A 115,343-nucleotide genomic window follows, 5' to 3' on the forward strand; every position below is an offset into this window, starting at 1 on the left:
CAACAGCGCCACCGAGAGCCGCCGACAGATCTCAGCCAAGACAGCAACCGCGTCGGTCAGCACACCGGGTCAGACGACCCCCGATGACGCCACCCCCATCCTCACTGTCAGCGGCGGGCGGGGGCCCGGCCGGACAGCACGGCGTCGGCCTCCGCGGCGGCCCGCCGCAGGGCCTCCCGCTCGCTGGCGTACCCGCCGACGACCCCGACGACGGGGAAGGCGGACAGGAAGCGGTGCCGCAGCTTGCCCTGGGGGCGGGCGTCGAGGGCGTCGTCGACCCGGGACAGCAGCCGGGCCATCCGCCAGACGGTGCGCGCCGTGCCCTTCACGCCGCCGCGTTCGCCCTTGCGGCCCAGCGCCTCCTCGGCGTACGCGCCCTTCTGCCGGTCCAGCAGCGGCTGGACGGCCTCGGGCGACAGGGGCCGGTCCAGCAGCACCTCCGACAGCAGGCCCACCCGGCGGGCCGGGTCGGTGACGCCGTGCTCACCGGCCACCCCGAGGACGACGACGGCCTGCACGGCCGAGCCCACGGTGTTCTGCAGCGGCAGCAGGTCGGCCAGCTTGCCGGCGAACCGGGGTGCGGCCGAGACCGCGGCGCCGACCCGGCTGGCCCGGTCGGCCCACCAGGCGGCCCGCGCGTCGGCGGCCAGCGTGGGCGGGCGGCCCAGCTTGGCGACCACCGGGGTGCTGAGCCGGTCGACCCGGCGGAGGACGTCGACGACGACGGCGTCGGAGATCGGGGGCGCCATGGCCGGGACGGTAGCGGCGGCCCGTGGACCTCGCCCGGCGACGCCTGCCCGCTGACGTCCGCCCGGCGACGTGTGAGGACGCTGTGCGATCTGCTTGAACCGTGCAGCACCCCCGTGGCCGGTCGTACGGTGGGTCGTGGCCAGCGGGGGACGACGGTTCGGTTGGCGCTGGGTCGTCGTCGCGCTCGGCCTCGCCGTCCTGGTGGCCCTGCCGGTCGCCGTGGCCGCCCTGCCGGCCGACGACACGGACGTCTCCGCGGCCGACCTGCGGGCCCGTGCCCTGGCCAGTGACGACGTGGCCTTCTCCGGCTACGCGATCTCCACCGGCGGGCTCACGCTGCCGTTGGGCGACGCGCTCACCCCGGTCGCGGACCTGCTGAGCGACCAGACGACCATGCGCGCCTGGTACCGCGGGGCGGAGGACTGGCGGGTCGACGTCGTCACCGCGACCGGGGAGACCGGCACGCACCGCGACACCGACGGCACCTGGACCTGGGACTACGCCGACCAGCGGGCCACCCGCGGCGACGAACCCCCGCTCGCGCTGCCCACCGCACCGGACCTGCTGCCCAGCGCGCTGGGCCGGCGGCTGCTCTCCGAGGCGACCGACGCCGAGGTCACCCGCACCGCCCCCGCCCGGGTCGCCGGCCGGGACGCCGTCGGCCTGCGGTACACCCCGGCCGACGGGGCCGCCTCGGTGAGCGCCGTCGACGTGTGGCTGGACGCGGACACCGGCCTGCCGCTGCAGGTGGTCGTCCGCAGCGCGGACACGACGATCCCGGCGCTGGACACCCGGTTCCTGGACCTGGACACCACCGAGCCCACCGCCGCGACGACGTCCTTCACCCCGCCCACGGACGCCTCCCTCGGGCAGGACCAGGACCTCACCGACCTCGACCTGGGCCGCCGGCTGGCCGACGTGGACCTGCCCGACGGGCTGGCCGGACTGATCCGCCGCGAGGCCGAGGGCGTCCCCGGGGCGATCGGGGTCTACGGCACCGGGATCACCGTGCTGGCCGTCACCCCGTTGCCCGGGCAGGCCGCCCGCAGCCTGCGGTCCCAGCTGCAGGCCACCCCCGGCGCCGTCGTCGACGACCTCGGCGTCCGGATCTCGGCCGGGCCGCTGGGCCTGATGCTCATCGGCAGCCGGGAGACCGGCGCGTTTTTGCTCGCCGGCACGGTCACCCTCGACGCGCTGGCCACCGCCGCGCAACAGCTCAGCGACACGACAGGAGTCCGATGACCGAGACGGTGATCGCCACGCGGGGGCTCCGCAAGCGCTACGGCGCGCTGCGCGCCGTCGACGGCATCGACCTCGACGTGCGGGCCGGTGACGTCTACGGCTTCCTCGGCGCCAACGGCTCGGGCAAGACCACGACCGTGCGGATGCTGCTGGGCCTGGTGCTGCCCACCGAGGGCGAGGTCGAGGTGCTCGGCCGGCCGATGCCGAAGGCCGCCCGGGAGGTGCTGCCCCGGGTGGGTGCGCTGATCGAGGGCCCGGCGGCCTACGGGCACCTGTCCGGGCGGGCGAACCTGGCCCTGCTGGACGCCGCAGGCCCCGGCGGGTCCCGGCGCAGCCGGAGGCAGCGGGTCGGTGACGTGCTCGACCAGGTCGGGCTCGGCGGGGTCGGCAAGCGGCCGGTCAAGGCCTACTCGCTGGGCATGCGGCAGCGGCTGGGCCTGGCCGGGGCGCTGCTGCGGCGCCCGGACCTGCTGGTCCTGGACGAGCCCACCAACGGGCTTGACCCGCAGGGCATCCACGAGATCCGCACCCTGCTGCTGGACCTGAACTCCACCGGCACCACCGTCTTCCTCTCCAGCCACCTGCTGGCCGAGATCGAGCAGCTGGCCACCCGGGTCGGCGTGCTGGACCGCGGGCGGGTGGTGCTCCAGGACGACCTGACCACCCTCACCGCGCCCACCGGGGCCACCGTCGTCCAGACGCCGGACCCCGCGCGGGTCCGGGCGGTGCTGGGCGACCGGGTGCTGTCCACCGACGCGGACAGCGCGGTCGTCCGGGGCACCGACCCGGCCGAGGTGAACGCCGCGCTGGTGTCGGCCGGCGTCCCGGTCCACGGGCTGCGGCTGCAGCGCCCCTCGCTGGAGGAGGTCGTGCTCGCCGCGGCCTCGACCAGCGCCGACCGGGTGGGGGTGCCGGCGTGATCGGCGTCGAGCTGAGGAAGCTCTTCCGCCGTCCCCGGACCTGGGTGACGATCGCGCTGCTCAACGCCCTGCCGGTGCTCGTCGCCGTCCTGCTGGTGCTCACCGACCTCGCCCCGCGGCCGGGGGAGGGGCCGGCGTTCCTGTCGGCGGTGCTCACCAATGGCACGCTCTTCCCGCTCGCCGCGCTGGCGATCGTGCTGCCGTTGTTCCTGCCGATCGCGGTCGCCGTCGTCGCCGGGGACTCCATCGCCGGGGAGGCGCAGGGCGGCACGCTGCGCTACCTGCTGGCCCGCCCGGCCGGTCGCACCCGGCTGCTGGTGGCCAAGCTGGTCGCCGTCATCGCGTTCGTGCTGGTCACCGTCGTGATCGTCGCCGCGGTCGGCTACGTCGTGGGGACGACGCTGTTCGACGTCCAGCCGCTGGCCACCTCGACCGGGCTGTCGGGCACCGTGCTCACCCCCGAGCAGGTCGCCGGCCGCACGCTGCTGGCGATCGGCTACGTGACGATCTCGATGCTCGGCGTCGCCGCGTTCGCGTTGTTCTTCTCCACGCTCACCGACTCCCCGCAGCTGGCCACCCTGGGCGCGCTGGCGGTGCTGATCGGCTCCTCGCTGCTGTTCACCCTGGACGCCGCCTCGGCCATCGCGCCCTACCTGCCCACCCGGTACTGGCTCAGCTTCGTGGACTTCTTCCGGGACCCGGTCCTGTGGCGCGACGTCACCCGGGGCATCGGGCTGCAGGCGGTCTACGTCGTGGTCCTGCTGGGTGCGGCGTGGGCGAACTTCACCACCAAGGACGTCACCAGCTGACCGGCTCCCGGGTCGGTGACCCGGGAGCCGCGTCAGAGGCCGGCAGGGGTGAGTGCTCCACGGGCCTCGTCGACGAAGGCCCGGCGGGCGGTGAGGACGAGGTCCTCGGCTTCCGCGCCCCTCCATCGTCCTGACGCGAGGCAGGAGTCGACGAAGCCGCTGTACACGGTCGCGGCGTTGTACAGGTCTGCTGCCCGCTGGGCCGTTGCGGGGCTGTTGGTCAGTTGGACGTCTGCGAGCCCGGTGGTGAGCGCCGTCCACGCCGTGAGGTACTCCGCCGTGCGCTGGTCGAGGTCGGAACCGGTCGCGGGCCCGTCAGCCCGAGTGGCGAGTGCCGCTCGGGCCGACTCGTGGAACTGGTCCACCGTCCGGAGGTAGGACGACGACGCCTCTCGGCGCGCGTCCTGCCAACGATCTGCACGGTCGGCGATGCGCGTCGCTGTCTCACGGCGCTGGGCGAGGAAGGGAGCCACCTGCTGGGCCAGTCCTCCCAGCACGGTTCCTGCCACGCCGACCACTCCTACGAGAACCGCGGTATCCACATCTCGGTCTTCGGTGCGGAGGCCCGACCACTTGACGGCTCGCCGGGGCGTCCATCCCTTCGAGCGAGGGGTCCGTGGGAGGCGGTCGGCCCTCCGCCGGAGGGCTGCCGGTCACTAACCTCCCGCGCATGCGCATCCGTCCCACCGAGCTCGACGCGATCGTCGGCGGCACCCTCGACCTGGCCTTCCGCCGCTGGGACCGGCCGCGGCTGCTCGTCGGGACCCGGATGCGGACCCGGGTCGGCCTGGTGGAGGTCACCTCCCTGGACCGGGTGGACCCCGACGACCTGACCGAGGACGACGCCCGCCGGGCCGGGGCGGCGTCCCTGGAGGCGCTGCGCCACGGGTTGGCAGACGACGACCGGCCGGTGTTCCGGGTGGGCCTGCGGTTCGCCGGGGAGGACCCGCGCGCGGTGCTGCGCCGCACCCCGCCCACGCCGGCCGAGGTGGGCGAGCTGCAGGCCCGGCTCGACCGGCTGGACCGGGCGTCGGCGACCGGCCCGTGGACGGCGCAGGCCCTGCAGCTCGTCGACGCCCACCCCGAGCGGCGGGCCCCCGAACTGGCGGCCGAGGCGGGTCGGCCGACGGCGGACTTCAAGCGCGACGTCCGCAAGCTCAAGGAGCTGGGGCTCACCGAGTCCCTGGACATCGGCTACCGGCTGTCCGCCCGGGGGGAGGCCGTCGTCGACGCCGCCCGGCGGGCTGCCGGGGGCCGGGCCCGGCGGCGCGCGGCGCGGCCTGCGGGCACCCCGCTGCCCAGCATCGGCGCCCCGGCCACCCGGGCGCTGCGGGCGGCCGGGCTGGCCACGCTGGAGGCGGTGGCCGGGCTGTCCGACGCCGAGCTGCTCGCGATGCACGGCGTGGGTCCGATCGCGGTCACGCGGCTGCGGGCTGCTCTCGCGGGGCCTCAGCCCGACAGCCGCGCGCAGTCCGCGGGGCCCAGCGCCACGGGCTGACCCGACGCCAGCTCAGCGATCACGATGCCCTGCACCAGCGGGTCCGAGGGCAGCTGCCCGTGCTGCACCCGGCTGTCGGCGCACACCGACTGCACGGTGAGCTCCAGCGCACCGTCGAGGCGGGCGGAGTCCGGCGGGGTCACGGTGGTGTCGACGTCGGTCCACACCGACACCCAGGTCGGGCCCGCGGGGGTCTCGTCACCGGCGTTCAGCCCGCGCAGCACCTCGCTGTCGGTGCGCAGCTGCTGGCAGCCCTCGGGGCACTGGTCGGGGGCGAAGGAGCCGGCCAGGTCGGCGACCGTCGTGCCGTGGTGCGGCGAGCCCAGGGTGACGATCCGCCGGGCCTGCTCGGCACCGCCGTCCGCCGCCCAGATCCGGGTGACGACGCCGCCGGCGGAGTAGCCGACGACGTCCACGCTGTCGGCGCCGGTGCGGGCCAGGGCCTCGTCCACGGCGGTGGCCAGCACGGCGGCGGACTCCCGCAGGTCCCCCGTCCCCTCACCGGGCACCGGCACCACGGTGGCGTCCCGGCCCACGGCGGTCAGCGCCTCGGCCAGGGTCTGCAGCGACCGGGTCGAGCCGCCGTAGCCGGGGACCAGCAGCACCGGACCGGGTTCGGCCTGGGAGACCGGCGCCGGGTCGCCGGCGGTCAGCCGCGGCACGAGCACGGCCGCGCCGACGGCGAGGACCGCGACGACCAGCGCCGCCAGCAGCCCGAGCACGAGGCGGCGGCGGGCGGGAGCGAGTCCGGCGAGCACGACACCACTGTCCCTGGTGGACTGCACCCGTGCCGCCGTTCCTGTCCCGGGAGGACTACTTCACAGCCTGGTCACAGTGGCACGGCGGGACGGACCCGCGAGCCAGCGGCGTGGTCCGCGGCTGGCTGACCATCGCCCACACCCTGGCCCGCCCGCTGGCCGGCGTCCCACCGCTCGCGGTCACCCTGCTGGGTCTCGCCGTCGCCGGGGCCGCGGTGGGCCCGGCCGCGGCCGGGGGCCCCTGGCTGGTGCTGGCCGGCGTGCTGGTCGGGCTCTCCGGGCTGCTGGACTCCCTGGACGGCGCGCTGGCCATCGCCGGCGGCCGGGCCGGGCGGCGGGGGTTCGTGCTGGACTCGGCGGTCGACCGGCTCACCGAGGTGGCCTACGCGCTGGCCTTCTGGGCCGCCGGGGCCCCGGCCTGGCTGGCCGTCGCCTTCGGCGCGCTGTGCTGGTTCCCCGACTACCTGCGCGCCCGGGCCGGCCAGGCCGGGGTGGACGAGACCGGGGCCATCTCGGTGTGGGAGAGGCCGACCCGGGTGGCGATGGCGGGCATGACGCTGGGCGGGGCCGGGGTGGTGTCCGGGGTGGGTCTCGCAGAGCTGGTGGTCACCGCCGGCGCCGCGGTCGGGGTCGCTCTGGGGGTGGTCGGCACCGCGCAGCTCGGGGTCCAGCTGCGGCGCGCGCTGGGCTGAGCACGCCCGGCGCCCGGTGGACCACGCCGTTACGCTGGGGTGAACCCCGGACGGCCTGGACGTCGAACGCCGGTTCACCCGCGCGTCTGCGCGCCCCCTCGTCCCCCACCTCCCGGGAGCCCCACCGTGTCCGTCGCCGTGACCGGTTCGATCGCCACCGACCACCTGATGACCTTCCCGGGGAAGTTCACCGAGCAGTTCGTCGAGGGCCAGATGGAGAACGTCTCGCTCTCCTTCCTCGTCGACGACCTGGTGCAGCACCGCGGCGGCGCCGGCGCCAACATGGCCTACGGCATGGGCCTGCTGGGCCTCACCCCGGTGCTGGTCGGCGCCGTGGGCAGCGACTTCGACGACTACGAGTCCTGGCTGAACCGGCACGGCGTGGACACCGAGTCCGTGCACTGGTCCAAGCTCAAGCACACCGCCCGCTTCACCTGCACGACCGACGCCGCGAACAACCAGATCGCGTCCTTCTACTCCGGCGCCATGGCCGAGGCCTCGCTGATCGAGCTGGCCCCCGTGGAGAAGCGGGTGGGCAGCCTGGACCTGGTCATCGTCGGCCCGAACGACCCCACGGCGATGGTCCAGCACACCCAGGAGTGCCGGGAGCGCGGCTACGCGTTCATGGCCGACCCGTCCCAGCAGCTCGCGTGGGCCGACGGCGAGATGATCCGCACCCTGGTCGACGGCGCCGAGCTGCTGTTCACCAACGAGTACGAGGCCGCCCTGCTCAAGCAGAAGACCGGCTGGAGCCACGCCGAGGTCCTCGACCGGGTCGGCACCTGGGTCACCACCCGGGCCGCCGCCGGGGTGCGCGTGGAGGCCAAGGACGCCGAGACCCTCGAGGTCATCGCCGTCCCCGAGACCCACCCGGTGGAGCCCACCGGCGGCGGTGACGCGCTGCGCGCCGGGTTCGTCGCCGCCCGCACCTGGGGCCTGGGCCTGCAGCGCGCCACCCAGGTCGGCTCGGCCGTGGCCACCGCCGCCGTCGAGGTCGTCGGCACCCAGGAGTACTCGCTGCCCCGGGAGTCGTTCCTGGAGCGGTTCGCCTCCGCCTTCGGTGCCGACGCCGCCGACGAGGTGGCCCCGCACCTGCCCGCCTAGTCCGAGGTGCTGTCCCCGCGCAGCGCCTGACCGATCGAGGGGTCCTCGGACCACTGGCTGAAGGGGATCCGGCGGATCTCCTTCAGCTCCCCGATCGTGGACCACTCGTTGCCGCCCAGGCGGGCCAGCGGCTGCAGCTCCTCGATCCGCGGCCGACCGTCGCGGACGGCGCTGGTCCACGCCGTGGCGTGCACGACGCGGCCGAACACCACGGTGCTGTCGCCCAGCCGCAGCGTCGAGTGCAGCACGCACTCCAGGCTCACCGGGGACTGGGCGACCCGCTTGACCGACACGACCGCGCTGTCCTCCAGGACGACGCCGGTGTGCTCGGCCTCGTCGTGGCCGGGCGGGAAGTCGGTGCCGGTGGCGTTGACCTGCTCGAACATCGACTCCGGCGTCAGGCTCACGGTGAACTCACCGGTGGCCTCCACGTTGTCCAGGGAGTCCTTGCGGCCCACCGAGGTGAACTGCACGATCGGCGGGTCCACGCAGGCCACGGTGTAGAAGCTGTGCGGGGCCAGGTTGTGCACGCCCTCGGCGGATCGGCTGGCCACCCAGGCGATCGGGCGGGGGACGACGACGGAGTTCAGCACCCGGTAGAAGGACCCGGCGCCCATCTGCGCCGGGTCGAAGTGCGTGCGTTCGGGAGAGGTCACCCGACCAGTGTGCGGTCCCGCCAGCGCAGGGTGCCCCGGCGCCTGCCGCGGACCGACCGGACCAGCAGCAGGTCCAGCAGCAGCACGCTCAACGGGTGCGCCAGGCTGTCGGGCCACACCCGCCCGCCGGTGCGGTGTGCGGTGACCGCCCGTCCGGCCACGCCGGCCGCGTAGCCGACCAGCCCGGCCCGCCCGCCGGCCAGCGGCGGCAGCACCCACACCGCGGTCAGGGCCGCGCCGGCGGCCAGGCTGCCCAGCGACGAGCCGCCCAGGGCCGACCACAGCGACTTCTCGTACCCGGCGGCCAGCGCCGGCCAGCCGTCGTACATCCGGGTGGTGGCCAGCATCGACCCGTCGACGACGACGCCCCGCCCGCCCGCCCGCTTCACCGCCCGCAGCAGCCCGATGTCCTCGAGCACCTCAGCGCGCACCGCCCCGTGCCCGCCGGCCCGTTCGTAGGCCTCCCGGCGCACCACCAGGAACTGCCCGTTCGCCGCGGCCATCGAGGGCCGGCCGGCCCGCTCGGCCAGCCGCAGCGGCAGCGTGGTGGCCCACAGCCACTGCTGCAGGGGCTGCACCAGCCGCTCGGCGGCGGTCTCGGCCCGCTGCCGGGGCCAGGGGGAGACCAGGTCCAGCCCCTGGGCGTCCAGCACCGCGACGGCGGCCGCGACCGCGTGTGGCTCCAGCCGGACGTCGGCGTCCAGGAAGACCAGCACGTCGGCGTCGGACCCGGCGGCGCCCTGGGCGCAGGCGTTCGGCTTGCCCAGCCAGCCCACCGGCGGTGGGGTAGCGGTCCGCAGCTCGACGGGGTGCGCGGCCACGAGCTGCGCGGTGCGGTCGGTGGAGCCGTCGTCGACGACCACGACCTCCATGCGCGCGACACCCCGCTGGGCGGCCAACCCACCCAGGCAACCCTCGACCTCGGCCTCCTCGTCGCGCACCGGCAGCACGACCCGGACCCGCCTCGTGGTCGCCGGCGGGTCGGCCGGGGGTGTGCGCAGCAGCCGGGTGTTGACCGCGGCGTGGACGGCCCCGGCGACGGCGGCACCGGCCAGCACCCGCACCGCCCGGCGGCTCACCGGGACCGGGTCCGGTGCCGAGACAGGGACCGGGCCCGCAGCGCCAGGGCGGCCAGGAACGGCACGGCCAGGGCGACGCCCCAGGCGGCCGAGCCGGGCAGGTCCAGGAAGGCCGCGTGCGCCAGCGCGCCACCCAGGGTCATCCAGGCCAGCGTCAGCATCGGGGCGCCGTCGCCCAGCCGGACCGGGGCCCCGGCGGCGAGCAGGTCGACCACCGTCATCAGCACCAGCCCGGCCAGCAGCCAGCCGGCCAGGTTGGTCAGCGGCACGGTGTCGATCCCGGGCAGCCCGGGGGAGGGGTGCGCCCAGGTCCAGTAGCCGGCCTGCACCAGCTGGGGGTCCAGCACGACGTCCCAGGCGGCGAACGCGGCCGCCGCGACGACGACCCGGCCCACCCGGTGCCCGGGGACCAGGCGGGCGGCCAGCAGCCAGCTGGGCCAGACCATCATCAGCCAGGCCAGCGGCACCAGGAACGGGACGCCGAGCAGCGTCGGGCCCAGCGCGTCGCTGTAGGTGTAGGTGCCGTACGGGAAGCCGGTGGCCAGCCCGACCGACTCGAAGAGCACCGCGGCCAGCGCGGTCACGCCCAGCACGCCCAGCCCGACGCGCGCGCCCCGGGACAGCCCCGCGTGCACCACCGACAGGGCCGAGCCCAGCAGCACGATCGTCCAGCTGACGACGTCCCGGGCGTCGCCGGCGGTCAGCGGGTAGGCGATCGCGGTGAGCACCACCCCGCCGGACAGCAGCCAGGGGACCCGGCGGAGCGCGCCGTGCTCCTGCTGCCGGGGCGGTGCCGTCACCGGCGGCTCAACCGCTGCTGCACACGGCCCTTGAGCCGGCCCAGCCCGGAGCGGTCGGCGAGCACCACCCGGGCGGCCGTCCGGCCGCTGTTGCCGCTGACCCCGCCACCGGGGTGCATCGAGGCACCGGACAGGTACAGCCCGGGCAGTCCCGGCACCTTGTGGCCGGACAGCTCCGGGGTGGGCCGGAAGGCGAACATGCTGGCCAGCGACATCTCCACGTGCATGACGTTGCCGCGCGGCAGCCGCAGCTCCTGCTCCAGCGTGAGCGGCGTCTGCACGTACAGCCGCTGTACCGAGGCGGCGAAGCCGGGGGCGAACCGGTCGACGGCGTCCACCAGTCGCTGGGCCTCACCGGCGGCCAGGGAGTCCCAGTCGCGGCCGTCGGCGAGCGTGTACGGGTACCACTGGCCCCAGATGGTGACGACGTGCTGGCCCGCCGGGGCGAGGGTGTCGTCGCTCGCGGAGAAGCTCATCGCCAGCGGCACCGGCTCGCGGGGCAGCTCGCCGGCCAGCCAGTCACCGTGCGCCCGGGCGAGCTGGGCCCGGTCGGTGCACAGCAGTTGCAGTCCCTGTAGCGAGTCGGCTTGGCTGACCCCGGGGTAGCTGGGCAGTGCGTCGGTCTGGCAGCGGACCACCAGGCCGAAGCCGTTGCCCAGCGGCGGGGCGGCGTCCCGCAGGGCGGGCGGGGCGTGCTCCCCGGCGATGGTGCGGGTGGCCCCGACGTGGCACGCCGCGACGACGGTGTCGGTGCGGACCCGCCGCCCCGACGCGGTGACGACGCCGGCGACGCGGCCGTCCTCCACCAGCAGGCTCGCGGCGCCGTCCCCGAGGACGACGCGGCCACCGTGCGACTCCAGCTTGCGGGCCAGGGCCTGGGTGAGCCCGCCGGAGCCCCCGACCGGGTGGCCGGGCGGCGTGGTGTGCAGCAGGGCGGCCCAGCCGACCATGGCCGCGGTGCCCGGCTCGGACATCGGCGGGCCGGACTGGGCGCCGAACCAGGCCAGTGCGGCCTTGAGCCGCTCGCTGCCGAACCACCGGTCCAGGAGGGCGTCACCGGAGCCCAGGAAGTCGGTGGCCAGCTCGCCGCCGGGGGTGCGCGCGCGGCCCTTGCCCGGGGCGCCCAGCGGCCACAGGTGGCGGACCAGCCGGGCCGGGCTGGGCCGGTCGCCGAAGGCCTGCACGACCTGTGCGCTGCGCGGGCCCCACACCTCGACGAACCGGCGGTAGGCGGCGGCGTCCTCGGGCCCGCAGGCGGCCTCGATCGAGGCGCAGGTGGCGTCCAGGTCGACGGAGAAGACCAGCGGCCGGCCTTCGGGACCGTCGCTGCCCGGCTGCGGGGCCGGGGCGAAGCCCCACGGGTCGCAGTCGACGTAGCGCAGCCCGTGGGCGGCCAGGTCGAGCTCCTCGACGATCCCGGAGTGCCGGATGATCACGTGCGCGCTCGACCCGCGGTCGACCCGCACGCCGGGCCAGCGCTCGACGGTGGACACGGCGCCGCCGAGCACCTCGTCGGCCTCGAGCACCTCCACGGTGAGCCCGGAGGCGGCCAGGTGGCAGGCCGCGACCATGCCGTTGTGCCCGGAGCCGATGACGACGGCGTCCACGGTGCGCTCGGGCTCAGCCACGCGCGGCACCGGCCAGGGGGAGCTCGGCGCCGAGGATGGCGAAGGGCCGGGCGTCGCCGGGGAAGTGGTAGCCGCGGGCCAGGTCGACGAACCCGTCGGCCCGGTACAGCTTGAAGGCCTTGGTCTCCGAGTCCGGGGTGCTCAGCAGCGCCGCCGGGTGCGGCAGCCCCTCGACCAGGGCGTGCAGCAGCTGCCGGCCCAGGCCCCGGCTCTGGTGGGTGGGGTGCACGTGCAGCTCGCAGACCTCGAAGGCGCCGGGCAGCCAGCGCTTGGCGGTCCGGCGGTCCAGGGCGTGCCGGACCTGGTCGTGCCACCACTGGCCCGGCGCCACCAGGTAGCCGTAGCCGAACCCGACCAGCTCCTCGCCGTCCGGGGTCTCGGCGAACGCCCCGACCGCGCGGAAGCCCGCGCGTTCGGTGTGCTGGACGGCGTAGCCGTACCGGCCGGCGACGACGGAGTCGCCGTAGCCCATGGCGGCGCCGTAGACGGCGAGTGCCTCGTGGAGGTGGTCGCGCATCCAGGGGGTCGGGAGCTCGGTCACCCGGGTGGCGGGGGCGGTGTCGGTCACAGGGCCTCTTCGGGGACGGCGTCGACCTCGGCAGCGGTGCCGGCGGTGATCCGCAGCAGCTCGTCGTAGGTCGTCGGGAAGACGGTGTGCGGGTGGCCGGCGGCGGCCCAGACGCGCTCGTGGCGGGCCAGGGTGACGTCGACCAGGGTGCCGATGGGCTCGGGGTGACCCACGGGGGCGACCCCGCCGATCGCCTGGCCGGTGTGCTCGCGGACGAACTCCGGGGACGCGCGGCGCACCTCGGGGACGCCGAGCAGGCCGGCGACCTTCGCGGTGTCCACCCGGTGGGCGCCACTGGTGAGCACCAGCAGCGGGTTGCCGTCGACCTCGAAGACCAGGCTGTTGGCGATCGCGCCCACCGGCACGCCGAGGGCCTGCGCGGCCTGGGCCGCGGTGCGGGCGCTGTCGGCGAGCTCGTGCACGTCGGCGTCGACGCCGGCCGCCCGCAGCTCCCGGACGACCGCGGCCACCCGGGGGTGGTCGGGGAGGGTCATGTCCCCGAGTCTCCCACCGGTGCCGGGGGCCCTGCTCGGTGCGGGCGGCCCGGGTCAGCCCGCCGCGCGCTCGACCGTCCGGTCCGCGGTGTTCTCCTCGCGGGGCAGGGGCGCGGACCGGGCCGGCGTCCGCGGGGCCAGCCGGAAGGACAGGGCCGTGTGGTCCAGCGTGCGGGGCAGCAGCGTCCCGGTGACGGCGGCGGTGCCCGCGGTCTGCGCGAGGCTGCGGTCGGCCAGCAGTGCGGCCAGCACCGTGCTGGTGGTGAAGAGCACCAGGTCCCGCCCCGGGCACCGGCCGGGTCCACCGCTGAAGGGGACCAGCGCCTCCGCGGTCCGGTCCCGCCCGTCCAGCCAGCCCGCCGGGTCGAAGGCGTCGGCGGCGGGCAGCGTGCGCTCGTCGCGGTGGAAGAAGGAGCTGACCACGACGAACGTGGTGCCGGCCGGGGCGCGACGGCCCCGCCAGTCCGTCTCCTGGGTCGACTCGCGCAGCACGGCCAGCGTCGTCGGCCACAGCCGGACCGACTCCAGCACCGTGGCGCGCAGCAGCGGCAGCTCCTGCGGGGTGTCCAGGTCCCGGCCGGCCAGCTCGTGGCGGACGTCGTCGAGGGCGGCGGGGTGCCCGGCCAGCAGGGACAGCGCCCGCCAGACCGCGATGCCCGCCGCGTCGTAGGCGAAGAGCCAGTGCGCCACCTGGGACGCCGCGGCGACCCGCCCCGAGGGGTGGCCGGCGCGGACCTCGGCGGCCAGGCTGCCGGGCTCGGCCCGGTCCAGCCACCCGTCGATGCCGTCCAGCAGCTGCCGGCGGCCCGCGTCGTCGGTGCGGTGCAGGTAGGCCCAGTTGGCGTGCGCCCGCAGGCGGCCGAGCAGGTCGATCAGCTCCGCGTCGTCCCGGGCGCCGTCGCCGAGCACGACCCGGCGCACCGCCCGCCACCACCCGACGGCGAAGCGGTCCCAGTCCAGCTCCCCGCCGTCCGCCCCGTCAGCCCCGGCCACCTCGCCCAGCAGCCTGGTGACCTCCTCGCGGACCACGGGCACCAGGTGCGCGCCGACCGCGTGCAGCGGTCGGTCCATCTGGAGGACGGACTCGTTCCAGGCCCGGCGCTGTGCCCTGTCCTCGCCGCGGCTGATCAGCACGCCCTGGGGCTGGAAGTGCGCCAGTGCGGCCCGCTTCTCCCGGGTGGCCGGGGCGAAGGGCTCCGGTGACCCGTCGAGCAGCCGGACGACGTCCTCCCGGTCCAGCACCAGCGCGACCTCCCGGAACGGGATGCGCAGCCGCAGCGGTCCGGGCCCGTGGGCCTCGCGCGCCCGGTGCAGGGCATCGGCGGCGCGCCGGTCCACCTCCAGGCGTCCGGCCGGTCCCAGGACCCGCGGCCGGCGCAGGATGATGCCCTGGGCCAGCATCGGGGCGAGCACGCCGGTGGCCAGGCGCAGGGTCTCCCGGGCCGAGGCCCGAGGGAGTCCGGCGGGGGTGCTGGGTGTCGTGCGGTGCTGGCTCAGAGCTGCTCCCTGCGGTCGGGACGGCGGGCCGTCCGCGGGGGTGCCCGACCCTCCGTGGGGGGTCGGGCACCCCCGTCCGGGGTGGGTGGCGGCGGGCTCGGCCAGCCCCGGGACTCGGGGTCACCGTGCCCCGGGGCGGCCGGGACCATGCGTGGGCAGGTGCCTCAGCGCACCCCGCTCATCAGCCTGCTGATGCCCGGCGCGGCCACCGCCAGGACCACGCCGAAGACGATCGCGACCCCGCCGAGCACGCCGAAGTACGTCGTCTGGCCCTCGACCGTGTAGTTCCCGGCGAGCACACCGGCCAGTGACGTGCCGATCGCCGTCGACAGGAACCACAACGCCACCATCTGGGTCCGGTAGGCCGCCGGGGCCAGCTTGGTGGACAGCGACAGGCCCACCGGGGACAGCAGCAGCTCGGCCACGGTGAAGACCAGCAGGACCCCGACCAGTCCCAGCAGCGGTGCGCTGTTCGGGGTGGAGCTGGCCATCGGCAGGAAGAGCAGGAACGCCACGCCCATGACCGCGGTCCCGGCCGCGAACTTCACCGGGGTGGCGGGCTGGCGGCGGCCCAGCTTCGTCCACAGCGCCGCGAAGACGCCGGACAGCGCGATGATGAAGACCGGGTTGATCGACTGCACCCACGACGCCGGCACCGTCCACCCGAAGAGGTCCCGGTCCAGCTGGTCGTCGGCGTAGAGCGCGACCACCGTCGACTGCTGCTGGTACAGCGACCAGAAGGCGACGCTGGCGGCGAACATCGGGATGAACGCCAGCACCCGGCGCCGCTCGGTGCGGTCGATACGGGAGCTGCGCAGCAGCTGCGCGAAGTAGCCGACCGAGACCACCACGCAGACCCAGACGACGACCGTGGCCAGCCGCTCGGCCCGCAGCACCCCGGTCGTGGCCAGCGCGACCACCGCCAGGACGGCGACCACCAGCCCGGCGAGCCACCGGCCGCGCTCGGCCGCGGGCAGCGGCGAGGGCACCTCCCGGCCGGTGCCGGCCAGGCCGCGCCGCCCCCAGGCGTACTGGGCCAGGCCGGCGGCCATGCCGATCGCGGCCAGCCCGAAGCCCAGGTGGAACCCGACGGTCGACTGGGCCAGCCCGGTGAGCAGCGGCCCGACCAGCGCCCCCACGTTGATGCCGAGGTAGAACAGCGAGAACCCGGCGTCCCGGCGGACGTCGTCGGCGCTGTAGAGCAGCCCGACCAGCGTCGTGGCGGTCGCCTTCACCCCGCCACTGCCCAGCGCGATGAGCACCAGGCCGGTGCCGACGCCGCCCGGTCCGGGCACCACCGACAGCGCCAGGTGGCCGACCATCACCACGACCGCGGACCAGAAGAGCACCCGCTCGGGGCCCAGCAGCCGGTCGGCCACCCAGCCCCCGACGATGGTCGAGAGGTAGACGGTCCCGCCGTAGGCGCCCACGATGCTGGCCGCGGTCGAGGTGTCGATGCCCAGGCCGCCGTCGCGGACGGAGTAGGAGAGGTAGTACAGCAGGATCGCCTGCATCCCGTAGAAGCTGAACCGCTCCCACATCTCCACGCCGAACAGGTGTGCCAGGCCGCGCGGTTGCCCGACGAACGTCTTCTCCTCGGTGGCCCGTCCCGGGACTGTGGTTGTCACGAGCAACCAGTGTCCACCTGCCCGGGTGGCCGCGCACCCCACCCCGGGTGGTCGTCCTGCTCCCGCCGGTCACCCCACTCCTGCTGGTCACCCCACTCCTGCTGGTCACTCCACTCCTGCTGGTCACTCTGCGCAGGCCAGCAGGGCGGCCTGGGGCGTGGTCTCCGGCCCGGTGGCCGGGCGCTCCCACCGCCGGCGGACGACGAACCCGGCGTCGGCCAGCTGGTCGGCCAGCTCGTCCGGGTCCAGTCGCCACAGCTCCAGGTCGACCGGGTGGCCGTAGGCGCGGTCCCGGCGGACGTGCTCGGTGCCCGCCTGGCAGGCGATCACCAGGTGGCCGCCGGGCACCAGCACCCGGCGCAGCCCGGCGAGCACCCCGGCCCGGTCGGGCGGGGCGACGTGGATGAGGGAGTACCAGGCCAGCGCGCCGGCCAGCGACGCGTCCGGGCCCGGCAGGGCGGTCAGGGTGCTGACGCCGAAGCGCAGCTCCGGGTGGGCCCGCCGGGCGACCGCGACCATGCCGGGGGAGAGGTCCAGGCCGTGGGCGTCGAGCCCGAGGGCCTGCAGGTGGGCGGTCACCCGGCCCGGACCGCACCCGGCGTCCAGCACCGGGCGGGCCGCGACCCCTGCTGAGGCCCCTGCTGCCGTCCCTGCCGTGGCCCCTGCTCCCGTCCCCGCTCCCGATCCCGGCCGGACCCGCGGTCCGTCGCGGACGGCTGCGGCGAAGGCGGCGAGGACCTCGCGTCCCACGGCTGGGCGGCCAGGTCGTCGGCGAGCAAGCGGGCGTAGTCGTCGGCGACGGTGTCGTACGCCGCGCGCACCCGGGTCTCCAGATCGGTCACCCGCGCAGGGTGGCGCAGGGGTACGACGTTCCCGGCGCGGGTGGCGGAGGCCGTCCCGGACTGGTCCACCGGGCCGACCCCGGGCAGCCCGGTGCGCGGACGTCAGGCGAGCGGGCCGAAGAGCGTGGTCGTGCTGCAGCTGGTCCAGCACGCCGGCCAGGTCCGGTCGGGCGCGCCGGACCCCGGGGAACAGCGCGCCGTCCTCGCCCCGGGTGGTGGCCGGTCGGCGCGGCGCAGGACCCCTGGCAGGAGAGCGGCAGGTCCCCACGGAGCCCTGGTGAGGCGTCTGGTGAGGCGTCCGGCGGGGCACTCGGTGGGGCACTCGGCGGGGCACCTGTCGGGTGGTCGTCGACCGCGTCGGGCTTCGTCCCCTCGTCGGGGGGGGTCCCGGGCGACCTGCAGCGCGCGGCGCAGGCGTCCGTGGACGGCGCGCAGCTCGCTGGACAGTGCCCGGGTGCGGTCTGTCGGTCAGTGGTCGATGGGGCAGCAGGGCAGGGGTCCCGGGAGTGCGGCGACAGGGCCCGGCGCCCGCGTCGGTGGCTCCCGCGCGTCGTGCGGCGCGCCGTCCACACCCCGGCCGGTCGGCTTGACGCCTCCTCCGCACTCCGGTCTACTCGTCCCTGTTCGAACACGTGTTCGAACAGCTGGCGAGGGGATGCCGGTTGCGTCGCGGGGAGCGGAGTGTGTCATGAGCCGGGTGCTGGTCGGTGCGGGTGGCCGCGTCGGTGAACAGGTGCAGGTCGAGCGGGGACCCGTGGGGCCGGTCCAGTTCTGGCGCGGGGAGAGCCGCTACGAGGTGGGCGAGCTGCTCGACCACTGGGTGGAGACCTCCCCCTGGTGGCAGCGCGGGCCGGCCGCCGGTGGCGGCGGGGGCGCCTCGGCCGACCTGGTCGCCACCCGGCAGGTGTGGCGGGTGGAGGCGGTGCGTGCCGGGCGGTCCCGGATGAGCTTCGCCGGGGTGTTCGACCTGTCCTGGGAACCGGCCGAGAACTGCTGGCTGCTCGTCCGGGTGCACGACTGATGGGCGCCGTCCGGGTGCTCTCGCCCCGTCAGCTCGAGCTGGTCCCCCCGCTGCCCCCGGCGGCATCCCAGCTGCTGGGTCAGGCCCACCGCGGCCTGGCCGAGGCGGCCGCCTGCCCCGACGCGGGCTGGCGGTACGCCACCGCGCACCTGGCCGCGTTGCGTGCCGCGGCGGCGGTGCTGGCCGCCCGCACCCGTCCCGAGTCCGGGCGCCGCCGGCCGCGCAGCGCCTGGGTGCTGATCGGGCAGGTCGCCCCGGAGCTGGGGGAGTGGGCCTCGTTCTTCGCCGCCGGTGCGGCCAAGCGGGCCGCGGCCGAGGCCGGGCTGACGCACGCGGTCACCGAGCGGGAGGCCGACGACCTGGTGCGCGACGTCGGTGCCTTCCTGGCCGTGGTCGAGGCCACCATGGCCCGGCCGGTGTCCGACACGGCTGCCCACCCGGCCCCGCCGACAGGAGACGCGACCCCGGCCCCCACGGCCGTGGTCACCCGACTGCGGACGACGTGAGCGGGGTCCCCCGACCGGGGACGACGGACGGTACGGAGGGGTCGGCGTGAGCGACCCCTTCGTCCACCTGCACGTCGCCTCCGGGTACTCGATGCGCCACGGCGCGAACCACCCGGCCGACCTGGTCGCCCGGGCGGCCGACCACGGCATGGGCGCGCTCGCGCTCACCGACCGGGACGGTCTCTACGGCGCGGTCAAGTTCGCGCTGGCCTGCCGGGCGGCCGACGTCCGACCGCTGTTCGGCGTCGACCTCGCCGTGGACCCGCTGGCCGGTGGGGAACCGGCCGGTCTGCGGTCGGTGCCCGACGCGGTGTCCGGCCCCGGTCGGCCGGGTGGTGGTGGTCGCCCCGGTGGGCGGGTGCCGCCCACCGCCGCCCGCCCCTCGGGCCCGCTGCGCGGGCGCGCCACGAACACCGCCGACCGCGCTGGGCACCCCTCCGCCGGTGCCCGCCGGTCCCCGGCGCGCGGGGGCGCCGCGGTCGACCCCCGGCACCCCCGGGTCGTCTTCCTGGCCCGTGACGGGGCCGGCTGGCGGTCGCTGTGCCGGCTCACCAGCGCCACCCACCTGGGCGGCACCCGGGGTGAGCCGGTGAGCTCGCTGCGGCTGGCCGCCGAGCACGCCACCGGTCTGCTCGCCGTGCTGGGGCCGGGGTCCTCGGTGGGCCGCGCGCTCATCGAGGGCCGGGCCGACCTGGCCCGGGCCCGGCTGGACGCCTGGCGGGAGGTCTTCGGGCCCGGTCAGCTGGTCCTGGAGGTCGTGCACCACCGCGGTCGCGGCGACCGGCTGCGCGCCCAGGCGATGCTGCGGTTCGCCGCGGAGACCGGGGTGCCGGCCGTGCTGACCAACGCGGTCCGCTACGTCGACGCCCTCGACGCCCCCACGGCCGACGTGCTGGACGCGACCCGCCGGCTGGTGCCGCTGGGAGAACGGCACGTCGACCGGCGCACCGCCGAGGGTCACCTGAAGTCGGGCAAGGAGATGGCCGAGGTCGTCGAGGACCTGGTCGGCCCCGACCGGGACGCGGGGCTGCGACTGCTGGAGACCACCGCCCGGGTGGCCGAGCAGTGCGTCGTCGACGTGCGCGCCGACCTGGGCATCGGCACCGTCCGCTACCCCGAGCTGGACGTCGTCACCACCCCTGCCGAGCGCGGCATGGGGCCCTCCCAGGTGCTGCGGGCCCGCTGCGAGGCCGGCATCGGGCGGCGCGGCATGCACGACTCCGCGCTGGTCCGGGAACGGCTGGACGACGAGCTCGGGGTCATCGACCAGCTGGGCTACCCCTCCTACTTCCTCACCGTCGCCGACGTGGTCGAGCTGATCAAGGGCCTGCGGGTCCGGGCCGCCGCCCGCGGGTCCGGCGCCGGCAGCCTGGTCACCTACCTGCTGGGCATCTCCGACGTCGACCCGATCCGCTACGGCCTGCTGATGGAGCGCTTCCTGTCCCCGCTGCGGCACCAGCTGCCCGACGTGGACATCGACGTGGAGTCCGCCCGGCGGATGGAGGTCTACGACGCCGTCATCGACCGGTTCGGGGCCGACCGGGTCAGCTGCATCTCGATGATGGACACCTACCGGGTCCGGCACGCCATCCGTGACGTCGGCGCCGCGCTGGGGCTGCCGCCGGCCGAGATCGACGCCATCGCCAAGGCCTTCCCGCACATCCGGGCCAACCAGGTGCACGCCGCGCTGCGCGACCTGCCGGAGCTGCGGGCCAGCCGGATGGGGTCCAAGCGGTCGGGGGGCAGCGGAGACCTCGACCTGGTCTTCGACCTGGTCGCCCGGCTCGACGGGTTGCCCCGGCACATCGCGCTGCACCCGTGCGGGGTGCTGCTGTCCGACGCCACCCTGCTGGACCGCACCCCGGTCGAGCAGAGCTACCTGGGCTACCCGATGAGCCAGTTCGACAAGGACGACGTGGAGGAGCTGGGGCTGCTCAAGCTGGACCTGCTGGGCATCCGGATGCAGTCCTCCATCGCGCACGCCATGGACGAGGTGGCCCGGGTCGAGGGCGTGCAGGTCGACATCGACGCGGTCCCGCGCGACGACCCGACGACCTTCGAGCTGATCCGCAGCACCCGCACGCTGGGCATGTTCCAGATCGAGTCCCCGGGCCAGCGGGAGCTGGTGGGCAAGTTCGGGCCGCGGACCTTCGAGGACATCGTCATCGACATCTCGCTGTTCCGGCCCGGGCCGGTCAAGAGCGACATGGTGACCCCGTTCCTGATGGCCAAGAACGGCTGGCGGGACCCGGTCTACCTGCACCCGCGGCTGCAGCCCGCACTGGAGGAGACCGCCGGGGTGGTGGTCTTCCACGAGCAGGTGCTGCGGATCGTCGCGGAGATGACCGGTTGCGACCTGGCCAGCGCCGATGAGGTGCGGCGGGCGCTGGGGGAGAAGGACGCCCACCCCGAGGTGCGGGCCTGGTTCATGCCCCGGGCGCTGGCCGAGGGCTTCGACCACGACGTGGCCGAGCGGGTCTGGGAGGTGCTGGTCGCCTTCGGGTCCTTCGGGTTCTGCAAGGCCCACGCGGCCGCCTTCGCCCTGCCCACCTACCAGTCGGCCTGGCTCAAGACCCACCACACCGCGGCGTTCCTGGCCGGGGTGCTCACCCACGACCCCGGCATGTACCCCAAGCGGCTGATCCTCGACGACGCCCGCAACTTCGGGATCACCGTGCTCGGCCTGGACGTCAACGCCTCCACCGGCACCTACCGGGTGGAGCGGCTCGACACCGGAGCCGGCGACGGCGGGTACGGCGACGGCAGGGACGGCGACGGCGGGGACGGCGACGGCGGGGACGGCGGGGAGGGCGACGGCAGGGACGGCGACGGCAGGGACGGACCCACCGTCGAGGATCCCGACGACACCGGTCGGGCACGCCCGGAGTGGATGCCAGCGACGATGCCCGACCCGGCGCGGCACGGCATCCGGCTGTCCCTCGCCGACGTCAAGGGCATCTCCGTCGAGGAGGTGGCCCGGGTGGTGGCCGGGCAGCCGTACCGGTCGCTGGCCGACTTCTGGCAGCGGGCCTCGGTGTCCCGCCCGGTGGTGGAGCGGCTGGTGGTGGCCGGGGGATTCGACTCGGTCTACGGGTTCGGGGTCCGGGACAGCGAGGGCGGCCGCCCGACCCGGGGTCGGCAGGAGGTCACCCGTCGGGACCTGCTGCTCCAGGTCAACGAGCTGGACCGGTGGAGCCGCAGTGGCGCGCGCGCCGGTGCCGGCGGGCAGCTCAGCCTGGACCTGCTGGGCCTGGGCGCCGACGAGACCGAGGAGCCGGCCGGCCTGTTCGACCTGCCCACCGGGGAAGGCCCCGGGGACGGGGACGACGGGCCGCTGCCGGGACCACGGGCCGGGTCCGCGCCGGCCTTCGGCGGGTCCAGCGGCCTGCCGGAGTTCACCGACGCCGAGCGGGTCCGGGCCGAGCTGGAGGTGCTCGGGCTGGACGCCAGCCGGCACGTCGTCGAGGACTACCGGGAGTTCCTCGCCGCGCTGGGCGCGGTCCCGGCGGGGGAGCTGCTGGGCTGCCGGTCCGGGTCCGAGGTGCTGGTCGGCGGGGTCAAGGTGGCCACCCAGACCCCGCCCATCCGCTCCGGCCGGCGGGTGGTCTTCGTGACCCTGGACGACGGCACCGGCTGCTCGGACTCCACCTTCTTCGAAGACGTCCAGGGCCCCTACGCCGCGACCGTCTTCCACTCCTGGCTGCTGGTCGTGCGCGGCGTGCTGCGGCGCACCGGTCCGCGCGGGGTGTCCATGCGGGCCACCGGGGCCTGGGAGCTGCCCGCGCTGCACGAGGCCTGGGAGGCCGGCGGGCTCGGCGCGGTCGCGGACCTGATGGCCACCCCGGCCGGGTTCACCGAGCAGGCCATCGCCGGGGCCGCCGCCTCGCACGGTCCGCGTCCGGTGGTGGTGCGGCCGGTGCTGGTGCACCCCACCGGCTTCCGGCTGTCCCCCTACGCCGACATCAAGCCCGCGGGTGAGGACTCGAAGGCCGCCCCCCGCAAGCTCTGGCACTCCAGCCAGGGCAGCTCGGGGCACTGAGGGGTGGGGCGCAGCGACGGGCGCGGGTTGCCGGACCGGCAAGGACGCTGGATCCCGCCGGGGTGCCGGTCCCAGGGTGGGGACGTGGACGACAGCACCCGACCCGACGGCCCGGGCACCGAGCAGGACCCCGAGCCCGGACAGCAGCACGGGCAGCAGCCCGGACAGCAGCACGGGCCTCAACACGGTCAGGGCCACCAGCACGGCCACCAGCACGGTGCCGAGGGCCAGGAGCAGCGGCACCAGCACGGCGACCAGCCCGGCGGCCCCGCACAACGCGGTCTCGGCGCCGAGGCCTTCGAGGCCGACCCCTCGACCTGGTTCACCCAGGAGTTCTGGGACCTGCACTACGGCGCGGGCACCGTCTGGTCCGGCGACCCCAACCCGGTCCTGGTCCAGCACGCCACCGCCCTGACCCCGGGCAGCGCGCTGGACGTGGGCTGCGGTGAGGGCGCCGACGCGATCTGGCTGGCCCGCGCCGGGTGGACAGTCACCGGGGCCGACGTCAGCCAGGTGGTGCTGGACCGGTGCGCCGCCCTGGCCCGCGACGCCGGCCCGGACGTTGCCGCCCGCACCCGCTGGCAGCAGGCCGACGCACTCACCTGGGCACCGCCCGCGCTCACCCACGACCTGGTGTCCGCCCAGTTCCTGCACCTGCCCCGGCCCGCCCTGCACGCGCTGCACCGCCGTCTGGCCGCTGCCGTCCGCCCCGGAGGCACCCTGCTCGTGGTCAGCCACGACCCCGCCGACGCCCACGAGCACGCCCACCGGCCCGACACCCCGGACATGTTCGTCAGCGCCGCGGACATGGCCGGCGTCCTGGACCCGGCCCACTGGGACGTCGAGGTCGGCAGCCCGCAGCGGCAGGCGCCGGGCCCCGACGGCACCCCGGTCACCGTCCGCGACGCCGTCCTCCGCGCGGTCCGCCGCAGCTGAGCAGGTGCGGCGCGGGGGCTCCCGGCACCGCCCGCCGCCGGCCCGGTGGGCCACCGGCGTCGCCACTAGGCTCGGTCGGGTGCCGCCGTCTGAGACCCCGCCCGCCAGCCCGTCCGGCACCCCCGACGGCCCCAGCGGTCCCCGCGGCACCCGCCCCGCCGGCGCCGAGCCCCCGGTCCGCAGCGCCGCGGTCTGGGCCGCGCTGGACCCGCTGATCCACAGCGGCCCGCTGCAGGTGCTCGACGTGGGCGGCGGTGCCGGGGTCTTCGCCGTGCCGCTGGCCCAGCTCGGGCACCGGGTCACCGTCGTCGACACCTCGGCCGACGCCCTGGCCACCCTGCGCCGCCGGGCCGACCTGGCCGGCGTCGGCGACCTGGTGCACGGCGTCCAGGGCGATGCCGACCAGCTGGCCGCCGTCCTCGCCGACGACACCCTCGACGCCCCGGCCGCCGGCTACGACCTGGTCCTGGTGCACTCGGTCCTCGAGGTCGTCGACGACCCCGCGGCCACCCTCGCCGGCATCGCCGCGGCGCTGCGCCCCGGCGGCCGGCTCAGCGTCACCGCCGCCAACCGGGCCGGCGCCGTCCTGGCCCGGGCCCTGGGCGGCCACCCGGTCGAGGCCCGCGCCCTGCTCGGTGACCGGGACCCCGCACCGTCCCGCTCCCGCACGCGCCCGGCGCGCCGCCGGTACAGCCCCGACGAGCTGCTCGCACTGGTCCGCGACGCCGGCCTGCAGGCGGGGGAGTGGCGCGGGGTCTCCGTCGTCGCCGACCTGCTGGAGTCCACCTCCGGTGCCGACCCCGCCGCCCTGCGTGCCCTGGAGCTCCAGCTGGCCAGCACCTCGCCCTACCGGGACGTCGCCACCGGCCTGCACCTGCTGGCCAGCCGGGGCGCGGGCCCGGCGTGAGCCGCTGATGACCCCGCCGACGACACGGTCCCCGGGCACCGGGCCGCAGGGCCTGCCAGCCGACCTGCAGCGCCCGGCCTACGGCACCGCGACCCTCGCCGACGTGCTCCCCGGGGTGGCCACCGCCCTCGGGGTCCCCCTCCAGCGCGGCACTGACCTCACCGCCGACCCGCTGGGCCTGGCCGACACCCTGCGCGGGGCCCGCAGCGTCGCGGTGCTGCTCGTCGACGGCCTGGGCGCCGACCTGGTCCGGGCGCACGCCGACCTGGCCCCCACCCTGGCCGGGCTGCTGAGCCCCGTCGGCGACCTGCAGGCGCCCTGCCCCAGCACCACGCCGGTCAGCCTCACCACGCTGGGCACCGGCCTGCCGCCGGGCAGCCACGGCGTCCTGGGCTTCGTCACCGACGTGCCCGGCGAGGACCGCACCGTCACCCACACGCACTGGACCGACGACCCCGACCCGGACACCTGGCAGGCCAGGCCCACGGTGTTCCAGCAGCTGGCCGCCGCCGACGTCGCCAGCACCGTCGTCGGGCCGTACGCCTACGCCGGGTCCGGGCTGACCCGGGCGGCCTACCGCGGGGCCCGCTACACCTCGGCGGTCAGCCCCGGGGACCTCGCCGCCGTCCTCGCGCACGCCCTCGGCGGCCGGGACCGGTCGCTGGTCTACGGCTACCACGCCGAGCTCGACCTGACCGGGCACGTCCGGGGCGTCGACTCCGACAGCTGGCGACACCAGCTGGCCGCGGTGGACCTGATGGTCGCCCAGCTGGTCGACGCCCTCCCCGCGGACGCCGCCCTGCTGGTCACCGCCGACCACGGGATGCTCGACGTCCCCGCCGACACCCGCCTGGACGTCGACGCCGAGGTCGCGCTGCAGGAGGGCGTGCGGGTGCTGGCCGGGGAGCCCCGGGCCCGGTACGTGCACGCCCGACCAGGCGCCGAGGCCGACGTGCTCGCCGCCTGGCAGGGCGTGCTCGCGCACCGCGCCTGGGTCGTCAGCCGGGAGGAGGCCGTCGCCAGCGGGGTCTTCGGCCCGGTCGACGACGGCCTGGTCGCCCGGATCGGCGACGTCGTCGCGCTCGCCCGGGGCAGCTGGGCGCTCACCGCCACCCGGCGCGAACCGGTGCCCTCGATGCTGGCCGCCTACCACGGCTCGCTGACCGCGACCGAGCTCGCGATCCCGCTGCTGCTGGCCCGCGGCCGGGCCCTGGACGGCGCGGCGTGAGCCGCCGCACGGAGGACCGCGGACCCGCGACGCCGATGCTCACCGTCTGCCGCGGCTGCTGCTGCGGGCGCACCGAGAAGCACCCCGACGTCGACCACCGGGCGCAGCTGGAGACGCTGCAGCGGGCCGGCGCCCGGGTGCGGGTGGTGGACTGCCTGGACGCCTGCGAGCGGTCCAACGTGGTCGTCGTCAGCCCCACCCCGGCCGGCCGCGCCGCCGGGGCCCGACCGGTCTGGCTGGGCGGGGTGCTGGACGAGGAGACCACCGCCGAGGTCGTGCAGTGGGTCGCCGACGGCGGCCCCGGCGTGGCCGAGCCGCCGGGCTTCCTGGACATCCAGGTCTTCAGCCCGTCGCGGCGGACCCGCGCGGAGGCCGAGCTCTAGACCGGGGGCGCGACGGGGGCGAGGGGCCCCACCGGGTGCCAGGTACGCCACCGGCCCGGCCGGAGCGCGGCGCAGGTCAGCAGCCGGGACTCGGCCGAGAGCCGCGCGTCCAGGGTGAGCACCAGGTCGCCGTCGGGGCCGCCCAGGGTGACCGCCCAGCGCTCACCGCCGGTGTCGGGCGCGGGCAGGGCACGCACCGAGCGGACCGGCAGGTCCTCCACCCCGAGCAGACCCAGCTCGGCGCGGGCCAGCTGCTGGGCGGCCTGGGCCGGCGGGGTCAGGCCGGCGCGGCCGCGCAGGTGGTCCAGCAGCACCTCGCCGCGGCCGTGCGCCCCGACCAGGTCGGCGCCGTCGCCGGGGACCTGGCCGTAGACGTGCCCGGTGGGCAGCACGAGCACGTTGGCGGCGAACCGGTCCCCGCCCAGGTGGCTGGTCTCCCAGACGTCGGCCGGACCGGCGGCCGGGAGGGCCCGGGCCAGCGGTCGTCCGCGCACGGCGCAGCAGGCGTCGTGGCCGCCGTGGGTGCACACCAGGTAGGTCGGGTCGGTGTGGTCGACCCCGACCGAGCCGTCCAGGGGCGCGTCCAGGAGCTCGGCGTCGGTCTCCCGGGTGGACCAGCGCAGCCAGGTGCCCCCCGGGGTGACGTCGGCGACGGCCCAGCGTCGGCCGGAGTCGCTGAGCCGGTCCCCGGGGCGGCGCACCATCTGGATCCGCAGCCCGGCGTCCCGGGCGCGGGCGGCCAGCAGCGGGGCCACGGCGGCGTCGAAGCGGGACTGCAGCAGTGCGTCCCGGCCCCAGGGTCCGGGCTGCTCGACCAGCAGCCACCGGCGGGCCGGCGGGGCGGTGGCCATGGGGGAGTCACCCGCGGCCAGGGCGCGGACCGAGCACCGCCCCTCGTCGAGGCGGCCGACCGGGGTGGACCGGTCGGCCGCGACGAGGGGCGGGGCGTCGTCGGGGACCAGGCAGAAGTCGTCCGCCGGGTCAGGCACCTGCTGCGTGCTCGCCACCTCGGGGTGACCGGCCTGGGGACTCATCGTCCCCATGGTGCACAGGTCCTCCGGCGACCGCGTCGGGGACGACGGCGACGGACTCCACCACGAGCCGGCGGGCCAGGGTCAGCTGCTCCTCGGCGTCCAGCCCGGGCAGGTCGCCCACCTCCAGCTCGCCCGCGGCGAGCAGCTCGGCCAGCGCCGGGCGGGTGGCGGCGGGCAGGTCGTGGTGCCGGCGTCCGGCGACCAGGGTGACCCGCTCCCCGACGACGTCGCGCAGCTGCACCCGCAGGCGCGGACGCAACCGCAGCACGGTGTCGGCCGACAGCGCGGCGGCGGCGGCGGACTGGGCCAGCGGGGCGACCGGCTCGGGTCGCACCTGGGCCCAGGTCCGTGAGCGCAGCCGGTCGGACACCACGGCGGGGTCGACGCGGTCCAGCCAGGAGTGCAGCCCGGCGATCACCGCGGCGACGTCCTCGGCGGTGGTGCCGGGGTCGGCGAGGTCGACGCCCAGGGGCAGCGACCGGCGCAGCTCGGGGTCCTCGACGGCCAGGGTGCGCACCAGGTCCAGCGCCGACTCCACGGCGCCCCAGCGGGTCACCGGGTGCACGCCGATGGTCAGGTGGGCGCTGATCTCGCCCAGTGCGGTCGCCGAGTGCAGGTAGCCGCGGGGCAGGTAGAGGGCGTCACCGGGACGCAGCACGGTGTCGATGACCGGCTCGCGCTCCGCGGCGGCAGCCACGGCCTCGGCCCGGTCACCCCAGGGCTGGGTGCGCAGCGGGTCGGTGAGCACCGGCTCGTGGATGGTCCAGTGCTTCTCCCCGGCGACCTGCAAGACGAACACGTCGTGCACGTCGTAGTGCGGGGAGAACCCGCGCGAGGACGGCGGGGTGATGTAGGCGTTGACCTGGGTGGGGTGCCCGAGGTCGGCGGCGAGGGAGTCGGCGAACTCGACCAGCGGCGGCCACAGCCGGTGCAGGCCCTGCAGGACGACGGTGCTGCCCTCGCTGAACAGGCGCAGCACGGAGTCCGAGGAGACCTGGTCGGCCACCTCGGCCCCGGCGCCGCCGGAGGTGGTGAAGCGCTTGGGGTCCACCACGGCGCCGTCCTTGGCGATCCGCAGGAACGGGGTGCGCAGGCCGCGGGTGGACAGCAGCTCGTCCACGTCGGCGAGGGTCAGCAGGTCGGCGAAGCCGCCGGGGCCGGTGGGGGAGGACGAGTCGAGCTCCGCAGCGCTGGACAGCAGGGGCCGGCGCGACCAGTGCTGCTCGGCGAAGACCTGCGGGTCCACGCGCACGCAGCGCCGCAGGGCCGGACGGAGGTCGCCCTCCGTCCGGCCCTGCGGGGTCGTGGTCTGGCTCAGGCCGAACCGTCCGCGCCGCCGTCGCTCTGGCCCGGGGTGCCCTCGCCGGCACCGCTGTCCGCGGGGCCCTCGGCGGAGCCGTCGGCGCCGTCGTCGTGCTGGCCGGGGGTGCCGGAGCCGGCACCGCTGTCGGCCGGGCCCTCGGCGCCACCGTCGGCACCGCCGTCAGCGCCACCGTCGGCGCCACCGTCCTGCTGGCCCGGGGTGCCGGAGCCGGCACCGCTGTCCGCGGGGCCCTCGGCCGAACCGTCGGCGCCACCGTCGTGCTGGCCCGGGGTGCCCTCGCCGGCGCCGCTGTCCGCGGGGCCCTCCACGCTGGTCATGTCGTCGTCGTCGAACGCCACGGTTCCTCCATCAGGTCGTCGTACGGCCGCCGATCAGCGGCCCCGGACCTGTCGTACCGCGGTGATCGACTCCCTAACCATCCCCCGCGGTGACGTCGGCCGGGCGCGCGTAGAGCCCCGGGTGGGCGGGGTAGGTGGGGCCTCGTGCACGACACCCCCAGACCCGGGGTCCTCGCCCGCGAGGACGCTGTCCAGACCACCGCCTCCGCCTTCACCCGGCTGCTCGACGCCGGCTGGTCCGCACCGCTCCCCGGCAGCGGCGCCACCGCCGAGCGGTGGCGCGCCCTCCACGACCTGGGTGCGACCGACCTGCCGCTGGCCCGGCTGGCCGAGGGCCACGCCGACGCGGTCGCGGTGCTCGCCGAGCTCGACGGCCCGGCACCCGGGGCCGGCGAGCGGCTCGGCGTGTGGGCCGCGGAACCGCCGTCGGGCCGGGTGGGCGCCGAGCGTGCGGGTGGCGGCTGGCGCCTGTCGGGGGTCAAGCAGTGGTGCTCGGGTGCGCGGGTCTGCACCTCGGCCCTGGTGACCGCGCACGCCGACGACGGCCGACGGCTGTTCCTCGTCGACCTCGGAGTCCGGGGTGTCGCGCCGTCCCCGGGTGCCTGGGCGGCCCCCGGGATGGCCGGCAGCGACACCGCCGACGTGCTGCTGGACGACGTCCCGGCGCTGGCCGTCGGGGGCCCGCGGGCCTACCTGGACCGGCCCGGCTTCTGGCACGGCGGCATCGGGGTCGCCGCCGTCTGGGCCGGGGGAGCGGCGGGCGTGGCACGGGCGCTGGCAGACGTCGTCGCCACCGCCCCCGAGGACCCGCACCGCGACGCCGCCTGGGGTGCGGTGGACGTCGCGCTCGCCGCTGTGGACGCCGCCCTCGCGGTGGCCGCCGCCGAGGTGGACGCCGACCCGGCCGACACCGCCGGCACCGCGCAGCGGCGGGCCCACCGGGTCCGCGGGCTGGCCGCGCGCACCGGGGACGAGGTGCTGGCCACCGTCGCCCGCGCCCTGGGGGCCGGTCCGGCCGCGCACGACGCGCGGTACCTCGGGCACGCCGCCGACCTCGCCGTCTACCTGCGCCAGCACCACGGCGAGCGCGACCTGGCCGCGCTGGCCGCACCGCTGCGGGCCGCCCGGTGAGCGCCCCGGCCGCCGGGCACACCCCGGACGCCACCCCCGAGGAGGACTGGGCCGGGTGGCTGCCCGGGCAGGACTGGCCCGCCTGGGTGCCCGACCCGACCTGGCGGCGGGTCGCGGTCTGCGCCGCCCACCCCGACGACGAGGTGCTCGGCGTCGGCGGCACCCTCGCGCTGCTGTCCGGGGCGGGCGTCGAGGTCGAGCTGGTCGCCGTCACCGACGGCGACGCCAGCCACCCCGGGAGCACCGTGCTCAGCCCCGCGCAGCTCGCCGTCGCCCGGGTCGCCGAGTCCGGGCACGCGCTGCGCGCCCTGTGTGCCGGGTCCACCCGGACCACCCGGCTGGGCCTGCCCGACGGCCGGGTCGCCGAGCACGAGGCCGGACTGGGCGTGGCGCTGGCCGCCGCGTTCGCCGGGGTCGACGCCGTGCTCACCACCTGGAGCGGGGACGGCCACCCCGACCACGAGGCGGTCGGCCGGGCCGCGGTCGCCGCGGGTGCGCGGGCCGGCGTCCCGGTCTGGCAGTACCCGGTGTGGACCTGGCACTGGGCCGTGCCCGGCGACCCACGCGTGCCCTGGGAGCGGGCCCACCGGGTCGACCTGCCGCCCTCGGTGCAGGACGCCAAGGCGGCCGCGATCGCCTGCTTCCGCACCCAGGTCGCCCCGCTGGGTCCCGACCCGGCCGACGCCGTCGTGCTCCCCCCGGAGTTCCTGGCCCACTCCGCCCGACCGACCGAGGTGCTCTGGACGTGACCCTGCCCGCGTCGTTCTTCGACGACATGTACGCCGCCGCCGAGGACCCCTGGTCGATGCGGTCGCGCTGGTACGAGCGCCGCAAGTACGCCCTGACCACCGCGGTGCTCCCGCGCGAGCGGTACGCCGACGCCCTGGAGGTCGGCTGCTCGGTCGGCGAGCTGACCGCGGCGCTGGCCCCGCGCTGCGAGCGGCTCACCGGCTGGGACGCCAGCGCCGCAGCGGTCGAGCGGGCCCGCGCCCGGGTCGCCGGCACCCCCGGGGTCGCCGTCGAGCAGCGGACGGTGCCCGGTGACGCGCTGCCCGGCGTCGACCTGCTGGTGGTCTCCGAGGTCCTCTACTACCTGTCCCCGGCCGACCTCGCCGTCTTCCTGCACCAGGTGCGGACGGCGGTCCGCCCCGGCGGCACCCTGCTCGCGGTGCACTGGCGGCACGAGGTGCCCGAGTACCCGCAGACCGGGGACGCCGTCCACGAGGCCCTGCGGTCGGAGCTGGACTGGCCCCTGGTCGCCACGCACGCCGAGACCGACCTGCTGCTGGGCTGCTGGGTGCGGGCGCCGGCGGACGACGTCCGCGCGGCGTCGGTGGCGGCGGCGGAGCAGCTGTGGTGACCGGGCTGCTGGGCGTCGTGGTCCCCGCGCGGGACGAGGCGGAGCTGCTGCCCGGCTGCCTGGCGGCACTGGCCCGGGCCGCGGCGCACCCCGACCTGGCCGGCGTCCCGGTGCTGGTCGTCGTGGTCGCCGACCTGTGCACCGACGACACCGCCGACCTGGCCCGGGCCGGGGGTGCCCGGGTGGTGGAGACCGGCGGGGGCAACGTCGGCGACGCCCGGCACGCCGGGGTGCTGGCGGTGCTGGCCGAGGCCACGCACACCGGGGTGCCCGCCGACCGGGTGTGGGTGGCCACCACCGACGCCGACAGCCGGGTGCCCGCGGACTGGCTCGCGGTGCAGGCCCTGGGTGCGGCCTCGGGCGTGGACGCCGTCGTCGGCACGGTCGCCGTCGAGGACTGGACCGGGCACCCGCCGCACGTCCCGGCCGCCTTCGCCGCGGCCTACGACGCGTGGCGTGCCGGTGGTCTGGACGCCGTCCACCCGCACGTGCACGGGGCCTCCCTCGGGGTGCGGGGGAGCGCGTACACCGCGGTCGGCGGGTTCCCGCCGCTGGTGGTGTCGGAGGACGAGGCGCTGGTCGGGGCGCTGCTGCTGGCCGGTCGCACCGTGCTGCGGACACCGGCGGCGCCGGTGGTCACCTCGGCCCGCCGGGTGCCGCGCGCCGGCGGCGGCTTCGGCGCGGACCTGGACGGGCTGGCCACCGGGGGGCAGGAGGACTGAACCGCTAGGCTGTCGAACACGTGTTCGAACCGAGCGAGGGGTGTGGGTGGACCGGGCCGAGGGCTGCACCGTGCTGCACGTGGACATGGACGCCTTCTTCGCCAGCGTCGAGGTCCGCCGGGACCCCTCGCTGCGGGGGAGGCCGGTCATCGTCGGCGGGGCCGGCAACCGCGGGGTGGTCACCTCGGCCACCTACGAGGCCCGCGCGTACGGCGTGCACAGCGCGATGCCCACCTCCCGGGCGCTGCGGCTGTGCCCGACCGCGGTCGTCGTCCCGGGGGACATGGCGCTCTACGCCGAGGTCTCCCGGGGGGTCATGGCCGTCTTCCGCACCATCACCCCGCTGGTGGAGCCGCTGAGCCTGGACGAGGCGTTCCTGGACGTCTCCGGGGCCGGCCGCAGGCTGGGGGACCCCGTCGACGTCGCCGAGCTGGTCCGCGCCCGGGTGTTCGACGAGCAGGGCATCACCTGCTCGGTGGGCGTGGCCGGCACCAAGTTCGTCGCGAAGCTGGCCTCCACCCGCAGCAAGCCCGACGGGCTGATGGTGGTCCGGCCCGCGGAGGTCATGGGCTTCCTGCACCCGCTGCCGGTGGGCGCGCTGTGGGGCGTGGGTGCCAAGACCGAGGAGGTGCTGGTCCGGCTGGGCCTGCGCACCGTGGGCGACCTGGCGCACGTGCCGGCCCGGACCCTGCAGCGTGCGCTGGGCCACGCCGCGGGCGGCCACCTGCACGAGCTGGCCTGGGGCCGGGACCCGCGCCGGGTGGTGCCCGACGAGCCGGAGAAGTCCACCGGCGCGGAGGAGACCTTCGGCGTCGACGTCGACGACCCGGTGGTCATCCACCGTGAGCTGCTGCACCTGTCCGAGCGCACCGCGGGGCGGCTGCGCTCCACCGGGCACCTGGCCCGCACCGTCACCCTCAAGGTGCGGTTCTCCGACTTCCACACCATCACCCGCTCCCGCACCCTCAAGGTGCCCACCGACGTCGCCCAGGAGCTCTACGACACCGCCCGCGACCTCTTCGACGCCCTCGGCCTGGACCGGGCCCGGATCCGGCTGGTCGGGGTGCGCGCCGAGGGGCTCACCGACGCCGACGGCACGCCCACCCAGCTGGTGCTCGGGGCCCGCGAGCACGGCCGCCGGGACGCCGAGCTGGCCGCCGACCGGGCCGCCCGCCGGTTCGGTGCCGGCGCGGTGCGCCCGGCCACCCTGCTGCGCCGCGACGGCGTCACCGGTCGCTCCCAGGCGGTGCCCCGCCCGGGCAGTCCGGCACCCCGCCGGAGCCCGGACGACGGACGCCGTGCCGCCGGACCCCGCAGTCCCAGCCCGGGACCCGACGGGGACGCGGCGTGACGGGGACGCGGCGTGACGGGGCAGACAGTGCGTCCCGGCGCGCTCCGGGGAACGTCCTGGAGGGCCGGTTCGTCCTCCTGGAGGAGCCGGTCCACCCCCGAGAGGGTGATCGGTGCCAAGTCGCAACCGTGTCGGGGGCCACTCGCCTTTCGCACCCTGCGCAAGGCTCGTATCCTCGTCACCACCGCCGGTGGAGAGCCACCGGCGGCCAGAGCTCGGACCTCAGGAGGTCGTCGTGCCGCTCTCCGAGCACGAGCAGAAACTGCTGGAGCAGATCGAGCGTGCGCTCGTCGACGACGACCCGAAGTTCGCCTCCCAGGTGCGTACCGGTGACCGTCGGCAGAAGGCCCGCCGCAAGCTCCAGCTCGGTGCGCTCGCCGTCGTCGTCGGTCTCGCCGTGCTCGTCGGCGGGGTGGCACTGCCCAGCACCCCCGTCGGGGTCGTCGGCTTCCTGCTGATGTTCGGCGGCGCCGCACTCGGCGTGCTGAACTACTCGGCCGCCACCGGGGCCGTCGAGGTCGGTGGTCCCGAGGGCAGCGCGCCGGCCGGTGGCTCGTCCCGCGCGAAGGGCGGCAAGGCCAAGGCCCGCCGCCAGCCCCTCAAGGACCGCCTCGAGGAGCGCTTCCGCCGCCGCTACGACCAGTAGCGGTCCCCAGCCCACCAGCAGCCGCCGTCCCCGCCCGGGGACGGCGGCTGCTGTCGTCGGTGCTGACGGTCGGTGCGGTGGCCGGGGCACCCGCACCGACCGTCAGGCGGTGCGGGTGCCCCGGCGGCGTGGGGCGTGGGCGGTGACCCAGCCGGTCACGGCGGTCAGCACCGAGGCCGGGGCCAGCCGGGCGCGCCACCGGTCCCGGCGTCCCACCCCGGCCCGCAGCGCCCGGTCCGCTGCCGCGGAGGCCGCCGACAGGTCGCGGACCGGGTGGTCGCCGGGCGGCCCGTAGACCGCCCCCTCCAGGGCGGCGGCCAGGGCACGCAGCGCTGCGGCCGCGGACCCGTCGACCGCGGCCACCTCGGTCAACCGGGCAGCCACCTGCCGCGACGAACCGGTGGTGGTCACCGGCAGCCCCAGGTCGGTGCTGGTGGCCAGCAGCTCGTCCCACACGGCGCCCGGGCTCCCGTCGGCCAGCCGCCGCCGGCGCTGCAGCACCCGGGTCAGCCCGGGGGCGGCGAGCAGCGCCAGCAGCACGGCGGTGCCACCACCCACGCCCAGCCAGCGGCCCCACGCCGTCCCGGCGTCGGCCGCACCGGGCGCCAGCGGGGTGAACTGGTCGTCGCGGTCCAGCTCGGCGGTGGGCACCCCCGGCGCCGCGGTGGGTGCCGCCGATCCGGTCGGCACGGCGGGGGCCCGGTCGTCGGCACGCTGCGCCCACGGCAGGTCGACCTGGCGGGTCTCGGCGATCGGCGTCGGGTCGTAGGGCACCCAGCCCAGGCCGGCGAAGTAGACCTCGACCCAGGCGTGGGCATCGGCGGTGGTGACCAGCCGGCTGCCGTCGGTCTGCGGCTGACCGGGGGTGTAGCCCAGCACCACCCGGGCGGGCACCCCGGCGGCCCGCACCAGCACCGCCATCGCCCCGGCGTACTGCTCGCAGTAGCCGCGGCGGCGCTCCAGGAAGTCGGCCAGGTCGTCCCCGGTGGTGCCCGGGGTGGTGGCCAGGCTGTAGACGAAGCCGTTGGCCCGGTCGCTGAGGTGGCCGAAGACCGCCTCCACGCGCTGGTAGGGCGACTGCTCCGGGCCGGTCAGCTCCTCGACCAGCGCGGTGACCGAGGGGTCCAGCGGCGGCAGTGCGGTGGCCGACTGCTGCAGCGGGTCCGCGGCCGGCAGCGGCCGGCTGGCCGCCAGCTGCTGCGGGGTGGGCCGGGCCTCCTGGGAGACCACGTCCCAGCTCGCGCCGGCCGTCCGGGTGCCGTCGCGGCCGAAGACGGTGTCGTTGCGGTCGTCGATGCGCCAGGCGCCGTCCTCCGCACCGTCGACGACGACGGACTGGACGGAGGCGAACACCGGCAGGAAGCGGTCGTCGTGGGCCAGGGCCGTCACCCGGGAGTCGACCTCCCGGCTGTCCACCGTGCCCGGCAGCGGCGCCAGCGCCTCCGAGGACGACACGGGCAGGCTGCCGTCCAGGGCGGCGATGCCCCAGCCCTCGTCGGTGTACTCGTCCAGGGCCACCGTGCGCAGGTACTCGGGGTCGGGGACGTCGGTCTCCAGCCGCAGCAGGTCGATCGGCTCGGGTTGGGTCAGCTGGCCCTGCAGGGCTGCAGCCGGGTCCAGGGCGGTGCCGGTGCTGGACCCGCCGGGGCCGTCCCCGCCGCCGCCCAGACCCGAGGTGAAGCTGCCCTCGGCCAGCGTCGGCACGAAGGCCGGGAGCACCAGCGCGACCAGCACCGCCAGCGCGCCGGTCCGCAGCGCCGGCAACGTGCCGGTGCCCAGCGGGGCCCCCGGGCCCGAGCGGTCCCGGTCGGCGAGGCGGCCCCGCTGGTCGGCCCACAGCAGCACGGCGAAGCCCACCGCGGGCCCCAGGAAGGCCGCCGGCGATACGTCCCCGCGGGTGGTCGCGACCGGGATGCAGGCCAGCACCAGCAGGGTCAGCCCGGCCAGCGCCGGCTGGCGGGCGGCGACGGCGAGCAGGTCGGCGCCCAGTGCGAGGACGCCGAGGAGCAGGGCCACCAGGGCGACCAGACCGGTCAGCGGCAGGGCCGGGGTGACCTGCTCGCGGACGTCGTCCCCGCCCTCGGCGAGGAGTGCCGCCAGGTCGCCGACCGAGGACGGCGTCGGCAGGAACCCGGCGGTGGCGTCCCCGGGCACGAAGACGACGGTCAGCGCGGTCAGCAGCGCCAGCACCTGCACGGCGGGGACGGCAACCACGACCCAGCCCGACCCGGCGAGGCCCTGCCGGCCGGCGAGCGCGCGGACCACCAGGCCGGCGCCGGCGACCGCCACGACCGCGACCGCGACGGGCGGCGCCCAGCCGCCGGTGGCGAAGACCGGCACCAGGGCCAGCGAGCCCAGCAGGAGGGCGACCGCCGTCGCCACCGTGGTGCCCAGCGTGCCCGCGCGCATCAGCCGGCCAGTCCGGCGGCGGCGGTGCTCGTTCGGCTGCTGGTCGAGGTGGTCGACCCGGCGCCGCCCAGCCGCGCCCAGGTGGCCTCCACGCTGTCCTGCGGCCCGGCGACGACGACCCGCCAGCCGGCGGCCCGCAGCAGCGCCGCGGCGTCCTCGCGCTGGCCGTCGAGCTCCGCGCGGGCCCCGGCGGTGAGCCCGGCCCGGCGGCTGCGCCGGGCGCCCGCGTCGTGCCAGGCGACGACGTCGACCAGCACGGCGACGTCGGTGCCCGGCCCGGACCGGGCCCGGACCAGGGTGCCGACGTCGTCGGGGCCGACGGCACCCAGCAGGCAGACGACCGGGCCCTCGGCGGCGGCCCGGCGCAGCGCCTGCACCCCGGTGTCCAGGTCGGTGTGCCGGGAGGGCGTCAACGCGGCGAGTCGCTCCGCGAGCTCGCCGCGGTCCAGCCCGCCGCGACCGCCGGCCGGGGTCAGCTCGCCGACGTCGGTGACCACGCGCAGGTCCGCGCCGCGGCCCAGCAGGTGGTCGCCGATGCTGGCGGCGGCCTCGACGACCCACTCCAGGGTGTCCGGCGGGGGAGCGGGGTCCCCGGCCGCTCCGGTGCCGACGGCGGTGCCCAGCAGGTGCGCCCGCTGCCGGGTGTCCACCAGCAGGGTCGCCGAGGAGCGCCAGGGCTTCTCCTCCAGCCGGACCATCAGCTCCCCGGTCCGGGCGGTGGCCCGCCAGTGCACCTTGCGGAGGTCGTCGCCGCGCCGGTACTCCCGGGTGCTGACGTCGTCCTCACCGTGGACGGCGAACGAGCGGCGCGCGCCCTCGACGCCGCCGCCGGTGCCCCCGGACAGCGCCAGCGGGCCCAGCGGACGGACCCGGGGGACGACGAGCAGGGTGGCGGTGTCGGTGCCGGCCGTGCTGCGCAGCACCAGGCCGAAGGGGTCCACCAGCCGCAGTCGCAGCGGGCCCAGCGGGTGCCGGCCACGCCGGGCGCCGTGCACCCGGTAACGCAGTGCCGCGGTGGCACCGCTGGGCAGCTGCTCGACCAGGAACCGCGGCCGGACGCCGAGGTCGGCGGGCAGCTGCTCGGACAGCATCCACATGCCCCCGGCCCGCCGGTCGGTGTTGGTGACCTCGAGCAGCACCTCGGCGTCCTGGCCGCGGGGGACCCGGCCGGGGGTGACCGTCCGCCGGGAGGCCAGCCGGAACCGGGCCCGCACGACGCCGACGGCCGAGAGCACCGGCAGGGCCAGGACGAAGAGCGCCAGCTGGACCAGGGACCGCTCGCCGAGCAGGGCGCCGAGCCCGACCAGCGTCAGCCCGGCCGCGACAAGGCAGGACCCGCGCAGGGTCAGGGAGGAGGTGAGGTCGGCCAGCCGGCCACGACGCGGCACGCGGACGCCCGGCTCAGCGGGTCCGGGGGACCGGGACGGCGGTGAGGACGTCGGCCACCACGCGCTCGGTGCTGCGCCGGGCGAGGGCGGCGTCGGGGGTCAGCAGCAGCCGGTGGGCCAGCACCGGCACGGCCATCGCCTGCACGTCGTCGGGGACGACGTGGTCGCGGCCGTCGAGGGCGGCGGCCGCGCGGGCGGCCCGCAGCAGCTGCAGCCCGGCCCGGGGGGAGGCGCCCAGCCGGAGGTCGGGGCTGCGCCGGGTGGCCTCGACGAGGGCGACGACGTAGCGGCGCAGCGGGTCGGCCACGTGCAGCCGGGCGGTGCCGGCGACCATCCGGCGGACCAGTGCGGCGTCGGCCACCGGGGTGAGCGAGCCCAGCGGGTCACGGGTCCCGCGGTCGTCGAGCATGGCCAGCTCGGCGTCCCGGTCGGGGTAGCCCATCGACACCCGGGCGGTGAACCGGTCGCGCTGGGCCTCGGGCAGCGGGTAGGTGCCCTCCATCTCCAGCGGGTTCTGGGTGGCCAGCACCATGAACGGACGGGCCAGCTCGTAGGTGACCCCGTCGACGGTGACCTGCCGCTCCTCCATGCACTCCAGCAGGGCCGACTGGGTCTTGGGGGAGGCCCGGTTGATCTCGTCGGCCACCACCAGGTTGGCGAACACCGCGCCGGGGCGGAACTCGAAGGTGCGGGTCTCCTGGTCGAAGACGGCGACCCCGGTGACGTCGCTGGGCAGCAGGTCCGGGGTGAACTGGATGCGCCGGACGGTGGAGTCCACCGCCTTGGCCATCGCCTTGGCCAGCGTCGTCTTGCCCACGCCGGGGACGTCCTCGATGAGCAGGTGCCCCTCGGCCAGCAGCACCACCAGCGCCAGCCGGACGACGTCGGGCTTGCCCTGCACCACCGTGCCCATCGCCCCGGCGATCCGGGCGCCCTCGGCCTGCACGTCCACCGGCTCGAGATCGGGGTCGCCGGGGGCGCCGGCGCCGGTGTGCGCGCCGGTCGAGGGGGTGGTGGTGGCCTCGGTCACCCGGCCCACGGTACGTGGCCGGCGTTCCGGACCCCGGCGTTCTCGCCCCGGGCCTGCAGACGCCCCCACCGCGCCCTCCCCGGCGGCCTCGACGACGCATCGACCGTGCCTCCCACGGCGCACCGGCCGTGCCCTCCGCGGCCGCGCGACCGTGGCCTCCACCCCGCCTCCAACCCGCCTCCACCCCGCCTCCCCAGCGCCCCACCGCACCCCTCGGCGCCGCCCTGCGCCACCCGGTCGGCGGGGCCCGGGACACAACCCGTGGGGGCGCCACGCCGCCAGAGGGGACACGGGGTGTGAAGTGGTGCCCAGTGGGGGCCAGTGGGTTACTGTGGCGCCGGATGGAGAGCCAGGGTCCGCAGGGGGTCCTGCGAGGTCCACGGGAAGACGAGGTGGGGGTGGTGGTCCGGTGTTCCTCGGCAGCCACGCGCTCCGCCTCGACGAGAAGGGCCGCATGGCCCTCCCCGTCCGCTTCCGCGAGCTCACCGCGAGCGGCGTCGTGCTGACCAAGGGCAAGGAGCGCTGCATCTACGCGCTCACCCACCAGCGCGTCGCCGAGATCCAGCGCCAGCGCGCCGCCGCCATGCCCGCGGACACCGTCCAGGGCCGCGCGTTCAGCCGACTGGGCTTCGGCTCGATGGTCGAGCTGGAGCCGGACAAGGCCGGCCGCATCACGCTCCCCGCCGGTCTGCGCGCCTACGCCGGCCTGGACCGCGACGTCGTCGTGGTCGGGGTCGACACCCGCTTCGAGATCTGGGACGCCGTCACCTGGGACGCCTACGTGGAGGAGCAGGAGGCCGCGTTCGCGGCGAGCGAGAGCGAGGGGATGCCGACCCTGTCCTGAGCCGGCGTCCGGGACGTCCGTCGTCCCCACCGGCCCCCACCCCGACCCCCGCGCCCCACTCGGCACCACCGCACACAGCACCACCGCACCCAGCACGACCGAGCCCCACCCGAGCCGACTTCCCCGCGGCTCGGACCCGGACCGCCAGCCGACTTCCCCGCGGCTGGAGACCGGCGGAGCACGGAGGCGGTGCCACCCGGGACGCGACAGCCCGACCAGCCCGACCAGTCCGATCAGCACCACCCGCACGACGGCAGCACCTGCTCCCTGACCCCGAGCAGCAGCGGACCTCGGTGCGGGGCCCCTCCTGGCGCACTTCCCCGGCGCCAGGCGGGCCCCGCCCGCGAGGACCACGGGACGCGACACCAGATCGACGCGAGACCAGCGAGACCAGCAGGACGGCAGTGCAGCAGGACGGCAGTGCAGCAGGACGGCAGTGCAGCAGGACGGCACAGCACCGAGTCGCGGCCCCGGTCGCCGACCGGGACGGCACACGCAGGACCCGAACGACTCCCGGGACTCCCCGGACACCCCGCACGACCACGCACCAGGCCCGACCCGGCTCTCCGGAGTCCCACCAGCACCTGGGGCCACGCGAGTCACACCAGCACCACCGTTGGGGCAGCCCGCGGGGACACCGCGGCACACCACCGCAGAGCAGCACCGCACGGCAGCACCGCACCGCACCGCAGCACCGCAGCTCCACCCGGCTCCACGCCGGGCGTCGTCCCGGCACCTCGGGCCGGCGACACCCAGGTCATCGGCAGTCCGCAGGGCCGTCGGTACCGCCTGACCAGCAGTTGCGCACCTAAACACCGATCCCGAGTCGATCCCGGGCCCACCGCGGCCGAGAACGACAGCAGCACCCGCACTGACCGTCGGCCCACGGCCGGACCGACGACCTCACGCACGGACAGCACCGAGAGGACGCGTCATGAGCGCAGACGAGCCGCGCGAGCCCGCGCTGCACGTCCCCGTGCTGCTCGACCGGGTCGTGGAGCTGCTCGGCCCCGCCTGCAGCACCGACGGCGCGGTCCTCGTGGACTGCACGCTGGGCCTGGCCGGCCACACGCTGGCCATGCTGGACGCGCACCCCGGCCTGCGCGTGATCGGCCTGGACCGCGACCCCGACGCCCGCGCCGAGGCCGCCCGCCGGATCGCCGCCGCCGGGCACGGCGACCGGGTCACCCTGGTCCCCGCCGTCTTCGACGAGCTCCCCGAGGTGCTCGCCGAGCTCGGGGTCACCGAGGTGCAGGGCGTGCTGCTGGACCTCGGGGTCTCCTCGCTGCAGCTCGACCGGCCCAGCCGGGGCTTCAGCTACTCCGCCGACGCGCCGCTGGACATGCGGATGGACCCCAGTGGCCCGCTGACCGCCGCCGACGTCGTCAACACCTACCCGCACGGCCAGCTGGCCCGGGTCCTGTCCACCTACGGCGAGGAGCGCTTCGCCGGCAGGATCGCCTCGGCGATCCTCCGGGAGCGCGAGAAGCAGCCCTTCACCACCACCGGCCGCCTGGCCGAGCTGGTCCGCGACTCCATCCCCGCCGCCACCCGGCGGACCGGCGGACACCCCGCCAAGCGCACCTTCCAGGCGCTGCGGATCGAGGTCAACGACGAGCTGGGCGTGCTGACCCGGGTGCTCCCCGCCGCCGTCGACGCGCTGGCCGTGGGCGGCCGGATCGTCGTCATCACCTTCCACTCCCTCGAGGACCGGATCACCAAGCAGGCCCTCGCCGTCGGCACCACCGACTCCACGCCGCACGGGATGCCGGTGCCGATGCCCGAGCACGCCCCGACCATGCGGCTGCTCACCCGCGGCGGCGAGGCCCCGAGCGAGGCCGAGACCACCGTCAACCCCCGCGCGGCCTCGGCCCGGGTCCGCGCCGCTGAACGCACCCGGAGGGCTGCCTGATGAGTGCCACCGCACGCGTGCACACCGGGGCCCTGCGGTCCCGGTCGGCCACCGCACCCCGGACCACCCCTCGGACCACCCCCCGCACCAGCCCGACCCGGCGCACCGGACCCGTCCAGGTCCGCCCGCAGCTGCGCCTGGTCACCGCCCCCGTCGGCACCCCGACCCGCACCCGCCGCACCGCTGCACCGGCCCGGCGCCGGGCGCCCTTCGTCGTCCTGGTCGTGTCCCTGCTGGCCGCCACCGCGCTGTCCCTGCTGGCGCTGAACACGGCCATCGCCGTGGACTCGCTGCAGGCCAGCCAGCAGCGTGCGGCCAACGCCGAGCTCGCGCAGCAGGTGGAGCGGCTCGAGCAGCAGGTCACCGACGCCCGCACCCCGGCCCAGCTCGCCGCTGCGGCAACGGCCGCCGGACTGGTCCCCGCCGGCGCCGCCGGCCACGTCGTCCTCGGCCCGGACGGCACCTCCGTCGTCCGTGGCACCCCCGTCCCGGCACCCGTGCCCGGCGCCGACCCGGCCGGAGGCTGACCGTGAGCACCCGCAGCAACGACCCCTCCCGCCGTCCGGCGCGCTCCGGGGACCGTCGTCCCGGCACGGCCGGCCGTGACGTACTGCGTCCGCGCCGCGAGCCCGGCACCCGCCGTGCCCGCGGGCTGACCCCCACGGTCCGGGCCCGGCGCAACCGCTTCGGGCTGATCGCGATGGTCACCCTGCTGGTCGCCGTCGTCGTCAAGCTCGTCGTGCTCCAGGGCATCGACGGCAGCGCCTACGCCCAGGCTGCCGAGGACGACCGGATGCGGGTCTTCGACATCTCCGCCATCCGCGGCGAGATCGTCGACCGCGACGGCAACCGGCTGGCCTACTCCGTGGAGGCCAGCCGGGTCGTCGCCGACCCGACGATCGTGCCCGACCCCGAGCGCACCGCGCTGGCGCTGACCACGCTGCTGGACGTGCCGGCCGGCGAGCTCACCGAGCAGCTGTCCGGCGAGGGCCGCTACGTGGTGCTCGCCGAGCAGGTCGACACCGCCACCACCGACGCGATCAGCGAGCTGGCACTGGACGGCATCTCCTTCCAGGACGACCCGGTGCGGCTGTACCCGGCCGGTGTCGTCGGCGGGCAGATCGTCGGTTTCGTGGGCCGCGACGGCGACGGCCTGGCCGGCATCGAACAGCGCTACGAGGACGTCCTGGCCGGCACCGACGGCGAGCGCCGGGTGGAGGTGGGCGCCGGCGGGCTGCCCATCCCCTCCGGGATCGACGCCTCCACCCCGGCGGTGGACGGCGGCTCGGTGCAGCTGACCATCGACGAGGACCTGCAGTACACGGTGCAGCAGCGCCTGGACGTCGAGTGCGCCAACGGCCTCACCACCCGCGGCTCGGCCGTGGTCCAGGAGGTGGCCACCGGCGAGATCGTCGCGATGGCCACCTGCCCCGGCTACGACCCGGCGCAGGCCCGCAACACCGACCCCGAGCTGCTGGGCAACCCGGCGGTCTCCGACGTCTTCGAGCCCGGCTCGGTGATGAAGGCCGTCACGCTGGCCGCCGCCATCGAGGAGGGCCACGCCACCCCCGACACCGTGCTCAGCGTCCCCGGGCACATCCAGGCCGGGGACCGGGTCGTCACCGACGCCCACGACCACGCGCCGATCGACTGGACGGTGACCGGCATCCTGGCCAAGTCCAGCAACGTCGGCACGATCATGCTGGCCCGCGAGGTCGGTGACCAGCGGCTGGAGGAGTACCTGCGGGCCTTCGGCATCGGCTCCACCACCGGCATCGAGCTGCCCGGGGAGAGCGCCGGCATCCTGCAGGACTCGGCGGACTGGACCCAGAGCAGGGCCGCCAACATCCCGATCGGGCAGGGCGTCTCGGTGACGGCGCTGCAGATGGCGTCGGTCTACCAGACCATCGCCAACGGCGGCGTCCGGATCGAGCCCCGCCTGGTCAGCTCGGTCACCGCCGCCGACGGCACCGTCACCACCGAGCCCCGCCCCGAGGGCACCCGGGTGGTCAGTGAGTCCACCGCCGACCAGCTGGCCTACATGCTGGAGGCCGTCGTCGGCCCCGGCGGCACCGCGCCGCTGGGCGAGGTCGACGGGTTCCGGGTCGCCGGCAAGACCGGGACGGCGCAGCGCGCCAACCCCGAGTGCGGCTGCTACGACGGCGGCGGGTACTTCACCACCTTCGTCGGCTTCGCCCCGGCCGACGCCCCCCGCTACGTCATCGCCGTCGACCTGGAGCGGCCCACCAGCTCGGCCGAGGGCGGCCAGGTCGCAGCGCCGGTGTTCGCCGACCTGATGCAGTACGCGCTCACGTCCTCCGACGTGGTCCCCTCGGGCACCGCCCGGCCGGAGTTCCAGCTCACCGGCACCGCCCCCACGAACTGACCCGGCTCCCGGCCCGGCCCGGTCCCCGCCACGCGCCGAGCCGGGTCGTCGACGGGGGCCGGGCGGCCACGCCGGTAGATTGGAGCCCCGTGAGCACCGCCCTGTCGCAGCTGGCCGACCTCATCGGCCCCGCCGTCCAGGGAGACCCCACGGTGCCGGTGACCGGGGTGTCCCTCGCCTCGGGCGAGGTCCGGCCCGGTGACCTGTACGCCGCGCTGCCCGGCGCGCGCACCCACGGCGCCGCCCACGCGGCCCAGGCCGTGGACGCCGGCGCGGTCGCCGTCCTCACCGACCCCGAGGGGGCGCAGCGGCTGCGTGACCTGCCGGTGGCCGTGTGCGTCGTGGACGACCCGCGCGCGGTGGTCGGCGCCGTCGCCTCCCGGGTGTATGACCGGCCCAGCGGGTCCCTGACCGTCCTGGGCATCACCGGCACCAACGGCAAGACGACGACCGCCTACCTCGTGGAGGCCGGCCTCGCCGCGGCCGGCTGGACCAGCGGCCTGATCGGCACCGTGCAGACCCGCACCCGCGGCACCGGGCCCGACGGCGCCCCGGTGGTCACCGAGCTCCCCAGCGTCCGGACGACGCCCGAGGCCCCCGCGCTGCACGCGCTGCTGGCCGGCATGCGGGCCGACGGCGTGCGCGCGGTGGTGATGGAGGTGTCCAGCCACGCGCTGGTGCTGGGCCGGGTCAACGGCGTCGCCTTCGCCGCCGCCGGGTTCACCAACCTCTCCCGCGACCACCTGGACTTCCACGGCGACGTCGAGACCTACTTCCAGGCCAAGGCCCGGCTCTTCGACGGTCGCGCCGCGCACGAGGTGGTCGACGTCGACGACGAGCACGGCCGGCGGCTGGTGGGCGCCTCGACCACCACGGTGAGCGGTACCGGCGCGCCCGCGGACTGGCGGGCCACCGACGTGGCCACCGGGCCCGACGGCGGGTCGGTGTTCACCCTGCACCTGCCCGACGGGTCCACCCGGCCGGCGTCGCTGCGACTGCCCGGGTCCTTCAACGTCTCCAACGCGGTGCTCGCGGTCGCCCTGCTGGACGCCGTCGGCGTGCCGGTGGACGCCGCGCTGGTCGGCATCGCAGCCACCGTGGTCCCGGGGCGGATGGAGCCGGTCGAGGCCGGCCAGCCCTTCGTGGCGGTCGTGGACTACGCGCACACCCCCGACGCCGTCGCCACCGCCCTCGCGGCGCTGCGCGCCACCGGCCGCGGACGGGTCCTCACCGTGCTGGGCTGCGGCGGCGACCGCGACCCCGGCAAGCGGGCCGGGATGGGTGCGGCGGCGGCCGCGGGCAGCGACCTGCTGGTCGTCACCGACGACAACCCGCGCTCGGAGGACCCGGCGGCGATCCGCGCCGCGATGCTCGCCGGGGTCCCCGCGGACAGCGCCTGCGAGGTCCTGGAGGTGGGGGACCGGCGCGCCGCCATCGAGGCGGCGGTGCGTCGCGCCCGCCCGGGTGACACCCTGCTCCTCGCCGGCAAGGGCCACGAGACCGGTCAGGACGTCGGCGGGGTCGTGACGCCCTTCGACGACCGGGTCGAGCTGCGCCGCGCACTCCAGGCCGCACCGGACAGAGAGGCCTGACCGTGATCGAGCTCAGCCTCACCGAGATCGCCGCCGCCGTCGGCGGCGAGCTCGTCGGACCCGACGCCGTCGTCACCGGGGCGGTGACGGTGGACAGCCGCACGGTCGGTGCCGGAGACCTGTACGTCGCGCTGCCCGGGGAACGGGTCGACGGGCACGACTACGTCGGTGCCGCGGTCGCCGCCGGGGCCGTCGGGGCGCTGTCCACGCGCGCCCACGACGGCGGCCCCGTGGTCGTCGTCGATGACCCGGTCGTGGCCCTGGGACGGTTGGCGCACGCCGTGCACGAGCGGCTGACCGGCCTGACCACCGTGGGGATCACCGGGTCCTCGGGCAAGACCTCCACCAAGGACCTCCTCGGCCAGGTGCTGGACGCGGTCGCCCCCACGGTCAGCCCGCCCGGGTCCTTCAACAACGACATCGGCCTGCCGCTGACGGTCCTCTCGGCCGACGCCGGCACCCGGTACCTGGTCCTGGAGATGGGCTCGCGCGGCCCCGGGCACATCGCCCGGCTGTGCGCCGTGGCCCGGCCCGACGTCGGAGTGGTGCTCAACGTGGGCTCCGCGCACCTGGGGGAGTTCGGCAGCGCCGAGGTCATCGCCACCGCCAAGGGCGAGCTGGTGGAGGCCCTGGCCCCCGAGGGCACCGCCGTGCTCAACGCCGACGACGCCCGGGTCGCCGGCATGGCCCCCCGCACCCGCGGCCGGGTGCTGCTCACCGGCACCGGCCCGACCGCGCAGGTGCGGGCCACCGACGTCGTCCTGGACGCCGCCGCCCGTGCCACGTTCACCCTGCACGCCGGTGGGGAGACCCACGAGGTGTCCCTGCAGGTCGTCGGCGCCCACCAGGTGGCCAACGCGCTGTCGGCCGCCGGTGCCGCGCTGGCCGCCGGGCTCACCCCCGGCCAGGTCGCCGCCGGGCTCTCCGCCGCCGCCACCCGCAGCCGCTGGCGGATGGAGGTCACCGCACGCGCCGACGGCGTCACGGTGGTCAACGACGCCTACAACGCCAACCCCGAGTCCATGCGCGCCGCGCTCGCCGCCCTGACGACGATGACCGGCACCCGCCGGGTCGCGGTCCTGGGCGCGATGGGCGAGCTGGGCCCCGGTGCCGACGACGAGCACGCCCGGCTCGGTGAGCACGCCGCCGGCGTGGTCGACCTGCTGGTGGCCGTCGGACCCGATGCACGCCAGATCGTGGCGGGAGCCGCCTCGGCGACCGCCACCGGGGCCGTGGCAGCACGGCCCCACCGAGAGGAGTCGGTGCACGTGCCGGACCGGGCTGCCGCCCGCCAGCTGCTCGCGGGGGTGCTGCGCCCGGGCGACGTCGTCCTGGTGAAGGCCTCCCGCTCCTACGGGTTCGAGCTGCTGGCCGCCGACCTCATCGCCGACGGCGGGGGAGCAGGCGACGAGGTGGGCGCGCAGTGAAGTCCGTCCTCGTCGCGGCCGCCTTCGGCCTGATCATCTCCATCCTGCTGACCCCGGTGGCCATCAAGGCCTTCCGCGGCCGCGGGTTCGGGCAGGAGATCCGGGACGACGGCCCGGAGAGCCACCTGTCCAAGAAGGGCACGCCCACGATGGGCGGCACCGTCATCGTCTTCGCCACGGTGGCCGGCTACTTCATCTCCCACCTGTTCCTGCTCGGCCAGGAGGGGCGCGGGGTCACGACCACGGCGTTGCTGCTGCTGTTCCTGTTCGTCGGGCTGGGCACGGTCGGGTTCCTCGACGACTACCTCAAGATCCGGCACCGGCGCAGCCTGGGCCTCAACAGCACCGCCAAGCTGGTCGGTCAGCTGGTCGTCGGGCTGGTCTTCGCCGTCCTCGCGCTGGTGGAGACCGGTGGACCGGGCGGGCAGGCGGTGGCCTCCACCACGGTGTCCTTCGTCCGGGAGATCGCCCCGCTGGCCATGCCCGCGGTGCTCTTCGTGGCGCTGGCCTACCTGTTCATCGCCGGGTTCTCCAACGCCGTCAACCTCACCGACGGCCTGGACGGGCTGGCCGCGGGCTGCTCGGCGATGGTCTTCGGTGCCTACGTCGTCATCTCCTTCTGGCAGTTCGGGCACGACTGCAGCACCGCCGTCGTCGCCGGCTGCTACACCGTCCGGGACCCCCTGGACGTCACGCTGGTCGCGGCCGCGGCGATGGGCGCCTGCCTGGGCTTCCTGTGGTGGAACACCTCGCCGGCCCGGATCTTCATGGGCGACACCGGCTCCCTGGCCCTCGGTGGCCTGATGGCCGGCATCGCGATCGTCACCCGCACCGAGCTGCTGCTGGTCGTGCTGGGCGGCCTCTTCGTCGCCGTCACCCTGTCGGTGGTCATCCAGGTGGCCTTCTTCAAGGCGACCCGGCGGCGGGTGTTCCGGATGGCGCCGCTGCACCACCACTTCGAGCTCGCCGGCTGGGCGGAGAACACCGTCATCGTGCGGTTCTGGTTGGTGACCGGGATGGCGGTCGCCTTCGGCATCGGCGCCTTCTACGCCGACTGGCTCTCCCTCACGGGGCTGTGATGGCCGCCCTGGGGCGGGTGCTGGTCTGCGGGCTGGGTGTCTCGGGGGCCGCCGCCGCACGGGTGCTGCTGGCCCGCGGGGACACCGTGCTGCTCGCCGACGCCGGCACCCCGTCGGTGCGCGCCGAGCTCGAGGAGGCCGGCGCGACCTGGCTGGGCGCGGTCACCGAGTGCCCGGACGACGTCGACCTGGTGGTCACCTCGCCGGGCTGGCGGCCGGACTCGCCGCTGCTGCGCTCGGCGGCCCGGGCCGGCGTCGAGGTGGTGGGGGAGCCCGAGCTCGCCTGGCGGCTGCGCCTGCCGCTGGCCGACGGGCGGCCCGCGCCCTGGTACGCCGTCACCGGCACCAACGGCAAGACCACCACGGTCACCATGCTGGAGGCCCTGCTGCTGGCCGGGGGACGCCGCGCGGTCGCCGCCGGCAACGTCGGCCGCCCGCTGGTCGAGGTGGTCACCGCCACCGACCCCGACGGCACGCCCACCTTCGACGCGTTCGCGGTCGAGCTGTCCTCCTTCCAGCTGCACTGGTCCTCCTCGCTGGCCCCGGCGGCCGCCGCGGTGCTCAACGTCGCCGACGACCACGTCGACTGGCACGGCAGCGCCGAGGCCTACCGGGACGCCAAGGCCACGGTGCTGGCGCTGACCCCGGTCGCGGTCGCCGACGCAGGCGACCCGGTGGCCGCCGCCCTGGTCCGCGAGCACCCGCACCCGGTCACCGTCACCCTCGACGAGCCGCAGCCCGGCCAGCTGGGGGTCCGGTCCGGGGCGCTGGTGGACCGGGCGTTCGCCGCCTCCCCGGCCGGCGACGTGCTGGTGGAGAGCTCGGCGTTGCAGGTCTCGGGCCCGCACAACACCGTCAACGCCCTGGTCGCCGCCGCACTGGCCCGGGTCGCGGGGGTGGGCGCCGAGGCCATCGGCCGCGGGCTGGCCGGTTTCCGGGGCGGCGCGCACCGCAACGTCCTGGTCGCCTCCGTCGACGGCGTCGACTGGGTGGACGACTCCAAGGCCACCAACCCGCACGCGGCCGGCGCCTCGCTGGCCGCCTACCCCCGGGTCGTCTGGGTCGCCGGCGGCCTGCTCAAGGGCGCCGACGTCGACCCGCTGGTCGCCGCGGTCGGCGCCCGCCTGGCCGGGGTGGTCCTGCTGGGCCGCGACCGCGAGGTGCTGGCCAGGTCCCTGGCGCGACACGCCCCCACCGTCCCCCGGATCGTCGTCCCCAGCGGTGATGATGCAGACGTGGCGGGTGTGACTGCTGTGACTGGCGAGGCCGTGATGACCCAGGTCGTCCGGGCCGCCGCACGGCTCGCCCAGCCGGGGGACACCGTCCTCCTCGCTCCCGCCGCCGCGTCCATGGACGTGTTCACCGACTACGCGCACCGCGGCCGCGCCTTCGCCGACGCGGTACGCCAGCTGCACTGACGGGGGCCTCGATGGCGAGCACGACGACCGCCCGACCGCGCGCGACCGCGGACGGGGCACCCCGGACCACCCGCCGGGAGACCACGTCGACCGCCGCCCGCCGCCGGGGCGAGGCCGCCTCGCGCGGCCCGCTCTTCCGGGCCCCGGCCTGGCTGGACGGCCCGATGACCAGCTCGCACCTGGTCCTGGGCTCGGCCGGGCTGCTGCTGGCCATCGGACTGGTCATGGTGTTCTCGGCCTCCAGCGTCGAGGCGGCCATCGACGGACAGCCCGCCTGGCTGCCCGGCGTCCGGCAGATCGCCTTCGCGGTGGTCGGCCTGGGCGCGATGCTGGTCGCGCTCCGCCTGCCGGTCGGCTACGTGCGCCGGTACTCCGGGGTGGGCCTGCTGCTGTCCGCGGTGCTGCTGGCCGCCGTGCTCGTGCCCGGCATCGGCAAGGAGCTCAACGGCGCCCGGCAGTGGATCCCGCTGGGCTTCGTGGACTTCCAGCCCTCCGAGCTGGCCAAGCTGGTGATGGCCCTGTGGGGCGCCCACGTCATCGCCCTGCGCGAGCGCTGGCTGACCACGAAGTCGCTGCTCGTGCCCGTCGTCCCGGTCTTCCTGGTCTTCGCCGCCCTGCTGCTGCTCGAACCCGACATGGGCGCCACCGTCGGGCTGGCCCTCGTCGTCGCCGGTCTGCTGTGGGCCGGTGGGCTGCCCGGCCGCTGGGTCGCCGGCCTCGCCCTGGTCGCCGCGGCCGCCATCGCCGTCATCGCGCTGAGCGCGTCCTACCGGGCGGCCCGGCTGTTCTCCTTCCTGGACCCCTTCGCCGACGCCGAGAGCGGTGGCTTCCAGGCCGTCAAGGGCCTGTACGCGCTGGCCACCGGCGGCTTCTGGGGCGTGGGGCTGGGCAACAGCCGGATGAAGTGGAACATCCTCCCGCACGCCGAGAGCGACTACATCTTCGCGATCATCGGCGAGGAGCTGGGCTTCCTGGGCTGCCTCGTCGTCGTCACCCTCTACGGGGTGCTCGCCTACGCCGGCTTCCGGATCGCCCGCCGGGCGGCCGACCGGTTCATCCAGCTGGCCAGCGTCGCCATCACCGTGTGGTTGATCGGGCAGGCCTCGATCAACATGGGCTACGTGGTCGGTCTGCTGCCGGTCACCGGTGTCACGCTGCCGCTGGTCTCCGCCGGTGGCACCTCGCTGGTGCTGACCCTCTTCATCGTCGGCCTGCTGGTCCGCTTCGCCCGCGCCGAGCCCGCCGCCATCGAGCACGAGCGCGCCCACCGCGCCGCGCACCCGGTCCGTGGGCTGGGCCGGCTCGCCCGCTGGCTGGTGCCGGTGCCCGCGCACGCCGTGGACCCGCTGCCGACCGTGGGACGCCGTCGGACCGGGCCCGGGCCGGCGCGGCCTCCGGCCGGCCGCACGCTGACCCGCACCGGACGACCGGGGCCCCGGGCCGAGGAGCCCGAGGGCCCGCGGCGGGAGCGCCGGGTGCCCGCGGGAGCGCCGGGGCCGGCAGCCGGGCAGACTGCCCGGGACCGTGCGGCACCCCGTGACGGGGCCACCCGGGGGACCACCCCCGGCCGGACCCGTGAGCCGGGCCGCCCCCGGACGGACCGGCCGGAGCGCGAACGGCCCGGCCGGCCGCGGTGACCCCCCGACCCCTGTGAGACTGGACCCGTGACCCCTGCACCACCACCGCCCGCCGCCCCACGCGCCCGGCCGGTCAGCGTCGTGCTGGCCGGCGGGGGCACCGGAGGCCACATCGAGCCGATGCTGGCCCTCGCCGACGCCCTGGTGCGTCGCACCGACACCCCCGGCGGCCCCCCGCGGGTCACCTGCCTGGGCACCGCCCGCGGCATGGAGACCCGACTGGTCCCCGCCCGCGGCCACACCCTGCGGCTGATCCCCCCGGTGCCGCTGCCGCGCAAGCCCACGCCGGACCTGCTCCGGGTCCCCGGCCGGGTCCGCCGAGCGGTGTCCGAGACCCGCGCTCTCCTGCGCGAGCTGGAGGCCGACGTCGTCGTCGGCTTCGGCGGGTACGTCGCGCTGCCGGTGTACCTGGCCGCCCGGCGCGAGGGCGTGCCGTTCGTCGTGCACGAGCAGAACCCGCTGCCGGGCCTGGCCAACCGGGTCGGCGCCCGCGTCGCCGCCCGGGTCGCCGTCACCACGCCGGGGACGCCGCTGCGGGGCGCCGAGCACGTCGGCATGCCGCTGCGCCCGGCCATCACCGGCCTGGACCGGGCCGGCCTGCGGGCGGAGGCCCGCGCGCACTTCGGCCTGGACGCCGACCGGCCCACGCTGCTGGTCTTCGGCGGATCCCAGGGTGCCCGGTCGCTGAACACCGCGGCCACCGCCGCTGCCGACGCGCTCACCGCCGCCGGGGTGCAGGTGCTGCACGCCCGCGGCCCCAAGAACACCGAGGTCGCCGTCCCCGAGCGGCCGGCCGGGTCGGCGCCCTACGTGGTCGTGGACTACCTGGAGCGGATGGACCTGGCCTACGCCGCCGCGGACCTCGCGCTGTGCCGCTCCGGGGCGGTCAGCGTCGCTGAGCTGTCCGCCGTCGGGCTGCCCGGTGCGTTCGTCCCGTTGCCCATCGGCAACGGCGAGCAGCGGCGCAACGCGCTCCCCGTCGTCGAGGCCGGCGGCGGCCTGCTCGTCGACGACGCCGACCTGACGCCCGCGTGGATCACCGGCACCCTGCTGCCCCTGCTCACCGACCCCGCCCGGCTAGCCGAGCTGTCCCGGCACGCGGCCGCCGCCGGCGTGCCCGACGCCGACGAGAAGCTGGCCGACATCACCCTGGAGGTGGCTCGTCCGTGAGCGCCGCTGACGTCGCCGCCTGGCGCGACCCGATCCCGCCGCTGGACTCCCTCGGTGCCGTCCACTTCATCGGCATCGGCGGGGCCGGCATGTCCGGCATCGCCCGGATCCTACTGGCCCGCGGGCTCACGGTCTCCGGGAGCGACCGCCGGGACACCCCGACGCTGCTCGCGCTGGGCGCCCTGGGTGCCCGCATCGAGGTCGGGCACGCCGCCGACCACCTCGGCGACGCCGCCACCGTCGTCGTCTCCACCGCGATCCGCCCGGACAACCCCGAGCTCGCCACCGCCCGGGAGCGGGGTCTGCGGGTGCTGCCGCGCGCGGTCGCGCTGGCCGCGGTGATGGCCGACCGGCGCAGCGTCGCCGTCGCCGGCACCCACGGCAAGACCTCCACCACCTCGATGCTCACCGTCGCGGTGCAGGCCTGCGGCGCGGACCCCTCCTTCGCCATCGGCGGGGACCTCAACGAGTCCGGCTCCAACGCCCACTCCGGCACCGGGGACGTCTTCGTCGCCGAGGCCGACGAGAGCGACCGGTCCTTCCTGCTGCTGGCCCCCTTCGCCGGCATCGTCACCAACGTCGAGGCCGACCACCTGGACAACTACGGCGACCTCGCCGCGGTCGAGGCGGCCTTCGACACCTTCGTCGGCACCGTGCACCCCGAGGGCTTCCTCGTCGTGTGCGCCGACGACCCCGGTGCGGCCCGGCTGCGCTCGGTGCCCACCGGCGGCGCGCGCGTGCGCACCTACGGCACCGGCCCCGACGCCGACCTGCGGCTGCGCGACCTCGTCGTCGGCCCGGAGGGCACGAGCTGGACCGCGGACCTGGACGGTGTGGAGATCGGCCGGGTGTCCATCCGGCTGCCCGGGGAGCACATGGCCCTCAACAGCGCCGCCGCCCTGCTGGCCGGCCTCGAGCTGGGCTTCCCGGCGCAGGGCCTGATGGCCGGGCTGGCCCGCTTCGGTGGCGTCCACCGCCGCTTCGAGCTCAAGGGCGTCGCGGCCGGGGTCCGGGTCTACGACGACTACGCCCACCACCCCACCGAGGTGTCCGCCCAGCTGAAGGCGGCCCGCGCCGTCGTCGGCGACGGCCGGCTGGTGGTGCTCTTCCAGCCGCACCTGTACAGCCGCACCGCGGAGTTCGCCACCGGCTTCGGCGAGGCCCTCGGGCTGGCCGACGAGGTCGTGCTGATGGACGTCTACGGCGCCCGCGAGGACCCGGTGCCCGGCGTGACCGGGGCCCTCGTCGCCGACCGGGTCCCGCTCCCGGCCGGGCAGGTCCGCTTCGAGCCCTCCTGGTCCGCGGCCGCGCCGCTGGTGGCCGGCCTGGCCCGGCCCGGCGACCTGGTGCTCACCATGGGCGCCGGCGACGTCGTCATGGTCGGCCCGGAGATCCTCGCCGCCCTCGCCGCACCGCCCGGTGGGGACGGGACGCAGCGGTGAACCGGACGGGGAGCACCACCCGGGACCGCACCCGCGGCGCCCGGCGCGGTGCCTCCCCGGCCCGGTCCGGGGTCACCCGCATCCGACCGGCGCGACGGCTGGACCGCAGGCAGCGGCGGCTGCTGGTCGCCGGGTCGGTCCTGGTGCTGGTCGCCGTCGCCGCCTGGGTGGTGCTGGCCAGCCCGCTGCTCGCCGTCCGCACCGTGCAGGTCGACGGTGCGACCACGCTGTCCGCCGACCAGGTCCGCGAGGTCGCCGGGGTCGCCCTGGGCACCCCGCTGGTGCGGGTCGACACCGGGTCCGCCGCGGCCCGGGTGGCCGGCCTGCCCCAGGTGGCCGACGCCGAGGTGAGCCGCGGCTGGCCGGACCGGGTGGTGGTGACGCTGCGCGAGCGGGTGGCGGTGGCCGTGGTCGACCAGGCGGGCACCCGTTCGCTCGTCGACGCCGGCGGCACCCTCTTCGACACCATCACCGGCGACCCACCGGCCGGGGTGGTGCCGGTGCAGGTCACCGACCCCGGACCGGACGACGCGGCCACCAGGGCGGCGCTGGCGGCGCTGGTGTCCCTGCCGGGCAGTGTCCGCGGGCAGCTCGCCTCGGTCGCCGCCGGGACGCCCGACGACGTGACGCTGACCCTCGCCGACGGCACCAGCGTCCTGTGGGGGAGCGCCGAGCGGGCCGAGCGCAAGGCGGAGGTGCTCACCGCGCTGCTGGACCAGCTGGCCGCCGGCACCCTGGAGCCCGCCGCCCAGATCGACGTCAGCTCACCCGAGGCCGTCGTCCTGCGCTGAGTCGTCCTGTGGTGGGTCGTCCTGTGGTGGGTCGCCGTGCACAGAGTCGCCCTGCGCGGGGGCGCCCGGCGGGTGCAGGGTGGCGGGCATGACCGCAGCCGACCCGATCAGCCGCTTCCCGGTGCCCGCCCGCGCCGACCTGCCCGCGGACCTGCGCGAGCGCTTGGACACCGTGGAGGAGAAGTCCGGCTTCCTGCCCAACGTCTTCGCCGCGCTCTCGCACCGCCCCGAGGAGGCGCGCGCGTTCTTCGCGATGCACGACGCGCTGATGGACAAGGACACCCCGGGCCTGTCCAAGGCCGACCGGGAGGTCGTCGTGGTCGCCACCAGCGCGGCCAACGACTGCCTGTACTGCGTGGTCGCCCACGGGGCGATCGCCCGGGTCCGCGCCCGGGACCCGTACCTGGCCGACCAGGTGGCGGTGGACTGGCGCAAGGCCCCGGTGGACCCCCGGATGCACGCCGTCCTCGACGTCGCGGTGCGACTGGCGGTCTCACCGGTGGAGGTGACCGCGGCGGACCTGGACCGGCTCCGGGGCCACGGCCTCAGCGAGGACGACGTCTGGGACGTCGGGATGATCGTGTCCTTCTTCGCGCTGTCCAACCGGTTGGCGCACTGGGCCGCCATCCCGCCCAACCCCGAGTTCTTCCTCATGGGACGGGTCCCGCGGGCCTGAGGAGACCGATCCGGGCCCGGGTCGACGACACGCCCGGGCGCCGAGCGGAGGTCTTTTTCTGGGGACGGCCCGCCGGGGCGGGCTCGACACCGGGATGAGACGCTGGGAGGGCGGGTCGTCACCAGCCGTGAGGCTGGTGTGACCGACGGGTCTGCAGAGACCGGTGAGGTCGACGTCCGTCGACACGCCACGCCGGGAGCAGGTGCCGGCAGGGGGCAGACTGCAGACCAACCGCCGGGCCAGCGACCGGCGGACAGACAACCATAATGCTTAACCTGAGGATGAGGGTCCAGTTGGGGAGCGCAGCATGACACCTCCGCACAACTACCTCGCGGTCATCAAGGTCGTCGGCATCGGCGGCGGCGGGGTGAACGCGGTCAACCGCATGATTGAGGTCGGCCTCAAGGGGGTCGAGTTCATCGCGATCAACACCGACGCACAGGCACTGCTGATGAGCGACGCCGACGTCAAGCTCGACGTCGGCCGTGAGCTCACCCGCGGCCTGGGCGCCGGTGCGCAGCCCGACGTCGGGCGACAGGCCGCCGAGGACCACCGCGAGGAGATCGAAGAGGTGCTCAAGGGCGCCGACATGGTCTTCGTGACGGCCGGCGAGGGTGGTGGCACCGGTACCGGTGGCGCGCCCGTCGTGGCCTCGATCGCCCGCAAGCTCGGCGCGCTCACCATCGGCGTGGTCACCCGCCCGTTCTCCTTCGAGGGGAAGCGGAGGGCCGTCCAGGCCGAGTCGGGGATCGACGAGCTCCGCAACGAGTGCGACACGCTCATCGTGATCCCCAACGACCGGCTGCTGCAGCTCGGCGACCGGAACGTGTCCGTCATGGACGCCTTCCGCACCGCCGACCAGGTGCTGCTGTCCGGTGTCCAGGGCATCACCGACCTGATCACCACGCCCGGCCTGATCAACCTGGACTTCGCCGACGTCAAGTCGGTCATGTCCGGTGCGGGCTCGGCGCTGATGGGCATCGGCAGCGCCCGCGGGGACAACCGCGCGCTGCTGGCCGCCGAGCAGGCGATCGCCTCACCGCTGCTGGAGGCCTCGATGGAGGGCGCCCACGGCGTCCTGCTGTCGATCTCCGGCGGGTCGGACCTCGGCCTGTTCGAGATCAACGAGGCCGCCTCGCTGGTCTCCGACGCCGCGCACGCCGACGCCAACATCATCTTCGGCGCCGTCATCGACGACGCCCTGGGTGACGAGGTCCGGGTGACCGTCATCGCCGCCGGCTTCGACGGCGGCAAGCCCAGCGGTACTGCCCGCAAGGACGCCCAGCCGACCCACCAGCAGGCGCCGGCCACGCAGAACCTGCCGGTCACCCCGCAGCGCCCGTCGCAGCCCGCGCCCCAGCAGACCGGCGAGCGGCTGGTCTCCCAGCCGCGCACCGGCTCGCAGGCCGCGCAGTCCTCGACGCCGCGACACGGCCAGTCGGCCCAGGGTGGTGGCATCACGGTGCCGCCGCTGCCGCCGATCCCGGGTCCGGTCTCCGGCCAGCGTCGTCCGCTGGCCTCGGAGGACTTCGAGGAGGAACTCGACATCCCCGAGTTCCTGCGGAGCCAGTGAGGCGTTGAGCCCCATCGAACCGGCCGTCCCACCGACCCGGTCCACCGCCCGTCCCCGACGGGTGGTGACCGACCGGCGGGGCGGCCGTTCGTCGTCCCCGTACCACCACTTCAACCTCGGTGACCACGTCGGCGACGACCCGGCCGATGTGGCCGCCAACCGGGAGCGGCTGGCCCGCGAGCTGCGGGTCGAGGTGTCCTCGCTGGTCTGGATGCGCCAGGTGCACGGCACCGAGGTGCACGTGGTCACCGGACCGCAGACCGGTCCGCCACCCGAGGCCGACGCCCTGGTCACCGCCACCCCCGGTCTGGTGCTGTGCGTGCTGGTGGCCGACTGCGTGCCGGTGCTGCTGGCCGACCCGGTGGCCGGTGTCGTCGCCGCGGTGCACGCCGGTCGCGAGGGACTGCGCCAGGGGGTGGTGACCGCCGCGCTGGACGCCATGGTCGGCCTCGGCGCCCGGGCCGGCGACGTGCAGGCGCTGCTGGGGCCGGCCGTCTGCGGCCTGGACTACGAGGTGCCGCGCGCGATGCAGGTCGAGGTCGCCCGGGTCGCCCCCGACGCCGCCGTCCGCAGCCGGACGGGCACGCCCGCGCTGGACCTCCGCGCCGGGGTGACCCAGGTGCTCCGCGGTGCCGGGGTCGGCCAGGTCGTGCAGGACCCGCGCTGCACCGTGGAGGACCGGGTGCTCTTCAGTCACCGCCGGGACGGCGTCACCGGCCGGCAGGCGGGTGTGGCGTGGCTGGACCCGAACTGACCCCCGACCGGCTGGCCCAGGCGCTGGAAGCCGTGCGCCGGCGCGTCGAGGACGCCGTGGCCGCTGCCGGGCGCGAGCCCGGGAGCGTCGCCCTGCTGGCGGTCAGCAAGACCTGGCCGGCCGCCGACGTCGCCGCGCTCGCCGCCCTCGGGCAGCGCGACTTCGCGGAGAACAAGGTGCAGGAGCTGGTCGGCAAGGCCGAGGAGCTCGCGGCACTGGAGCTGCGCTGGCACCTGGTCGGCCAGCTGCAGCGCAACAAGGCCACCGCGGTGGTCGGGGTGGGTGCCGTCGTCGAGTCGGTGGACCGGGCCTCGCTCGTCGAGCGGCTGGCCGGGGTGTCCGAGCGCGCCGGTGTGGTCACCGACGTCTTCGTCCAGGTCGACCTCGGCGGTCCGCAGGGCCGGGAGGCCGCACGTGGGGGAGCGCTGCCCGAACACGTGCCGGAGCTGGCCGACACGGTCGCCGAGCACCCCGCGCTGCGACTGTGCGGCCTGATGGCCGTCGCTCCCCGTGAGGGCGCCCCGCGGCCGGCGTTCGAGCGGCTGGCAGACGTGGCCGCGCGGGTCCGCAGTGACCACCCGGGCGCCCGGGAGCTCTCCGCCGGCATGAGCGCGGACCTGGAGGACGCGGTCGCCGCGGGTGCCACGGTCGTGCGTGTCGGAACCGCGCTCTTCGGCAGCCGGCCCCTAGCCTCCGGTGCAGGACCGTGAGACCACCAGTCACACGAGCACCATCAGTCACACGTTGAGTCACAGGCCAGACACCACGGGTCACGACCACAGGAGAGGGGGCCTTCCGATGGCCGGAGCCATGCGCAAGATGGGCATCTACCTCGGGCTCGTCGAGGACGACGACGCCCGCACCGCGTACGGCCGCTACGACGCGCGCCAGTCCGGGTACGACGACGACGCCCGCGACGAGCGCCGCAGCGGCGACCGACGTGACCGCTACGGGTACGACGACGCGTACGCCGAGCCCGAGTACCCCTCGACCGAGTTCTCCGAGGAGGTCCCGGTGGAGGAGCTGGCGGTGTCCGAGCCCGCTCCGGTGCTCCCGCGTCGCACCAGCGCGCGCCGGCTGGACCTGGCCCCCGCGACCGGCCTGGGTTCCCCCTCGGCCCCCCGGATCGGCAGCGCGGTGGCCTCCGGCCCGGTCGCGGCCACCGCGGTCAGCGTCGCCGTCCGGGAGCCCGTGGTGGCTGCCCAGCAGGCCCCCGCGCAGGCCCCGCCGGCGGCGAAGCCCTACCGGATCACCACGCTGCACCCGCGTACCTACAACGAGGCGCGGACCATCGGCGAGCGCTTCCGGGACGGCCAGCCGGTGATCATGAACCTCACCGAGATGGACGACCAGGACGCCAAGCGCCTGGTCGACTTCGCCGCCGGTCTGTCCTTCGGGCTGCACGGTAGTATCGAACGAGTCACGGCCAAGGTCTTCCTGCTCTCCCCGCGGGGGACCGACGTGACGGCTGAGGACAAGGCCCGCATCCGCGAGGTCGGGTTCTTCAACCAGTCCTGACCACCGGTGGGGCCCGTGCAGACCAGCGCGAGCCCCGACCCCTGATGAGCGAGGACCGTGTCCCTTCTCCTGCAGATCGTGTCGTCGGTCCTGCTCGTCTTCCTGATCCTGCTGTTCGCCCGCTTCGTGGTCGACTGGGTGATGGTCCTGGCCCGCAGGTGGCGTCCCTCCGGGGTCGTCGCAGCCGGCTTGGAGGTCGTCTACGCGACCACGGACCCGCCCCTGAAGGCGGTCCGCAAGGTCATCCCGCCGCTGAACCTGGGCGGCATCCGGCTGGACCTCGGGTTTATGGTGCTCCTGATCGCCGTGGTGATCCTGCGGAACATCGTGAGCTCGCTGGCCGTGACCGCCGCGTGATCAGCTCTCTGTCCAGAGGGCGCTCCCGTCGGACGCGGCTGGACCGCCGCCCGTCTGACTGCGCCCTCGTTCCATCCGTCCGACCCGAGGTGACCTGATGCCACTCACGCCCGCCGACGTGCACAACGTCGTCTTCAAGAAGCCGCCGATCGGCAAGCGTGGCTACGACGAGGACGAGGTCGACGCCTTCCTCGACGTGGTCGAGGCCGAGCTCGCCCGGCTGATCGAGGAGAACAACGAGCTCCGTAGCAACGGCGGGGGTGCCAAGACCGAGGAGCGTCCGGTCGAGCGCCCCGAGCCGGTGCAGACCCCGCCGCCCCCGCCGCCGGCCGCCGCGCCCTCTCGCGAGGACGACGGTGTGCGCGCCTCCCGGATGCTGACCCTGGCGACCGAGACGGCCGACCGGTACGTCAACGAGGCCAAGCAGCAGGCCGACCAGCTGGTGGGCAGCGCGAAGACCAACAGCGACCGGATGCTGTCCGAGGCCCGCGCCAAGAGCGAGCAGCAGCTCGCCGAGGCCAAGCAGCGCGCCGACTCGATGGTGGGCGACGCCCGCACCCGGGCCGACACGATGGAGCGCGAGGCGCGTGCCAAGGCCACCGCCCTGGACCAGGAGGCGGAGCGCAAGCACGTCGAGGTCATGGGGTCGCTGGAGGAGAAGCGCAGCAGCCTGGAGCGCAAGATCGAGGAGTTGCGCACCTTCGAGCGCGAGTACCGCACCCGCCTGCGGTCCTACCTCGAGTCCCACCTGCGCGACCTGGACAGCCGCGGTTCGGCCGAGCCGGCCGCGAACGCCCGGCAGAACCAGCACGCCGGGGCCTGACCCCCGAGCACGACCAGAGCCCCCGCGGACCCCACGGTCCGCGGGGGCTCTGTCGTTCCCCCGGCGCCTCCTCGATCATCGTCACACGGCTGTCCGCCACGCCGTCGTGCCGGCGTGGTGGACGACCACGGGACGATGATCAACTGGAGGCCCGTTCTCGGGGCGAGGTCGCTGCGGCGGCGGTTAGGCTGCGCGGATGATCGTCCTGGCAGCGTTGCTGGTCCTGGTCGCGGTGGCGCTGCTCGTCGGTGGGCTGGGCAACGGGGACACCGGCATGCTGTGGGCCTCGGTCGGGGTCAGCGGACTGGCCGCCGTGGTGCTGGTCGTGCAGACCCTGCAGCGGAGCCGGGCGGCTGCCGCGCGGGCCGGGTCGTCGTCCTCGGCTGCACAGGAGCCCGTGGGTGGTGCGGCGGCCACAGCGACCGGACGACCTCCCGCGCCCGCGGCTGATGCGGGCGCCTCGGCGAGCGCCGGGGTGGGGTCGGCGCCAGAGACGAGCGAGGCTGCCACACCGGTTCCGCCGGTCGCGGTCCCGGCCGCCGTCCCCGTGGCCACTGCGGATCTGAACCCCTCCACGGCGGGGGAGCCTGCGGGTGCGACGTCCATGACCCCGGAGGCGGGGGAGACCCAGCGCCCCGCGATGACCCCGCCGGCGCCGGCTGACGAGGTGCCGGCACCGGCTGACCTGGTGCCCGCCCCGGCTGACGAGATGTCTGCACCGGCTGACCTGGTGCCCGCCCCGGCTGGCGAGGTGTCCGCACCGGCTGACCTGGTGCCCGCCCCGGCTGACGAGATGTCTGCACCGGCTGGCGAGGTGTCCGCACCGGCGGCCCCGCCGGCTGCGACGGACGCACGGCCTGACGCGGCGCTCGAACCGGCGGCCCCGCCCGCTGCCGCGGACGTACCGGAGACCGGTGCCGCCGCCCCATCAGCAGACGGCGGCTCCCCGGGGTCGACGGCCGTGTCCCCGGCGACCGTGGACCAGCCGGTGGCCGCTGCGCCGGCGGTCGTCACGGGATCCGCAGTCGGGAGCGCGACGTCCCCCGGTGGCTCCACCGTGGCCGCCGTCCCGGTGGGGTCGCACTCGGCCCGTCCGGTGGGTGCCGGCGGGCCTGGACCGTCCGACGACGGGGAGCCGCCGGAGGAGGAGGTCGAGGTCACCGACCTGCTCATCGTGCTGGACCTGACCGACGAGGTGGTCGTGGTCGACGAGCGCCCCCGCTACCACCTGGCCGGCTGCTCCCAGAACGCCGGCCAGGAGGAGATCCCGCTCCCGCTGGACGAGGCCCGCGAGGACGGCTTCACCGCCTGCGGCGTCTGCGAGCCCGACCGGCACCTCGCCGAGCGCGAGCGCACCCGCCGCGCCACCGCCCGAGGCTGACCCCGCGCCGCAGCTTTCTCGCGCAGTGCCGCCCACCCCGCCACACGCCCCGCCACACGCCCTCCGCTGGGTGGCTGAGCCACCGTGCTGGGGCAAGAGCCACCGTCGATGGTGGCCCTCCCCCCAGCTGCGCGGCTGAGCCACCCAGCGGAGGCGGCTCAGCCACCCAGCGGAGGCTGCGGATCCGACCCAGCTGGGTGGCTGAGCCACCGTGCTGGGGGACAAGCCACCGTCGACGGTGGCCCACCCCCCAGCTGCGCGGCTGAGCCAGCCAGCGGAGGCGCGGAGTCGAGCCTGCTGGGTGGCTGAGCCACCCAGCTGGGGCGAATGCCGGGCCGGCCGGCCGGGGTCAGGCGCGGGCGACCCAGAAGCGGGAGCCGGCGGGGCCCTCGATGCCCTGGCCGTCGCCCGCGGTGCCGGGGTGCACCGACGTCGCCAGGACCTCGCCGGCCAGCTGGTCGCCGGCTTCGGTGAGCGCCTCGGCCAGCTGGCCGTCGGCGGTCCACCACAGCGCGATCCGGTCGCTGACGTCGAAGCCCGCGGCCTTGCGGGCGTCCTGCACCAGCCGCACGGCCTCGCGCACCAGGCCGGCCCGCTCCAGCTCCGGGGTCAGGGTGAGGTCCAGTGCGACGGTGAGCCCGCCTCCGGACGCCACGGTCCAGCCCTCGCGCGGGGTCTCGGTGACGACGAGGTCGCCGTCCTCCAGGGCCACGTCGGCACCGTCCACGGAGACGGTCGCCGTCCCGGCGCGGTAGGCGGTGACCAGGGTGGCGGCGTCGACGGCGGCGACGGCCTTGGCCACGGCCTGGACCTGCTTGCCCATCCGGCGTCCGACGGCGCGGAAGTCGACCTTGACGCTGACGTCCACGAGGTCGCCCTCGACGGCCGACAGCGCGGTCAGCTCGGCGACGTTGAGCTCGTCGGCCACCTCGGCGACCAGGTCGCGGGGGAGGGAGGACCAGCCGGGGGCCGCGACGAGGGCGCGGGCCAGCGGCTGCCGGGTGCGCACCTTGGACGACGTCCGGGCGGAGCGGCCCAGCTCCACCAGACGGCGGACCAGGGCGACCTGGGCGACCAGCTCGTCGTCCCGGGCGGCGTCGTCGACGGCGGGCCAGGTCGACAGGTGCACCGAGTCCGGGGCACCGACCAGGCCGGGGGCCACGACCTGGCCCCACACCCGCTCGGTCACGAACGGCACGAAGGGCGCCATGAGCCGGGTCAGCCCGTCGAGCACCTCGTGCAGGGTGCCCAGCGCGGCCGGGTCGCCCTCCCAGAAGCGGCGGCGGGAGCGACGGACGTACCAGTTGGACAGGTCGTCGACGAACCCGGCGAGCAGCTTGCCCGCGGTGTGGGTGTCGAAGCCCTCCAGGGCGTCGGTGACCCCGGCGGTGACCTGGGCCAGCTCGGCCAGCGCCCAGCGGTCCAGCAGCGGGCGGTCGGCCGCTGCGGGGGCGGGGGAGGACGCCGGGTCCCAGCCGTTGGTGGAGGCGTAGAGGGAGAAGAAGCTCGCGGTGTTCCAGTAGGTCAGCAGGACCTTGCGGACCACCTCGGACAGCGTCTCGTGCCCGACCCGGCGGGCCTGCCACGGCGAGCCGCCGGCCAGCATGAACCAGCGGACGGCGTCGGCGCCGTGCCGGTCCATCAGCGGGATGGGCTCGATGGTGTTGCCCAGGTGCTTGCTCATCTTCCGGCCGTCCTCGGCCAGGATGTGGCCCAGGCACAGCACGTCCTCGTAGGAGGACTTCCCGAAGACCAGGGTGCCCACGGCCATCAGCGTGTAGAACCAGCCGCGGGTCTGGTCGATGGCCTCGCAGATGAACTGTGCGGGGTAGGCGGCCTCGAACTCGGCCTGGTTGCGGTGCGGGGCGCCCCACTGGGCGAAGGGCATGGACCCGGAGTCGTACCAGGCGTCGATGACCTGGCGGACCCGCCGGAAGGTGCCCTCGACCCCGGGCAGGGTGAAGGTGACCTCGTCGATGAAGGGCCGGTGCGGGTCCAGGTCGGTGAGGTCCCGGCCGGTCAGCTCGGACAGCTCGGCCAGCGAGCCGACGGCGACCAGGTGGGTCGGGTCGGCCTCGTTGCGCCAGATCGGCAGCGGGGTGCCCCAGTACCGGTCGCGGGACAGTGCCCAGTCCACGTTGTTGCGCAGCCAGTCGCCGTAGCGGCCCCACTGCACGTTCTCCGGGTGCCAGGTGGTGCCGGCGTTCTCGGCGAGCAGCTGGTCCTTGATCTCGCTGGTGCGGATGTACCAGGAGGGCTGGGCGTACTGGATCAGCGGGGTGTGGCAGCGCCAGCAGTGCGGGTAGGTGTGCTCGTAGCGGTACTCCCGCCACAGCACGCCCCGGTCGGCCAGGGCCTGGACCAGGGTGGGGTCGGCGGCCTTGAAGAAGTGCCCGCCCACCAGCGGGACGTCGGCCAGGAAGTGCCCGGTCGTGTCGATCGGGTTGACCACCGGCAGGCCGTAGGACCGGCAGGTCGCGAGGTCCTCGGCACCGAAGGCGGGGGCCTGGTGCACCAGGCCGGTGCCGTCGTCGAAGGTGACGTAGTCGGCGAGCAGCACGAAGTGCGCGTCGCCCTCGGGGAACTCGACCAGGTCCAGTGGCCGCTGGTAGTGCACGTTCTCCCAGTCCCGGCCGGTGGTGGTGGCCAGCACCTCGTAGGGCACGTCGGCCCCCAGGACGGCGGACACCAGCGGCTCGGCGACGACGACCGTGCGCTCGCGCACCGTGCCGTCGGGGTCGGCGTGCTCGGCCTTCACGACGAGGTAGGTGACGTCGGGGTTCACCGCCACGGCGGTGTTGGACGGCAGGGTCCACGGCGTCGTCGTCCAGACCAGCAGGTCGGCCCGGCCGGCCCACTCACCGCTGGTGACCGGCAGCGAGACGTAGACCGAGGGGTCGGTGACCGTCTCGTAGCCCTGGGCGACCTCGTGGTCGGACAGGCCGGTACCGCAGCGCGGGCAGTAGGGGGCGACCCGGTGGTCCTCGGTGAGCAGGCCCTTGTCGAAGACCGTCTTCAGCGACCACCAGACGCTCTCGATGTAGCTGGGGTCCATCGTCCGGTAGGCGGTCGACATGTCGACCCAGTAGCCCATCCGGTCGGTCAGCTCGGCGAAGGCGTCCACGTGCCGCTCGACCGAGGCCCGGCAGCGGGCGTTGAACTCGGCGATCCCGTAGGCCTCGATGTCGGGCTTGCCGGCGAAGCCCAGCTCCTGCTCGACGGCGATCTCCACGGGCAGGCCGTGGCAGTCCCAGCCGGCGCGGCGGGGCACGTGCATGCCCTGCATGGTCTTGAACCGGGGGAACACGTCCTTGAACGCGCGCGCCTCGATGTGGTGCGTGCCCGGGCGGCCGTTCGCCGTCGGGGGGCCCTCGTAGAAGTTCCACTGCGGACGCCCGGCGGACTGCTCCAGCGAGCGGGCGAAGATGCCACCGGACTCCCACTGGGCCAGCACCTCGTGCTCGAGGACGGGCAGGTCGACCTGCGGGGGGAGGGCTGCGAACGGGGAGGACGGGCTCACACGTCCCATCATCCCAGCCGCCGCCAAGCCGCTTGACCCCGATCGACACACCGGTGCGGGACACTGCGCCCATGGGGGTGAGCCGATGGACACGACGGTGACCCTCGCGCTCGCCGTCGGCGCCCTCGTCGTGCTGGTCGCCGCCATGGCGCTGCGCCTGTCGGACAAGCTCGGGCTGCCCTCGCTTCTGATCTACCTGCTGCTCGGGGTGGTGCTGGGGGAGAGCGGGTTCGGCGTCCAGTTCGAGGACGTCGGCCTGACCCAGACCCTCGGTGTCGCGGCGCTGGTGGTGATCCTGGCCGAGGGCGGTCTGACCACCCGGTGGTCCGACGTCCGGCGGGCCGTGGGGCCGGGCCTGACGCTGGCCACGGTCGGGGTGCTGGTCTCCATCGTGGTGACGGCGGCCGCCGCCGTCTGGGTGCTCGGCTTCTCCTGGGAGCTGGCGCTGCTGCTGGGCGCGGTCGTCAGCTCCACCGACGCCGCGGCGGTGTTCGCGACGCTGCGCCGGTTGCCGCTGCCGCGTCGGATGGCGGCCTCGCTGGAGATGGAGTCCGGGCTCAACGACGCCCCGGTGATCCTGCTGGTGCTGGTGCTCTCCGAGCGGCTGGTCGGCGGGGAGACCGTGTCGTGGTGGATCACCGCGGTCGAGGTGGTCGGCGAGCTGGCCGGCGGCTCGGTCATCGGGGTGGCGATCGGCTTCGGTGGTGCCTGGCTGCTGCGCCGGGCCGCGCTGCCGCTGGTCGGCTTCTACCCGCTGGCCACGCTGGCGCTGTGCGTGCTGGCGTTCTCCTCGGCGTCGCTGGCGCACACCTCGGGCTTCGTCGCGGTCTACCTGTGCGGGCTGGTGCTGGGCAACGCCGCGCTGCCGCACCGGGCCGGCACCATCGGGTTCGCCGAGGGCATGGCCAGCCTGGCCCAGATCGGCCTCTTCGTGCTGCTGGGTCTGCTGGTCAGCCCCTCCCGGCTGCCCGAGGCGGTGCTGCCGGCGCTGCTGATCGGTGGCGCGCTGCTGCTGGTGGCCCGGCCGTTGTCGGTGGTGGCCAGCCTGGCCTGGTTCCACGTGCCCTGGGCGCAGCAGGCGTTCATCTCCTGGGCGGGGCTGCGCGGGGCGGTGCCCATCGTGCTGGCGACCTTCCCGATCGCCGCCGCGGTCCCCGAGGCGACCCGGGTGTTCGACATCGTCTTCGTGCTGGTCGTGGTGTTCACGATCGTGCAGGGCGGGTCGTTGCCGGCGGTCGCCCGCTGGCTGCGGATCGCCACCCCGGTCACGCCGCGGGACATCGACGTCGAGTCCGCCCCGCTGGACGCCCTGGGCGCCGAGCTGATGCAGCTGACCGTGCCGCCGGGGTCCCGGCTGCACGGGGTCTACCTGCCTGAGCTCCGGTTGCCCGAGGACGCCGCCGTCGTGCTGGTGGTGCGCGACGGGAAGCCCTTCGTGCCCAACCGGGACACCCGGCTGATGCGTGGGGACCAGGCGCTGCTGGTGTCCGGGCGGGAGTCCCGCCCGGAGGCCGAGCGCCGGCTGCGGGCGGTCAGCCGCGCCGGCCGGCTGGCGACCTGGCGTGGCGAGGCCGGCGCGGCCAGCGAGGTCGACTGACCCTCAGCCGGTGACGCCGGCCAGCACGGCCTCGGCGGTGCGCCGACCCCGGGCCACCGCGTCGGCCGGTGCCTCCCGCAGGTGCATCGCCAGGGTGCCGGTGACCACCAGCAGCAGGGCGTCGGCCAACTCGCCGGCCCGGCCCCCGGCGACCGGGCCGGCCAGCTCGGTCAGCCGCCCCCGCAGCAGGGCGGTGTCGGCGGCCAGTGCGGCGGTGGCGGTGGGGTCCTCGGGCGGTGCGCCGGCGGCGGCGTCCAGGAACGCGCACCACCGGGCCGGGGACCCGTCGCGCCGGAAGTCGGCCAGGCAGTCGAAGACGGCCAGCAGCCGGCCGCGGTCGTCGTCGGCGGCCGCCACGGCGGCGGACCAGGCGGCGTCCCACCGGGCCAGCCGGGCGTCGAGCACGGCGGCGTGCAACCCGGCCTTGCTGCCGAAGTGGGCGTAGAGCGTGGCCGGGGCGACGTCGGCCCGGGCCAGCACCGCGTCCACCGGGCAGCCGGGTCCCAGGGCGGCGAAGAGCTCTTCGCCGGCGTCGAGCAGGCGCTGGCGGGCATCGGGTCGCGTCGGCACGACGACCATGTAACCATCGTTTCAATGAAACGACCGTTATGGACGCCGTTCGTACCCGCCGCCACCGCACTGATCGCCTGCACCTACGGGCTGGTCCGCTACGCCTTCGGGCTCACCGTGCCGGCCGCCCAGCAGGACCTCGGGCTGTCCACCGGCGCGGTCGGGGTGGTGTCCGGGCTGACCTCGGTCGCCTACTGCCTGGCCGCCGCGGTGGCCTTCGCCTGCTGCCAGCGCTGGCCCCGCACCGTGGTGGCCGCAGCCGGCGGGGTCGCCGTAGCCGGCTCCCTGGGGGTCGCCGTCGCCGGGTCCGCCACGCTCTTCGCCGCTTCGGTGGTGCTCGCCAGCGCCGGGGCCGGCGCAGCCTCCCCGGGCCTGGTCGTGCTGGTCCGCCGCGCGGTCCCCGGGCCCGACGAGCCGCGGGCACAGGCCGTGGTCAACGCGGGCACCGGGCCCGGCCTGGTCGCCGCCGGTGCGGTCGCCCTGCTGCTCGCCCAGCGGTGGCAGGCGGGCTGGCTGGTCGCCGCGGTGGCCACCGCGCTGGTCACCGTCGCGGTGCTGGCGCTGTCCCGGGGAGCCGCCGGGGGACCCGTGCACCGCGTCCGGCCCGACGTCGGGCCCGGCTGGGTCGGACCCCTCGTGGTCGCCGTCCTGCTGGGCGCGGGGAGCGCGGCGGTGTGGACCCACGGCCGGGCGGTCCTCGAGGACCGCGGTCTCGTCCCGGACGCCGCGGTCGGGGTCTGGGTCTGCCTGGGCGTCGGCGCGACCGGGGCCGCCTGGGCGGCCCCGCGGCTGCTCCGGGCCGGCGTCCCGACGGCGATGACGGGCTCGCTGCTGCTGACCGCCGCCGGCACCGCCGGGTTCGCCGTCCCCCCGGTCGGCCCGGTGCCCGCGGTGGCCGCGATCGCCTTCGGGCTGGGCTTCACCGCGGCCACCTCGGTGCTGATCGGCTGGGCCGCGGAGGTGTCCGCCACCCCCGGCCCGGCCGTGTCGGCGTTCTTCGTGGCCCTGCTGCTGGGTCAGGGCGTCGGTGCGCCGGTCGCCTCGGCGCTGCTGGGACGAGGTGTCCCGGTGGCCTTCGGCGCGGCAGCCGTGGTGGTCCTGGTCGCGGCCGGCGTCACCCGGGCGACCACCCGCGGCCCAGGACCCTGCGGCCGTCGCGCCTCAGGAGGCGACCGCCCTGACGCCTCAGGAGGCGACCGCCCTGACGCCTCAGGAGGCGACGACGAGGTCCACCGGGTGCGGCGCGACCAGCCGGTCGCCGTCCCGGCTGCTGACCGCGACCAGGGCGTCCAGCAGCACGGCGTGGGTGTCGGCGTCCAGGCCTGAGCAGTCCGCCCCCACCAGGAAGTCCAGCACCTCGCGGCCGGTCGCCGAGTCCCGGTCCAGGCAGTCGGTGACGTCGAGCCGGCCGGCCAGCCGCGTCGTGGTCCCGGCCAGGCCGGCGGCCGCGAGGGCAGCGGGCAGCTGGTCGCTCCACCAGCGGTGGCTGCCCGGACCGACGGCCTCGGTGAGCTGGTTGAGCTCGGCGAGCGGCGCCAGTGCGAGGACGAGGATGCCGCCGGGCAGCAGCCGGTCGCGGGCCGCGTCGAGGGCCTCGGCCAGGTCGGGCACGTAGTAGAGGGAGTGCACCGCGAGGACGACGTCGAAGGGCTCGTCGCCGACGGTGTCGGCCAGCGAGTCGAACGTGCCCTCGTGCAGCACGGCCTCCCCGGCGTGCCCCAGGGCGCGTTGGAGCCGGTCCCGGCAGCGGGCGCCGACGGCGCCGTCCGGCTCGGCGGCGACCCAGCGCAGCCGGCCGCGACCGGGCGCGAGCCCGGCGGCCAGCGGGGCGTCCAGGCTGCCGTCGCCGGGACCGATGCTGAGCACCGACCGGGGCTCCGTGCCGGGCAGTGCGTCGTCCAGGACGGTCCCGAGCCGGTCGGCCAGCAGGGCCCGCTGGTCGCTGTGTGCCTCGTAGGTTCGGTGGGCGCGCGCGTAGGCGGTGGCGTCCAGGGGGCGGAGCCCGGAGCCTCCCGCGAGGGTGCTGCGCAGCAGCTCGAGCGGGGTGGCGAGGCTTGTCACGCCCGGAACACAACCACACCGAGCTGCGTAATCGTTCTTGACGCAGGTGCGCTGGACAGCGGGCGCGGTGGGGCGCAGAGTCCTTGCGTGCCCCCACCCGTCAGCACCACCACCGACACCGTGTCCGCGAGCCTGGCCCACTGGTCGGAGTCCGGCCGCCGCGGCATGGAGGCCTTCTACGCCCTCGCCACCGAGGACTACCGGCAGCTCGCCCTCGCCCGTGACTGGGCCGGCACGCTCGCCGACCTCGCCGCCGGCGGTGACCGCGTCCACCTGCTCGACGTCGCCTGCGGCAGCGGCAAGTTCCCCACCGCCCTGCTCGCCACCGAGCCGGTCGCCGCCCTGGCCGGGTCCCTCACCGTCCAGACCGACCTGCTCGACCCCTCCCGCTTCAGCCTGGACGAGGCCCGCGGCACGCTCGCGCCGCCCTTCGAGGGCGCCGTCGACCACGAGTGCACGCTGCAGGACCTCGTCGTCCGGGACGGCGGGTGGGACGTCGTCTGGTCCACCCACGGGCTGTACGCCCTGCCGCAGGCCGACCTGGCTGCCGGGATGACCCGGTTCGTCGAGGCCATCGCCCCCGGTGGTCTCGGCGTCGTCGCCCAGGCCACCAGCTCCTCCCACTACCTCGTCGTCGACGAGGCGTTCCGGCGGTCCTTCGACCCCGCCGGCGTCCGGACGCCGTACACGTCGGCCGAGCAGGTCCGCGAGGCCCTGGAGGCGCTCCCGGTCACCGTGACCGAGGAGCTGCTGACCTACCGCACGTCGGTCGCCCAGGACGACCGGGAGACCGCCGAGGGCTTCCTGCAGCGCTGCGTCTTCGACGACTCGGTGTCCCTGGACCAGATGCTCGCCGACCCGGTCGTGGGGGGCTACCTCGCCTCCTGCGTCGAGGACGGCCGCTGGGTCTTCGACCACCAGGTCGCCCTCCTCACGGTGCGTCACGCGTGAGCGGCAACGTCTCCCAGTCCCACGCCGCGCGCGACGGGCTGGACACCGCCTGGACCGGTGACAACAACGAGTGGTGGGACTGGTACCTGACGCTGGCCGACAACGGCGGCGACCAGGGGCCCCTCACCGAGGTCGACGAGCCGGCCCGGCTGCCCGAGCCCGGTGCCGACGAGCTGGACGCGCTGCTGGCCGAGGTCTACCCGGTCACCGCACAGCAGCGGGAGTCCTTCGCCCGGGACGGCTTCGTCAAGCTGCCCGCGGTGCTGCCGCCGGCCGCGGTCAGCCGGCTGCGCCGGCTGCTGGTCGAGCACCTGGAGGCGGCCGGCCGCGACCGGCCCGAGGGTCGGTTCACCAGCGACGAGCTGATGTGGACGCACTCGGCAGAGATCGCCGCCTTCGTGCTCAGCCGCCGGCTCGGCCGGATCGTGGCCGACCTGCTCGCCGTCGACGACGTGCGGGTCTACCACGACAACGTGCTGGCCAAGGAGCCCGCGTGCGGCCGGACGCCGTGGCACTTCGACGACCACCACTTCCCGATCGACAGCCAGTCGGTCGCCACCGTGTGGATGCCGCTGCAGGAGACCCCGCGCGAGATGGGCCCGCTGTCCTTCGCCCGCGGCGTCGACCTGCACCGCCTGGTCGACGACGTGTCCTTCTCCACGAAGGACGCCAGCTACGACCGGGCCGTGTCCGGCGCCTTCGCCGAGTCCGGCGTCTCGGTCGAGGACGGGCCCTTCGCCCTGGGGGAGATCTCGGTGCACTCCAGCCTGTGCTTCCACACCGCCGGCCCCAACCGGACGACGGCGCCGCGGATGGTGCTGGCCACCACCTACTTCGCCGACGGCGCGAAGGTGGTGCCCTCGCCGACCCTGGTGTCGGGGGAGTGGCAGCAGTTCCTCCCCGGGGCGCAGCCCGGTGAGGTCATCGACACCCCGATGAACCCCGTCGTCTCCTAGCGCGTCGAGCCGGGACGACGAGAGCCCCCCGTCCTCGCGGACGGGGGGCTCTGCACGTCGCCGGCTCAGTGCTGGGCGGCGAGCTCCACCGGTCCGGTGAGCTGCAGCGTGGCGGTCGTCTCCTCGCGGACCTCGCGCATCAGGGCCGCGTCGTCCGACAGCTTCCGGCCGTAGGACGGGATGGCCTCGCGCAGCAGCGGGGCCCAACGCTGCTCCTGGTCCGGGAAGGCCCGACGGAGCAGGTCCAGCATGGCGGCCACGGCGGTCGAGGCACCGGGGGAGGCCCCCAGCAGACCGGCGATGGAGCCCTCGGCGCCGACGATCAGCTCGGTGCCGAACTGCAGGACGCCGCGGCCCTTCTCGTCCTGCTTGATGACCTGCACGCGCTGACCGGCGGTGATCATCTCCCAGTCGTCGCCGTCGGCGGTGGGCACGAACTCCTCGAGGGCCTCGATGCGGTCCGAGGGGCGCTGGAGCACCTGGCCGATGAGGTAGCGGGTCAGTGCGGTCTGGGTGCGGGCGACACCGAGCATGGAGCCGATGTTGCCCAGCCGTACCGACCGCGGGAGGTCCAGCCAGGACCCGGCCTTGAGGAACTTGGGCGAGAAGCCGGCGTAGGGGCCGAAGAGCAGCGACTGGTCGCCGTCGATGGCCCGCAGGTCCAGGTGCGGCACCGACATCGGCGGCGCACCCACGGCGGCCTGGCCGTAGACCTTGGCCTGGTGCCGGGAGACCAGCTCGGGGTTGCGGGTGCGCAGGAAGAGCCCGGAGACCGGGAAGCCGCCGAAGCCCTTGATCTCGGGGATGTCGGCGCGCTGCAGCAGCGGCAGGGCGCCGCCGCCGGCCCCGACGAACACGAAGCCCGCGCTGACGGTGAACTCCTGGCCGCTGGCGTGGTGCCGGGCGGTGACGTCCCAGCGGCCGTCCGCGGTGCGCTTGAGGTCCTGCACGCTGGTCCCGGTGTGCACGGCCAGGCCGCGGTCGCTGCCCTGGCGCAGCAGCAGCCGGGTCAGCGAGCCGAAGTCGACGTCGGTGCCGGCGGTGGAGCGGGTGGCGGCCACCGGCTGCGCGGGGTCGCGGCCCTCCATCATCAGCGGCACCCAGGAGGCCAGCTCGGACTGCTCGGTGGTGAGCTCGAGCTCCTCGAACAGCGGGGAGGCGGTGAGGGCCTGGTGCCGGGCCCGCATGTAGCGCTGGCCCTCCTCGCCGTGCACGAAGCTGATGTGCGGCACCGGGGTGATGAAGTGCTTGGGGGAGTCGGTGAGGCCGCTGCGCACCAGGTGAGACCAGAACTGGCGCGAGACCTGGAACTGCTCGTTGATCGTGATCGCCTTGCTCGGGTCGACCACGCCGTCCTTGCCGGCGGGCGTGTAGTTCAGCTCGCACAGCGCGGAGTGGCCGGTGCCGGCGTTGTTCCAGCCGTCCGAGCTCTCCCCGGCGACGTGGTCACCGGCCTCGAACAGGGTCACCGACCACTGGGGGGCCACGATGCCCAGCAGGGCAGCCAGCGTCGCGCTCATCACCCCGCCACCGACCAGGACGACGTCCGGCCGGGACGCATCGGGGATCACGGGGGTGCTGCGGGGGGCGCTGGTCGCGGGGGTGGTCACGAGGGCCTTCCTGTGGGCGCGCTGCTGCGGCGGTGCAGCGTCGGTGCTGTCAGGGGGAGCGGGATCGCCGATCCGACCGCCATGGTCGTCCCCCGCGCGGGTCAGCACGCAGTCCGGGTGGTGTGACCCTCGCCATGCCACCGCCGTGCCACCGCCGTGCCACCGCCGTGCCACCGCCAGGTCACCCCCATGTCGTCGGCAGGCCACGGTGCTGCCGTCGTCGGGCATGCCCGCTGTGTCGTCCGCCGTCCTGCCTGCTGCGGGGGTCGCGGTCGGTACCGTCGCCCGCGTGGCCGAGGACCCCAGCACCCCCGAGACGACCGCGAGCACCCCGGCGGGCCGGCCCTCGCGGACCCGGCTGCTGATCGGCCTGGCCCTCGGGGTGTTCGCGCTGGACCTGGTCACCAAGCTCGCCGTCGTCGCCCTGATCGGGCCGGCGGAGAACATCCGCACCCTGGGCGGGCTGGTGTACCTCACCAACTACCGCAACACCGGCGCGGCCTTCTCCTTCGCCGAGGGCGCCACCGTGGTGTTCAGCCTGATCGCCGCCGTCGTCGTGGTCGTCATCGTGCGGGTGGCCCGCCGGCTGTACAGCACGGGCTGGGCCGTGGCCCTGGGCCTGGTCCTGGGCGGAGCCGTGGGCAACCTGGTGGACCGGGTGTTCCGCGACCCGGGCTTCCTGCGCGGCGGCGTCGTGGACTTCGTGTCCCTGCTGGAGCCCGACGGCGGCTTCTACCCGATCTTCAACGTGGCCGACTCCGCCATCGTCTGCGGCGGCGTGCTGGGCGCGGTCCTCGCCCTGCGCGGCATCGAGTTCGACGGCTCCCGCGACCGCGGCGGGGAGAAGGCCACCGACGACGGGCCGACCACCCCCTGACCATCGGTCACAATGGCGGGGTGACCGCCAGCCTGCACCGTGAGCTCCCGGTGCCCGACGGCCTGGAGGGCTCCCGCGTCGACCAGGCGCTGTCCCGCCTCTTCGGGCTCACCCGCACGGTCGCCGCCGACCTCGCCGACGCCGGCGCCGTCCTCGTCGACGGCCGTGCCCGCGGCAAGGGCGACCGGCTGACCGCCGGCAGCTGGCTGGAGGTCGAGCTGCCGCCCCCGCCCGGGGAGCCCGCCGCCCCCAAGCCCGTCACCGGGATGCGCATCGTGCACGACGACGACGACGTCGTGGTCATCGACAAGCCCGTCGGGGTCGCCGCCCACGGCAGCCCCGGCTGGGACGGGCCCACCGTCGTCGGCGGGCTGGCCGCAGCCGGCTACCGGGTGTCCACCAGCGGCGCCGAAGAGCGGCGCGGCATCGTGCACCGCCTGGACGCCGCCACCACCGGGCTGATGGTCGTGGCCAAGAGCGAGCACGCCTACACCGTGCTCAAGCAGGCCTTCAAGGAGCGCACCGTCGACAAGGGCTACCACGCCCTGGTCCAGGGCCACCCCGACCCGTCCCGCGGCACCATCGACGCGCCCATCGACCGGCACCCCAAGCACGACTGGCGCTTCGCCGTCGTCAGCACCGGGCGGCCCTCGGTCACCCACTACGACACCCTGGAGGCCTTCCCGGCCGCCTCGCTGGTCGACGTGAAGCTGGAGACCGGCCGCACGCACCAGATCCGGGTGCACTTCTCGGCCATGCGGCACCCGCTGGTCGGGGACATGGCCTACGGCGCGGACCCGACGCTCGCCGCCCGGCTGGGCGTGTCCCGGCAGTGGCTGCACGCCATGCGGCTGGGCTTCGCCCACCCCGCCGACGGCCGCTGGGTCGAGTTCACCAGCACCTACCCCGACGACCTCGCCGGGGCGTTGGGCCGGCTGAGCGACGAGGCCTGACCCGGGGGACGTGCGCACACCGTGACCGGCCTGCCCGACTCCCTCGCCGACTTCGGCCCGGCCCAGCTGGCCGCGGTCGTGATCGCCGGGTACCTGGTGGTGGGCGAGCCGTTCGTGGGCCACGTGCTGCACCGTCGGTTCGAGGACCGGATGCGCACCGACGCCCGGGCCCGGCGGTCGTTCTACCGGCGGCTGCTGGTCCTGGAGTGGGGCCTGGCCCTGCTCGTGCTGGTGGTCTTCCTGGCCGCCCCGGACGTCGACGGCGGGCAGCTCGGCCTGCGCTGGCCGCAGCAGTGGCCCGGCGTCGTCACCACGCTGGCCTGCCTGCTGCTGGTCGGGTTCGTCGGGGTCTCCACCCGGGCGCTGCGCTCGGGCGCCCTGGCCACCGCGCCGCCGCCCCGGCCCAGGCCGGGCGAGGGCCGGCACAGCGAGCCGCCGGTGCAGTCCACCGTCGCCCTGCTGCCCCGCTCGGTGCCCGAGCGGCGGCTCTTCGCCCTCGTCGGGGTCACCGCCGGGGTGTGCGAGGAGTGGCTCTACCGCGGGTTCTTCCTCGCCGTCGTCGCGGCCGTGGCGCCCACGCTGCCCACCGGCGGGCTGGTCGTCGTGGCCGCGGTCGCCTTCGGCCTGGCGCACGCCTACCAGGGCATGGCCGGGGTGCTCACCACCGGCGTGCTGGGCGGGGTGCTCGCCGCGCTCTACCTGCAGACCGGCTCGCTGCTGCTGCCCGTCCTGCTGCACGCCGTCATCGACCTGCGGTTCCTGCTGGTGCCGGCCACCGCGCTGCCCGCCGTCCGGACGGCGAGGTGAAGCCGGTGACCGCGCGACTGGCCGGGGCCGCGGACTGGCCGGAGGTCGCGGCCCTGCGGCACCGGGTGTTCGTCGTCGAGCAGGGCGTGCCCGCCGAGATCGAGTCCGACGCCGCCGACGCCACCGCCGTGCACGCGCTGTCCCGCGACGACGCCGGGCGGGTGGTCGCCGTGGGCCGCCTGGTCGAGCGGGAGGGCCGGTGGGTGGTCGGCCGGATGGCGGCCGACCCGTCGGTCCGCGGCCGCGGGCACGGCGCGGCGGTGCTCGCCCAGCTGCACCGCGCGGCCGTGGCACTCGGCGCCGCGGAGGTCGAGCTGCACGCCCAGCTGACCGCCCGCCGGTTCTACGAGCGGGCCGGCTACGTGGCGGTGGGGGAGCCCTACCAGGAGGCCGGCATCGCGCACGTCACGATGCGCCGTGTCCTCGGTGGGGAGCCCGCGGGCCCACCGTGAGGGAGTGGTCCTCGTCGCCGGACACGTTCTGTCAGACCCTCGGCGTACACACCGTCAGGTGCGAGGATCGGGGGAGTCCGGTCGGCGCACGCGACACCCCGCGCACGACCGCTCGAACGGCCTTCCCCGCCGGTCACCAGCCCCATCCGCCGTCCTGCCCGCACCCCGGTCAGGTCGTCGCGACCCGTGAGGAGCACACCCACCCGTGAGCAGCAGCACCCCGGCCGGCGAGAACTTCGTGCACCTGCACGTGCACACCGAGTACTCGATGCTCGACGGTGCCGCGAAGCTGCCCGAGCTCACCAAGGCCGCGGCCGCCGAGGGCATGCCGGCACTGGCGATGACCGACCACGGCAACGTGTTCGGCGCCTACGACTTCTACAAGCAGGCCAACGCCGCCGGGGTCAAGCCGATCATCGGCATGGAGGGCTACTACACGCCCGGATCCCGCTTCGACCGCGCCCCGTTCGAGTTCGGCGACAAGCTGATCGACGAGGAGGGCGACGGCGGGTCCAACCGCGGCAAGGCCGCCTACACCCACATGACGTTGCTGGCCCGCACCACCGAGGGCATGCACAACCTGTTCCGGCTCTCCTCGCTGGCCAGCCTCGAGGGCCAGTACCGCAAGCCGCGCTTCGACCGGGACCTCCTCGAGCGGTACGGCACGGGCCTCATCGCCACCACCGGGTGCCCGTCGGGCGAGGTCAACATGTGGCTGCGTGCCGGCAAGCAGGAGCGCGCCCGGCAGGCCGCGGCGGACTTCCAGGACATCTTCGGCAAGGAGAACTTCTACGCCGAGGTCATGGACCACGGTCTCAACATCGAGAAGAAGACCAAGCCGATGCTGCTGGAGATCGCCAGGGACCTCGGCATCCCGCTGCTGGGCACCAACGACCTGCACTACACCCACCGCGAGGACGCCGACGCGCACGACGCCCTGCTGTGCATCCAGACCGGCTCGCGGCTCAACGAGCCCAACCGCTTCAAGTTCAACGGCGACGGCTACTACCTGAAGTCCGCGGCGGAGATGCGGTCGTTGTTCTCCGAGACCCCCGAGGCGTGTGACAACACGCTGCTGGTCGCCGAGCAGTGCGAGGTGTCCTTCACCGAGGGCGCGGACCTGATGCCCCGGTTCCCGCTGCCCGAGGGCGAGGACGAGACCTCCTGGTTCGTCAAGGAGGTCGAGCGCGGGCTGCACAAGCGCTGGCCCGGTGGGGTCATCCCCGACCACGTGCGCAAGCAGGCCGACTACGAGGTCGGGATCATCGTCCAGATGGGCTTCCCGGGGTACTTCCTCGTGGTCGCGGACTTCATCAACTGGGCCAAGGACCAGGGCATCCGGGTGGGCCCGGGCCGTGGCTCGGCCGCCGGTTCCCTCGCCGCGTACGCCATGGGCATCACCGACCTCGACCCGCTGGCCCACGGCCTGATCTTCGAGCGCTTCCTCAACCCCGAGCGCGTCTCCATGCCCGACGTCGACATCGACTTCGACGAGCGCCGGCGCGGTGAGGTCATCCGCTACGTCTCGGAGAAGTACGGCGAGGAGCGGGTCAGCCAGATCGTCACCTACGGCACGATCAAGGCCAAGGCCGCGATCAAGGACGCCGCCCGGGTGCTGGACCGCCCCTACTCGGTGGGCGACGAGCTGACCAAGCTGATGCCCCCGGGCGTCATGGGCAAGGACATCCCGCTGTCGGGGATCTTCGACCCGAGCCACCCCCGCTACAAGGAGGCCTCGGAGTTCCGGGCCCGCTACGAGTCCGACCCCGGCGCCGCCGAGGTCGTGGACCAGGCCCGCAAGCTGGAGGGCCTCAAGCGCCAGTGGGGCGTGCACGCCGCCGGCGTCATCATCGGCCGCTTCCCGCTCATCGACAGCGTCCCGATCATGCGGCGGGAGTCCGACGGCGCGGTCATCACGCAGTTCGACTACCCGACCTGCGAGACCCTCGGCCTGCTGAAGATGGACTTCCTGGGCCTGCGGAACCTCACCGTCATCGACGACGCGCTGCGCAACATCATCACCAACGGCAAGGACCCCGTCGACCTCGACGAGATCAGCAAGGACCTCACCGACCCGAACACCTACGCCCTGCTCTCCCGCGGGGACACCCTGGGCGTCTTCCAGTTCGACGGCGGCCCGATGCGGGCGCTGCTGCGGCTGATGCGCCCGGACAACTTCGAGGACATCTCCGCGGTCGGTGCGCTCTACCGACCGGGCCCGATGGGTGCCAACTCGCACACCAACTACGCGCTGCGCAAGAACGGCCAGCAGGAGATCGTCCCGATCCACCCGGAGCTCGCGGAGTCCCTGGAGGAGATCCTCGGCCAGACCTACGGCCTGATCGTCTACCAGGAGCAGGTCATGGCGATCGCGCAGAAGGTCGCCGGGTACTCCCTGGGTACCGCCGACCTGCTGCGCCGCGCGATGGGCAAGAAGAAGAAGTCCGTGCTGGACGCCGAGTACGTCGGCTTCGAGGCCGGCATGAAGGCCAACGGCTACTCCGCCGCGGCGGTCAAGACGCTGTGGGACATCCTGGTCCCCTTCGCCGACTACGCCTTCAACAAAGCGCACTCGGCGGCCTACGGGCTGGTGTCCTACTGGACGGCCTACCTCAAGGCCAACTACCCCGCCGAGTACATGGCCGGGCTGCTGACCAGCGTGGGCGACGACAAGGACCGCCGGCCGGTGTACCTGGCCGAGTGCCGCCGGATGGGCATCAAGGTGCTCCCGCCCGACGTCAACGAGTCCTCCTGGGACTTCACCGCCGTCGGCAACGACGTGCGCTTCGGCCTGGCCTCGGTGCGCAACGTCGGGCACAACGTCGTGGACTCGATCCGCCGGGCCCGGGAGGAGAAGGGCGCCTTCCGCGACTTCTCCGACTTCATGCGCAAGATCGACACGGTCGCCTGCAACAAGAAGGTCATCGAGTCCCTGGCCAAGGCCGGCGCCTTCGACTCCCTGGGCCACTCCCGGCAGGGGATCGCGGCGATCCACGTGCAGGCCGTGGACTCCGCGATGGGCCTCAAGCGCAAGGAGGCCGAGGGACAGTTCGACCTGTTCGGCGGCGGCGACCTCGGCGCCGACGACCCGCTGAACGCGGCCCTGGACATCGCCATCCCGACCGCGGACTGGTCCAAGTCCGAGCGGCTGGTCTTCGAGCGCGACATGCTGGGCCTCTACGTCTCCGACCACCCGCTGCACGGCGTGGAGCACGTGCTCACCAGCCACGCGGACACCGCGCTGGCCGAGATCATCTCCGGCGGGGTCGAGGACGGCGCCAACGTCACCGTGGCCGGCATCCTCACCGCGGTGTCGCCGCGGACGAACAAGCAGGGCGCGCCCTGGGCGATCGCCACCATCGAGGACCTCGAGGCCGGCATCGAGGTGCTCTTCTTCCCCAAGACCTGGGTCGAGGTGCAGGACAAGGTGGCCCGCGACCAGATCGTCGTGGTCAAGGGCCGCATCTCCCGCCGGGACGACACCCCGTCGTTGTTCGGCTCCGAGGTGACCGTCCCCGAGCTGACCGAGGGCCCGCGCGGGCCGGTGCTGGTCTCCATGCCCGCCGCCCGGTGCACCCCGCCGGTGGTCGAGCGGCTGCGTGAGGTGCTGGGCAGCCACCCCGGGACGACGGAGGTGCAGCTCAAGCTGGTCAACGGCCAGCGCGAGACCGTGCTGCGGCTGGCCGAGGGCCTGCGGGTCCGCCCCAGCACCGCGTTGATGGGCGACATCAAGGCACTGCTCGGGCCCACCAGCGTGGCGCTGCTGTGAGCCTGTCCGCCGACGGTCCGGGCGCGGCCGCACCGGTCCCGGCCACACCGCCGGCAGCTGTGCCGGCAGCCGTGCCGGTGGGGGTGCCGGGCCTGCGCGGCAGCCGCGACGACGCCTCGGTCGGGCTGCGGGTGGTCCTGGCGCTGCTGGTGCTGGGCGCGCTCGCCGGGCTGGTCTGGGTGTGGCTGGCGCCCCGGGTGGACTTCCGGGTCACCTCCACCGACGGCGGCGTCGAGGTCGTCGGCGGCGGGCTGGTCAGCCCCGAGCTGTTCATGAGCGACGACGGCGTCTACGTGCTGGTGCTGGCCGCGCTCGGCCTCCTGGCCGGGCTCGTCGGCTGGTTCGTCCTCCGCGCCCGGCGCGGGGTGGTGCTGCTGTCCTGCCTGGCCGGCGGCATGCTGCTGGCCTCCCTCGCCGCGTGGCAGGTGGGGGCGCTGCTGGGCCGTGGGCCCACCGCCGACCAGCTGGCCACCGTGGGCACCGTCGTGACCACCGCGGTCGACCTCAACGCGCTGGCCGCGCTCGCCGTGGGCCCGTTCACCGCGGTCGTGGTCTACCTGGTCGCCACCGTGCTCACCTCACGCGACGACCTGGGCCGCGCCGACCCGGCCGACCCTGCCGCCCCGTCGTACCCCGGCGCGGCCTCGTCGTCCGGCGGCCACGTGACCGGTGACCAGCCGTGGACAGGCGGTCCGCCCACAGCACCAGGGCCGATCACGCCGCCCGGGACCACCCAGCCCCGCTGACCGGGGCCGCGACCAGGCACCACACCGCCGCGCGACCGTGCGCCGTGCCGAGATCGCAGGACGGGCCCGGTGGCACGCCTGACGGCGGCGTGTCTCCGTGCCCGTCCTGCGATCTCGGCGGCCGAGCGGATCAGGCAGCGGGCGCCCGGCTCAGTTCGGGGTCAGGGGTCCGGCGAACTGCTGCAGCGGCACCGGCACCGCGCCCAGCTCGCGCAGGATCGTGAGCTCCCGGCGCAGGAGCCGGGACTCCGCGGCCAGCCGGCGCCGGGTGGCCGACTCGGCCAGCAGCGACTGGCGGTCCTCGGTGGTCAGCAGCGCGGCCGAGGCCACCAGGTAGGACAGCCCGCGGGCGTCGTCGCCGACCTGGCGGAGCAGTGCGGCGGTCTCCGAGCCGGCCTGCCCGAGGTCGTCGTCGCCGTCCAGGCCCAGGTCGGCCAGCAGCTCGGCGTCCTCCTCGTCGGCGTCCAGCCCGCCGCGCAGCGCCGCGACCTCGGTCACGTAGCGGGCGAACAGGTCCGAGACGCTGCGCACCAGCACCGACAGGGAGCCGCGGGCCACGGAGCTGACGACCTCGTCGGAGGCGGTGTCCGGCGGGGTGAGCCCGTCGGCGTCGCCGGCGGCCTCCTCGGCGGCCTCCTCCTCCTGCAGCCACTCGACCTCGGCCTGCAGGTAGGGCGGGTCGTCCCCGACCACGACGTCCAGCAGCCGGAACCGGTCGGCGCCGACCGTGACGATCCGGTAGCCGCCGTCTGCCTGCGGGGTGACCGCCCGCAGCACGGCGGTGCAGCCCACGTCGAAGAGCGCCTCGGCGGGCGCGACGCGTTCGACCTCCCAGCCCTGCCTGATGGCGACGACGCCGAAGGAGCGCGGACGCCGGGGGTCCGTGGAGGACGCCAGGTCGGCGACCAGCCGGCGGTAGCGCGGTTCGAAGATCTGCAGCGGCAGCACGACGCCGGGGAACAGGGGGCTGCTCAACGGGAACAACGGGATCAGCTCGCCCACGGGAGCAGACCCTACGGGTGCACCGGCCGGTGGGCGGCCTCTGCGCGCAACTACCCTGGGACGTCCCGTCCGTCGTCCGAGGAGAACTCCGTGCTCACCCGCATCGACCTGCGTGGATCCGACCTGCCGGGGCTGCGTGAGCTCAGTGGTCTGCTGCCGCGCGCGGCGACCGACATCGACGCCGTGCTGGCCACCGTCCGCCCGCTGTGCGAGGACGTCCGCCTGCGTGGGGCCGTCGCCGTCCGGGAGATCACCGCCCGCCTGGACGGCGTGGACGCCGAGGACTTCGCCGTCCCGCAGTCCGCCCTCGACGAGGCCCTGGCCACCTGCGACCCCGCGCTGCGCGCGGCTCTGGAGGAGGCGGTCCGGCGGGTGCGCAAGGTGCACGCCGACCAGCGCCGCACCGACGTGACCACCGACGTCGTCCCCGGCGGCACGGTGACCGAGCGCTGGGTCCCGGTGCGCCGGGTGGGTCTGTACGTCCCGGGTGGGCTGGCGCCGCTGCTGTCCAGCGTGGTGATGAACGTGGTGCCCGCGCAGATCGCCGGCGTCGAGTCCATCGCGGTGGCCACCCCGCCCCAGCGCGACAACGGCGGGCTGCCCGACGCCGGGGTGCTGGCCGCGTGTGCGCTGCTGGGGGTCACCGAGGTGTACGCCGTCGGTGGAGCCCAGGCGATCGCCGTCTTCGGCTACGGGGCCGGGTCCTGCGAGCCGGTCGACCTGGTCACCGGCCCGGGCAACGTCTACGTCACCGCCGCCAAGCGCCTGCTCCGCGGGCTGATCGGCATCGACAGCGAGGCCGGCCCCACCGAGGTCGCGGTCCTCGCCGACGACACCGCCGACCCGGTGCACGTCGCCGCCGACCTGATCAGCCAGGCCGAGCACGACCCGCTGGCCGGCGCCGTGCTGGTCACCACCAGCGAGGCCCTCGCCGACGCCGTGCTCGAGCTGGTGCCCGGTCAGGTGGCGGCCACCAAGCACTCCGACCGGATCGACACCGCCCTCGCCGGCGCCCAGTCCGGCGTCGTCCTGGTCGACGACCTGGAGGCCGGCCTGGCCGTCGTGGACGCCTACGCCGCCGAGCACCTGGAGATCCAGACCCGGGACGCCCGGGCCGTGGCCATGCGGGTCCGCAACGCCGGCGCGGTCTTCGTCGGCCCGTGGTCGCCGGTGAGCCTGGGCGACTACGCCGCCGGGTCCAACCACGTGCTGCCCACCGGCGGGTGCGCCCGGCACTCCAGCGGGCTGTCCGTGCAGACCTTCCTGCGCGGCATCCACCTCATCGAGTACGACGAGGCCGCGCTGGCCGAGATCGCCCCGCACGTCGACGTGCTCGCCCACGCCGAGGACCTGCCCGCGCACGCCGCGGCGGTGGCGGTGCGGCAGCGGTGACCTCGCTCGACGACCTGCCGCTGCGGCCCGAGCTGCGCGGCAAGACGCCCTACGGCGCCCCGCAGGTCCCGGCCGCGCACCGGCTGAACACCAACGAGAACCCGCACCCGCTGCCCGACGGGCTGCTCGCCGACCTCGGCGCGGCCCTGGGGACGGCGGCGCTGGGTCTCAACCGCTACCCCGACCGGGACGCGATCGCGCTGCGCACCGACCTGGCCACCTACCTGACCCGGGTGTCGGGGGAGACGGTGGAGGTCCCGCAGGTGTGGGCGGCCAACGGCTCCAACGAGATCCTGCAGCAGGTGCTGCAGACCTTCGGCGGCGCCGGCCGCACGGCCCTGGGCTTCACCCCGTCCTACTCGATGCACCCGCTCATCACCGCCTCCACCGGCGGGTCCTGGGTCGACGGGCACCGCCGGGCGGACTTCACGATCGACGTCGACGAGGCCGTCGCGCAGGTCCGCGAGGTGCGGCCCGACGTCGTCTTCGTCACCAGCCCGAACAACCCGACCGGCACCGCGGTCGCGCTGGACACGGTCACCGCCCTGTACGAGGTGACCGAGGGCGTGCTCGTGGTGGACGAGGCCTACGCCGAGTTCGCCCGGCCGGGCACGCCGTCCGCGCTGAGCCTGCTGCCCGGCCGCCCCCGGCTGGTCGTCAGCCGCACGATGAGCAAGGCGTTCGGGATGGCCGGGCTCCGGCTGGGCTACCTGGCCGCGGACCCCGCGGTCGTCGACGCGCTGCAGCTGGTGCGGCTGCCCTACCACCTGTCCAGCCTGACCCAGGCCGCGGCGCGGGCCGCGCTGGCGCACACCGACGAGCTGCTGGCCACTGTGGACGCCGTCAAGCACGAGCGGGACCGGATCGTGGCGGCCATGCCGGGGCTGGGCCTGACCACCGTGCCCAGCGACGCCAACTTCGTGCTCTTCGGCGGCTTCCCGGACGCCCCCGCCGTCTGGCAGTCGATGCTCGACCGGGGGGTGCTGGTCCGCGACGTGGGGCTGCCCGGCTGGCTGCGGGTGACCGCCGGCACCGCCGAGGAGACCGACGCCTTCCTCACCGCCCTGGGTGAGGTCGTCGCCGAGCACGGCCTGGGAGGATGACGACCATGACCCGCACCGCGCGCGTGGAGCGCACCACCAACGAGACGACCCTCGTGGTCGAGGTGGACCTGGACGGCACCGGCAAGGGCGACATCGCCACCGGTGTCGGCTTCTACGACCACATGCTCACCGCGCTGTCCAAGCACAGCGGCATCGACCTGACGGTCCGTGCCGACGGCGACCTGCACATCGACGCCCACCACACCGTCGAGGACGTCGCCATCGCCCTGGGTCAGGCCTTCGCCGAGGCGCTCGGGGACAAGCGCGGCATCACCCGCTACGGCGACGCCACGATCCCGATGGACGAGGTGCTGGTGCAGGCCGCCGTCGACCTGTCCGGCCGGCCGTACTTCGTGCACGCCGAGCCCGAGGGCATGACCCCGATGATCGGCCCGGACTACCCGACGTCGCTGACCAAGCACGTGCTGGAGAGCTTCGCGTTCAACGCCCGCATCTCGCTGCACGTGCGGGTGCTCTACGCCGGCCGGGACGCCCACCACATCGTGGAGGGCCAGTTCAAGGCCCTGGCCCGGGCGCTGCGCACCGCGGTGGCCCTGGACCCCCGCGTCACCGACGTGCCCAGCACCAAGGGCGCCCTCTAAGTGGGTTTCGCCTCCGGGCTGATCGTCATCGGCTGCTTCCTGCTGGGCGGCGCCTGGTCGATGTTCAAGGCCAACGACCCGGAGAAGGGCCGCACGGGCGGACAGTGGTTCGTCGTCGTCGTGCTGCTCGTCGCGGCCGGGCTGGCCATCGCCTCGGGCGTGCTGCGCTACTACTGAGGGGCAGCGCCGAGCCGGCTCGCGAAGGCCTCCGCGGTCTCCAGCTGGCGGCGCAAGCCGGCGACCCGCTCGGCCGCGGCCTCCCGGAAGGCGGCCAGCCGGTCGGGTGGGCCGCCGGCGTCCAGCACCTCCAGCAGCTCGCGCATCTCCTCCAGGGAGAACCCCAGCGGCTTCATCTGCATGATCACCCGCAGCCGCTCGACGTCGGTCTCGACGTACAGCCGGAAGCCGCCGTCCGAGCGGGCCGAGGGCACGGCGAGGCCGACCTCCTCGTAGTGGCGGATGGTCCGCAGCGACAGCCCGATCCGCTCGGCGACCTCGCCGATCTGCATGGTGCCCGGCTCGCGCATCAGTGCCCGCCGCCCAGCCGGCCAGCCAGCCGCTGGTGGTAGTGCCCGGTCTCGTCGGTGAGCCCGACGATCTCCACCGTCGTCCCGCGGGTGGCGTACTTGTGCTCGATCGCATCGAGGACGGCGACGCTGGAGGCGTCCCACACGTGGGCGCCGGTGAGGTCGACGACGACGCGGGCGGGGTCGGAGGCGTAGTCGAACTGGCCGACCAGGTCGTTGGTGGAGGCGAAGAAGAGCGCCCCGCGGACGACGTAGGTGCGTGCGCCGTCGACGACGTCCCCACCGGTGACGGTGACCAGGTGCGCGACCCGGCGGGCGAAGAGGACGCAGGCGGTGAGCACGCCGACGCCTACGCCGATGGCCAGGTTGTCGGTGGCCAGCACGACGGCGACGGTCACCAGCATCACCGCGGTCTCGCTGCGGGGCATGCGGTGGATGGTGCGCAGGCTGTGCCAGTCGAAGGTCGCGATGGAGACGAAGACCATGACGGCGACCAGGGCGGCCATCGGGATCACCGCGACGAGGTCGCCGAGGACGAGGACCAGGACCAGCAGGAACACCCCGGCCAGGAACGTGGAGACCCGGGTCCGTGCGCCGGAGCGGACGTTGATCATGGTCTGGCCGATCATGGCGCAGCCGCCCATGCCGCCGGAGAAGCCGGTGACGAGGTTGGCGATGCCCTGGCCGACCGACTCGCGGGTCTTGGAGGAGGGGGTGTCGGTGATCTCGTCGACGAGCTTGGCGGTCATCAGCGACTCCATCAGCCCGACCAGGGCGATGCCCAGCGCGTAGGGGGCGATGATCGACAGCGTCTCGGTGGAGAACGGCACGTCGGGCAGCAGCAGGCCGGGCAGGCTGGTGGGCAGCTCGCCCTGGTCCCCGACCGTGGGGACGTCGATGCCGGCGGCGACCGCGGCGGCGGTGAGCACCACGATGGCGACCAGCGGGGCCGGGACGACGGTGGTCAGCCGCGGCAACCCGAAGATGATCACGAGTCCGACCGCGGCCATCGGGTAGACCAACCACGGGACGTCGACCAGCTGCGGCACCTGGGCGGCGAAGATCAGGATCGCCAGGGCGTTGACGAAGCCGACCATCACGCTGCGCGGGACGAAGCGCATGAGCCGGGCGACGCCGATCAGGCCGAGCACCACCTGGAGCACCCCGCCCAGCAGCACGGCGGCGATCAGGTACTGGAGGCCGTGCTCGGCGACCAGTGGGGCGATGACCAGCGCGATGGCGCCGGTGGCCGCGGAGACCATGGCCGGGCGCCCGCCGACGACGGCGATGGTGACGGCCATGGTGAAGCTGGCGAACAGCCCGACGCGGGGGTCGACGCCGGCGATGATGGAGAAGCTGATCGCCTCGGGGATGAGGGCGAGGGCCACGACGAGGCCCGCGAGCACCTCGATGCGCAGCTGGCGGGGGTCCTTGAGGGCGGCGAGCCAGCCCGGGGTGCGGGCAGGGCGCAGGGCAGTGGTGGTCATGGCACCGTTCCGGTCGTGGAGCTGGGGGAGTGGGCCGCACCGCGCAGTCGCGGGGCCGAGTCGGGGCAGACCCTACCCTCACGTGAGAGGAGGGTGTCGGACGAGCGGCGGTTCCTGGACCTCGTGCTGGCCGACCCGACCGTCGCCTCGGTGCTGGACCGGGCGGGCGAGCTGGAGCTGCCCGACGCCTGGCTGACCGCCGGGGTGCTCTTCCAGGCGGCCTGGAACGGGCTGGCCGGCCGACCGCCCGGCGCCGGCGTCCGCGACGCCGACCTCTTCTACTTCGACCCCGACCTCACCTGGGAGGCCGAGGACGCGGTCATCCGGCGGGCCGCCACGGTGTTCGCCGGCAGCCCGGTGCCCGTCGAGGTGCGCAACGAGGCCCGGGTGCACCTCTGGTACGCCGACCACTTCGACGCCCCGGCCCCGCGGCCGTTCACCGACTGCCGGGACGCCATCGACCACTTCGCCGCGGTCTGCTGCTGCGTGGGGGTCTCGGTGTCGACCCGCGAGGTGTACGCGCCGCACGGCCTCGCCGACCTCCTCGGCCTCGTCGTCCGGCCGAACCCGGGGAGCCCGGCGCCCCGGCACGTCTACGAGGCCAAGGCCGCCCGCTGGCAGGCGGAGTGGCCCGCCCTGACCGTGCTGCCCTGGGCGTGAGCGCGGCCGGTGGCGCGGGCTGGGTAGCGTGGGAGGGGTGAAGAAGGTCGTCGTCCTGGACTACGGATCGGGCAACCTGCGCTCGGCCGAACGCGCGCTCGCCCGGGTGGGTGCCGACGTGACGGTGACCGCGGACCCGCACGCCGCGATGGAGGCCGACGGTCTCGTCGTCCCCGGGGTGGGCGCCTACGCCGCCTGCATGGCCGGGCTCCGCGCCGTGGACGGCCCCAAGGTCATCGGCAAGCGGCTGGCCGGCGGCCGACCGGTGCTGGGCATCTGCGTGGGCATGCAGGTGCTCTTCGAGCGCGGCGTCGAGCACGGCCAGGACACCGAGGGCTGCGCCGAGTGGCCCGGGGTCGTCGAGGCACTGCAGGCCCCGGTGCTGCCGCACATGGGCTGGAACACCGTGCAGGCCCCCGCGGGCACCCGGCTGTTCGCCGGCATCGAGGACCAGCGCTTCTACTTCGTGCACTCCTACGGCGTCCGGGAGTTCCCGCTGGAGCACGCCGACACCGGGCCGCTGACCCCGCCGGCGGTCACCTGGGCCGAGCACGGCGACCGGTTCGTCGCCGGGGTCGAGAACGGCGCGCTCAGCGCCACCCAGTTCCACCCGGAGAAGTCCGGGGACGCCGGCGCCGCGCTGCTGACCAACTGGCTCGCCACCGTCTGAGCACGGGACGGCGGCGGCGCGGGCCCTAGGGTGACCCGCACCACCACCACGTCCCCGGAGGTCCCGTGCGTCCCGACGGCCTGACCGGCTCGCGGCCGGCGGGGCTCCTCGCCGTCCTGCTGCTGTCCGCGCTCACCCTGCTCGGCGTGCTGTCGGTGCAACCGCCGGACCCCGAGCCGGCGGACGCCCCGGCGACGGGGTTCAGCGCCGCCCGGGCCTTTGAGCAGGTCCGGTGGATCGCGGCCGAGACCCACGTGACCGGCAGCGCGGCCAACGACCGGGTGCGTGAGCGGCTGGTGGACACCCTCACCGACCTGGGCCTCGACGTCCGGGTGCAGGACACGATCGGGATGAACCCCGACGGGCCTGGCGAGGTGGAGGCCGCGCGGGTGCGCAACGTGGTCGCGGTGCTGCCCGGCAGCGACCCCACCGGCCGGCTCTTCCTGGTCGCCCACCACGACTCGGTGGAGACCGGCCCCGGCGGCAACGACGACGCGGCCGGCGTCTCCAGCATCCTGGAGACCGTCCGGGCGCTGACCGAGGGCCCGCAGCTGCGCAACGACGTGGTCGTGGTCCTCACCGATGCCGAGGAGGCCTGCCTCTGCGGCGCGGAGGCCTTCGTCTCCCGGGACGAGCTGGCCCGCGACGGCGGGGTGGTGCTCAACAACGAGGCCCGCGGCACCGGCGGCCCGCCCGTCACCTTCGAGACCTCGCTGGGCAACAGCGCGCTGGCCGGGGTGTACGGCGAGACCGCCGTGCACCCGGTCGCGACCAGCTTCGCCGTCGAGGTCTACCGGCTGCTGCCCAACGACACCGACTTCTCCCCGTTCCTGGACGCCGGCCGGTTCACCGGGCTCAACACGGCCTGGATCGACGGGTCCGCGGCCTACCACACCGCCCAGGACACCCCGGCCTCGATGGACACCGGCAGCCTGCAGGCGATGGGGGACAACACCCTCGCCCTGGCCCGGTCGCTGGGGGCCGCCGACCTGGACGACCTGGGGCGGCCGTCGGCGTCGGACGCCACCTACTTCCCGGTGCTCGGGCAGCTGGTGTCCCTGCCCGGCTGGTCGGTGTGGCCGCTGGCCGGGGGAGCGGCGGTCGCCGTCCTCGCGCTGGGTCTGGTCGCCCACCGCCGGGGGACGACGACCACCCCGCGCCTGCTGCTGGGCGCCGCGGCCGGGCTGGTCCCGCTGGTGCTGGCCCCGCTGGCCGCACAGGGGCTGTGGGCCCTGCTGGTCGCCGTCCGGTCGGGCTACGCCGGGATGACCGACCCGTGGCAGCCGGGCTGGTACCGGGCCGGCGTCGTCGCGCTGGTGCTGGCCGTGCTGCTCACCTGGTACGTGCTGCTGCGCCGGCGGCTGGGCGCCGTCCCGCTGGCGGTGGGCGGCCTGGTCTGGCTGGCCGTGCTCGGCCTGGTGCTGGCCGCGCTGGCCCCGGGTGGCTCCTACCTGGCCGCGGTGCCCGCGCTGGCGGCCGCGGTCGCCGGCTTGGTCGCCCTGCTCGCCCCCCGGCTGGCGCTGCCCGCGCTCGTGGTCGGCGGCGCCGTCGGGGTGCTGGTGCTCGCGCCCACCGTCGTGCTCTTCTTCCCGGCGCTGGGCCTGGCCACCGGCGGCGCGCCCGCGTTGTTCGCCGTGCTGCTCGGTCTGGCGCTGCTGCCGGTGCTGGAGCTGCTCCTCCCCCGGGAGCGCCGCGGTCTGCCGGTGCCGCTGACCGCCCTGGTGGCGGCCGTCGCGCTGGTGGTCACCGGGCTGGTCGTCGACCGGTTCGACGCCGCCCGTCCGATCCCGACGCAGCTGATGTACGCCCTGGACGCCGACACCGGCCAGGCCTGGTGGGTGTCCACCGAGGTGCACCCGCAGGACTGGACGCGCGCCTACCTGGACGGGAGCCAGGCCGACCTGGCAGAGGCGTTCCCGGTGCTGCCGGAGGGCGCGGCCACCGGGCCCGCCCAGGCCGCGGACCTGCCCGCGCCCGAGGTCACCGCCGTGCGGGACGGGGACGAGGTCACCGTTCGGATCGCCCCGCGGCGCGACGCCCGGCTGGTCGTGCTCCGGCTGGCGGGGGTCACCTCGGTGGACGCCGCGGCCGTCGAGGGCCGCGACGTCCCCGCGGAGTCCCTGGGCGCCGACCACCTCACGGTCACCGTGCACGCCCCGCCCGCCGACGGCGTGGACGTGGTCCTCCGGGTGACCGGTGCAGGCCCGGTGACGGTGCGGGCCGTCGACGGCAGCGACGGCATCAGCGAACTGCCCGGCTTCGTGGCCCGGCCCGACGACGTCGGGGTGGCCGGGTCGCACACCTCGGACCTGCTCGTCGTCGGCACGACCGTCACCGTGGACTGACGGCCCTCACTGCAGCGGGAACGGGGGCTGCAGCCACCACGGGGACTCGACCAGCTCCACCTTCGTCACCCACTTGACCCACCAGACGCCGCGCCGGTCCGGGGCGACCAGGCGGACCGGGGCGCCGTGCCCGACCGACAGCGGCCGACCGGCGGCCGAGGTGGCCAGCAGGGTGGTGGTCGCGTCCCGGACCGGGATGCGCCGCCGGTAGCCGGTCACCGAGGTGACCTCGATGCTGTGGCCGGCGTCGGTGAGGACGTCGGCGCCGAACCGGTCGGTGAACAGCCGCGCCAGGGTGGTGCCGCCCCAGTCCTGGGTGGCGTACCAGCCGCCGGTGCAGTCCAGCAGGGCCCGAACCGTGTCCTGCCCGGCGAGGTCGGCGACGGCGACCCGCTCGCTGCGCCCACCGGCGACGACCTGGACGTCCGTGCCCACCGACTGCGGCACGGTGTCGCTGGCCCACTGGGTGACCGGCATGGCGGTGGGCTCGTCGGTCCCGCGCTCCAGGGAGCCGGTGTCCCGACGGTCAGCGCCCGGGGTGCCGGTGGCCCGCCAGACCGCCTCGCCGGCGCCCCACAGCGCCAGCGACCCGGCAGCCAGGGCGCCGGTGCGCACCAGCACCCGCCGGTCCAGGTCGGTGGGGCGCGGGCGCTGGTGTCGGCCCCACACGTGCGCCACGAGGACGACGACCAGCACGATCGTGGCGCCCACGTGCACCTGCAACGCGGCGACCGGGGTGCCCGAGGTCGCCCAGATGCCGGCCGCGCCGGCGGAGTGCAGCACGCCGCTGACCAGCACCACGGCGACCAGACCGGTCGACCACCAGGCCGCCGACGGGGCCCGCAGGACCGCCGGACGACGCCGGGCGCGGCGGACCACGACGGTCTTCCAGGGCAGGAGCAGCAGCAGGCCCAGCCCGGCGGCGCCGTGCGCGACGGCGATGACCCGGCCGGCGGTCGGCGTCCCGACGGCGAAGCCGAGCACCCCGGTGCCGCCGGCGACCAGCAGCAGGCCCAGCAGTGCCAGGTTGGTGCGCCGGCCGGCCCGGGCCGGCAGGGCGCGGGTCCAGCCGGAGCTGCCCGTCCCGTCGCCGTCCACCGGCCCAGTGTGCGCAGGTCGGCTCACCAGCGGCCGCGGTGCACGACCTCGTCGGTCCCGCGCCGCCCCCGGCGCAGTGACGGTGAGCGCCGGTCGTCGGGGCCGGGGTACCCGATGGAGAGGCACCCGACGGGGGAGTGGGCGTCCGGGACGCCGAACGCCGCCCGCAGGCCCGCGACCCGCTCGGGCGGCACCCCGAAGAAGCAGGCGCCCAGGCCCTCGTCCACCGCGGTGAGCAGCATCAGCAGGGAGGCCATGCCGGTGTCCACGTCCCAGTACGGGACCGGCCAGCGGGACTCGTCCCGGTCGGTCCAGCCCTTGTCCGGTTCGGCGTACCGGTCCAGGTAGGCGGCCTTGTGGCTGAACGGGACCACCAGCAGCGGGGCCCGGCGCATCCGGGTCAGCCAGCCGTCGGGTGTGCCGGCGCCGGTGGTCGCGGCCCAGAAGGCGTCCCGTTCGGCGGCGCTCTCCAGCACCAGGAAGGCCCAGCCCTGGCTGAACCCGGCACTGGGCGCCCGGATCGCGTGTTCGAGCAGCCGGTCCCGCACCTCGGGCGGCACCGGGCGGTCCGGGTCGTAGTCACGGACCATCCGGCGGCGGCGCACGACTTCGCTGAACTCCACACCCCGGGACCCTGCCCGACAGGTCCGACAGTCGTGTCGGAGGGCTTCCCTAGGCTGTGCACGTGCCCACGCTGCAGCTCCTGCCCGCCGTCGACGTCGCCGACGGCCTCGCCGTCCGTCTGGTCCAGGGGGAGGCCGGCAGCGAGACCTCCTACGGCGACCCGCTGGAGGCCGCCCGCACCTGGCAGCGCGACGGTGCGCAGTGGGTGCACCTGGTCGACCTGGACGCCGCCTTCGGCCGCGGCTCCAACCGCGACCTGCTCGCCCGCGTCGTCGGCGAGCTCGACGTGGACGTGGAGCTCTCCGGCGGCATCCGCGACGACGCCTCCTTGGAGGCCGCGCTGGCCACCGGCTGCCGCCGGGTCAACCTGGGCACCGCCGCGCTGGAGAGCCCCGAGTGGTGCGCCCGGGCGATCGCCGAGCACGGCGACCGGATCGCCGTCGGCCTCGACGTGCGCGGCACCCGGCTGGCCGCCCGCGGCTGGACCCGCGAGGGCGGTGAGCTGTACGAGACCCTCGCCCGCCTGGACGCCGAGGGCTGCGCCCGCTACGTAGTCACCGACATCACCAAGGACGGCACGCTGAAGGGCCCGAACCTGGACCTGCTGCGCGAGGTCTGCGCCGCCACCGACCGCCCGGTGATCGCCTCCGGTGGGGTGTCCTCGCTGGCCGACATCCGCGCGCTGGCCGGGCTGGCCGACATCGGCGTCGAGGGCGCCATCGTGGGCAAGGCCCTGTACGCGGGGCAGTTCACGCTGCCCGAGGCGCTCGCGCTGACCGCCGAGGTCGCACCGGCGTGAGCGTGCAGCGGCTGGGCTCCGGCAGCCCGTGGGAGGACGTCGTCGGCTACTCCCGCGTGGTCCGGGCCGGCGAGCTGGTGTGGGTCAGCGGCACCACCGGCACCCGGGACGGCGTCCTGGTCGAGGGCGGGGCCGCCGAGCAGACCCGGCAGGCGCTGGCCAACGTGGTGGCCGCCCTGGAGCGGGTCGGTGCGAGCGCGGCCGACGTGGTCCGCACGAGGCTGTACGTCACCGACATCGCGCAGTGGGGGGAGGTCGGACGGGTGCACGGGGAGTTCTTCGGCGCCGCCCGGCCGGCCACCGCGATGGTGGAGGTCAGCGCGCTGATCGACCCGGCGATGCTCGTCGAGGTCGAGGCGGACGCCTGGGTGGCCCCGTGAGCCTGGCCGTGCGGGTCATCCCGTGCCTGGACGTCGACGCCGGCCGGGTGGTCAAGGGCGTGAACTTCGTCGACCTGCGCGACGCCGGCGACCCGGTGGAGATGGCCCGGGTCTACGACGCCGAGGGCGCCGACGAGCTGACCTTCCTGGACATCACCGCCTCCTCGGGGGACCGGGCCACCACCTACGACGTGGTGCGCCGGACCGCCGAGAGCGTCTTCATCCCGCTCACCGTCGGCGGTGGCGTGCGCAGCCCCGACGACGTGGACAAGCTGCTGCGGGCCGGCGCGGACAAGGTCGCGGTCAACACCGCCGCCGTCGCCCGGCCGGAGCTGATCAGCGAGATCGCCGACCGCTACGGCAACCAGGTGCTGGTGCTCTCGTTGGACGCCCGCCGGTGCCAGGACGGCGCGGTCACCGACTCCGGCTTCGAGATCACCACCCACGGCGGGCGCCGCGGCACCGGCCGGGACGCCGTCGAGTGGGTCGTCGAGGCCGCTCGGCTGGGGGTCGGTGAGGTGCTGCTCAACTCGATGGACGCCGACGGCACCCGCGCCGGCTTCGACACCGAGCTGATCGGGGCGGTCCGCCGTGAGGTGACCGTGCCGGTCATCGCCAGCGGGGGAGCAGGCTCGGTCGACCACTTCGCCCCGGCCGTGGAGGCCGGCGCCGACGCGGTGCTGGCCGCCAGCGTCTTCCACTTCGGCGACATGCGGATCGGCGACGTCAAGCAGGCCCTCGATGCCGCCGGCGTCCCGATCCGGCACGAGGCCGACCGGCCGCTGCGCGACTGAACCCGGCGCCGGGTCGACACGTCGACACCTCGACAGGACGACCCGACACCCGAGGACCGGGGTGCCCGCTCAGGCCCGGGTGACCTCCACCCGCGCCACGGCATCCCGGCCACCGGCCCACAGCAGCAGCTCCAGCGGCTCGCCGGTCACCGTGGTCAGCGGCTGCCCCGACCGCACGGTCCTGGACGCCCCGGTGTCGCTGCGGCGCAGTTCGAGACCGCCCTCGTGGGAGCGGGTCCGGGCCATGAAGCCGACCTGGCCCCACAGGACGTCCTGCGCCGAGCGGGGCAGGGCGCGCGGGGTCCAGTCGGGCTGGGCCCGTCGGACGTCCTCGTGGTGGACCGTCATCTCGGCGGTGTTGAGCACCGCGTCGACCGGGCCCCACGCCGTCGGCAGCAGGGCCGGCGGGCCGCTGCGCAGCTTCTCCAGCAGCTCCGGCCACGGCGTCTCCAGCTTCGTGCGGGCCGCGACCCGCTCGGTCCAGCGACCGAACGGCCCGCCGAGGACGGCGCCGGGGGCGGTGTCGGGACGCCGGTCCCGGATGACGAGGTGGGTGGCCAGGTCGGCGGTCGTCCAGCCCTCGCAGCAGGTGGGTCGGTCGGGGCCCAGCTCGGTGAGCAGGTCGGCGAGCGCGGCGCGCTCGGTCCGGGACAGGGGTGCGGGGGAGTCGCTCACCAGCCCGTTCTACCGGGTCGGTCGGCGCCGGGCGCGGGGAACGAAAAGCGCGTAGCCGAGGTAAGGACCCCGAGTAGGCTCAGCCGACACCCAGCAGCACCACCCGAGGGAGACGCGTGCCCCCGCGCAGCACCAGTCCCGCCCCCGCTCCCGCCCCGGAGCAGGTCACCACCCCCACGCCCGAGAACGCCCCTCCCTCCGCCGTCCCGGCCGGACGGACCCGCACCGGCGACGTCACCGTCCGCAGCGAGCGGGAGCAGAAGAAGGTCGTCCGCCGCGGCTTCCGGCACGTGGCCAAGGCCGTCCGCGAGCAGCCGGGCATGTTCACCCTCGCCGTGCTGGGCAGCAGCCTGTACGGCGCCATGACCGTGGCCAGCGCCTACGTCATCGGCGGCATCACCGAGCGCCTGGTGCTGCCCAGCTTCGAGCGCGGCTCGGTCACCGCCGGGGCGCTGTGGCTGGCCACGCTGGCCATCCTCGGCGTCGCCGTCCTCAAGATCGTCGGGATCATCGGCCGCCGGCTCTTCGCCGGGATCATGAGCTTCCGGCTGCAGGCCGAGTACCGGCGCCGGGTCACCGGGCAGTACCTGCGGCTCCCGCTGTCCTGGCACCAGCGCCACCCCACCGGCCAGCTGCTGTCCAACGCCAACTCCGACGTCGAGGCCAGCTGGTTCTTCGTCGCCCCGCTGCCCTTCGCCTGCGGTGCGATCGTCATGGTGGTCATCACCGTGGTCGCACTGTTCCTCACCGACCCGCTGCTGGCCGTCGTCGGGCTGGTCGTCTTCCCGCTGGTCTTCCTGGCCAACGCCGTCTACTCCCAGGTGATGAGCCCGCGGATGGCCCGCGCGCAGCAGCTGCGCGCCGAGGTCTCCGAGATCGCCCACGAGTCCTTCGACGCCGCCCTCGTGGTCAAGACGCTGGGCCGGGAGGCCGCCGAGACCGAGCGCTTCGGCGTCCGTGCCGACGAGCTGCGCGACGGCCTGGTCGCCGTCGGCCGGGTCCGTGGGCTGTTCGACCCGATGATGGAGGCGCTGCCCAACCTGGGCACCCTCGCCGTCCTGCTGGTCGGGGCCGACCAGGTCGCCACCGGGTCCACCAACGCCGGCGACCTGGTCTCCATCGCCTACCTGTTCACCCTGCTCGCGCTGCCGATCCGGGCCATCGGCTGGGTCCTCGCCGACCTGCCCCGCGCACTGGCCGGCTACGACCGGGTCGCCCCGGTCCTGGCGGCCGAGGGGGAGACCCCCCACGGCCCGGACGCCGCCGCCGGCGGCCCCACCGGTGCCGGGGTCGGCGTCCGCGCTGTCGACTTCGGGCACACCGACGCCGACGGGCGGACCAACCGCGTCCTGCACGGGGTCACCTTCGACGTCGAGGCCGGCCGCACCGTCGCCGTCGTCGGCCCCACCGGCTCGGGCAAGTCCACGCTGGCCGGGCTGCTGGTCCGGCTGGTCGACCCGCACTCCGGCGAGGTCCTGCTGGACGGCGTCGACGTGCGCAGCCTGCGTGAGGGCGAGGTCTCCACCCAGGCGGCCTTCGTCGCCCAGGGCACCTTCCTCTTCGACGACACCGTCCGCGGCAACATCACCCTGGGCGCCGACATCGGCGACGACGAGGTGCACGCCGCACTGCGCGTCGCCGCCGCCGAGGACTTCGTCGACCGGCTGCCCGAGGGCCTGGACACCCGCGTCGGTGAGCGCGGCGCCAGCCTGTCCGGCGGCCAGCGTCAGCGCCTGGCCCTGGCCCGCGCCGTCGTCCGCCGGCCCCGGCTGCTGGTCATGGACGACGCCACCAGCGCCGTGGACCCCAGCGTCGAGGCGCGGATCCTGGACGCCCTGCGCAGCACCGACCAGCCGGCGACCGTGGTCGTGGTCGCCTACCGGCAGGCCACCATCTCGCTGGCCGACGAGGTCGTGTGGATCGACCGCGGCCGGCTCGTGGCCCGCGGCAGCCACGCCGAGCTGCTGGCCCAGGTGCCCGGCTACGCGCGGCTCGTCCAGGCCTACCAGCCACCGGACGCCGTCACCGCCGCCGAGCCCGAGCCCGCCGGGGCCCAGGCGTGACCGCCGTCGCCGAGCCCGCCACCGGGCTCACCGAACGGCCCACCGAGACCGCCACCGCCACGCTGCGGCGCGGCCTGCGGATGATGCCGGAGTTCCGCCGCGGTCTGCCCGCCACCTTCGCCCTCGCCCTGCTCGCCACCGCCGGCCGGGTCGTCGTCCCGATCGCGGTGCAGCAGACCCTGGACCGCGGTCTGGGTGCCGCCGGCGGCCCGGACATCCCGCTGGTCCGCGAACTCGTCGCGGTCTGCGCGCTGGTCGTGCTGGTCACCGCGGTCGCGGTCTACCGGATGAACGTCCGGCTCTTCCGCACCACCGAGACCGCGCTGGCCAACCTGCGGGTGCGCGCCTTCCGGCACGTGCACGACCTCTCCGTGCTGCACCAGCAGGGCGAGCGCCGCGGCAACCTGGTCTCCCGGGTCACCAGCGACGTCGACCAGCTGTCGGTCTTCATGCAGTGGGGCGGTGTGCTCGGCCTGGTCAGCCTGGGCCAGCTCGTCGTCGCCACCGTGGTCATGGCCGTCTACTCCTGGCAGCTGACCCTGCTGGTGCTGGTCTGCTTCATCCCGCTGGGCTTCGCGGTCAAGTGGTTCGCCAAGCGGCTGGCCGCGGTCTACGGCGTCGTCCGCGAGCGGGTCGGCGACGTGCTGGCCGCGGTCGGGGAGTCCGTCGTCGGCGCCCCCACCGTGCGCGCCTACGGCATCCGCGGCCGCACCGCCGCCCGGATCGACGCCGCCATCGACCGGCACTACCGGGCCTCGGTGCAGGCCCAGAAGACCACCGCCGGGGTGTACGTCAGCGGCGAGTTCGTCGCCGCCGTCGCCAACGCCGCGGTGGTCGTGGTCGGAGTGCTGCTGGGCATCGGGGGCCAGATCTCGGCCGGCACCCTGATCGCCTTCCTCTTCCTGGTCACCCTCTTCGTCGCACCCGTCCAGACCGCCAGCGAGGTGCTCAACGAGGCGCAGAACGCCGTCGCCGGGTTCCGCCGGGTCCTCGACGTGCTGGACACCGAGCCCGACGTCCAGGACCCGGTCGACGGCCGGGCGCTCCCCGAGGGGCCGCTGGGCGTCCGGTTCTCCCACGTCGTCTTCCGCTACGCCCCGGGCGCCCGCCCGGCCCTGGACGACGTCGACCTGGAGATCGCCCCGCGCACCCGGGTCGCCGTCGTGGGCGAGACCGGCTCGGGCAAGACCACCTTCGCCAAGCTGCTCACCCGGCTGATGGACCCCAGCTCCGGCCGGGTGCTGGTCGGCGGCGTGCCGCTGGCGGAGATCGCGTTCGCCTCGCTGCGCGAGCGCGTGGTGATGGTCCCCCAGGACGGGTTCCTCTTCGACGCCTCGGTGGCCGACAACGTCCGCTACGGCAAGCCCGGGATGACCGACGCGCACGTCGCCGCCGCCTTCGACGAGCTGGGTCTGGGTGACTGGGTGGAGGGCCTGACCGACGGCGTGGCGACGGCGGTCGGGCAGCGCGGGGAGTCGTTGTCGGCGGGGGAGCGGCAGCTGGTCGCCGTCGCCCGCGCCTACGTCGCCGACCCCGACCTGCTGGTGCTGGACGAGGCCACCAGCGCCGTCGACCCGGCGACCGAGGCCCGGCTCACCCGGGCCCTGGACACCCTCACCAGCGGTCGGACGACGATCACCATCGCGCACCGGCTGTCCACCGCCGAGCGGGCCGACGAGGTGCTGGTCGTGGACGCCGGCCGGGTCGTGCAGCGGGGCACGCACGCCGAGCTGGTCGACGCACCGGGGGTCTACGCCGGGCTGCACGCCTCCTGGCGCCGGTCGTCGGGGGCCGCCCGCACGCCGGCCTGACACCGCTCGTCGCCGTCGACGGCCGCCCTCCCGTGCGCTGCGGGTGGGCGCGTCGGCGGCGTCCGGGCTGGTCAGGGACCTAGGTTCCCGGGCATGTCCACGGTCACCGTCCCTGCCGCCCCCGTCCGCCGGGTCGCCCCGGTCGTCGCCTGGCTCGCCGCGGGCTGTGGCCTGGTCGGTGCGCTCCCGGTCGCGTTCTTCGCGCTCTTCGTGGGGCTGTTGTCCCTGGGCTACGAGGACTGGCGCGGTGCGGTGCTCGGTGCGGTGCCGGCGGTGGCGTTCCTGCTCGTGCTGGTCGGTGCGGTGCTGCTGCTGACCGGTCGGTCCTGGCTGGTGCTCGTGCTGGGTTCGGCGCTGTGCGTCGGCTTCGTCGGGGTGGGGCTGGCCGCCGGTGACCTGCGCGAGGACCCGGCGGCCCTCCTGTGGCTCGGCGGCGGGCCGCTGCTGGCGGTCGTGCTGGGCTCGCTGCCCGTCGTCCGGCACTGGGTCGCCGCCCGGCGCGCCGCCCGCGGTTGAGCGGGCGGGCGCGCCGGGGACGGCTGCCCGGCGGGGTGGGTCAGCTGGTCGGCGGCTCGTCCTGGCCGGACGCCTCGAGCTCGTCGGCCTCCTCCTTGGTGTGGTGCACCGCGCCGTCGGCGTGGTCGGCCGGGCCGTAGACGGTGTAGAGCACCCACGGGTTCGGGCCGTCGTTGACGAAGTTGTGCTTGGTCCCGGCCGGGACGACGACGATCTCGCCCGGCTTGACCGTCTTGGACGAACCCTCGATCACGGCCTTCCCGACGCCGCTGACGAAGGACAGGATCTGGTCGTTCTCGTCGTGGGTCTCCTCGCCGATCTCGCCACCCGGCGGGATGGTCATGATCACCAGCTGGGAGTGCTCGCCGGTCCAGAGCACGCGACGGAAGTCGGCGCTCTTCTCGGCCACGGTCGCGATGTCGAAGTGCACGATGTCCTTGGCTGCCATGCCCACCTCTTGCCCCGCCGGGGGGCAGGTCAAGCGCGTTGTGGATCACGGGGTGGTCCACCGTGCACACCCGGGCGTTCCGTGCCGGCCGTCGTCCACACGACGGGCTGGATCCACAGACCGCGACGGCGCCCCTCGGGGTGACGTCGTCGCCCCGAGGCTGGACCGCATGACCGCCTCGTCCGGCCCCGAGCCGGTCCCCGCCCCGTCGATGCCCGGACCGGCCGTCACTGCCGTGGTGCTGTCCGTCCTCCTCGGCGTCTACGCGGTCCTGCTGATGCCCTTCGCCCTCGCTGTGGCCTTCCTCCCGACGGGGGCACCGCTCGCTGCGGGGTGCGTCCTGACGCTGGTGGGGACGCACCGGCTGTGCGCGGGGCGGAGCCGGGACGCACTCACCGCGGGACTGACCCTGCTCACCGCCGCGTACGCGTCCACGGGCCTGGACGTCTGGTCGGTCGGCGAACTCCTCTGGCCGTCGGCCCTCTGCGTGTCGGCCGTCGCGGCAGTGGTGTGCGTGTGGCTGCCGGCCACGGGCAGCTGGCTGGCCGCGAGGCGGCACGAGGACCGACGGCCCGTGCCGGACCCGGCGCCCTAGGCTCACCCGCCATGGCCAAGCAGCCCCGTCCGAGCGCGCCGGTGCGGCGCTCGCCCCGCGCCGCGCGTCCTGCCTCGCAGCGCGGCACCCGTGCCCCGCTGCAACCCGGACGCCCACTGCTCGTGCCGTTCGCGGCGGTCTTCGGCGGCCTGGTGGTGCTGGAGCTGGCGTACCTGACCTGGCTGCTGGTCGACCCCGGCGCGGGGTTCGACGAGGTGCCGGGCTGGCCGGTCGGCGTCCTGGTGGCCATGGCGGTCTGGGTCGCGGTCGGTGCTGTGCTGGTGCTGCTGGGTCGGGCGCGGGGCTGGCTGGTGCTGGCCCTGGGCAGCATCCCCCCGTTGCTGGGGCTGCTGGGGATCGCCGTGCTCTTCGGTTCCCTCGGCGGGGGACGGGCCACCTGGTGGGCGGTGCTGATGACCGTCGGCCCGATCGGGGCCCTCGTCCTGGCGTGCCAGCGGCCGGTCCGGGAGTGGACCCGGCGCCGGGGCACCCCGGGCTAACCTCCCCGGTGTGACCACCGACACCGCTGACGTCATCGTGGTGGGGGCCGGCCTGGCCGGTCTCGTCGCCACCGCCGAGCTCGCCGACGCCGGCAAGCGGGTCCTCCTGCTGGACCAGGAGCCCGAGGCGAACCTGGGCGGACAGGCGTTCTGGTCCTTCGGTGGGCTGTTCCTGGTCGACTCGCCCGAGCAACGCCGGCTGCGGGTGCGGGACTCCCTGGAGCTCGCCCGGCAGGACTGGTCGGGCACGGCCGGGTTCGACCGGCCCGAGGACCACTGGCCCCGGCAGTGGGCCGAGGCCTACCTGCAGTTCGCCGCGGGGGAGAAGCGCGCCTGGCTGCGGGAGCAGGGCATCCGCTTCTTCCCCGTCGTCGGCTGGGCCGAGCGGGGCGGCTACACCGCCACCGGCCACGGCAACTCGGTGCCCCGCTTCCACATCGTCTGGGGCACCGGCCCGGCCATCGTCGAGCCCTTCGCGCGGCGGGTGCGAGAGGCCGTTGCCCGCGGCCTGGTCGACGTCCGGTTCCGGCACCGGGTGGACGCCCTGGTCGTCACCGACGGCGCCGTCACCAGCGTGCGCGGCGGGGTGCTCGAACCGTCGTCCGCGGCCCGTGGTGAGGCCACCTCGCGGACCGAGGTGGGGGAGTTCGAGCTCGGCGCGCAGGCCGTCGTCGTCACCTCCGGGGGGATCGGGGCCAACCACGACCTGGTGCGGGCCAACTGGCCGGCCCGGCTCGGTCCGGTCCCGGAGCGGCTGCTGTCCGGGGTCCCGGCGCACGTGGACGGCCGGATGCTGCAGGCCACCGAGGCCGCGGGCGCCAGCGTGGTCAACCCCGACCGGATGTGGCACTACACGGAGGGCATCGAGAACTGGGACCCGATCTGGGCCCGGCACGGCATCCGGATCCTGCCCGGGCCCAGCTCGCTGTGGCTCGACGCCACCGGCAAGCGGCTGCCCGTCCCGCTCTACCCCGGCTTCGACACCCTGGGGACCCTCGCGCACATCGGCACCACCGGTCACGAGCACACCTGGTTCGTGCTGGACCGGAAGATCGTGGAGAAGGAGTTCACCCTGTCGGGCTCCGAGCAGAACCCGGACCTGACGGGCAAGGACCTCAAGCTCCTGCTCACCCGGGTGCGCGGCGGCCCGGCCGCGCCGGTGCAGGCGTTCCTGGACCGGGGCGTGGACTTCGTGACCGCCCCGACCGTCGCCGAGCTGGTCGCCGGGATGAACCGGGTCACCGGCGACACCCCGCACCTGGACGCCGCCGTCGTCGAGGCCGAGATCGTCGCCCGGGACCGCGAGACGGCCAACCGCTTCTCCAAGGACGGCCAGGTCACCGCCATCAGGGCCGCCCGCCGGTTCCTGGGCGACAAGCTGATCCGGGTCGTCCCGCCGCACCGGATGCTGGACCCCGAGGCGGGCCCGCTGATCGCCGTCCGGCTCAACCTGCTCACCCGCAAGACCCTGGGCGGGCTGGAGACCGACCTCTCCGGCCGGGTGCTCCAGCCCGGCGGCGAGGTGTTCCCGGGGCTGTACGCGGCCGGGGAGGTGTCCGGGTTCGGCGGGGGCGGCATGCACGGCTACCGCTCGCTGGAGGGCACGTTCCTCGGCGGGTGCCTGTTCTCCGGCCGGGTCGCCGGACGGGCGGTCGCCGCGGCCCTCTGAGGGGGGCCGGACCCACCTGTCGGGTCAGCTGGCGCCGGCGACCTGGTCGCGGCCGGCGGCCTTGGCCCGGTACAGGGCGGCGTCCGCGGCCGACACCGCCGCGGCGGTCTCGGCGGCGCCCGCGGTGCGGGGCCGCGTGCAGTGCACGCCGACGCTCACGGTGAGCCCGGCCTCCGCGGCGTCGTCGGGGGCGGCGGCCCGGGCCCGCCGTGCGTCGGCCAGCAGACGGCTCGCGGTGGACGCGGTGCCCTCGGCGTCAGTACCGGGCAGCAGGAGGGCGAACTCGTCCCCGCCGATCCGGGCGGCGAGGTCGCCGGGGCGCCGCAGCGCCGCCGAGAGCAGCCCGGCCACCACGACCAGTGCGCGGTCGCCCGCGGCGTGGCCGAAGGTGTCGTTGACCTGCTTGAAGTGGTCCACGTCGACGACCACCAGGCCCAGCGGGGTGCCTTCCCGGGCGCACCGCTCCCACTCCCGCTGCAACGCCTCCTCCCAGCCCCGCCGGTTGGGCAGACCGGTCACCGGGTCCAGGGTGGTCTGCCGCTCCAGGGCCTCGGTCTGGGCGAAGAGCAGCCGGGCCTGCGCCGCGACGCGGTAGGCCGCCGCCAGCCCCACCAGGACGGCGGTGCCCACCAGCGCCACGGCCGTGGTCAGGTCCCGGCTGTCGATGCCGGCCGTGGTCGCCGCCAGCAGGCTGGCCACCGACCAGGCCGGCACCAGGGTGGCGGTCACCGGGAACGGCAGCCGGGCGTGCAGGCAGAGGATCGCCGCCGTGTGCAGGCTCAGCAGCAGCCACCCGGTGGGCGTGCGGTCCCCGCCCAGGGCGAGCGCGACCACCGCGTAGACGGCGAACCCCGCGACCAGCACCCGGGCCGTCGTGCGGTAGCTGGTGGTGCGGCGGACCACCAGCGCGAGCACCACGCTGGCCGCGCCGACGACCACGTGGTCGGTGAGGCCCACCAAGCCCCACGCCGGCCCCCGCAGCAGGTTGACCACGAAGAAGACCACGTTGTAGGCCAGCACCAGACCGGCCACCAGCAGCACGTCCCGGCGCAGTCCCGGCAGCTGGGTGGCCAGGAAGCGGTCCTCCTGCGCGGGGTCGGCCAACCGCGCGGTGAGGGGGTTCAGCGCGGCGGGCACGGCACATCAGAGCACGCAGCAGCGGCCCCCGCCCCCCGGGTGCGGGGCGGTGTCCCCGCGCGGGTGGACCGTGGCACCGGGGGGTCCCCGCGCGGCTGCCAGACTGGTCGGCGTGTCTCCCGCTCTCGACCCCGCCGTCGCCGACCTGCTGCGACGCACCCCCGACGGCCTCGTCGCCGCCGTCGCCCAGCAGCACGACACCGGCGAGGTGCTGATGCTGGCCTGGATGGACGACGAGGCACTGCGCCGCACCCTGGCCACGGGGGAGGCCACCTACTGGTCGCGCAGCCGGGGCGAGTACTGGGTCAAGGGCGCCACGTCCGGGCACCACCAGGCGGTGCGCGAGGTCCGGGTCGACTGCGACGGCGACGCTCTGCTGCTGCTGGTCGACCAGACCGGCCCGGCCTGCCACACCGGGGAGCGGTCCTGCTTCCACCGCTCGCTGGAGGTCTCCCGTGCGGCTGGGTGAGACCCTCCCGTCCGCCGCCGACTTCGCCGCGGCACCGGGCCCCGTCGTCCCCGTCACCCGCCGGCTGCTCGCCGACTCCGAGACCGCCGTCGGGGTCTACCGCAAGCTCGCCGGCAACCGGCCGGGCACCGTGCTGCTGGAGTCCGCCGAGCAGGGGAAGCAGTGGTCCCGGTACAGCTTCGTGGGCGTCCGCAGCGCCGGCGTGCTCACCGAGCGCGACGGCGCCGCGCTGTGGCTGGGTGACCCGCTGCCCGGACTGACCGAGGACCTGCCGACCGACCCGCTGGACGCCGTCCGGACGCTGGCCCGGCGGTTGCGCAGCCCGCGGGAGTCGACCCCGCACGCCGCCGACCTGCCACCGCTCACCGGCGGGCTGGTCGGGTACCTGGGGTACGACGTCGTCCGGCGGCTGGAGCGGCTGCCGCAGACCGCCGTCGACGACCTGGGCATGCCCGAGCTGGCGATGACGCTGGTCACCGACCTGGCGGTCCTCGACCACCACGACGGCACCGTGCTGCTCATCGCCAACGCGCTCGCCGGGACCCCGCAGGCGTACGCGGACGCCACGGCCCGGCTCGACGACATGGCGCACGCGCTCACCCAGGCGTCCCCGCCCGGGGTGGCGACCGTGGTGACCGCCGACCCCGGCACGGTCTACGACCGGGTCGTCAGCAACACCCCGCCCGGTGGCTTCCAGGCCGGGGTGGAGGCCGTCCGCGAGCACGTCCGGGCCGGCGACGTGTTCCAGACCGTGCTGTCCCAGCGGTTCTCCCGGCCCACCGACGTCGACGCGCTGGACCTCTACCGGGTGCTGCGGGCGACCAACCCCTCGCCGTACATGTACCTGCTGCGCTTCGCCGGCCGGGAGTCGCCCTTCGACGTCGTCGGGTCCTCGCCCGAGGCGCTGGTCACCGTCACCGGCGACCACGCCGTCGTGCACCCGCCGGCCGGCACCCGGCCGCGCGGTGGCTCCCCGGAGGAGGACGCGCGGCTGACCGAGGAGCTGCTCGCCGACCCCAAGGAGCGGGCCGAGCACGTGATGCTGGTGGACCTGGCCCGCAACGACCTGGGCCGGGTCTGCGTGCCCGGGACGGTCGAGGTCGCGGACTTCATGCGGGTGGAGCGCTACAGCCACGTGATGCACCTGGTGTCCACGGTCGCCGGTCAGGTGACCCCCGACCGGGACGCGCTGGACGTCTTCGACGCCACCTTCCCCGCCGGCACCGTCTCCGGGGCCCCCAAGCCCCGCGCGATGGAGGTCATCGAGTCCCTGGAGCCCACCCGCCGGGCGCTGTACGCCGGCACCGTCGGCTACCTCGACGCCGGCGGCGACATGGACATGGCCATCGCCATCCGCACCGCCGTCCTGCACCAGGGGACGGCGTACGTGCAGGCCGGTGCCGGGGTGGTCGCGGACTCCGACGCCGACGCCGAGGAGGCCGAGACCCGGCACAAGGCCCGTGCCGTGCTGTCGGCCATCGCCACCGCGGAGGGGCTGCGGGAGCTGTCGTGACCCAGCCCCCCGAGACACCGGCCCGCCCCGCGCGGGACACCCGGCGCGAACTCACCGCGGCGGTGCTGCTCAGCGCCGTGGCCGGCGCGTTGGCGCTGTCCTCCGGCGGACAGCCCTGGGCCGACGTGACCGTCACCCGGCAGCCACCGCTGCCGCCCTACGCCGACGTGCTCACCGGCGGCGAGCTGGCCCCGCTGGTACCCGCGACCGGCCTGCTCCTGCTGGCCGGGGCGGTGGCGCTGTTCGCGGTCCGCGGGTGGGGCCGGGTCGCCGTCGGGCTGCTCACGGCGGTCGCCGGTGGCGTGCTCGTGGTCTCCGGCGTCCGGGCGCTGACCGGTTCGGTCGACGTCGGCACGGGGGACCTGGGCGGCTCGGTCATCGGGCTGGGCGGGGCCACCGTCGACGTCGCGACCAGTGCCGCCTGGCCGGTGCTCGCCGCCCTCGGGGGGGTGCTCGGCTGTGTCGCCGGCGTCCTCGTCGTGCTGCGTGGCCGCTCCTGGCCAGGCCTGGGACGGCGCTACGAGCGCACCCCCGGCGCCGCCGAGCCCGCCCGCCGGCAGCCGTCCCGGCCGGAGTCCGCCGAGGACCGGCACCAGGCCGCCTGGAAGGCCCTGGACAACGGCACCGACCCCACCGACGACCCCCGGGACGACGCCACCCGGGAGCCCGGGCGGTGAGCGCAACCCCGTGCGGACGCTGCCGGGCCGCTTCTCTACAGTGTGTCCACCGATCCGACCGGTGAGGGGACCAGCCTGATGTGGCATCCAGTGAGCAACCCAGGGGACGACCGAGCGTGAACGTCCTGATGGACATCGTGGCCGGCGCGCGCGAGGACGTCGCCGCCCGCCAGGCAGCGACCCCTCTGGTCGAGGTGCAGGCCCGTGCCCGCGACGCCCGGCCCTCCCTGGACGCCCTCGCCGCACTGCGTGCCCCCGGCGTCGGCGTCATCGCCGAGGTCAAGCGCAACAGCCCCAGCAAGGGCGCGCTGGCCGACATCGCAGACCCGGCCTCGCTGGCCGTGCAGTACGCCGCCGGCGGTGCCCGGGTGATCAGCGTGCTCACCGAGCGCCGCCGCTTCCACGGCACCCAGGCCGACCTCGCCGCCGTGCGCGCGGCCGTGGACGTCCCGGTGCTGTGCAAGGACTTCGTCGTGTCCAGCTACCAGGTGCACGAGGCCCGGGCCTGCGGGGCCGACGTCGTGCTGCTGATCGTCGGCGCCCTGGAGCAGAACGCCCTGGTCGGGCTCCTCGAGCGGATCGAGTCCCTGGGCATGACCGGCCTGGTGGAGGTGCACACCGAGGCCGAGGCCGACCGTGCGCTGGAGGCCGGCGCCTCGGTGATCGGGGTCAACGCCCGCGACCTCACCACGCTCGACGTCGACCGCTCCACGTTCGAGCGCATCGCCCCCGGGCTGCCCACCGAGGTCGTCAAGGTGGCCGCCTCCGGCGTCCGCGGCCCGCACGACCTGATCAGCTACGCCGGCGCCGGTGCCGACGCGGTGCTCGTGGGGGAGGGCCTGGTCACCTCGGCCGACCCGCGCCAGGCCGTCGCGGACCTGGTCACGGCGGGGTCTCACCCCGCCACCCCCCGCCCCACCCGCTGAGCGCGCCCCGCCGGCCGGTCCCACCGCGCTGACCAGCACCCGGTAGCCGGTTTGTCGGACCGCCCAGCCACACTGGTGGGGTGACTGCGACGACCGCCCCGCCCACCCCCGTAGCCAGCCTGACCAGGCCGCGCCCGGAGTGGCCGGACGCGACCGGGCACTTCGGTCCCTACGGCGGCCGGTTCGTGCCCGAGGCGCTCATCGCGGCCCTCGACGAGCTGACCGAGGCCTACGAGCAGATGCGCGTGGACCCGGTGTTCCTGGCCGAGTTCGAGCGGCTGCACCGCGACTACACCGGCCGGCCCTCCCCGATCACCGAGGTGCCCCGCTTCGCCGAGCACTGTGGCGGCGCCCGGGTGCTGCTCAAGCGCGAGGACCTCAACCACACCGGCTCGCACAAGATCAACAACGTGCTGGGTCAGGCCCTGCTCACCAAGCGCATCGGCAAGAAGCGCGTCATCGCCGAGACCGGCGCCGGTCAGCACGGCGTGGCCACCGCGACCGCGGCCGCGCTCATGGGCCTGGACTGCACGGTCTACATGGGCGAGGAGGACACCCGCCGCCAGGCGCTCAACGTCGCCCGGATGCGACTGCTGGGTGCCGAGGTCATCCCGGTGACCACCGGGTCCAAGACCCTCAAGGACGCCATCAACGAGGCCTTCCGCGACTGGGTCACCAACGTGGAGACGACGAACTACGTCTTCGGCACCGTCGCCGGCCCGCACCCCTTCCCGGCCATGGTCCGGGACTTCCAGCGGGTCATCGGCGACGAGGCCCGCGCGCAGCTGCTGGAGCGCGAGGGCCGGCTGCCCGACGCGGTGCTGGCCTGCGTCGGTGGCGGTTCCAACGCGATCGGCATCTTCACCGCCTTCGTGCCCGACGCCGACGTGCGGCTGGTCGGCCTGGAGGCCGGTGGCGACGGCGTCGAGACCGGCCGGCACGCCTCCTCGATCACCGGCGGCGACCCGGGCGTGCTGCACGGCGCCCGCTCCTACCTGCTGCAGGACGCCAACGGGCAGACCGTCGAGTCGCACTCGATCTCGGCCGGGCTGGACTACCCCGGGGTCGGCCCCGAGCACAGCCACCTGCACGACCTGGGTCGCGCGGAGTACCGCCCGGTCACCGACAGCCAGGCCATGGAGGCCTTCGCGCTGCTGTGCCGGACCGAGGGCATCATCCCGGCGATCGAGAGCGCGCACGCCCTGGCCGGGGCGATCACCCTGGGCCGCGAGCTGGGTCCCGACGCGCTGCTGCTGGTCAACCTGTCCGGCCGGGGGGACAAGGACGTGGAGACCGCCAGCGCCTGGTTCGGCCTGGGCGGGACCCGGGGTGACGCCCCGACCGACTCCGACGAGCGAGCCGTCGAGGACGGGCACGGCGGTGAGCCCGGTCCCGCGCTGGGGACCCCGGAGGAGACCACCGTGCAGGACGGGGACGCGCTGTGAGCGCCCCGGGCACGACCAGCCTGCTGGCCGAGCGGATCGGTGTCGCCCGGTCCGAGGGCCGCTCCGCGCTGATCGCCTACCTGCCGGTCGGGTACCCGACCGTGCCGGGCTCGATCGAGGCCATGGTGGCTGCGGTCGAGGGCGGTGCCGACGTCGTCGAGATCGGCGTCCCCTACTCCGATCCCGGCATGGACGGCCCGACCATCCAGGAGGCCGTCGAGGTCGCGGTCCAGGCCGGGGTCGGCATGGCCGACGTGCTGACCGCCGTGGCCGCCGTCGCGCAGGCCGGTGCGGTGCCGGTCGTCATGAGCTACTGGAACCCGATCGAGCGCTACGGCGTACAGCGTTTCGCCACCGACCTGGCCGCCGCCGGGGGAGCGGGGGCCATCACCCCCGACCTCGTGCCCGACGAGGCCGCGGCCTGGATCGCGGCCAGCGAGGAGGCCGGGCTGGACCGGGTCTTCCTGGTCGCGCCGTCCTCCACCCCGGCCCGGCTGGCCACCACCACCGCGGCCTGCCGCGGGTTCGTCTACGCCGCCTCCACGATGGGCGTGACCGGGACCCGGGCCACCGTCGGGGACGCCGCCGAGGTGCTCGTCGCCCGCACCCGTGAGGCCGCGGGCGCCGACCTGGCGGTCTGCGTCGGCCTCGGGGTCAGCAACGGCGACCAGGCTGCCGAGGTCGCCGCCTTCGCCGACGGCGTCATCGTCGGTTCGGCCTACGTCCGACAGCTGCTGGACGGCCACGGCCCCGACGGGGTCCGCGCCCTGTCCGCCGACCTCGCCGAGGGGGTCCGGCGCCGGTGACCACCGAGCTGCTCGCCGCCATCCCCAGCCCCAGTCAGGGCACCTGGGAGATCGGGCCGTTCCCGCTGCGCGCCTACGCGTTGTGCATCATCGCCGGGATCGTGCTGGCCGCGGTCATCACCGAGAGGCGCTTCGTCGCCCGCGGCGGCGCCCCCGGCGACGTGCTGGACATCGCCGTGTGGGCGGTGCCCTTCGGCATCGTCGGCGGGCGCGTCTACCACGTGCTCACCACCCCCGAGCCCTACTTCGGTGAGAACGGCGACCCGGTGCGGGCCCTCTACATCTGGGAGGGCGGGCTGGGCATCTGGGGCGCGATCGTCCTGGGTGGGGTCGGTGCGTGGATCGCCTGCCGCCGTCGCGGTATCCCGCTGCCGGTCTTCGCCGACGCGCTGGCCCCGGGCCTGCTGGTCGCCCAGGCGGTCGGCCGGCTGGGCAACTGGTTCAACCAGGAGCTCTTCGGCGGTCCCACGACGCTGCCCTGGGCGCTGGAGATCGACCCCCGGTTCCGGCCGGAGGGCTACGAGCAGTTCGCCACCTTCCACCCCACCTTCCTGTACGAGCTGCTGTGGAACCTGGCCGCGGCGGCCCTGGTCGTCTGGGCCGACCGGCGCTTCCAGCTCTCGCACGGCCGGGCCTTCGCGCTGTACGTCGCCAGCTACTGCCTGGGCCGTGGCTGGATCGAGATGCTCCGCATCGACACCGCCGAGCGGTTCTTCGGGTTGCGCCTCAACGTGTTCACCGCCGTGATCGTCGGCGTGCTCGCGGTGGCCTACCTGGTCTGGCAGCGCGGCCGCCCGCGGGAGCTGCTCACCCGCGGCCAGGAGGCCCGGGCCGCGGTCGACGACGAGGCCGCCGACAGCACCCCGGTCGAGGACCCCACCGACGGTGTGGCGCCCACGGCTGCAGCCGACGCCGAGGCCTCGCGGACCGGCTCCTCGCCGGCCCGGGACAGCCCCGCGGACCCGCCCCCCACCAGCCCTTCCGCGTCTCCTGGAGACCGTCCCTGACCACGGCGTCAGCCACGGCGGCACCCCCGCTCGGGGAGACGTTCGCCTCACTGCCTGGGCGTGTCGCCAGTGTGTCCACTCTGTGTACGCTCGCCCCGAGGTCACCCAGCGATCCTGGGTGTACCGACCCTGTCGGAACGGGCCAGCGACGCCCCGCGCACGACACCCCGCGGGCACCCGACCGCGGGAGCGCGAGCGCCCTCGGGCACGCCGCACGGACCGGCCTGACCCCGCCCTGACCACGGACCGCCGGCACGAGACACCGACCCACCCGCGGGCACCAGCCCGCACCTGCACCGCCCCCGCCCGCACCTGACCCACCCGGCCCCCGCCACGCACCGGCTCCCCCCGGCCGCCGCGGGCCGCGCCGACGACGGGAGTGACCGATGTCTGTCTCCACCTCGCCCGAGTCCGCTGGAGTCGCGCTCCGCACCGGAGTGCCCTTCTCGGCCGTGCCGCAGGCCCAGGGTCTCTACGACCCCGCCAACGAGCACGACGCCTGCGGTGTCGCCTTCGTGGCCGACGCCCAGGGCCGGCGCTCACGGTCGATCGTGGCCATGGGCCTCACCGCGCTGCACAACCTGGACCACCGGGGTGCCGCCGGTTCCGAGCCCAACTCCGGGGACGGCGCCGGCATCCTGACCCAGGTCCCCGACGCGCTGCTGCGCGCCAGCGTGGACTTCGACCTGCCGCCGGCCGGGGAGTACGCCGTCGGTGTGGCCTTCATGCCGCAGGACGAGGCCGCGCGGGCCGAGCGGGTCACCGACGTCGCCCGCCTGGCCGCCGAGGAGGGCCTCGTCGTCCTGGGGTGGCGCGAGCTGCCCATCGCGCCCCAGGCTGCCGACATAGGCCCCACCGCGCTCGCGGTCATGCCGCACTTCGCCCAGCTCTTCGTCGCCGAGGGCACCGCTGCCCGGGCCGACGCGACCGCCTTCGGCGGGAACACCACCAGCCACGGGGTCACCCGCCTGGAGCGGCGGGCCTTCGTGCTGCGCAAGCGGGCCGAGCGTGCCGCGGCCGACGCCGGCAGCTCGCTGTACTTCGCCTCGCTGTCCTCGCGGACCGTGACCTACAAGGGCATGCTGACCACCGACCAGCTGCCGGCGTTCTTCCCGGACCTGACCGACGAGCGGTACGAGTCGGCCATCGCGCTCGTGCACAGCCGGTTCTCCACCAACACCTTCCCCAGCTGGCCGCTGGCGCACCCCTTCCGCGTCATCGCCCACAACGGCGAGATCAACACCATCAAGGGCAACCGCAACCGCATGCGGGCCCGCGAGGCCAAGCTGGACACGGCCCTGTTCGACGGCCCGGCGGGCCCCGCCAGCGAGCTCGGCCTGGACCGCGTCTTCCCGGTCACCGCCGCGGACTTCAGCGACTCCGCGACCTTCGACGAGGTGCTGGAGCTGCTGCACCTGTCCGGCCGCTCGCTGCCGCACGCCGTGCTGATGATGATCCCCGAGGCGTGGGAGAACCACGCCGAGATGGACGCCGCCCGCCGGGCGTTCTACCGGTTCCACTCCGCCGTCATGGAGCCCTGGGACGGGCCGGCCTGCGTCGCGTTCACCGACGGCACCCAGATCGGCGCCGTGCTGGACCGCAACGGCCTGCGCCCGGGTCGCTGGTGGCGCACCAAGGACGACGTCGTCGTGCTGGCGTCGGAGGTCGGCGTGCTCGACATCCCCGCCGCCGACGTCGTGGCCAAGGGCCGCCTGCAGCCGGGCCGGATGTTCCTGCTGGACACCGCGCAGGGCCGGATCATCGCCGACGACGAGGTCAAGGGCGCCCTGGCCGCCGAGCACCCCTACGACGACTGGCTGCACGCCGGGCTGATCCACCTGCCCTCGCTGCCCGAGCGTCGCCGCTCGCGGCCCAGCCACGAGTCCGTCGTCCGTCGCCAGCTGCTGTTCGGCTACACCGAGGAGCAGCTGCGCGTCCTGCTGCAGCCGATGGCCGCCAGCGGCGCCGAGCCGATCGGCTCGATGGGCACCGACACCCCGGTCGCCGCGCTGTCGGACCGCTCCCGGCTGCTCTACGACTACTTCGGGCAGCTCTTCGCCCAGGTGACCAACCCGCCGCTGGATGCGATCCGCGAGGAGCTCGTCACCAGCCTGGGCCGCACCTTCGGCCCCGAGCAGAACCTGCTCGAGCCCACCCCGGCGTCCTGTCGTCAGGTCGTGCTGCCCTTCCCGGTCATCGACAACGACGAGCTGGCCAAGATCCTGCACATCGACGACGACGGGGACCTCCCCGGCTTCGCCGCGGTGCGGATCACCGGGCACTTCGACGTCACCGGTGGCGGTGCGGCGCTGGAGAAGGCGGTCGCCGACCTGCAGGTCAAGGTCAGCAAGGCCATCGCCGCCGGCGCCCGGGTCATCGTGCTGTCCGACCGGGACTGCGACGAGAAGCGCGCCCCGATCCCGTCTCTGCTGATGACCGCGGCGGTCCACCACCACCTGGTGCGCGAGCGCACCCGGATGGAGGTCGGCCTGGTCGTCGAGTCCGGCGACTGCCGCGAGGTGCACCACGTCGCGCTGCTGCTGGGCTACGGCGCGGCCGCGGTGAACCCCTACCTGGCCTTCGAGAGCGTCGAGGACCTCATCCGCGACGGCCTGCTCACCGGCGTGCAGCCGGCCCAGGCCGTGCGCAACGTGGTCAAGGCGATGGGCAAGGGCGTCCTGAAGGTGATGTCCAAGATGGGCATCAGCACGGTCGGCTCGTACACGATGGCGCAGATCTTCGAGGCCGTCGGCCTGTCCAAGGACCTGGTGGAGCGCTACTTCACCGGCACCTCCTCCACCCTGGGTGGCGTCGGGCTGGACGTGCTGGCCGAGGAGGTGGCCATGCGCCACCGTCGGGCCTACCCCTCCAACCCCACCGAGGTCGCCCACCGCAAGCTCACCGTGGGCGGTGAGTACCAGTGGCGCCGCGAGGGCGAGGTCCACCTGTTCAACCCCGAGACGGTCTTCCTGCTCCAGCACGCCACCCGCTCGCGGCAGTACGACGTCTTCGGCAAGTACACCGACGCCGTCGACCAGCTCTCCCGCGAGGCCTCGACGCTGCGTGGTCTGTTCGACTTCAAGAAGGGCCTGCGCCCCGCGGTCCCGATCGAGGAGGTCGAGCCGGTCTCGGAGATCGTCAAGCGGTTCTCCACCGGGGCGATGAGCTACGGCTCGGTCTCCCAGGAGGCGCACCAGACCCTGGCCATCGCGATGAACCGCCTCGGCGGCAAGTCCAACACCGGCGAGGGCGGTGAGGACGCCGACCGCTTCACCCCCGACGAGAACGGCGACCTGCGCCGCTCGGCGATCAAGCAGGTCGCGAGTGGCCGCTTCGGGGTGACCAGCGAGTACCTGGTCAACGCCGACGACATCCAGATCAAGATGGCCCAGGGCGCCAAGCCCGGTGAGGGCGGTCAGCTCCCGGGCTCGAAGGTCTACCCCTGGATCGCCCGCACCCGGCACTCCACCCCCGGGGTCGGTCTGATCTCCCCGCCGCCGCACCACGACATCTACTCCATCGAGGACCTCAAGCAGCTCATCCACGACCTCAAGAACGCGAACAACGAGGCGCGGGTGCACGTCAAGCTGGTCTCCGAGGTCGGGGTCGGCACCGTCGCGGCCGGGGTCAGCAAGGCCCACGCCGACGTCGTGCTGATCTCCGGTCACGACGGCGGCACCGGTGCCGCGCCGCTGACCTCGCTCAAGCACGCCGGCTCGCCCTGGGAGCTCGGCCTGGCCGAGACCCAGCAGACCCTGCTGGTCAACGGCCTGCGCGACCGCATCACCGTGCAGGTCGACGGGCAGATGAAGACCGGCCGTGACGTCGTCGTCGCCGCGCTGCTGGGCGCCGAGGAGTTCGGTTTCGCGACCGCGCCCCTGGTGGTCAGCGGCTGCGTGATGATGCGCGTCTGCCACCTGGACACCTGCCCGGTCGGGGTGGCCACCCAGAACCCCGAGCTGCGCAAGCGGTTCACCGGCCAGCCCGAGTTCGTCGTCACCTTCTTCGAGTTCCTCGCCGAGCAGGTCCGCGAGCTGCTGGCCGAGCTGGGCTTCCGGTCCATCGAGGAGGCCGTCGGCCAGGCCGAGGTGCTGGAGACCCGCGCGGCGGTCGACCACTGGAAGGCCGCCGGGCTGGACCTCGCCCCGGTGCTCGCCGTGCCCGAGCTGCCCGAGGGTGCCCCGCGTCGCCGGGTCCGCGGCCAGGACCACGGTCTGGACGTCGCGCTGGACCAGACCCTGATCCAGCTGTGCGAGGGCGCCCTGCTCGACGCCCGGCCGGTCAGCCTGCAGCTGCCGGTCCGCAACGTGAACCGCACCGTCGGCACGATGCTGGGCGCCATGGTCACCCGCCGCTTCGGCGGCGAGGGCCTGCCCGAGGGCACCATCGACCTGACCTTCGAGGGTTCCGCGGGCCAGTCCTTCGGCGCCTTCGTCCCGGCCGGGATCACCATGACCCTGCTGGGGGACGCCAACGACTACGTGGGCAAGGGCCTGTCCGGCGGCCGGATCGTCGTCCGCCCGGCGCTGGAGGCCACCTTCGCCGCCGAGGACGCCGTCATCGCCGGCAACGTGATCGGCTACGGCGCCACCGGCGGGGAGATCTTCCTGCGCGGTCGGGTCGGCGAGCGCTTCTGCGTCCGCAACTCCGGTGCGCTGGCGATCGTCGAGGGCGTCGGCGACCACGCCTGCGAGTACATGACCGGTGGCCGTGCGGTCATCCTGGGCGCCACCGGCCGCAACGTCGCCGCCGGCATGAGCGGTGGCATCGCCTACGTGCTGGACCTGGCCAAGCACCGGGTCAACGGCGAGATGGTCGACGTCGAGTCGCTGTCCGGCGAGGACTCGCTGTGGCTGCGGGCCACCCTGACCCGCTACCGCGACGAGACCGGCTCCGCCGTCGCCAGCTCGCTGCTGGCCGACTGGGGCCGGTGGTCCGAGCGGTTCAGCGTGATCATGCCGCGCGACTACCGCCGCGCCATGGAGGCCGCCCGGGCCGCCGAGGCCGCCGGTCACGACGTCGACCGCGCCGTCATGGAGGCCGCTCGTGGCTGACCCCCGCACCCCTCGCGTCCCCCGTCCCTGCTCCCTCCAGGAGGCCTGCTGTGCCTGACTCCACCGGTTTCCTCAAGTTCGAGCGGGCCACCCCGCCGCGGCGTCCGGTCGACGTCCGGATCCGGGACTGGAAGGAGGTCTACCTCGAGCGCCAGCAGGGCGGCGAGGAGGCCTTCGGGACG

General features: G+C 75.4%; 104 protein-coding genes (1 of these 104 running past the window's edge). 74 read left to right on the plus strand and 30 right to left on the minus strand.

Features of this window, described 5'->3' with window-relative positions:
- Positions 1-107: 107 nt before the first annotated feature.
- The gene (locus ASG41_RS19285; protein WP_056299164.1) at positions 108-749 is read right to left on the minus strand and encodes a hypothetical protein; all 642 of its coding nucleotides are present in this window, start codon (positions 747-749) and stop codon (positions 108-110) included.
- A 136-nt stretch (positions 750-885) separates the two neighbouring features.
- On the opposite strand from ASG41_RS19285, the gene ASG41_RS19290 reads away from it, so the two are divergent.
- The 3 genes from ASG41_RS19290 to ASG41_RS19300 are packed head-to-tail and all read left to right on the plus strand — an operon-like array spanning position 886 to position 3,721.
- Positions 886-1,992 carry a hypothetical protein gene (locus tag ASG41_RS19290; RefSeq protein ID WP_056299169.1) on the plus strand — a complete coding sequence of 369 codons (1,107 nt, stop codon included), beginning with the start codon at positions 886-888 and terminating at the stop codon, positions 1,990-1,992.
- On the plus strand, positions 1,989-2,912 hold the full coding sequence (locus ASG41_RS19295; RefSeq protein ID WP_157519549.1) for an ABC transporter ATP-binding protein: 924 nt from the start codon (positions 1,989-1,991) through the stop codon (positions 2,910-2,912). The genes ASG41_RS19290 and ASG41_RS19295 overlap by 4 nt, the downstream gene beginning before the upstream one ends.
- Positions 2,909-3,721 (plus strand): ABC transporter permease, encoded by an 813-nt coding sequence (locus tag ASG41_RS19300; protein WP_056299172.1) that lies wholly within the window; start codon positions 2,909-2,911, stop codon positions 3,719-3,721. Before ASG41_RS19295 ends, ASG41_RS19300 begins: the two co-directional genes overlap by 4 nt.
- Positions 3,722-3,753: 32 nt before the next feature.
- Here ASG41_RS19300 and ASG41_RS19305 read toward each other — a convergent pair whose 3' ends face one another.
- Positions 3,754-4,230 carry a hypothetical protein gene (locus ASG41_RS19305; RefSeq protein ID WP_157519550.1) on the minus strand — a complete coding sequence of 159 codons (477 nt, stop codon included), beginning with the start codon at positions 4,228-4,230 and terminating at the stop codon, positions 3,754-3,756.
- A 161-nt stretch (positions 4,231-4,391) separates the two neighbouring features.
- On the opposite strand from ASG41_RS19305, the gene ASG41_RS24935 reads away from it, so the two are divergent.
- Positions 4,392-5,219 (plus strand): hypothetical protein, encoded by an 828-nt coding sequence (locus ASG41_RS24935; RefSeq protein ID WP_056299180.1) that lies wholly within the window; start codon positions 4,392-4,394, stop codon positions 5,217-5,219.
- Here the strand turns inward: ASG41_RS24935 and ASG41_RS19315 are convergent.
- On the minus strand, positions 5,171-5,977 hold the full coding sequence (locus tag ASG41_RS19315) for an alpha/beta fold hydrolase (RefSeq protein WP_157519551.1): 807 nt from the start codon (positions 5,975-5,977) through the stop codon (positions 5,171-5,173). The two genes, ASG41_RS24935 and ASG41_RS19315, sit on opposite strands and share 49 nt — an antisense overlap.
- A 29-nt stretch (positions 5,978-6,006) precedes the next feature.
- Here ASG41_RS19315 and ASG41_RS19320 point away from each other — a divergent pair, with 29 nt between their 5' ends.
- Both ASG41_RS19320 and ASG41_RS19325 read left to right on the plus strand, forming a co-directional pair.
- On the plus strand, positions 6,007-6,669 hold the full coding sequence (locus tag ASG41_RS19320) for a CDP-alcohol phosphatidyltransferase family protein (RefSeq protein ID WP_082557138.1): 663 nt from the start codon (positions 6,007-6,009) through the stop codon (positions 6,667-6,669).
- Positions 6,670-6,795: 126 nt separating this feature from the next.
- Entirely contained in the window at positions 6,796-7,773 is a 978-nt protein-coding gene (locus tag ASG41_RS19325) for a carbohydrate kinase family protein (protein ID WP_056299183.1), read from the plus strand.
- Here the strand turns inward: ASG41_RS19325 and ASG41_RS19330 are convergent.
- The 9 genes from ASG41_RS19330 to ASG41_RS19370 all read right to left on the minus strand — a co-directional run bounded on the left by ASG41_RS19330 (position 7,770) and on the right by ASG41_RS19370 (position 16,702).
- Complete coding sequence (locus ASG41_RS19330; protein ID WP_200939134.1) at positions 7,770-8,429, minus strand: flavin reductase family protein; 660 nt, start codon at positions 8,427-8,429, stop codon at positions 7,770-7,772. The genes ASG41_RS19325 and ASG41_RS19330 overlap by 4 nt on opposite strands.
- Entirely contained in the window at positions 8,426-9,508 is a 1,083-nt protein-coding gene (locus ASG41_RS19335) for a glycosyltransferase family 2 protein (RefSeq protein WP_056299186.1), read from the minus strand. Before ASG41_RS19335 ends, ASG41_RS19330 begins: the two co-directional genes overlap by 4 nt.
- The gene (locus ASG41_RS19340) at positions 9,505-10,308 is read right to left on the minus strand and encodes a carotenoid biosynthesis protein (protein ID WP_056299200.1); all 804 of its coding nucleotides are present in this window, start codon (positions 10,306-10,308) and stop codon (positions 9,505-9,507) included. Before ASG41_RS19340 ends, ASG41_RS19335 begins: the two co-directional genes overlap by 4 nt.
- Positions 10,305-11,936, minus strand: coding sequence for an NAD(P)/FAD-dependent oxidoreductase (locus tag ASG41_RS19345; protein WP_082557157.1), 1,632 nt, complete (start codon positions 11,934-11,936; stop codon positions 10,305-10,307). The genes ASG41_RS19340 and ASG41_RS19345 overlap by 4 nt, the downstream gene beginning before the upstream one ends.
- Positions 11,929-12,504, minus strand: coding sequence for a GNAT family N-acetyltransferase (locus ASG41_RS19350; RefSeq protein ID WP_056299203.1), 576 nt, complete (start codon positions 12,502-12,504; stop codon positions 11,929-11,931). The genes ASG41_RS19345 and ASG41_RS19350 overlap by 8 nt, the downstream gene beginning before the upstream one ends.
- A complete protein-coding gene (locus ASG41_RS19355; protein ID WP_056299205.1) occupies positions 12,501-12,998 on the minus strand; it encodes a YbaK/EbsC family protein in 498 nt (165 codons plus the stop codon). The genes ASG41_RS19350 and ASG41_RS19355 overlap by 4 nt, the downstream gene beginning before the upstream one ends.
- A gap of 54 nt (positions 12,999-13,052) precedes the next feature.
- Positions 13,053-14,411: a cytochrome P450 gene (locus tag ASG41_RS19360; RefSeq protein WP_200939135.1), complete on the minus strand. Its 1,359-nt coding sequence runs from the start codon at positions 14,409-14,411 to the stop codon at positions 13,053-13,055.
- A 248-nt stretch (positions 14,412-14,659) separates the two neighbouring features.
- The gene (locus tag ASG41_RS19365) at positions 14,660-16,123 is read right to left on the minus strand and encodes a peptide MFS transporter (RefSeq protein ID WP_056299208.1); all 1,464 of its coding nucleotides are present in this window, start codon (positions 16,121-16,123) and stop codon (positions 14,660-14,662) included.
- 123 nt (positions 16,124-16,246) lie between these two features.
- Positions 16,247-16,702 (minus strand): class I SAM-dependent methyltransferase, encoded by a 456-nt coding sequence (locus ASG41_RS19370; RefSeq protein WP_235564925.1) that lies wholly within the window; start codon positions 16,700-16,702, stop codon positions 16,247-16,249.
- A gap of 951 nt (positions 16,703-17,653) precedes the next feature.
- Between ASG41_RS19370 and ASG41_RS19375 the strand changes: the two genes are divergently transcribed.
- The 7 genes from ASG41_RS19375 (at position 17,654) to ASG41_RS19405 (ending at position 25,985) form a co-directional block, all read left to right on the plus strand.
- The gene (locus tag ASG41_RS19375; RefSeq protein WP_056299211.1) at positions 17,654-17,986 is read left to right on the plus strand and encodes a DUF6504 family protein; all 333 of its coding nucleotides are present in this window, start codon (positions 17,654-17,656) and stop codon (positions 17,984-17,986) included.
- Positions 17,986-18,492, plus strand: a complete 507-nt coding sequence (locus ASG41_RS19380) for an SAV_6107 family HEPN domain-containing protein (protein ID WP_056299214.1) — start codon at positions 17,986-17,988, stop codon at positions 18,490-18,492. The genes ASG41_RS19375 and ASG41_RS19380 overlap by 1 nt, the downstream gene beginning before the upstream one ends.
- Before the next feature lie 46 nt (positions 18,493-18,538).
- The gene (locus tag ASG41_RS19385; RefSeq protein ID WP_056299217.1) at positions 18,539-22,531 is read left to right on the plus strand and encodes a DNA polymerase III subunit alpha; all 3,993 of its coding nucleotides are present in this window, start codon (positions 18,539-18,541) and stop codon (positions 22,529-22,531) included.
- 84 nt (positions 22,532-22,615) lie between these two features.
- Positions 22,616-23,467 (plus strand): bifunctional 2-polyprenyl-6-hydroxyphenol methylase/3-demethylubiquinol 3-O-methyltransferase UbiG, encoded by an 852-nt coding sequence (locus ASG41_RS19390; protein ID WP_082557139.1) that lies wholly within the window; start codon positions 22,616-22,618, stop codon positions 23,465-23,467.
- Positions 23,468-23,546: 79 nt separating this feature from the next.
- On the plus strand, positions 23,547-24,374 hold the full coding sequence (locus ASG41_RS19395) for a methyltransferase domain-containing protein (protein WP_157519552.1): 828 nt from the start codon (positions 23,547-23,549) through the stop codon (positions 24,372-24,374).
- A 7-nt stretch (positions 24,375-24,381) separates the two neighbouring features.
- On the plus strand, positions 24,382-25,602 hold the full coding sequence (locus tag ASG41_RS19400) for an alkaline phosphatase family protein (protein WP_056299220.1): 1,221 nt from the start codon (positions 24,382-24,384) through the stop codon (positions 25,600-25,602).
- On the plus strand, positions 25,599-25,985 hold the full coding sequence (locus ASG41_RS19405; protein WP_235564926.1) for a hypothetical protein: 387 nt from the start codon (positions 25,599-25,601) through the stop codon (positions 25,983-25,985). The genes ASG41_RS19400 and ASG41_RS19405 overlap by 4 nt, the downstream gene beginning before the upstream one ends.
- Here ASG41_RS19405 and ASG41_RS19410 read toward each other — a convergent pair.
- The 3 genes from ASG41_RS19410 to ASG41_RS19420 form a co-directional block, all read right to left on the minus strand.
- Entirely contained in the window at positions 25,982-26,974 is a 993-nt protein-coding gene (locus tag ASG41_RS19410) for a sucrase ferredoxin (RefSeq protein WP_235564927.1), read from the minus strand. The genes ASG41_RS19405 and ASG41_RS19410 overlap by 4 nt on opposite strands.
- Positions 26,967-28,265: a cupin domain-containing protein gene (locus ASG41_RS19415; RefSeq protein ID WP_235564928.1), complete on the minus strand. Its 1,299-nt coding sequence runs from the start codon at positions 28,263-28,265 to the stop codon at positions 26,967-26,969. The genes ASG41_RS19410 and ASG41_RS19415 overlap by 8 nt, the downstream gene beginning before the upstream one ends.
- A 68-nt stretch (positions 28,266-28,333) precedes the next feature.
- Positions 28,334-28,681: a hypothetical protein gene (locus ASG41_RS19420; RefSeq protein ID WP_056299227.1), complete on the minus strand. Its 348-nt coding sequence runs from the start codon at positions 28,679-28,681 to the stop codon at positions 28,334-28,336.
- A 144-nt stretch (positions 28,682-28,825) separates the two neighbouring features.
- Between ASG41_RS19420 and ASG41_RS19425 the strand changes: the two genes are divergently transcribed.
- From ASG41_RS19425 to ASG41_RS19450, 6 genes are all read left to right on the plus strand, one after another.
- On the plus strand, positions 28,826-29,812 hold the full coding sequence (locus tag ASG41_RS19425; protein WP_200939138.1) for an acyl-CoA dehydrogenase family protein: 987 nt from the start codon (positions 28,826-28,828) through the stop codon (positions 29,810-29,812).
- Positions 29,809-30,561 (plus strand): PIG-L deacetylase family protein, encoded by a 753-nt coding sequence (locus ASG41_RS19430; protein ID WP_082557141.1) that lies wholly within the window; start codon positions 29,809-29,811, stop codon positions 30,559-30,561. The genes ASG41_RS19425 and ASG41_RS19430 overlap by 4 nt, the downstream gene beginning before the upstream one ends.
- On the plus strand, positions 30,558-31,172 hold the full coding sequence (locus ASG41_RS19435; protein WP_056299230.1) for an SAM-dependent methyltransferase: 615 nt from the start codon (positions 30,558-30,560) through the stop codon (positions 31,170-31,172). Before ASG41_RS19430 ends, ASG41_RS19435 begins: the two co-directional genes overlap by 4 nt.
- Positions 31,169-31,894, plus strand: a complete 726-nt coding sequence (locus ASG41_RS19440; RefSeq protein WP_200939139.1) for a glycosyltransferase — start codon at positions 31,169-31,171, stop codon at positions 31,892-31,894. The genes ASG41_RS19435 and ASG41_RS19440 overlap by 4 nt, the downstream gene beginning before the upstream one ends.
- Before the next feature lie 46 nt (positions 31,895-31,940).
- A complete protein-coding gene (gene dinB / locus ASG41_RS19445; RefSeq protein ID WP_235564929.1) occupies positions 31,941-33,245 on the plus strand; it encodes a DNA polymerase IV in 1,305 nt (434 codons plus the stop codon).
- 235 nt (positions 33,246-33,480) lie between these two features.
- Entirely contained in the window at positions 33,481-33,891 is a 411-nt protein-coding gene (locus ASG41_RS19450) for a DUF3040 domain-containing protein (RefSeq protein WP_056299238.1), read from the plus strand.
- A 102-nt stretch (positions 33,892-33,993) separates the two neighbouring features.
- Here ASG41_RS19450 and ASG41_RS19455 read toward each other — a convergent pair whose 3' ends face one another.
- From ASG41_RS19455 to ASG41_RS19465, 3 genes are read right to left on the minus strand one after another with little or no spacing between them, the layout of a single operon-like run.
- Complete coding sequence (locus tag ASG41_RS19455) at positions 33,994-36,300, minus strand: DUF3488 and transglutaminase-like domain-containing protein (RefSeq protein WP_056299241.1); 2,307 nt, start codon at positions 36,298-36,300, stop codon at positions 33,994-33,996.
- A complete protein-coding gene (locus ASG41_RS19460) occupies positions 36,300-37,688 on the minus strand; it encodes a DUF58 domain-containing protein (protein ID WP_056299243.1) in 1,389 nt (462 codons plus the stop codon). Before ASG41_RS19460 ends, ASG41_RS19455 begins: the two co-directional genes overlap by 1 nt.
- A gap of 13 nt (positions 37,689-37,701) precedes the next feature.
- Complete coding sequence (locus ASG41_RS19465; RefSeq protein ID WP_235564930.1) at positions 37,702-38,718, minus strand: MoxR family ATPase; 1,017 nt, start codon at positions 38,716-38,718, stop codon at positions 37,702-37,704.
- A gap of 409 nt (positions 38,719-39,127) precedes the next feature.
- Here ASG41_RS19465 and mraZ point away from each other — a divergent pair, with 409 nt between their 5' ends.
- The 20 genes from mraZ to ASG41_RS19565 all read left to right on the plus strand — a co-directional run bounded on the left by mraZ (position 39,128) and on the right by ASG41_RS19565 (position 61,498).
- A complete protein-coding gene (mraZ, locus tag ASG41_RS19470; RefSeq protein ID WP_056299246.1) occupies positions 39,128-39,562 on the plus strand; it encodes a division/cell wall cluster transcriptional repressor MraZ in 435 nt (144 codons plus the stop codon).
- A gap of 934 nt (positions 39,563-40,496) precedes the next feature.
- Positions 40,497-41,474, plus strand: coding sequence for a 16S rRNA (cytosine(1402)-N(4))-methyltransferase RsmH (rsmH, locus tag ASG41_RS19475; RefSeq protein ID WP_056299249.1), 978 nt, complete (start codon positions 40,497-40,499; stop codon positions 41,472-41,474).
- Entirely contained in the window at positions 41,474-42,001 is a 528-nt protein-coding gene (locus tag ASG41_RS19480) for a hypothetical protein (protein WP_157519553.1), read from the plus strand. The genes rsmH and ASG41_RS19480 overlap by 1 nt, the downstream gene beginning before the upstream one ends.
- 2 nt (positions 42,002-42,003) lie before the next feature.
- Positions 42,004-43,860 carry a penicillin-binding protein 2 gene (locus tag ASG41_RS19485; protein WP_056299255.1) on the plus strand — a complete coding sequence of 619 codons (1,857 nt, stop codon included), beginning with the start codon at positions 42,004-42,006 and terminating at the stop codon, positions 43,858-43,860.
- 89 nt (positions 43,861-43,949) lie between these two features.
- Positions 43,950-45,452 carry a UDP-N-acetylmuramoyl-L-alanyl-D-glutamate--2,6-diaminopimelate ligase gene (locus ASG41_RS19490; protein WP_056299259.1) on the plus strand — a complete coding sequence of 501 codons (1,503 nt, stop codon included), beginning with the start codon at positions 43,950-43,952 and terminating at the stop codon, positions 45,450-45,452.
- A 2-nt stretch (positions 45,453-45,454) separates the two neighbouring features.
- Positions 45,455-46,879 carry a UDP-N-acetylmuramoyl-tripeptide--D-alanyl-D-alanine ligase gene (gene murF, locus ASG41_RS19495; protein WP_056299262.1) on the plus strand — a complete coding sequence of 475 codons (1,425 nt, stop codon included), beginning with the start codon at positions 45,455-45,457 and terminating at the stop codon, positions 46,877-46,879.
- Entirely contained in the window at positions 46,876-47,958 is a 1,083-nt protein-coding gene (gene mraY / locus ASG41_RS19500; RefSeq protein ID WP_056299265.1) for a phospho-N-acetylmuramoyl-pentapeptide-transferase, read from the plus strand. Before murF ends, mraY begins: the two co-directional genes overlap by 4 nt.
- The gene (murD, locus tag ASG41_RS19505) at positions 47,958-49,376 is read left to right on the plus strand and encodes a UDP-N-acetylmuramoyl-L-alanine--D-glutamate ligase (RefSeq protein ID WP_056299764.1); all 1,419 of its coding nucleotides are present in this window, start codon (positions 47,958-47,960) and stop codon (positions 49,374-49,376) included. The genes mraY and murD overlap by 1 nt, the downstream gene beginning before the upstream one ends.
- An 11-nt stretch (positions 49,377-49,387) precedes the next feature.
- On the plus strand, positions 49,388-51,013 hold the full coding sequence (gene ftsW / locus ASG41_RS19510) for a putative lipid II flippase FtsW (protein ID WP_056299268.1): 1,626 nt from the start codon (positions 49,388-49,390) through the stop codon (positions 51,011-51,013).
- A gap of 27 nt (positions 51,014-51,040) precedes the next feature.
- On the plus strand, positions 51,041-52,183 hold the full coding sequence (gene murG, locus ASG41_RS19515) for an undecaprenyldiphospho-muramoylpentapeptide beta-N-acetylglucosaminyltransferase (protein ID WP_082557142.1): 1,143 nt from the start codon (positions 51,041-51,043) through the stop codon (positions 52,181-52,183).
- Positions 52,180-53,625: a UDP-N-acetylmuramate--L-alanine ligase gene (murC, locus tag ASG41_RS19520; RefSeq protein WP_056299270.1), complete on the plus strand. Its 1,446-nt coding sequence runs from the start codon at positions 52,180-52,182 to the stop codon at positions 53,623-53,625. Before murG ends, murC begins: the two co-directional genes overlap by 4 nt.
- Positions 53,622-54,416, plus strand: coding sequence for a cell division protein FtsQ/DivIB (locus tag ASG41_RS19525; RefSeq protein WP_056299273.1), 795 nt, complete (start codon positions 53,622-53,624; stop codon positions 54,414-54,416). The genes murC and ASG41_RS19525 overlap by 4 nt, the downstream gene beginning before the upstream one ends.
- Before the next feature lie 88 nt (positions 54,417-54,504).
- Positions 54,505-55,092, plus strand: coding sequence for a peroxidase-related enzyme (locus ASG41_RS19530; RefSeq protein WP_056299276.1), 588 nt, complete (start codon positions 54,505-54,507; stop codon positions 55,090-55,092).
- 307 nt (positions 55,093-55,399) lie between these two features.
- Positions 55,400-56,665 carry a cell division protein FtsZ gene (gene ftsZ, locus ASG41_RS19535; protein WP_056299280.1) on the plus strand — a complete coding sequence of 422 codons (1,266 nt, stop codon included), beginning with the start codon at positions 55,400-55,402 and terminating at the stop codon, positions 56,663-56,665.
- Between the two features lie 4 nt (positions 56,666-56,669).
- Positions 56,670-57,419 carry a peptidoglycan editing factor PgeF gene (gene pgeF / locus ASG41_RS19540; RefSeq protein ID WP_235564931.1) on the plus strand — a complete coding sequence of 250 codons (750 nt, stop codon included), beginning with the start codon at positions 56,670-56,672 and terminating at the stop codon, positions 57,417-57,419.
- On the plus strand, positions 57,401-58,129 hold the full coding sequence (locus ASG41_RS19545; RefSeq protein ID WP_235564932.1) for a YggS family pyridoxal phosphate-dependent enzyme: 729 nt from the start codon (positions 57,401-57,403) through the stop codon (positions 58,127-58,129). Before pgeF ends, ASG41_RS19545 begins: the two co-directional genes overlap by 19 nt.
- Positions 58,130-58,217: 88 nt before the next feature.
- Positions 58,218-58,937: a cell division protein SepF gene (locus ASG41_RS25320; RefSeq protein WP_056299286.1), complete on the plus strand. Its 720-nt coding sequence runs from the start codon at positions 58,218-58,220 to the stop codon at positions 58,935-58,937.
- 57 nt (positions 58,938-58,994) lie between these two features.
- The gene (locus ASG41_RS19555) at positions 58,995-59,294 is read left to right on the plus strand and encodes a YggT family protein (protein WP_056299288.1); all 300 of its coding nucleotides are present in this window, start codon (positions 58,995-58,997) and stop codon (positions 59,292-59,294) included.
- A 97-nt stretch (positions 59,295-59,391) separates the two neighbouring features.
- Complete coding sequence (locus tag ASG41_RS19560) at positions 59,392-60,117, plus strand: DivIVA domain-containing protein (protein WP_056299291.1); 726 nt, start codon at positions 59,392-59,394, stop codon at positions 60,115-60,117.
- A gap of 196 nt (positions 60,118-60,313) precedes the next feature.
- Complete coding sequence (locus ASG41_RS19565) at positions 60,314-61,498, plus strand: hypothetical protein (protein ID WP_056299294.1); 1,185 nt, start codon at positions 60,314-60,316, stop codon at positions 61,496-61,498.
- Positions 61,499-61,847: 349 nt separating this feature from the next.
- On the opposite strand, the gene ileS is transcribed toward ASG41_RS19565, so the two are convergent.
- Complete coding sequence (ileS, locus tag ASG41_RS19570; protein ID WP_056299297.1) at positions 61,848-65,027, minus strand: isoleucine--tRNA ligase; 3,180 nt, start codon at positions 65,025-65,027, stop codon at positions 61,848-61,850.
- Positions 65,028-65,103: 76 nt separating this feature from the next.
- Here ileS and ASG41_RS19575 point away from each other — a divergent pair, with 76 nt between their 5' ends.
- On the plus strand, positions 65,104-66,615 hold the full coding sequence (locus tag ASG41_RS19575; protein WP_056299299.1) for a potassium/proton antiporter: 1,512 nt from the start codon (positions 65,104-65,106) through the stop codon (positions 66,613-66,615).
- Between the two features lie 3 nt (positions 66,616-66,618).
- Here ASG41_RS19575 and ASG41_RS19580 read toward each other — a convergent pair whose 3' ends face one another.
- Entirely contained in the window at positions 66,619-67,185 is a 567-nt protein-coding gene (locus ASG41_RS19580; RefSeq protein ID WP_200939140.1) for a TetR/AcrR family transcriptional regulator, read from the minus strand.
- 24 nt (positions 67,186-67,209) lie between these two features.
- On the opposite strand from ASG41_RS19580, the gene ASG41_RS23290 reads away from it, so the two are divergent.
- Positions 67,210-68,511 carry an MFS transporter gene (locus tag ASG41_RS23290; protein WP_082557144.1) on the plus strand — a complete coding sequence of 434 codons (1,302 nt, stop codon included), beginning with the start codon at positions 67,210-67,212 and terminating at the stop codon, positions 68,509-68,511.
- Here the strand turns inward: ASG41_RS23290 and ASG41_RS23795 are convergent.
- Positions 68,395-69,246, minus strand: a complete 852-nt coding sequence (locus ASG41_RS23795; RefSeq protein WP_056299311.1) for a bifunctional 2-polyprenyl-6-hydroxyphenol methylase/3-demethylubiquinol 3-O-methyltransferase UbiG — start codon at positions 69,244-69,246, stop codon at positions 68,395-68,397. The two genes, ASG41_RS23290 and ASG41_RS23795, sit on opposite strands and share 117 nt — an antisense overlap.
- A gap of 87 nt (positions 69,247-69,333) precedes the next feature.
- On the opposite strand from ASG41_RS23795, the gene ASG41_RS23800 reads away from it, so the two are divergent.
- Complete coding sequence (locus ASG41_RS23800) at positions 69,334-70,197, plus strand: bifunctional 2-polyprenyl-6-hydroxyphenol methylase/3-demethylubiquinol 3-O-methyltransferase UbiG (protein ID WP_056299314.1); 864 nt, start codon at positions 69,334-69,336, stop codon at positions 70,195-70,197.
- On the plus strand, positions 70,194-71,153 hold the full coding sequence (locus tag ASG41_RS19600) for a phytanoyl-CoA dioxygenase family protein (RefSeq protein ID WP_056299317.1): 960 nt from the start codon (positions 70,194-70,196) through the stop codon (positions 71,151-71,153). Before ASG41_RS23800 ends, ASG41_RS19600 begins: the two co-directional genes overlap by 4 nt.
- Before the next feature lie 65 nt (positions 71,154-71,218).
- Here the strand turns inward: ASG41_RS19600 and ASG41_RS19605 are convergent, their stop codons facing one another.
- Entirely contained in the window at positions 71,219-72,763 is a 1,545-nt protein-coding gene (locus ASG41_RS19605; protein ID WP_235564933.1) for a malate:quinone oxidoreductase, read from the minus strand.
- 289 nt (positions 72,764-73,052) lie between these two features.
- Here ASG41_RS19605 and lspA point away from each other — a divergent pair, with 289 nt between their 5' ends.
- The 6 genes from lspA (at position 73,053) to ASG41_RS19635 (ending at position 80,367) form a co-directional block, all read left to right on the plus strand.
- On the plus strand, positions 73,053-73,640 hold the full coding sequence (lspA, locus tag ASG41_RS19610) for a signal peptidase II (RefSeq protein ID WP_056299775.1): 588 nt from the start codon (positions 73,053-73,055) through the stop codon (positions 73,638-73,640).
- A 20-nt stretch (positions 73,641-73,660) separates the two neighbouring features.
- Entirely contained in the window at positions 73,661-74,593 is a 933-nt protein-coding gene (locus tag ASG41_RS19615) for an RluA family pseudouridine synthase (protein WP_200939141.1), read from the plus strand.
- A 21-nt stretch (positions 74,594-74,614) separates the two neighbouring features.
- A complete protein-coding gene (locus ASG41_RS19620) occupies positions 74,615-75,400 on the plus strand; it encodes a CPBP family intramembrane glutamic endopeptidase (RefSeq protein WP_056299319.1) in 786 nt (261 codons plus the stop codon).
- A gap of 5 nt (positions 75,401-75,405) precedes the next feature.
- A complete protein-coding gene (locus ASG41_RS19625) occupies positions 75,406-75,852 on the plus strand; it encodes a GNAT family N-acetyltransferase (RefSeq protein WP_056299322.1) in 447 nt (148 codons plus the stop codon).
- Between the two features lie 205 nt (positions 75,853-76,057).
- Entirely contained in the window at positions 76,058-79,621 is a 3,564-nt protein-coding gene (dnaE, locus tag ASG41_RS19630; RefSeq protein ID WP_235564934.1) for a DNA polymerase III subunit alpha, read from the plus strand.
- A gap of 59 nt (positions 79,622-79,680) precedes the next feature.
- Positions 79,681-80,367: a hypothetical protein gene (locus ASG41_RS19635; RefSeq protein ID WP_235564935.1), complete on the plus strand. Its 687-nt coding sequence runs from the start codon at positions 79,681-79,683 to the stop codon at positions 80,365-80,367.
- Positions 80,368-80,517: 150 nt separating this feature from the next.
- On the opposite strand, the gene ASG41_RS19640 is transcribed toward ASG41_RS19635, so the two are convergent.
- On the minus strand, positions 80,518-81,369 hold the full coding sequence (locus ASG41_RS19640; RefSeq protein WP_056299329.1) for an LON peptidase substrate-binding domain-containing protein: 852 nt from the start codon (positions 81,367-81,369) through the stop codon (positions 80,518-80,520).
- Positions 81,370-81,459: 90 nt separating this feature from the next.
- Here ASG41_RS19640 and hisD point away from each other — a divergent pair, with 90 nt between their 5' ends.
- From hisD to ASG41_RS24365, 4 genes are read left to right on the plus strand one after another with little or no spacing between them, the layout of a single operon-like run.
- Positions 81,460-82,761, plus strand: coding sequence for a histidinol dehydrogenase (gene hisD, locus ASG41_RS19645; protein WP_056299333.1), 1,302 nt, complete (start codon positions 81,460-81,462; stop codon positions 82,759-82,761).
- Positions 82,758-83,864 (plus strand): histidinol-phosphate transaminase, encoded by a 1,107-nt coding sequence (locus tag ASG41_RS19650; protein WP_056299335.1) that lies wholly within the window; start codon positions 82,758-82,760, stop codon positions 83,862-83,864. Before hisD ends, ASG41_RS19650 begins: the two co-directional genes overlap by 4 nt.
- A 5-nt stretch (positions 83,865-83,869) precedes the next feature.
- Positions 83,870-84,466, plus strand: a complete 597-nt coding sequence (hisB, locus tag ASG41_RS19655; protein WP_056299785.1) for an imidazoleglycerol-phosphate dehydratase HisB — start codon at positions 83,870-83,872, stop codon at positions 84,464-84,466.
- Entirely contained in the window at positions 84,467-84,643 is a 177-nt protein-coding gene (locus ASG41_RS24365; RefSeq protein WP_200939142.1) for a hypothetical protein, read from the plus strand.
- Here the strand turns inward: ASG41_RS24365 and ASG41_RS19660 are convergent.
- A complete protein-coding gene (locus ASG41_RS19660) occupies positions 84,637-84,993 on the minus strand; it encodes a MerR family transcriptional regulator (RefSeq protein ID WP_056299339.1) in 357 nt (118 codons plus the stop codon). The two genes, ASG41_RS24365 and ASG41_RS19660, sit on opposite strands and share 7 nt — an antisense overlap.
- Positions 84,993-86,480 (minus strand): SulP family inorganic anion transporter, encoded by a 1,488-nt coding sequence (locus ASG41_RS19665; RefSeq protein ID WP_056299341.1) that lies wholly within the window; start codon positions 86,478-86,480, stop codon positions 84,993-84,995. Before ASG41_RS19665 ends, ASG41_RS19660 begins: the two co-directional genes overlap by 1 nt.
- A 93-nt stretch (positions 86,481-86,573) precedes the next feature.
- Between ASG41_RS19665 and ASG41_RS19670 the strand changes: the two genes are divergently transcribed.
- The 3 genes from ASG41_RS19670 (at position 86,574) to ASG41_RS19680 (ending at position 90,155) form a co-directional block, all read left to right on the plus strand.
- Positions 86,574-87,140: a nucleotidyltransferase family protein gene (locus tag ASG41_RS19670; RefSeq protein ID WP_056299344.1), complete on the plus strand. Its 567-nt coding sequence runs from the start codon at positions 86,574-86,576 to the stop codon at positions 87,138-87,140.
- 37 nt (positions 87,141-87,177) lie between these two features.
- The gene (gene hisH, locus ASG41_RS19675) at positions 87,178-87,810 is read left to right on the plus strand and encodes an imidazole glycerol phosphate synthase subunit HisH (protein ID WP_056299347.1); all 633 of its coding nucleotides are present in this window, start codon (positions 87,178-87,180) and stop codon (positions 87,808-87,810) included.
- A 65-nt stretch (positions 87,811-87,875) separates the two neighbouring features.
- Complete coding sequence (locus tag ASG41_RS19680) at positions 87,876-90,155, plus strand: M28 family peptidase (protein ID WP_056299350.1); 2,280 nt, start codon at positions 87,876-87,878, stop codon at positions 90,153-90,155.
- A gap of 6 nt (positions 90,156-90,161) precedes the next feature.
- Here ASG41_RS19680 and ASG41_RS19685 read toward each other — a convergent pair whose 3' ends face one another.
- Together ASG41_RS19685 and ASG41_RS19690 are read right to left on the minus strand one after the other, a co-directional pair.
- Positions 90,162-91,253 carry a molybdopterin-dependent oxidoreductase gene (locus ASG41_RS19685; RefSeq protein ID WP_056299352.1) on the minus strand — a complete coding sequence of 364 codons (1,092 nt, stop codon included), beginning with the start codon at positions 91,251-91,253 and terminating at the stop codon, positions 90,162-90,164.
- Positions 91,254-91,276: 23 nt separating this feature from the next.
- Complete coding sequence (locus ASG41_RS19690) at positions 91,277-91,876, minus strand: nitroreductase family protein (protein ID WP_056299356.1); 600 nt, start codon at positions 91,874-91,876, stop codon at positions 91,277-91,279.
- A 62-nt stretch (positions 91,877-91,938) separates the two neighbouring features.
- On the opposite strand from ASG41_RS19690, the gene priA reads away from it, so the two are divergent.
- Genes priA through hisF form a run of 3 tightly spaced genes read left to right on the plus strand, consistent with a single transcriptional unit; the run spans position 91,939 to position 93,850 of the window.
- On the plus strand, positions 91,939-92,676 hold the full coding sequence (priA, locus tag ASG41_RS19695) for a bifunctional 1-(5-phosphoribosyl)-5-((5-phosphoribosylamino)methylideneamino)imidazole-4-carboxamide isomerase/phosphoribosylanthranilate isomerase PriA (RefSeq protein WP_056299789.1): 738 nt from the start codon (positions 91,939-91,941) through the stop codon (positions 92,674-92,676).
- Entirely contained in the window at positions 92,673-93,056 is a 384-nt protein-coding gene (locus tag ASG41_RS19700) for a RidA family protein (RefSeq protein WP_056299359.1), read from the plus strand. The genes priA and ASG41_RS19700 overlap by 4 nt, the downstream gene beginning before the upstream one ends.
- Positions 93,053-93,850 carry an imidazole glycerol phosphate synthase subunit HisF gene (gene hisF / locus ASG41_RS19705; RefSeq protein WP_056299362.1) on the plus strand — a complete coding sequence of 266 codons (798 nt, stop codon included), beginning with the start codon at positions 93,053-93,055 and terminating at the stop codon, positions 93,848-93,850. The genes ASG41_RS19700 and hisF overlap by 4 nt, the downstream gene beginning before the upstream one ends.
- 69 nt (positions 93,851-93,919) lie before the next feature.
- On the opposite strand, the gene ASG41_RS19710 is transcribed toward hisF, so the two are convergent.
- Positions 93,920-94,525 (minus strand): TIGR03085 family metal-binding protein, encoded by a 606-nt coding sequence (locus tag ASG41_RS19710; protein WP_056299365.1) that lies wholly within the window; start codon positions 94,523-94,525, stop codon positions 93,920-93,922.
- Positions 94,526-94,641: 116 nt separating this feature from the next.
- On the opposite strand from ASG41_RS19710, the gene ASG41_RS19715 reads away from it, so the two are divergent.
- The 3 genes from ASG41_RS19715 to ASG41_RS19725 all read left to right on the plus strand — a co-directional run bounded on the left by ASG41_RS19715 (position 94,642) and on the right by ASG41_RS19725 (position 98,915).
- On the plus strand, positions 94,642-96,588 hold the full coding sequence (locus ASG41_RS19715) for an ABC transporter ATP-binding protein (RefSeq protein ID WP_235564936.1): 1,947 nt from the start codon (positions 94,642-94,644) through the stop codon (positions 96,586-96,588).
- A complete protein-coding gene (locus ASG41_RS19720) occupies positions 96,585-98,399 on the plus strand; it encodes an ABC transporter ATP-binding protein (protein WP_056299367.1) in 1,815 nt (604 codons plus the stop codon). The genes ASG41_RS19715 and ASG41_RS19720 overlap by 4 nt, the downstream gene beginning before the upstream one ends.
- 93 nt (positions 98,400-98,492) lie before the next feature.
- Positions 98,493-98,915, plus strand: a complete 423-nt coding sequence (locus tag ASG41_RS19725; RefSeq protein ID WP_056299372.1) for a hypothetical protein — start codon at positions 98,493-98,495, stop codon at positions 98,913-98,915.
- A 40-nt stretch (positions 98,916-98,955) separates the two neighbouring features.
- Here ASG41_RS19725 and ASG41_RS19730 read toward each other — a convergent pair whose 3' ends face one another.
- The gene (locus tag ASG41_RS19730) at positions 98,956-99,363 is read right to left on the minus strand and encodes a cupin domain-containing protein (RefSeq protein ID WP_200939143.1); all 408 of its coding nucleotides are present in this window, start codon (positions 99,361-99,363) and stop codon (positions 98,956-98,958) included.
- A 169-nt stretch (positions 99,364-99,532) separates the two neighbouring features.
- On the opposite strand from ASG41_RS19730, the gene ASG41_RS19735 reads away from it, so the two are divergent.
- Genes ASG41_RS19735 through ASG41_RS19745 form a run of 3 tightly spaced genes read left to right on the plus strand, consistent with a single transcriptional unit; the run spans position 99,533 to position 102,127 of the window.
- Entirely contained in the window at positions 99,533-99,958 is a 426-nt protein-coding gene (locus ASG41_RS19735) for a hypothetical protein (RefSeq protein ID WP_056299375.1), read from the plus strand.
- An 11-nt stretch (positions 99,959-99,969) separates the two neighbouring features.
- On the plus strand, positions 99,970-100,458 hold the full coding sequence (locus ASG41_RS23805) for a hypothetical protein (RefSeq protein WP_157519557.1): 489 nt from the start codon (positions 99,970-99,972) through the stop codon (positions 100,456-100,458).
- Positions 100,459-100,468: 10 nt separating this feature from the next.
- Positions 100,469-102,127 carry an FAD-binding dehydrogenase gene (locus ASG41_RS19745; protein WP_056299380.1) on the plus strand — a complete coding sequence of 553 codons (1,659 nt, stop codon included), beginning with the start codon at positions 100,469-100,471 and terminating at the stop codon, positions 102,125-102,127.
- Positions 102,128-102,151: 24 nt separating this feature from the next.
- On the opposite strand, the gene ASG41_RS19750 is transcribed toward ASG41_RS19745, so the two are convergent.
- Positions 102,152-103,264, minus strand: a complete 1,113-nt coding sequence (locus ASG41_RS19750) for a diguanylate cyclase (protein ID WP_056299383.1) — start codon at positions 103,262-103,264, stop codon at positions 102,152-102,154.
- A 112-nt stretch (positions 103,265-103,376) separates the two neighbouring features.
- On the opposite strand from ASG41_RS19750, the gene hisI reads away from it, so the two are divergent.
- The 9 genes from hisI to ASG41_RS19795 all read left to right on the plus strand — a co-directional run.
- A complete protein-coding gene (gene hisI, locus ASG41_RS19755; RefSeq protein ID WP_235564937.1) occupies positions 103,377-103,733 on the plus strand; it encodes a phosphoribosyl-AMP cyclohydrolase in 357 nt (118 codons plus the stop codon).
- A complete protein-coding gene (locus tag ASG41_RS19760; RefSeq protein WP_056299390.1) occupies positions 103,720-105,246 on the plus strand; it encodes an anthranilate synthase component I in 1,527 nt (508 codons plus the stop codon). The genes hisI and ASG41_RS19760 overlap by 14 nt, the downstream gene beginning before the upstream one ends.
- The gene (locus ASG41_RS19765; protein WP_056299394.1) at positions 105,243-105,923 is read left to right on the plus strand and encodes a Trp biosynthesis-associated membrane protein; all 681 of its coding nucleotides are present in this window, start codon (positions 105,243-105,245) and stop codon (positions 105,921-105,923) included. Before ASG41_RS19760 ends, ASG41_RS19765 begins: the two co-directional genes overlap by 4 nt.
- Before the next feature lie 116 nt (positions 105,924-106,039).
- A complete protein-coding gene (trpC, locus tag ASG41_RS19770) occupies positions 106,040-106,849 on the plus strand; it encodes an indole-3-glycerol phosphate synthase TrpC (protein WP_200939144.1) in 810 nt (269 codons plus the stop codon).
- Positions 106,850-106,968: 119 nt separating this feature from the next.
- Positions 106,969-108,294: a tryptophan synthase subunit beta gene (trpB, locus tag ASG41_RS19775; RefSeq protein WP_056299800.1), complete on the plus strand. Its 1,326-nt coding sequence runs from the start codon at positions 106,969-106,971 to the stop codon at positions 108,292-108,294.
- Positions 108,291-109,100 (plus strand): tryptophan synthase subunit alpha, encoded by an 810-nt coding sequence (gene trpA, locus ASG41_RS19780; protein WP_056299399.1) that lies wholly within the window; start codon positions 108,291-108,293, stop codon positions 109,098-109,100. The genes trpB and trpA overlap by 4 nt, the downstream gene beginning before the upstream one ends.
- Positions 109,097-110,107, plus strand: coding sequence for a prolipoprotein diacylglyceryl transferase (gene lgt, locus ASG41_RS19785; RefSeq protein ID WP_082557149.1), 1,011 nt, complete (start codon positions 109,097-109,099; stop codon positions 110,105-110,107). Before trpA ends, lgt begins: the two co-directional genes overlap by 4 nt.
- 386 nt (positions 110,108-110,493) lie before the next feature.
- Complete coding sequence (gene gltB / locus ASG41_RS19790) at positions 110,494-115,161, plus strand: glutamate synthase large subunit (protein ID WP_235564938.1); 4,668 nt, start codon at positions 110,494-110,496, stop codon at positions 115,159-115,161.
- A gap of 50 nt (positions 115,162-115,211) precedes the next feature.
- A protein-coding gene (locus ASG41_RS19795; protein WP_056299406.1) for a glutamate synthase subunit beta crosses the window boundary here: on the plus strand, positions 115,212-115,343 show its start. 1,353 nt of this gene lie beyond the right edge of the window; only the first 132 of its 1,485 coding nucleotides appear in the window; its start codon is at positions 115,212-115,214; its stop codon lies off the right edge, out of view.

This window comes from Modestobacter sp. Leaf380 (assembly GCF_001424485.1).
In the GTDB taxonomy this organism is placed as follows: Bacteria; Actinomycetota; Actinomycetes; order Mycobacteriales; family Geodermatophilaceae; genus Klenkia.

Excerpts from the sequence above, each read along its gene's own strand:
- ASG41_RS23290 (WP_082557144.1), top strand. The coding sequence starts at position 67,210 with ATGAAACGACCGTTATGGACGCCGTTCGTACCCGCCGCCACCGCACTG.
- ASG41_RS19295 (WP_157519549.1), top strand. The coding sequence starts at position 1,989 with ATGACCGAGACGGTGATCGCCACGCGGGGGCTCCGCAAGCGCTACGGC.
- ASG41_RS19285 (WP_056299164.1), bottom strand. The coding sequence starts at position 749 with ATGGCGCCCCCGATCTCCGACGCCGTCGTCGTCGACGTCCTCCGCCGG.
- ASG41_RS19530 (WP_056299276.1), top strand. The coding sequence starts at position 54,505 with ATGACCGCAGCCGACCCGATCAGCCGCTTCCCGGTGCCCGCCCGCGCC.
- murD (WP_056299764.1), top strand. The coding sequence starts at position 47,958 with ATGGCCGCCCTGGGGCGGGTGCTGGTCTGCGGGCTGGGTGTCTCGGGG.
- ASG41_RS19355 (WP_056299205.1), bottom strand. The coding sequence starts at position 12,998 with ATGACCCTCCCCGACCACCCCCGGGTGGCCGCGGTCGTCCGGGAGCTG.
- ASG41_RS19480 (WP_157519553.1), top strand. The coding sequence starts at position 41,474 with ATGAGTGCCACCGCACGCGTGCACACCGGGGCCCTGCGGTCCCGGTCG.
- ftsZ (WP_056299280.1), top strand. The coding sequence starts at position 55,400 with ATGACACCTCCGCACAACTACCTCGCGGTCATCAAGGTCGTCGGCATC.
- ASG41_RS19730 (WP_200939143.1), bottom strand. The coding sequence starts at position 99,363 with ATGGCAGCCAAGGACATCGTGCACTTCGACATCGCGACCGTGGCCGAG.
- ASG41_RS24935 (WP_056299180.1), top strand. The coding sequence starts at position 4,392 with ATGCGCATCCGTCCCACCGAGCTCGACGCGATCGTCGGCGGCACCCTC.
- ftsW (WP_056299268.1), top strand. The coding sequence starts at position 49,388 with ATGGCGAGCACGACGACCGCCCGACCGCGCGCGACCGCGGACGGGGCA.
- ASG41_RS25320 (WP_056299286.1), top strand. The coding sequence starts at position 58,218 with ATGGCCGGAGCCATGCGCAAGATGGGCATCTACCTCGGGCTCGTCGAG.
- ASG41_RS23805 (WP_157519557.1), top strand. The coding sequence starts at position 99,970 with ATGGCCAAGCAGCCCCGTCCGAGCGCGCCGGTGCGGCGCTCGCCCCGC.
- ASG41_RS19560 (WP_056299291.1), top strand. The coding sequence starts at position 59,392 with ATGCCACTCACGCCCGCCGACGTGCACAACGTCGTCTTCAAGAAGCCG.
- gltB (WP_235564938.1), top strand. The coding sequence starts at position 110,494 with ATGTCTGTCTCCACCTCGCCCGAGTCCGCTGGAGTCGCGCTCCGCACC.
- ASG41_RS19735 (WP_056299375.1), top strand. The coding sequence starts at position 99,533 with ATGACCGCCTCGTCCGGCCCCGAGCCGGTCCCCGCCCCGTCGATGCCC.
- hisB (WP_056299785.1), top strand. The coding sequence starts at position 83,870 with ATGACCCGCACCGCGCGCGTGGAGCGCACCACCAACGAGACGACCCTC.
- ileS (WP_056299297.1), bottom strand. The coding sequence starts at position 65,027 with ATGGGACGTGTGAGCCCGTCCTCCCCGTTCGCAGCCCTCCCCCCGCAG.
- ASG41_RS19455 (WP_056299241.1), bottom strand. The coding sequence starts at position 36,300 with ATGCGCGCGGGCACGCTGGGCACCACGGTGGCGACGGCGGTCGCCCTC.
- ASG41_RS19375 (WP_056299211.1), top strand. The coding sequence starts at position 17,654 with ATGAGCCGGGTGCTGGTCGGTGCGGGTGGCCGCGTCGGTGAACAGGTG.
- ASG41_RS19725 (WP_056299372.1), top strand. The coding sequence starts at position 98,493 with ATGTCCACGGTCACCGTCCCTGCCGCCCCCGTCCGCCGGGTCGCCCCG.
- rsmH (WP_056299249.1), top strand. The coding sequence starts at position 40,497 with ATGAGCGCAGACGAGCCGCGCGAGCCCGCGCTGCACGTCCCCGTGCTG.
- ASG41_RS19660 (WP_056299339.1), bottom strand. The coding sequence starts at position 84,993 with ATGCGCGAGCCGGGCACCATGCAGATCGGCGAGGTCGCCGAGCGGATC.
- ASG41_RS19380 (WP_056299214.1), top strand. The coding sequence starts at position 17,986 with ATGGGCGCCGTCCGGGTGCTCTCGCCCCGTCAGCTCGAGCTGGTCCCC.
- ASG41_RS19400 (WP_056299220.1), top strand. The coding sequence starts at position 24,382 with ATGACCCCGCCGACGACACGGTCCCCGGGCACCGGGCCGCAGGGCCTG.
- ASG41_RS19565 (WP_056299294.1), top strand. The coding sequence starts at position 60,314 with ATGATCGTCCTGGCAGCGTTGCTGGTCCTGGTCGCGGTGGCGCTGCTC.
- ASG41_RS19665 (WP_056299341.1), bottom strand. The coding sequence starts at position 86,480 with ATGACCACCACTGCCCTGCGCCCTGCCCGCACCCCGGGCTGGCTCGCC.
- ASG41_RS19575 (WP_056299299.1), top strand. The coding sequence starts at position 65,104 with ATGGACACGACGGTGACCCTCGCGCTCGCCGTCGGCGCCCTCGTCGTG.